Source organism: Saccharibacillus sp. O23, from assembly GCF_002205895.1.
Taxonomy (GTDB): domain Bacteria; phylum Bacillota; class Bacilli; order Paenibacillales; family Paenibacillaceae; genus Saccharibacillus.
The window spans coordinates 173014-288356 of the sequence record NZ_NJDE01000010.1 but is presented as its reverse complement, the minus strand read 5'-3'; the positions used below and the strand labels follow the sequence as shown (position 1 = coordinate 288356).

The 115343-nt window shown below is 57.6% G+C and carries 93 protein-coding genes, 1 other RNA gene and 2 other annotated features (1 of these 96 running past the window's edge); of the genes, 4 read left to right on the top strand and 90 right to left on the bottom strand.

Translation table 11 applies throughout. The features are described from left to right. Window positions 1-424: 424 nt before the first annotated feature. On the top strand, window positions 425-2416 hold the full coding sequence (locus CDO73_RS15205) for a methyl-accepting chemotaxis protein (protein WP_088489370.1): 1992 nt from the start codon (window positions 425-427) through the stop codon (window positions 2414-2416). A gap of 135 nt (window positions 2417-2551) precedes the next feature. On the opposite strand, the gene pgmB is transcribed toward CDO73_RS15205, so the two are convergent. From pgmB to CDO73_RS15055, 30 genes are all read right to left on the bottom strand, one after another. After that, window positions 2552-3178 (bottom strand): beta-phosphoglucomutase, encoded by a 627-nt coding sequence (pgmB, locus tag CDO73_RS15200; protein WP_088489369.1) that lies wholly within the window; start codon window positions 3176-3178, stop codon window positions 2552-2554. 314 nt (window positions 3179-3492) lie between these two features. After that, window positions 3493-4746, bottom strand: coding sequence for an LL-diaminopimelate aminotransferase (locus CDO73_RS15195; RefSeq protein WP_088489368.1), 1254 nt, complete (start codon window positions 4744-4746; stop codon window positions 3493-3495). A 206-nt stretch (window positions 4747-4952) separates the two neighbouring features. Further along, window positions 4953-5930, bottom strand: a complete 978-nt coding sequence (locus CDO73_RS15190; protein ID WP_088489367.1) for an RluA family pseudouridine synthase — start codon at window positions 5928-5930, stop codon at window positions 4953-4955. Between the two features lie 2 nt (window positions 5931-5932). Then, on the bottom strand, window positions 5933-6442 hold the full coding sequence (lspA, locus tag CDO73_RS15185; RefSeq protein ID WP_088489366.1) for a signal peptidase II: 510 nt from the start codon (window positions 6440-6442) through the stop codon (window positions 5933-5935). A gap of 207 nt (window positions 6443-6649) precedes the next feature. Next, a complete protein-coding gene (gene ileS / locus CDO73_RS15180; RefSeq protein WP_088489365.1) occupies window positions 6650-9742 on the bottom strand; it encodes an isoleucine--tRNA ligase in 3093 nt (1030 codons plus the stop codon). Between the two features lie 54 nt (window positions 9743-9796). Then, window positions 9797-10116: a binding site (T-box leader), on the bottom strand. A gap of 177 nt (window positions 10117-10293) precedes the next feature. Further along, window positions 10294-10821, bottom strand: coding sequence for a DivIVA domain-containing protein (locus CDO73_RS15175; RefSeq protein ID WP_088489364.1), 528 nt, complete (start codon window positions 10819-10821; stop codon window positions 10294-10296). Window positions 10822-10978: 157 nt separating this feature from the next. Next, window positions 10979-11761, bottom strand: coding sequence for a YlmH family RNA-binding protein (locus CDO73_RS15170; protein ID WP_088489363.1), 783 nt, complete (start codon window positions 11759-11761; stop codon window positions 10979-10981). 24 nt (window positions 11762-11785) lie between these two features. Beyond that, on the bottom strand, window positions 11786-12082 hold the full coding sequence (locus CDO73_RS15165; protein WP_088489362.1) for a YggT family protein: 297 nt from the start codon (window positions 12080-12082) through the stop codon (window positions 11786-11788). Between the two features lie 7 nt (window positions 12083-12089). Further along, window positions 12090-12536, bottom strand: a complete 447-nt coding sequence (locus CDO73_RS15160; protein ID WP_088489361.1) for a cell division protein SepF — start codon at window positions 12534-12536, stop codon at window positions 12090-12092. A 2-nt stretch (window positions 12537-12538) separates the two neighbouring features. Continuing rightward, complete coding sequence (locus tag CDO73_RS15155) at window positions 12539-13228, bottom strand: YggS family pyridoxal phosphate-dependent enzyme (protein WP_088489360.1); 690 nt, start codon at window positions 13226-13228, stop codon at window positions 12539-12541. Next, window positions 13225-14100: a peptidoglycan editing factor PgeF gene (pgeF, locus tag CDO73_RS15150; RefSeq protein ID WP_088489359.1), complete on the bottom strand. Its 876-nt coding sequence runs from the start codon at window positions 14098-14100 to the stop codon at window positions 13225-13227. Before pgeF ends, CDO73_RS15155 begins: the two co-directional genes overlap by 4 nt. 196 nt (window positions 14101-14296) lie before the next feature. Then, the gene (gene ftsZ / locus CDO73_RS15145) at window positions 14297-15424 is read right to left on the bottom strand and encodes a cell division protein FtsZ (RefSeq protein WP_088489358.1); all 1128 of its coding nucleotides are present in this window, start codon (window positions 15422-15424) and stop codon (window positions 14297-14299) included. A 51-nt stretch (window positions 15425-15475) separates the two neighbouring features. Then, window positions 15476-16726, bottom strand: coding sequence for a cell division protein FtsA (gene ftsA, locus CDO73_RS15140; RefSeq protein WP_088489357.1), 1251 nt, complete (start codon window positions 16724-16726; stop codon window positions 15476-15478). A gap of 205 nt (window positions 16727-16931) precedes the next feature. Next, on the bottom strand, window positions 16932-17696 hold the full coding sequence (locus tag CDO73_RS15135; RefSeq protein WP_179218714.1) for a cell division protein FtsQ/DivIB: 765 nt from the start codon (window positions 17694-17696) through the stop codon (window positions 16932-16934). Window positions 17697-17826: 130 nt separating this feature from the next. Continuing rightward, entirely contained in the window at window positions 17827-18960 is a 1134-nt protein-coding gene (murG, locus tag CDO73_RS15130; RefSeq protein WP_088489355.1) for an undecaprenyldiphospho-muramoylpentapeptide beta-N-acetylglucosaminyltransferase, read from the bottom strand. A 14-nt stretch (window positions 18961-18974) separates the two neighbouring features. After that, window positions 18975-20414 (bottom strand): UDP-N-acetylmuramoyl-L-alanine--D-glutamate ligase, encoded by a 1440-nt coding sequence (murD, locus tag CDO73_RS15125; protein WP_088489354.1) that lies wholly within the window; start codon window positions 20412-20414, stop codon window positions 18975-18977. A gap of 2 nt (window positions 20415-20416) precedes the next feature. After that, a complete protein-coding gene (gene mraY / locus CDO73_RS15120; protein WP_088489353.1) occupies window positions 20417-21382 on the bottom strand; it encodes a phospho-N-acetylmuramoyl-pentapeptide-transferase in 966 nt (321 codons plus the stop codon). A 7-nt stretch (window positions 21383-21389) separates the two neighbouring features. Beyond that, complete coding sequence (locus CDO73_RS15115; protein WP_373446983.1) at window positions 21390-22811, bottom strand: UDP-N-acetylmuramoyl-tripeptide--D-alanyl-D-alanine ligase; 1422 nt, start codon at window positions 22809-22811, stop codon at window positions 21390-21392. Then, complete coding sequence (locus tag CDO73_RS15110) at window positions 22808-24295, bottom strand: UDP-N-acetylmuramoyl-L-alanyl-D-glutamate--2,6-diaminopimelate ligase (protein ID WP_088489352.1); 1488 nt, start codon at window positions 24293-24295, stop codon at window positions 22808-22810. Before CDO73_RS15110 ends, CDO73_RS15115 begins: the two co-directional genes overlap by 4 nt. A 117-nt stretch (window positions 24296-24412) precedes the next feature. Then, window positions 24413-26818: a penicillin-binding protein gene (locus CDO73_RS15105; protein ID WP_088489351.1), complete on the bottom strand. Its 2406-nt coding sequence runs from the start codon at window positions 26816-26818 to the stop codon at window positions 24413-24415. Window positions 26819-26966: 148 nt separating this feature from the next. Further along, window positions 26967-27383: a hypothetical protein gene (locus tag CDO73_RS15100; RefSeq protein ID WP_088489350.1), complete on the bottom strand. Its 417-nt coding sequence runs from the start codon at window positions 27381-27383 to the stop codon at window positions 26967-26969. A 33-nt stretch (window positions 27384-27416) separates the two neighbouring features. Continuing rightward, window positions 27417-28373: a 16S rRNA (cytosine(1402)-N(4))-methyltransferase RsmH gene (gene rsmH, locus CDO73_RS15095; protein WP_088489349.1), complete on the bottom strand. Its 957-nt coding sequence runs from the start codon at window positions 28371-28373 to the stop codon at window positions 27417-27419. 48 nt (window positions 28374-28421) lie between these two features. Continuing rightward, complete coding sequence (gene mraZ, locus CDO73_RS15090; protein ID WP_088489348.1) at window positions 28422-28859, bottom strand: division/cell wall cluster transcriptional repressor MraZ; 438 nt, start codon at window positions 28857-28859, stop codon at window positions 28422-28424. A gap of 295 nt (window positions 28860-29154) precedes the next feature. Beyond that, window positions 29155-30783, bottom strand: coding sequence for a bacillithiol biosynthesis cysteine-adding enzyme BshC (bshC, locus tag CDO73_RS15085; protein ID WP_088489347.1), 1629 nt, complete (start codon window positions 30781-30783; stop codon window positions 29155-29157). 211 nt (window positions 30784-30994) lie between these two features. After that, window positions 30995-31918: an ABC transporter ATP-binding protein gene (locus tag CDO73_RS15080; protein WP_088489346.1), complete on the bottom strand. Its 924-nt coding sequence runs from the start codon at window positions 31916-31918 to the stop codon at window positions 30995-30997. A gap of 33 nt (window positions 31919-31951) precedes the next feature. Then, complete coding sequence (locus CDO73_RS15075; RefSeq protein WP_256972713.1) at window positions 31952-32875, bottom strand: ABC transporter permease; 924 nt, start codon at window positions 32873-32875, stop codon at window positions 31952-31954. Between the two features lie 45 nt (window positions 32876-32920). Then, the gene (locus CDO73_RS15070) at window positions 32921-33853 is read right to left on the bottom strand and encodes an ABC transporter permease (RefSeq protein ID WP_088489344.1); all 933 of its coding nucleotides are present in this window, start codon (window positions 33851-33853) and stop codon (window positions 32921-32923) included. A gap of 213 nt (window positions 33854-34066) precedes the next feature. Next, entirely contained in the window at window positions 34067-35800 is a 1734-nt protein-coding gene (locus CDO73_RS15065) for a peptide ABC transporter substrate-binding protein (protein WP_088489343.1), read from the bottom strand. 207 nt (window positions 35801-36007) lie between these two features. After that, a complete protein-coding gene (locus CDO73_RS15060) occupies window positions 36008-36394 on the bottom strand; it encodes a DUF3397 domain-containing protein (RefSeq protein ID WP_088489342.1) in 387 nt (128 codons plus the stop codon). Window positions 36395-36432: 38 nt separating this feature from the next. Next, window positions 36433-37389 (bottom strand): ketopantoate reductase family protein, encoded by a 957-nt coding sequence (locus CDO73_RS15055; RefSeq protein WP_179218713.1) that lies wholly within the window; start codon window positions 37387-37389, stop codon window positions 36433-36435. A 199-nt stretch (window positions 37390-37588) separates the two neighbouring features. On the opposite strand from CDO73_RS15055, the gene CDO73_RS15050 reads away from it, so the two are divergent. Next, window positions 37589-38689: a coiled-coil domain-containing protein gene (locus CDO73_RS15050; protein ID WP_088489340.1), complete on the top strand. Its 1101-nt coding sequence runs from the start codon at window positions 37589-37591 to the stop codon at window positions 38687-38689. A 9-nt stretch (window positions 38690-38698) separates the two neighbouring features. Here CDO73_RS15050 and CDO73_RS15045 read toward each other — a convergent pair whose 3' ends face one another. The 43 genes from CDO73_RS15045 to prmA all read right to left on the bottom strand — a co-directional run bounded on the left by CDO73_RS15045 (window position 38699) and on the right by prmA (window position 91158). After that, window positions 38699-40039, bottom strand: a complete 1341-nt coding sequence (locus tag CDO73_RS15045) for an ABC transporter substrate-binding protein (protein WP_088489339.1) — start codon at window positions 40037-40039, stop codon at window positions 38699-38701. 127 nt (window positions 40040-40166) lie between these two features. Continuing rightward, window positions 40167-41504: a PhoH family protein gene (locus tag CDO73_RS15040; RefSeq protein WP_088489338.1), complete on the bottom strand. Its 1338-nt coding sequence runs from the start codon at window positions 41502-41504 to the stop codon at window positions 40167-40169. Between the two features lie 165 nt (window positions 41505-41669). Next, window positions 41670-42122, bottom strand: coding sequence for a pyridoxamine 5'-phosphate oxidase family protein (locus tag CDO73_RS15035; RefSeq protein ID WP_088489337.1), 453 nt, complete (start codon window positions 42120-42122; stop codon window positions 41670-41672). A 119-nt stretch (window positions 42123-42241) separates the two neighbouring features. Continuing rightward, the gene (locus CDO73_RS15030; RefSeq protein ID WP_088489336.1) at window positions 42242-43402 is read right to left on the bottom strand and encodes an LCP family protein; all 1161 of its coding nucleotides are present in this window, start codon (window positions 43400-43402) and stop codon (window positions 42242-42244) included. A 185-nt stretch (window positions 43403-43587) separates the two neighbouring features. Continuing rightward, the gene (gene typA, locus CDO73_RS15025) at window positions 43588-45429 is read right to left on the bottom strand and encodes a translational GTPase TypA (protein ID WP_088489335.1); all 1842 of its coding nucleotides are present in this window, start codon (window positions 45427-45429) and stop codon (window positions 43588-43590) included. Between the two features lie 138 nt (window positions 45430-45567). Next, complete coding sequence (locus tag CDO73_RS15020; protein ID WP_088489334.1) at window positions 45568-46080, bottom strand: hypothetical protein; 513 nt, start codon at window positions 46078-46080, stop codon at window positions 45568-45570. Window positions 46081-46218: 138 nt separating this feature from the next. Next, window positions 46219-47460 carry a tRNA uracil 4-sulfurtransferase ThiI gene (gene thiI / locus CDO73_RS15015; protein WP_088489333.1) on the bottom strand — a complete coding sequence of 414 codons (1242 nt, stop codon included), beginning with the start codon at window positions 47458-47460 and terminating at the stop codon, window positions 46219-46221. A gap of 3 nt (window positions 47461-47463) precedes the next feature. Then, a complete protein-coding gene (locus CDO73_RS15010) occupies window positions 47464-48618 on the bottom strand; it encodes a cysteine desulfurase family protein (protein WP_088489332.1) in 1155 nt (384 codons plus the stop codon). 112 nt (window positions 48619-48730) lie between these two features. After that, window positions 48731-49510 carry a lytic transglycosylase domain-containing protein gene (locus CDO73_RS15005; RefSeq protein WP_256972706.1) on the bottom strand — a complete coding sequence of 260 codons (780 nt, stop codon included), beginning with the start codon at window positions 49508-49510 and terminating at the stop codon, window positions 48731-48733. Window positions 49511-49540: 30 nt separating this feature from the next. After that, on the bottom strand, window positions 49541-50041 hold the full coding sequence (locus CDO73_RS15000; RefSeq protein WP_088489331.1) for a DUF3907 family protein: 501 nt from the start codon (window positions 50039-50041) through the stop codon (window positions 49541-49543). Between the two features lie 388 nt (window positions 50042-50429). Beyond that, window positions 50430-50845, bottom strand: an RNA gene (gene rnpB, locus CDO73_RS14995) — RNase P RNA component class A. A gap of 57 nt (window positions 50846-50902) precedes the next feature. After that, on the bottom strand, window positions 50903-52018 hold the full coding sequence (locus CDO73_RS14990; protein WP_088489330.1) for a Nif3-like dinuclear metal center hexameric protein: 1116 nt from the start codon (window positions 52016-52018) through the stop codon (window positions 50903-50905). Beyond that, entirely contained in the window at window positions 51985-52764 is a 780-nt protein-coding gene (locus CDO73_RS14985) for a tRNA (adenine(22)-N(1))-methyltransferase (RefSeq protein ID WP_088489329.1), read from the bottom strand. The genes CDO73_RS14990 and CDO73_RS14985 overlap by 34 nt, the downstream gene beginning before the upstream one ends. Continuing rightward, window positions 52761-53594 (bottom strand): hypothetical protein, encoded by an 834-nt coding sequence (locus CDO73_RS14980; RefSeq protein ID WP_088489328.1) that lies wholly within the window; start codon window positions 53592-53594, stop codon window positions 52761-52763. The genes CDO73_RS14985 and CDO73_RS14980 overlap by 4 nt, the downstream gene beginning before the upstream one ends. 193 nt (window positions 53595-53787) lie before the next feature. Beyond that, window positions 53788-54915, bottom strand: coding sequence for an RNA polymerase sigma factor RpoD (rpoD, locus tag CDO73_RS14975; RefSeq protein ID WP_088489327.1), 1128 nt, complete (start codon window positions 54913-54915; stop codon window positions 53788-53790). A gap of 44 nt (window positions 54916-54959) precedes the next feature. Beyond that, entirely contained in the window at window positions 54960-56912 is a 1953-nt protein-coding gene (gene dnaG, locus CDO73_RS14970; protein WP_088489326.1) for a DNA primase, read from the bottom strand. Between the two features lie 37 nt (window positions 56913-56949). Next, window positions 56950-57420: a YaiI/YqxD family protein gene (locus CDO73_RS14965; RefSeq protein ID WP_088489325.1), complete on the bottom strand. Its 471-nt coding sequence runs from the start codon at window positions 57418-57420 to the stop codon at window positions 56950-56952. A gap of 228 nt (window positions 57421-57648) precedes the next feature. Then, window positions 57649-59745, bottom strand: coding sequence for a glycine--tRNA ligase subunit beta (gene glyS / locus CDO73_RS14960; protein ID WP_088489324.1), 2097 nt, complete (start codon window positions 59743-59745; stop codon window positions 57649-57651). Then, window positions 59745-60626 carry a glycine--tRNA ligase subunit alpha gene (gene glyQ, locus CDO73_RS14955; RefSeq protein WP_088489323.1) on the bottom strand — a complete coding sequence of 294 codons (882 nt, stop codon included), beginning with the start codon at window positions 60624-60626 and terminating at the stop codon, window positions 59745-59747. The genes glyS and glyQ overlap by 1 nt, the downstream gene beginning before the upstream one ends. Before the next feature lie 372 nt (window positions 60627-60998). Beyond that, the gene (recO, locus tag CDO73_RS14950; RefSeq protein WP_088489322.1) at window positions 60999-61757 is read right to left on the bottom strand and encodes a DNA repair protein RecO; all 759 of its coding nucleotides are present in this window, start codon (window positions 61755-61757) and stop codon (window positions 60999-61001) included. Next, the gene (gene era, locus CDO73_RS14945) at window positions 61758-62663 is read right to left on the bottom strand and encodes a GTPase Era (RefSeq protein WP_088489321.1); all 906 of its coding nucleotides are present in this window, start codon (window positions 62661-62663) and stop codon (window positions 61758-61760) included. A gap of 67 nt (window positions 62664-62730) precedes the next feature. Next, complete coding sequence (locus CDO73_RS14940) at window positions 62731-63135, bottom strand: cytidine deaminase (RefSeq protein WP_088489486.1); 405 nt, start codon at window positions 63133-63135, stop codon at window positions 62731-62733. 187 nt (window positions 63136-63322) lie between these two features. Continuing rightward, on the bottom strand, window positions 63323-63709 hold the full coding sequence (locus CDO73_RS14935) for a diacylglycerol kinase family protein (RefSeq protein WP_088489320.1): 387 nt from the start codon (window positions 63707-63709) through the stop codon (window positions 63323-63325). Further along, window positions 63709-64215 carry an rRNA maturation RNase YbeY gene (ybeY, locus tag CDO73_RS14930; protein WP_088489319.1) on the bottom strand — a complete coding sequence of 169 codons (507 nt, stop codon included), beginning with the start codon at window positions 64213-64215 and terminating at the stop codon, window positions 63709-63711. The genes CDO73_RS14935 and ybeY overlap by 1 nt, the downstream gene beginning before the upstream one ends. A 3-nt stretch (window positions 64216-64218) precedes the next feature. After that, entirely contained in the window at window positions 64219-66456 is a 2238-nt protein-coding gene (locus tag CDO73_RS14925) for an HD family phosphohydrolase (RefSeq protein ID WP_088489318.1), read from the bottom strand. Window positions 66457-66526: 70 nt separating this feature from the next. After that, window positions 66527-67498, bottom strand: a complete 972-nt coding sequence (locus CDO73_RS14920) for a PhoH family protein (protein ID WP_088489317.1) — start codon at window positions 67496-67498, stop codon at window positions 66527-66529. 338 nt (window positions 67499-67836) lie between these two features. Beyond that, window positions 67837-68373, bottom strand: coding sequence for a hypothetical protein (locus tag CDO73_RS14915; RefSeq protein ID WP_088489316.1), 537 nt, complete (start codon window positions 68371-68373; stop codon window positions 67837-67839). A 24-nt stretch (window positions 68374-68397) separates the two neighbouring features. Beyond that, window positions 68398-69396 (bottom strand): flotillin-like protein FloA, encoded by a 999-nt coding sequence (gene floA, locus CDO73_RS14910; protein WP_088489315.1) that lies wholly within the window; start codon window positions 69394-69396, stop codon window positions 68398-68400. A gap of 119 nt (window positions 69397-69515) precedes the next feature. Next, the gene (locus CDO73_RS14905) at window positions 69516-70352 is read right to left on the bottom strand and encodes an NfeD family protein (RefSeq protein WP_088489314.1); all 837 of its coding nucleotides are present in this window, start codon (window positions 70350-70352) and stop codon (window positions 69516-69518) included. Between the two features lie 313 nt (window positions 70353-70665). Beyond that, window positions 70666-71109: a GatB/YqeY domain-containing protein gene (locus CDO73_RS14900; RefSeq protein WP_088489485.1), complete on the bottom strand. Its 444-nt coding sequence runs from the start codon at window positions 71107-71109 to the stop codon at window positions 70666-70668. Window positions 71110-71282: 173 nt separating this feature from the next. After that, window positions 71283-71456 carry a 30S ribosomal protein S21 gene (gene rpsU, locus CDO73_RS14895; RefSeq protein WP_005547957.1) on the bottom strand — a complete coding sequence of 58 codons (174 nt, stop codon included), beginning with the start codon at window positions 71454-71456 and terminating at the stop codon, window positions 71283-71285. Between the two features lie 213 nt (window positions 71457-71669). Further along, window positions 71670-72032, bottom strand: coding sequence for a histidine triad nucleotide-binding protein (locus CDO73_RS14890; RefSeq protein WP_088489313.1), 363 nt, complete (start codon window positions 72030-72032; stop codon window positions 71670-71672). A 333-nt stretch (window positions 72033-72365) separates the two neighbouring features. Beyond that, window positions 72366-75785: an AAA family ATPase gene (locus CDO73_RS14885; protein WP_088489312.1), complete on the bottom strand. Its 3420-nt coding sequence runs from the start codon at window positions 75783-75785 to the stop codon at window positions 72366-72368. Then, on the bottom strand, window positions 75782-76969 hold the full coding sequence (locus tag CDO73_RS14880) for an exonuclease SbcCD subunit D (protein WP_088489311.1): 1188 nt from the start codon (window positions 76967-76969) through the stop codon (window positions 75782-75784). Before CDO73_RS14880 ends, CDO73_RS14885 begins: the two co-directional genes overlap by 4 nt. A gap of 102 nt (window positions 76970-77071) precedes the next feature. Further along, window positions 77072-81076 (bottom strand): helicase-exonuclease AddAB subunit AddA, encoded by a 4005-nt coding sequence (addA, locus tag CDO73_RS14875; RefSeq protein ID WP_088489310.1) that lies wholly within the window; start codon window positions 81074-81076, stop codon window positions 77072-77074. Further along, window positions 81077-84691, bottom strand: coding sequence for a PD-(D/E)XK nuclease family protein (locus CDO73_RS14870; protein WP_088489309.1), 3615 nt, complete (start codon window positions 84689-84691; stop codon window positions 81077-81079). Between the two features lie 101 nt (window positions 84692-84792). Beyond that, entirely contained in the window at window positions 84793-85113 is a 321-nt protein-coding gene (locus tag CDO73_RS14865) for a hypothetical protein (protein WP_088489308.1), read from the bottom strand. A 230-nt stretch (window positions 85114-85343) separates the two neighbouring features. After that, window positions 85344-86693: a class I SAM-dependent rRNA methyltransferase gene (locus CDO73_RS14860; protein WP_088489307.1), complete on the bottom strand. Its 1350-nt coding sequence runs from the start codon at window positions 86691-86693 to the stop codon at window positions 85344-85346. A gap of 43 nt (window positions 86694-86736) precedes the next feature. Then, window positions 86737-87159, bottom strand: a complete 423-nt coding sequence (locus tag CDO73_RS14855) for an NUDIX hydrolase (RefSeq protein ID WP_088489306.1) — start codon at window positions 87157-87159, stop codon at window positions 86737-86739. A 108-nt stretch (window positions 87160-87267) separates the two neighbouring features. Then, on the bottom strand, window positions 87268-88611 hold the full coding sequence (mtaB, locus tag CDO73_RS14850; RefSeq protein WP_088489305.1) for a tRNA (N(6)-L-threonylcarbamoyladenosine(37)-C(2))-methylthiotransferase MtaB: 1344 nt from the start codon (window positions 88609-88611) through the stop codon (window positions 87268-87270). Then, window positions 88611-89375 (bottom strand): 16S rRNA (uracil(1498)-N(3))-methyltransferase, encoded by a 765-nt coding sequence (locus tag CDO73_RS14845; RefSeq protein WP_088489304.1) that lies wholly within the window; start codon window positions 89373-89375, stop codon window positions 88611-88613. Before CDO73_RS14845 ends, mtaB begins: the two co-directional genes overlap by 1 nt. 136 nt (window positions 89376-89511) lie before the next feature. Beyond that, a complete protein-coding gene (locus CDO73_RS14840; RefSeq protein WP_088489303.1) occupies window positions 89512-90180 on the bottom strand; it encodes a site-2 protease family protein in 669 nt (222 codons plus the stop codon). Next, a complete protein-coding gene (gene prmA / locus CDO73_RS14835; protein WP_088489302.1) occupies window positions 90181-91158 on the bottom strand; it encodes a 50S ribosomal protein L11 methyltransferase in 978 nt (325 codons plus the stop codon). A gap of 102 nt (window positions 91159-91260) precedes the next feature. Between prmA and CDO73_RS14830 the strand changes: the two genes are divergently transcribed. After that, window positions 91261-91761, top strand: coding sequence for a PH domain-containing protein (locus CDO73_RS14830; RefSeq protein ID WP_088489301.1), 501 nt, complete (start codon window positions 91261-91263; stop codon window positions 91759-91761). Between the two features lie 139 nt (window positions 91762-91900). Here the strand turns inward: CDO73_RS14830 and CDO73_RS14825 are convergent, their stop codons facing one another. The 10 genes from CDO73_RS14825 to lepA form a co-directional block, all read right to left on the bottom strand. Then, window positions 91901-93436 (bottom strand): DHA2 family efflux MFS transporter permease subunit, encoded by a 1536-nt coding sequence (locus CDO73_RS14825; protein ID WP_088489300.1) that lies wholly within the window; start codon window positions 93434-93436, stop codon window positions 91901-91903. Next, window positions 93417-93875, bottom strand: coding sequence for a MarR family winged helix-turn-helix transcriptional regulator (locus CDO73_RS14820; RefSeq protein WP_088489299.1), 459 nt, complete (start codon window positions 93873-93875; stop codon window positions 93417-93419). The genes CDO73_RS14825 and CDO73_RS14820 overlap by 20 nt, the downstream gene beginning before the upstream one ends. A gap of 341 nt (window positions 93876-94216) precedes the next feature. Then, window positions 94217-94402 (bottom strand): hypothetical protein, encoded by a 186-nt coding sequence (locus CDO73_RS14815; RefSeq protein ID WP_088489298.1) that lies wholly within the window; start codon window positions 94400-94402, stop codon window positions 94217-94219. A gap of 142 nt (window positions 94403-94544) precedes the next feature. Continuing rightward, window positions 94545-95672 (bottom strand): molecular chaperone DnaJ, encoded by a 1128-nt coding sequence (gene dnaJ, locus CDO73_RS14810; protein WP_088489297.1) that lies wholly within the window; start codon window positions 95670-95672, stop codon window positions 94545-94547. 287 nt (window positions 95673-95959) lie between these two features. After that, entirely contained in the window at window positions 95960-97801 is a 1842-nt protein-coding gene (gene dnaK / locus CDO73_RS14805) for a molecular chaperone DnaK (RefSeq protein ID WP_088489296.1), read from the bottom strand. A gap of 156 nt (window positions 97802-97957) precedes the next feature. Beyond that, window positions 97958-98554: a nucleotide exchange factor GrpE gene (gene grpE, locus CDO73_RS14800; RefSeq protein ID WP_373446982.1), complete on the bottom strand. Its 597-nt coding sequence runs from the start codon at window positions 98552-98554 to the stop codon at window positions 97958-97960. An 85-nt stretch (window positions 98555-98639) separates the two neighbouring features. Further along, window positions 98640-99668 carry a heat-inducible transcriptional repressor HrcA gene (gene hrcA / locus CDO73_RS14795; protein ID WP_088489294.1) on the bottom strand — a complete coding sequence of 343 codons (1029 nt, stop codon included), beginning with the start codon at window positions 99666-99668 and terminating at the stop codon, window positions 98640-98642. A 227-nt stretch (window positions 99669-99895) separates the two neighbouring features. Beyond that, a complete protein-coding gene (locus CDO73_RS14790) occupies window positions 99896-100366 on the bottom strand; it encodes an N-acetyltransferase (protein WP_088489293.1) in 471 nt (156 codons plus the stop codon). Between the two features lie 339 nt (window positions 100367-100705). Next, on the bottom strand, window positions 100706-101899 hold the full coding sequence (gene hemW, locus CDO73_RS14785) for a radical SAM family heme chaperone HemW (protein WP_088489292.1): 1194 nt from the start codon (window positions 101897-101899) through the stop codon (window positions 100706-100708). 470 nt (window positions 101900-102369) lie between these two features. After that, window positions 102370-104184 (bottom strand): translation elongation factor 4, encoded by a 1815-nt coding sequence (lepA, locus tag CDO73_RS14780; RefSeq protein ID WP_088489291.1) that lies wholly within the window; start codon window positions 104182-104184, stop codon window positions 102370-102372. A 200-nt stretch (window positions 104185-104384) separates the two neighbouring features. Here lepA and rpsT point away from each other — a divergent pair, with 200 nt between their 5' ends. Beyond that, on the top strand, window positions 104385-104660 hold the full coding sequence (gene rpsT, locus CDO73_RS14775) for a 30S ribosomal protein S20 (RefSeq protein ID WP_087796584.1): 276 nt from the start codon (window positions 104385-104387) through the stop codon (window positions 104658-104660). Between the two features lie 146 nt (window positions 104661-104806). Here rpsT and holA read toward each other — a convergent pair whose 3' ends face one another. The 7 genes from holA to leuS all read right to left on the bottom strand — a co-directional run bounded on the left by holA (window position 104807) and on the right by leuS (window position 115116). After that, window positions 104807-105826 (bottom strand): DNA polymerase III subunit delta, encoded by a 1020-nt coding sequence (holA, locus tag CDO73_RS14770; protein ID WP_088489290.1) that lies wholly within the window; start codon window positions 105824-105826, stop codon window positions 104807-104809. A 252-nt stretch (window positions 105827-106078) separates the two neighbouring features. After that, window positions 106079-107443 (bottom strand): hypothetical protein, encoded by a 1365-nt coding sequence (locus CDO73_RS14765; protein WP_088489289.1) that lies wholly within the window; start codon window positions 107441-107443, stop codon window positions 106079-106081. Continuing rightward, window positions 107444-107989, bottom strand: a complete 546-nt coding sequence (locus CDO73_RS14760; protein ID WP_088489288.1) for an RNA polymerase sigma factor — start codon at window positions 107987-107989, stop codon at window positions 107444-107446. A 432-nt stretch (window positions 107990-108421) separates the two neighbouring features. Further along, a complete protein-coding gene (locus tag CDO73_RS14755; protein WP_088489287.1) occupies window positions 108422-111133 on the bottom strand; it encodes a ComEC/Rec2 family competence protein in 2712 nt (903 codons plus the stop codon). A gap of 9 nt (window positions 111134-111142) precedes the next feature. Continuing rightward, a complete protein-coding gene (locus CDO73_RS14750; RefSeq protein WP_088489286.1) occupies window positions 111143-111826 on the bottom strand; it encodes a ComEA family DNA-binding protein in 684 nt (227 codons plus the stop codon). A 212-nt stretch (window positions 111827-112038) separates the two neighbouring features. Beyond that, a complete protein-coding gene (locus CDO73_RS14745; protein ID WP_088489285.1) occupies window positions 112039-112557 on the bottom strand; it encodes a deoxycytidylate deaminase in 519 nt (172 codons plus the stop codon). Between the two features lie 108 nt (window positions 112558-112665). Continuing rightward, the gene (leuS, locus tag CDO73_RS14740) at window positions 112666-115116 is read right to left on the bottom strand and encodes a leucine--tRNA ligase (RefSeq protein WP_088489284.1); all 2451 of its coding nucleotides are present in this window, start codon (window positions 115114-115116) and stop codon (window positions 112666-112668) included. Between the two features lie 76 nt (window positions 115117-115192). Further along, window positions 115193-115343: a binding site (T-box leader), on the bottom strand; it runs 107 nt beyond the window's last position.

The window sequence follows — 115343 nt, the reverse complement described above, 5'->3', positions numbered from 1 at the left end:
CCGGAAAACAACCCGCTCTCGGCGGATGTCTCTCCAGTGAATCGTCGTTCACGTTACCTTGCCAGTCTCACGGGACTGAATTAAAGGTGCTATTCATCGGGCGTAAGTTACGCCTCTGTTGCAATGAATTATGACAGAAGGGATTCCCTCTGTCAACCACCCGCCTTCTTCTCCACCCTTTCCGCGCTCCGATTCGAGCAGCGACAGCCGCACCTTCATGCAAGCCGTATGCGCACATCGCAAGTTAACTTGGGATGTCATTGTTTTCGTGTTTATAATTATACATTTAATTGTTGTATTTATTCAACCCCTTTTATGATTATATTTGCTTTCCCGGAGGGTTTTTTAGCGAAAACGTTTGCTTGATTTTCCGAACGCTTATGCCGACATATAGCGTGTATGCAAATGAGGAGGAGATCAGTAGATGAAATTTTTCAAAAAACGCACGTTTTCATTATCTTTAGGCAACAAGCTGCTGCTTTTTTTCTCCGTTGTTCTGGTCGTCTCGCTGTTGGCTTCGGCATGGCTGTCTTATCGCTCGGCAGAAAAGGCGCTTAGCAGCGAACTGGTGAAAAGCGCGACTTCGAGCGTGAAAACGATGAACGACGTGATCGAGCGGGACCTGAATTCCCGGATCGCGGCGGTCGATTATCTGGCCGACACTTTAACCGCGCAGTCTTTCCGCGCGGGCGGTTCCGCGGCCGGCGTCACCGACGCCGCGCTGAAAATTTACGATCTCGCACAAAACGACGTCGACCTGGCTTATGCGGGTTCGACCGACGGGATATATATCGCTTCGACTTACGATAATCTGCCGAAAGGCTACGATCCCCGCACCCGGGATTGGTACAGCCTCGCGATGAAGACTCCGGGCAAAGCGGTGGTGACGGAGCCTTACATCTCCGCTTCGACGGGGAAAGCCGGGATTACCGTCGCCAAGAGCCTGAGCGACGGCAGCGGCGTGATCGGCATCGATCTGTCGATCGATTCGCTTCTCAAGACCACGGAAAGCATCCATATCGGTTCCGGCGGTTATGCTTTTATCGTATCGGCAAGCGGCACGTACATCTCGCATCCGACCGTAGAAGCCGGTTCGAGCAACAGCGTTTCCATGCGTCTGGCCGAGCAGAAAGAAGCGGAAGGAAGCTTCAAGTATACGTTCGAAGATCAGCCTAAAGTGTTGGTCTACGAGAAGAACGCGGTCAGCGGATGGATCGTCGTCGGCAACTATTATCAAAAAGAAGTGGGCGACGCGTCCCGGCCGATTCTCTACCGCTTGTTGATCGTATTGGCCGCAGCCCTGATCGTCGGCGGAACCGCCGTCTGGCTGTTGACGCGCTCGATCGCGCGCCGCTTGCGCCGCGTGTCGGCGGCTGCCGAAGCGATCAGCTCGGGCGATTTGACGGGATCGATTCAGGATTCGGGCGGCGACGAAATCTCGAAGCTCGCTTCCGCTTTCCGCGAGATGAACGCGTCGCTCGGCGGGCTTGTCCGTTCGATCACGGCATCCGTATCGGATGTCGCCGCTTCGTCGCAGCAGCTTAGCGCAAGCGCCGAGCATACCGGCAAAGCCAGCCGGCAGATTACGGAAGCGATCGAAGGTTTCGCCGTCAGCAGCGAACGCCAGAGCGAGAACGTGGCCGGCAGCTCGCAGCGCTTGGCCGAAGTCTTCGAGCAGCTCTCGGAACTGCGAACCGGCTCCGAGCGTCTTGCGGCTTCTTCCCGCCAGTCTTCGGAAATGGCCGGCGAAGGCGATCAGTTGGTCGAACGCACGTTGGAGCGCATGCGCGAGATCGACGATTCCGTCCGCGCGGGCGGCGAAGTCATCTCCGGATTGGCGGACAAATCGAAGACGATCACGGGCATCTTGCAGACGATCGACGAGATCGCTTCGCAGACCAATCTGCTGGCGTTGAACGCGTCCATCGAAGCCGCCAGAGCCGGCGCGGCGGGTCAAGGGTTCACCGTCGTGGCCAGCGAAGTCAAGAAGCTGGCTCAACAATCGGCGGACTCGGCCAAGATGATCGAAGGACTGATTCAAGATATCGTGTCCGATATTCAAGCTTCGCTTAAGACGTTCGTCGAGATTCGTTCTTCGGTGACCGGCAGTCTGGAAAGCGCCGAATTGACGGCAACCAATCTGCGCCGACTGCGCGAATCCGCCGAGACGGTCGCCGTCGACTTGAGCGGCATGAACGAGCGCTTGGGCGAAGTGGTGGGCAATGCCGAAGAAGTCGCGCAGGCCGTACAAGAAATTTCGCGCGCCGCGGAAGCGAATCAATCCGGCACGCACGAGATTGCCGCGGCCGCGGAAGAACAACTGGCTTCGATGGAGGAAATTCGCGAATCGTCCGCTTCGCTGGCCGGTCTGGCCGAACAGCTTCAAGGCGAAGTCGAGCGGTTCAAGATCGACTAAGCTGATAAGGTCAAGAAGCGCAGCAGCCGTAATAAAAAAAGCTTTCCGCATGAACGGAAAGCTTGATGCCGCCGGGAAGTTTTCCCGGCGGTTTTTCGATTTTGCATGCAAAAGGTTTGCTCGCGCCTATTTCGACTACAAATCGGCTTCGCCGAGCGTAAGCGCCCAACGGTCCGCACCGACTTCTTTGACGAACTCGCCGACGCCGAGACTTTGCATGCCGGCCGCTTTCGCGGCTTGAATCCCTGCCGGCGCGTCTTCGACGACCAGGCAGGCTCCCGGCGAGATACCCAGACGTTCGGCAGCCAGCAGAAAAATATCCGGAGCCGGTTTGCTATGCGTAACGTCCGCGCCGGTCACGACCGCATCGAACTCGTCCGACAGACCGATCCGCTCCAGAATAAAATCGGTGTTTTTGCTCGACGAACCGATCGCGGTACGCAGCCCTTTTGCTTTAGCCCGTTCGATCCAGTCCACGACTCCCGGCAGAATGTCGGCAGGCGTCAATTCTTGCAGCAGTTTGCGGTAAATCCCGTTTTTTTCTTCGGCCAGCTTCTTCTTCTCTTCCGCCGAATACGGACGCGAGGCCTGCTCCAGCAGAATCTCCAAGCTCTCCTCCCGGCTGACTCCGCGCAGCAGAACGTTGCGGTTCTCGTCAAAAGGCACGCCTTCCCGATCCGCGATCTGTTTCCAAGCGAGATAATGATAATGGTCGGTCGATACGATGACTCCGTCAAGGTCGAAAATAATAGCCTGCGTCATAGGAAACCCAACACTCCTTCTGATGAAATAAGATTCTGCTTCCGCCTCGTTCCGCTTCTAGTATCTTGTCGACGCTAAAGGTAGGAATACGCTCTTCTGAATCACACCAGAAGCGCGTGCGTTTCAGAAAATCGTAAACCTGTGATGAAGAGTTGAAAGTGTACTAGTTCAAACGTTTGCATAAATCGGCAAAAAGCTTCTTCTCTTTAATACCCGCTTCCCTGTCCATATTCCTGCTTAAGCCAAAAAAAGCTTTTCGCCCGTTCGGGCGAAAAGCTTTTTCCGTGTTTATGCCTCATTCGCGATGCGACGAATCAAAATTCGAATTCGACGTCGCTCAGGCGGCGTTTGATTTCTTGAATGACGCGTTTTTCTTCTTCTTCGCCTTTGGCTTCGAACGTGACGGAGAAGCGCACGAACGAACCGGCGTCGTCCCACGGCACGGTCGAGATCAGCTTTTCGCGGATCAGGAACTGCGAGAACGCTTCGCCGCTTCCGAACGTCTCCCCGCCTTTGATGCCTTTAGGCGCTTGGACGTACAGGAAGAACGAGCCTTTCGGTTTGGAAGCCGTGAAGCCCAGTTCGTTCAGCGCGGCTACGAGCATATCGTGACGGCGCGAATATTTCTCGGCGATCTTCTCCGTGATGGACGGATTCGCCAGACCGTAAGCCGCCGCTTTCTGAATCGCGATGAATTGACCGGAGTCGTTGTTGTCCTTCACGTCGCTGAACGCTTTGACGATCAGCGGGTTGCCGGCCACGAACCCGATTCTCCAACCGGTCATGTTATACGACTTGGACAAGGAATGCAGCTCGATCCCAACGTCTTTGGCGCCCGGCGTGCTCAGGAAGCTGAGCGGCTTCAAGCCGTCGTAAGTCAAAGCGGCATACGGAGCGTCGTGCACGACGATCACTTCGTTGGCTTTGGCCCACTCGACGACTTTGGCGAAAAATTCCGGAGTCGCGCTTGCGCCGGTCGGGTTGTTCGGATAGTTCAGGTACAGCAGCTTCGCGCGTTTCGCGATATCGGCCGGAATGGAGTCCAGATCCGGCAGGAAGTCGTTTTCTTTGGTCAGCTGCACGTTGTACACTTCGCCGCCCACGTATTTGGTGTGCGTGCCCAGAACCGGGTAGCCCGGCACGGTCAGAATCGCCACGTCGCCCGGGTTGATGAACACGGACGGCAGCATCGCCAGCGCCGGTTTGGAACCGATCGAGTGCACGATTTCCGTCGTCGGGTCGATGCCTTCGACTTTGAACACGTCCGCCAAGTATTTGGCTGCGGCGGCTTTGAATTCCGGGATGCCGTTATCGGCATAACCGCGGTTCTCCGGCTTGGCCGCTTCTTCGGCCAGCTTCGCGACGATGCCGGCATCGGCCATCTCGTCCGGTTCGCCGACGCCCATATCGATCAGCTCGACGTCGGGGAAAGCTTGACGCGCGGCCGCTTTGGCGCGTTTGATCTTCTCGAATTTATAGATGTTGGTGTCCTTACCGTAGTTCGCGCCGCCGATGCGGTCGGCGAAAACTTGTTGGACGTAAGTATTTTGATATTCTTCGATACTCATGGATACGTTCATCTCCTTAAGGGCAGGTTGGTCTATGTTCCATGATGCCGCAGATCGCGGATCAGGGACATGGATTATGTGGCGGAAAATTTGGGTTTTGCGTATGGGAGGGTGACGCTTCGGCCTCCCGTACGCGATGGGGAGGTAAGGCTAAGAGCTGTTTAGCGCTTCGCGCTCTTGGGCCCTATGGAACGCCAGCTCCGTTATCAACGGCTGCGGAGATGCAGCAGCAGTTCTTCCAGATCGTCCGGGAGCGGAGCGGAGAATTCCAAGCGTTCGCCGGTGGTCGGATGGGTGAATCCGAGCAAAGCGGCGTGCAGGGCTTGGCCCTGCATCTTGAGGCCTTTTCCGCCGCTGCGGCCGTACATGGGATCGCCCACCAGAGGGTGGTCGATGAATTTCATATGGGCGCGGATCTGGTGGGTCCGGCCGGTCTCGAGTTTCAACTCGAGCAGGGTATAATCGCCGAAACGTTCGACCACGTTAAAATGCGTGATCGCATGTTTGCCGCCGGAAGAGACGACGGTATACATCTTGCGGTCATGCGGATCGCGGGCGAGATTGGCGTCGACCGTGCCTTGATCGTGCGCGATATTGCCGTGCGCCAGCGCTTTGTAGACGCGGCTCACGGAGTGTTCTTTGAGCTGCGCGGCCAGCGAAGCATGGGCTTTGTCGTTCTTGGCGGCCATCAACAGGCCGCTGGTGTCTTTGTCGATCCGGTGCACGATGCCCGGACGCAGTTCGCCGTTGATGCCCGACAGGTCTTTGCAGTGGAACATCAGAGCGTTGACCAGCGTGCCGGAAGAATGTCCGACGGCAGGATGCACGACCATGCCGCGAGGCTTGTTCACGACGATCACGTCGGAATCTTCGTAGACCACGTCGAGCGGGATGTCTTCGGGCAAGATGTCGACCGTCTCGGGCGCGGGCACGCGAACTTCGACCGTCTCGCCTTCGGCCAGTTTGTGGTTGGCTTTGGCGCTGCGGCCGTTTACGGCCACATGTCCCTGCTCGATCCATAATTGGATCTGCGAACGGGACACTTCTTCTTCCATCGCCTCGGTCACGTATTTGTCGAGGCGCTGCTTTTTGTATTCCGCCGCGACGGTCCACGACAGCGTTTCTTCTTCCGTTCCGTTCCCTTCCGCCGAAGCGCCGAGCCCGTTACGCGGGTTATCTGTCATTATTATTCCTCCGAGCGTTGTTCAAGCTTATCTGTTGCAGGTTGCGCATTGTCCGGACGGCGCGTATCGAGCAGCGTATCCAGAATGATCAAAGCAACGCCGACGACGATGCAGGCATCCGCCACGTTGAAGATCGGGAAGCTGTAACTGCCGAAATTGAACAGGAAAAAGTCCACGACCTCGCCCATGCGAATCCGATCCAAGAAGTTGCCGATCGCTCCGCCGAGCACAAGGCTGAGCGCGATCGGAAGCAGACGCGCCGAACTGTTCGTTTTTTGGATCCGGCGAAGATACCAGATGATGCCCGCGACGACCAACAGCGTCACCGGGATGAAGAACCACTGCATCTCCTGCAAAATGCCGAAAGCCGCCCCCCGGTTGCGGTGGGACGTCAAGATGAAGAAGTCTCCGATGATCGGAATCTGATCCCGAATCTCCATGCGCGTAGCGACCAGATATTTCGTACCTTGGTCGATCAGGATTGCCACAAGCGCGATTACATAATAAATCACGTTAATCCGTCACCTCATACCTCTTTAAGATACCTTCGAATTGGCGCCGGCAAGGCGGTAGAGGCGCTTCTGCCGACTCGTCTATTGTAGCACAGCGCCGAAGAAAGCGTCTATCGCCGTCAGACCTTCCGGCTCTGCACGCCAAACGGCGCCCGTACCTGTTCTGCCGTACGGGCGCCGCCCAGACCTGCCTGTTATTCTTTTAATTTAAGCGATCGCGATGCCGACTTCTTTGCCGTTCAGCGTTACGCGTTCCATGCCTTCGCGGCTGCCGAACGAGACGTCGTTCACCAAGACGTTCTCGCGCAGCACGGAGTCGAAAGCTTGCAAGGCCGCTTGCAGCTCCGCATCCACGTCGAGCGTCAGATCGATGCGCTGTTCCACTTTGAGGTCGAGCTTTTTGCGGGTATCCTGCACGGCGCGAACGATCTCGCGAACCCAACCTTCTTGTTCGAGTTCCGGCGTGACGTCGGTGTTCAGGGCCACGGTCAAGCCGTAACCGGAAGCCGAAGCGAAGCCTTCTTTCGCTTTTTTCTCGATCAGCAGTTCTTCGCTCGTCACTTGAAGTTCTTCGCCTTCCGGCGACGTGATGTTGAACGAGCCGCTGTCCACGACCGCGCGGGTTTGGTCTGCCGCCATGCCTTTGAAGTGGTTTTGCAGGAAGCCGACGTTTTTGCCGTATTTCTTGCCTGCCACTTTGAGGTTCAGCTTCAGCGTGTAGTCGACGAAGTCGCTGTCTCCGGTCTCGACGCGGATCTCTTTGACGTTGATCTCGTCTTTGACGATCTCGGCGTAATCCGCCAGATCGAATTCGCGGTCCATCGACACGATCAGTTCGGACAACGGTTGACGCGTCTTCAAGCTGTTCTCGTTCCGCACGTTGCGGGCCAGTTCGACGATTTGCTGCGACGTTTTCATATCGCGTTCGAGTTCGGCGTCGATCAGCGAAGCGTCGGATTCCGGGTAATCGGCCAGATGCACGCTCGTTTTCCCGCCCAGATTGCTGTACAGATCGTCGGCGAGCACCGGCATATACGGCGCGATCAGACGAGCCAACGTCGACAGCACTTCGGTCAGCGTCCGGTAAGCGTCGAGTTTATCTTCCGTCAGGCCGCTGCCCCAGAACCGGTCGCGCGAACGGCGGATATACCAGTTGCTCAGGCCGTCGACGAATTCTTCGATGCCTTTGGCCGCGGTCAGGAAATCGTTGTCCGACAACGCTTCGTTCGCCGCCGCGATCAAGCTGTGCAGACGGGACAGAATCCAGCGATCCAGACGGCCGGAAGGCGCTTGGAACGGATGCTCCGCGGGATCGAAACCGTCGATCTCGGCATACAAAGTCAAGAACGCGTGCGTGTTGACGATCGTGTCGACGACTTTCGATTTGGCTTCGCCCACGACGCTCTTCGAGAAGCGCTTCGTGTTCCACGGCGCGCTGTCGGCCAGCATCACCCAACGGAACGCGTCCATGCCGTACTCTTCGAGCACTTCCCACGGATCGATGACGTTGCCTTTGGATTTGGACATCTTCTGACCGTTCTCGTCGAGAATATGGCCGGTCGCCATAACGGATTTGTAAGGCGCTTCGCCCGTGATCATCGTGGAGATGGCGAGCAGGCTGTAGAACCAGCCGCGCGTCTGGTCGATGCCTTCGACGATCATGTCGGCCGGATATTGGGCTTGGAACGCTTCTTGATTTTCGAACGGATAATGCTGCTGCGCGAACGGCATCGAACCGCTGTCGAACCAGACGTCGATGACTTCCGGCGTACGGGTCATCACCGCGCCTTCGGCGAACGGCGACTTCAGCTTGATCGCGTCCACGTAAGGCTTATGCAGTTCGATGTCTTCCGGCACGAAGTCGACCGCGCGCTCGCGCAGATCGGCGATGCTTTTCGGCGCGTACTGCTTTCCGGTTTCTTCGCAGACCCAGACGTTCAGCGGCGTTCCCCAGTAGCGGTTGCGGCTGATGTTCCAGTCGATCAGATCGTCGAGGAACTTGCCGAAGCGGCCGTCGCGGACATGGTCCGGATACCATTTGACGCCTTTGTTGTTTTCGACCAATTTGTCTTTGACCGCGGTCGTCTGGATGAACCAGCTGTCCGTCGCGTAATACAGCAGCGGCGTATGGCATCTCCAGCAGAACGGGTAACTGTGCTCGTATTTCTCTTTGCTGTACAGGCGTCCGTTTTCGGCCAGGTATTTCACGATCTCGATATCGGTCTCGCCGTCTTTGACGAAGCGGCCCGCGAAGTCGGTCACCTCGGCGACGAAACGACCTTGCGAATCGACCAGATTGACGAAGCTGATGCCGTTCTCGCGGCAGACGCGGTAGTCGTCTTCGCCGTGCGCCGGCGCCATGTGCACGACGCCCGTACCGCTGGAATCCGTAACGAAGTCCGCGCCGACGATGAAGTGTCCTTTTTCCGGCGTGAAGTAATGGAACGGCGCATCATAGTTCAGGCCGACCAATTCGGAACCTTGCAGCTCGGACAGCGTTTCGTATTCGCCTTTCAGCACGCTCCCCGTCAAGTTTTTCGCCAAGATCAGCACTTCGCCGTCCTGCTTCACTTTCACGTAAGTCATGCTCGGATTGACGGCCAAGGCGATATTCGAAGGCAGCGTCCACGGCGTGGTGGTCCAAGCCAACACGTATTCGCCGTTTTCGAGTCTGAATTTCGCCGTCGCGCTCAAGTCTTTGACGTCTTCGTAACCTTGGGCGACTTCGTGCGAACTCAACGTCGTCTGGCACGAAGGACAGTAAGGGCTGACGCGGTGTCCGCGGTACAGCAGGCCTTTCTCGTGGATCGTCGCCAGCAGGCTCCATACGCTCTCGATGTACTTGTTGTCCAGCGTGATGTACGGGTTATCGAGGTCCGTCCAATAGCCGATCGCTTCGGTCAGGTCGCGCCACTGTTTCTCGTACGTAAAGACGCTTTCTTTGCACTTCTTGATGAATTTCTCGACGCCGTATTCTTCGATATCGTGTTTGCCCGAGATGCCGAGCTGTTTCTCGACGCCCAGTTCGACCGGCAGGCCGTGCGTATCCCAACCGGCTTTGCGTACGACATGGAAACCTTTCATCGTCTGATACCGGCCTACGAAGTCTTTGATGACGCGGCCCAATACGTGCCCGATATGCGGAACCCCGTTCGCCGTCGGCGGACCTTCGTAGAAGACGAAGTTCGGCTTGCCTTCCCGGTTGTCGATCGACTGCTTAAACGTATTTTCTTCGTTCCAGCGTTTCAATACGCGCAGGTCGCGCGCCCGTGCTTTTTCTTTCACATCGACTCTTTGCATCGTTGTCGGCTCCTTTTGGATAAAAATATGAAATAAAAATAAACCCCGCCCCTGAAAAGGGACGAGGTTCGCTCGCGTTACCACCCTTGTTTCGTTTGCTCGAGCCGATTGCCCGTATAGACGGACCGTCTTTATATCGCTCGATCAAACGACACCTTGTCTCCGCGTCAAGAACGCGGGGCCGCTGTAACGGTCGGCTTCCGGTGCGGCCTACTCTCTTCCCGCCGACGGTCTGTCGTCAAGCAAAAAGGATTCGAACGCACTTCTCCGGGATGATCTTCCGTCTATGCTTCGTACGCCGGCTTGCAGCTCGTAAAGGCCCGGCTCTCTGAAGAACGAACGACATGACGTACTGTTCCCATCGTTGAATTTGATTCATGATGATTCATATCAATAGCTGAAACACCGCGCCCGGGGCGTGGTCTTTTATTTATAGCGCTATATTTGCCGGTTGTCAATAGCGAAACCGTGCCGGCATCCGCCCCCCGACGTATGTTCTCCGACCGTTTCGATCCCGCTTCCCCAGGCAGTTTCCGTGCTTGAGCCGTTAGTTAATACAACTCGCTGGCGCGGCGTTCGGATTGAGCTTGCTCCATCTCGCGGTCGAGTTCGCGGCTCTGACGATCCAACGCTTCCCAACCGTCTTGGCTCAGCAGATCAAGCTGCGCTTCGATCAACGTCCGGAAACGAGTGCGGTAAATGGAGGCCTGCTTTTTGAGTTCTTCCATCTCCACGGCGACTTTGCGCGACTTCACCAGCGCCTCGTTGATGATCCGGTCCGCGTTCTTCTCAGCTTCCTTCACCACCAGCTGCGCTTCCTTTTTCGCGTTGCCGCGGACTTCGTCCGCCGCTTCCTGAGCGACGATAATCGTCTTGCTGAGCGTCTCTTCCAGGTTCATGAAATGGTTAAGGCGCTCTTCCATCGACGCCATACGATGCAGCAGGTCTTTATTTTCCCGAATCACGCTCTCGTAATCCTTGATCACTTGATCCAGAAACTCGTTGACCTCATCTTCGTCGTACCCGCGCAGACGCCGGCTGAATTCCTTGTTATGTATATCCAGCGGTGTTAATGCCATGATGTGCACCTCCATTGTATTAAGCACGCTGCCAACCCCTCGGCAGAAGCAGCCGGCCGTATCCGGTTCCGTGCATCGGACCGCCTTACGGCAAACGAAGCGGTCCCATTCGGTTTTATCGGAATTTCGACGCCGAAACGTGAATTCCTGCTTTGCTTCATACAAATTTACCGATCTTCACCCGATAACGGCCTTTCTTGGTCAGATCGCCGATCTCCAACACCCGAAAACGTCCGAACCCTTGCAGCGATACGGTATCTCCTTCCCGAAGCGCTTTCGAAGGATCTTCTTCCACTTTCCAATTCACCCGGCAGCGTCCCGCTTTGATCGGAGCCAGAATCTTCGCGCGGCTCATCCGGTACACGTCGCTCGCGATCGCGTCGAGCCTCGGAGAAGCGACCGTCAGTTCCGTCTCGGCCAATTCCGACTCCGACGACCGAAGCTCGGAGATCGGCAGCACCTCGGTAAACACGCTGACCCGATGGACCTGCCGCAGTTCGAGATTAAGAAAATCCGCGATCTCGGCGGCGACCACGATGTGGCAGCCGTCTTCGCGCGGATGGATATCGCCGATCTTGGAACGTTTGATGCCCAGTCCCAATACCGACCCCATATAGTCGCCGTGTCCGATTTCCGCGAAACGGGTATCCGCAGGCGTAATCGACAGCACGGTCAGTTTCGCGTCTTCGCCGTCCAGATCGCGGTAATCCGGCGCGATCAGCGCTCTTTTGCGCTCCGCGTACGGACTCCCGCCATCCAAACGGATCGCGACATCCGGCTGCGAATTGGCTAACATGCTCAAGAGTTGGAGCTGCCTCGGGTCCAGAAAGTCGGTCAGCTTCAGCTCGTGGTAACGCGCCGCGCCTTCCAACCATTCGTTGGCCCGATCGACGAATTCGCGTTCGTCCGGATGAACGTGTTCGTACATGCTTTTAGACATACGCTTCCACTTCCCGTTTCATTCTTAAACGACCAGTCCGTACAACAATTCGACCAAATACAGCGCGCCCGGAGCAACCAGATAGTTGAGCACGAAAAAAGCGACGATCGGAGAAATGTCCAACATGCCCCCGATCGGAGGAATGAAACGCCGGAACACCGAGAGATAAGGCTCCGCGATTTTGCCCAGAATGATTCCGATCTGACTCTCGCGCACGTTGGGAACCCATGACATCAGAATATAGATAATCAGAATCCAAGAATAAATTTGGAGCAGCCAAGGCAGATATACATTATGCAGTTGAAGGAGAAATTCAGCCAAGCTATCGTCACCTCATTTGATTAAATTCGCGATCCTCGCGGACCAGATCGGCAATCGTGCCTTCCACTTCTACCGTATCGGGCGTGCACAGGAAAATATCGCCGCCGACTTTGGCAATGTTGCCATTGATCGCATAGACCGTGCCGAACAGAAAATCGATGATCCGCTTGGCGAGATCGGGCCGAACCTGCTGAAGATTGACCACGACCGAACGATGCGCGCGCAGATGATCGGCGATCTGTTGAGCGTCGTCGTACGTGCGAGGTTCCGACAGAATGACCTTGACGTTCTTCTGCGCATGGATGCTCACTACGTTATTGGTCTTCGAGTTTTTGCGAAGCTCCTGATTGGGAGCCGTATCGTACTGCGGTTCTTCCTGCTCGACTACCCGCTCGACGATCTCCTCTTCTTCCTGGAGACCGAGAAAATTCATAAAGCGATTCATGACGCCCATCGTCAGTCCTCCTCTTTCCCTACCAGAATAGAACCCAGACGCAGCCAAGTGGCCCCTTCTTCGATCGCGACTTCGAAGTCTCCGGACATGCCCATCGACAGATGTTCGATCGGCCGCGAACATGCGCCCCGAGCATTGAGTTCGTCCCTCAGCTCCCGCAGTCCCCGAAATACCGGACGGGCCGCTTCGGCGTCGCCGTCGAGAGGAGCCATCGTCATCAGTCCGACGACTTCGATATGAGGGAGAAGTTCCGTCTGCCGCAAGAATTCGAACGTTTCTTCGGGCGGCATACCGGATTTGGACGCTTCGCCCGAGATATTGACCTGAACGAAAGCTTTAACCGTAAGATCGGCCGCCGCCGCTTGGCGTTCCAACTCCCGCGCGAGCGACAACCGGTCCAACGAATGAATGTAAGCGAATTTGCCGATGACGTCTTTGACTTTGTTGCTCTGCAATTGACCGATAAAATGCCAGACGCCGCGTTCTCCGAGCGCTTCCCATTTCGGCTTGGCGTTCTGCCAACGATTCTCTCCGATATGAAGAATGCCTTCGTCGAGCACCCGCGCCGTTTGCTCCGTCGAGACGTATTTGGTGACGGCTACGATATTGATTTCTTCGGGCGATCTGCCCACGCGTTCACATGCTTCGGAAACTTTCTGATGCACATGCGCGATCCGCTGCTTTAAAGTCACCGGAACGTGCCTCCTTCTTTCCGTCCGATCCAGCTGGCCATTCTTCCGGTCCGTCCTTTTTCTTCCCTATGCGAAAAAAACAGATCGGTCCGGCTGGCCGTGCACCAAGCGGCGCACTGGATATGCTCCGGACGTATACCTGATCTTATCATAATGTGTCGGTTCAATTCTTTCAAGTTCAGCAAGGCTTTGCCGCCGCCCAGATCTTCGGAAAAATCAGCGAGCGAACGAGATTCATTACCCGTCTCCTTTTCCAGCAAAACTTTCACGCGATCGAGCACGACGTCGTTCACTTCGTAACGCCGTTCTCCGATGCACGGGCCGATCGCGGCACGGATGTCTTCCGGGCGGCTGCCGTAACGGTCCTTCATCTTCTCGACCATGCGGCGGCCGATCTCGGCGACGGTTCCTTTCCATCCCGCGTGGGCGAGCCCGACGACTTGACGCTCGGGATCGAAAAAGTAAAGCGGCACGCAATCGGCATAAAACGAAGTCAACATCACGCCCGGCACGTCGGTAAGCAAACCGTCGGTATCTTGAAAAGCGCTCTCGCGATCCGTTCGCCCTCTTCCCCGGTCTTCTTCGGTTACGATCGCGATCTCGGCTTCGTGCACTTGTTCGCCGCATGTCCAATCTTCGAACCGGAATCCGGCAGCTTCGGCTACGCGCGCGCGGTTCTCCGCGACATGTCGCGGCTCGTCATCGACATGAAGCGCGCAGTTGAGCGAAACGTGAACCCCTTCGCTGACTCCGCCGCCGCGGCCCGTAAATCCGGCGCTTAAGCCCTCGAAGCTGTGCCAGGGAGCGATCTCGAATACTTCTGCTCCGTTCGCCGCGATACGATGCGCGAACGGCTCCTGACGTGTAATCATCTTTCTTATTCCTCCTTGATCTGACGATGTTGAAAAAAAGATCCGCTTCCGTAAAGCGAAAGCGGATCTCTCGTAAGCAAGGCTCTAGCACGCCGACCGCAAACAAAGGTAGGCACCTCTGATCGAATGCGGTCGACTCACTCGTACGCCGACCGCAAATCATGGTAGGTACCTCTGATCGAATGCGGTCGACTCATTAGTCGTTGTTCTGACGCGAACGGTTACGCAGGAACGTCGGAATGTCGAGCTGGTCGGCACCCGGCTGCGGGTCGTAAGCCGGACGCTGCGTCTGCTGCGGCTTTTGCCGATCGCTTTGAGCTTCCGGTTGTTGACTCGACGGACGACGTACCGGCGGTTTCAAGTCCGAAGGCTTGTGTTCGAAACCGGTCGCGATTACCGTGACTTTGATCTCGTCCTTCATGTCTTCTTCGATGATCGCGCCGAAGATCATGTTGACTTCCGGATCGGAAGCTTCGATGACGATCTCGGCCGCTTCGTTGACTTCGTACAGCGACAGGTTCGACCCGCCGGTGATGTTCATGATGACGCCTCTTGCGCCTTCGATGGACGTCTCCAGCAGCGGGCTCATGATCGCTTTGCGCGCCGCTTCCGCGGCTCGGTTCTCGCCGGACGCTTCGCCGATGCCCATGAGCGCCGAACCGCGTTCGGTCATGATCGTTTTCACGTCCGCGAAGTCGAGGTTGATCAGACCCGGTACTTTGATCAGGTCGGAAATGCCTTGTACCGCTTGGCGCAGAACGTTATCCGCTTCGCGGAACGCTTCGAGCATCGGCGTCTTCTTATCGACGATCTCGAGCAACCGGTCGTTCGGAATCACGATCAAGGTATCGACTTTTTCTTTGAGCGCCTCGATGCCGAGAACGGCTTGTCCGGCGCGCTTGCGGCCTTCGAACGTGAACGGACGCGTGACGACCCCAACCGTCAACGCCCCGCATTCGCGCGCAATTTCCGCAATCACCGGAGCCGCACCCGTTCCGGTACCTCCGCCCATGCCCGCGGTTACGAATACCATATCCGCGCCTTTGAGCGTGTTGCTGATCAGTTCGCGGGATTCTTCCGCCGCTTTTTTGCCGACTTCAGGATTGGCCCCCGCGCCAAGTCCACGGGTCAGCTTATCCCCGATTTGCAGCTTATGTTCCGACTTGGCCAAATGCAGCGCTTGCGCATCCGTATTGACCGTGATAAATTCAACGCCTTTGACGCCATTTTCGATCATGCGGTTGACGGCGTTGCTTCCGCCGCCTCCCACGCCGATGACTTTAATGCGCGCCAGGCTCTCCATTTCGAAATCGAATTCCAACATAGTCCTCCATCTCCCCCTCGTTTTCCTTGGATGGGCTCGTTTTTGTGTTTCTCATATAAATTCGCTAAACATATTTTTGAGCTTTTCTAGGAAACCGGTTTTCTGGGTCGTCTCCGGCGCGGGGCTGGACTTAGGACGATTGACGGGTTTCTTGCCCGGCGCTACGCTGCCTCTGCCACGATTCTTCCGAATAACGCTGTACAAAATGCCGATTCCGCTTGTGAAAGCCGGGTCCCGAACTCCGATGTAATCTGGTACGGCCAGACGCACGGCTGCCGCCAATTCGCTCTGGGCGACCTGCAGCACGCCGGGCATGGCGACGGTTCCGCCGCTCAGTACGTACCCGGCGACGTCCCGATAACCCATACGATAGATCTCCTGATGGATCAGTTGGAAGATCTCTTGGACCCGAGGCTCGATGATCGCAGCCAGGTCTTCTTGAGTATATTCCTTCTCGATCGAACTGCCAATGCGGTTGACCTTGAACACCACGTCTTCCGCGGCATCCGCCATCATGGCGCAGCCGTACTTCAGCTTCACCTTCTCGGCTTGATCGGTTACCGTACGCAGGCCGTAAGCGATATCGTTGGTCACGTACTCGCCTCCGATCGGAAGCGTCGAGACGGCGGCAAGATTGCCGCTGTCGAAGATCGAGATCGTAGCCTGGCCGGCGCCGATATCGATCAAGGCCGTACGCATCGTTCTCTCGTCCTTGGTAAGTGCCAGCTGGCCGGCCCCGAGGGAAATCAGCACCAGTTCTTTGACCTTGAGGTCGGCCTTCTCCACGCAGCGCAAGAGGTTATGTATAGCCGTCTTGGCACCGGTGACGATCGTCGCTTCCACCTCCAGGCGGGATCCGATCATGCCCCGCGGATCCTGAATTCCCTCCAAGCCGTCAACCACGAACTGCTTGGCCACGACATCGATGATTTCACGTTCCGGCGGAAGGGCCACGACCTCGGCGGCTTTGGATACCCGTTCGATGTCTTCCTCCCCGATTTCGCGATCCTCGTTCGATACGGTCACGACGCCCCGGCTCGATTGCAGTCCGATATGACTGCCGGATATGCCGACATAAACTTCCGTTATTTCAATGCCGACCATCCGCTCGGCGTGTTCCACGGCGCTGCGGATCGATTGGACGGTTTGATCGACGTCAACGATGGCGCCTTTTCGGATTCCTTCGGAATCGGCCGATCCAACTCCAATAATATTAAGGGTTCCGTTGGTCACTTCCCCGATAATAGCACGAACTTTGGATGTACCGATGTCCAAACTAACAATGATGTCATTGTTGCTCAAGCCTTTGGCACCTCCCGTTTGCAAAATTGATCATCCGGTTCGTTTAAAGCCGCATCTTATTGTTATCCATTAAATAGATTCAACACGGCTTAAACTTTCCCTCTTTCGTTTCGAACTTTTTTATATTTACTGTGTATCTTTTTTCGAGAATACAGCAAACATTATAGCATCTTTTGAAGTCCGCGAGTAGCAGGCCTTCGGGCGCTTATTCGCTTTCCGAATCGGAATCCGGCTGCACGAACGGGATCAAACTGTCGGAGCCGACCATGTGGACGAGTCCCGGACTCTGAGTTTCCGTAATTCCGCCCAGAATCTCCAGTTTCTCCTTAAGCAGCGAGACGGTCGTGATCACTTCGAATCTCGATCTCGTATAAATCCGGATCCTGTCGGGGAACGAGTCGCTGGCCATCGGCATGATCTCCGACAAATCGGACAACTGTCCGTCCGGAACCGATGCGAGCACCCGGCACAGCTTCGCTTTCTCTTCGTCTTTCCCCTCCCATTCGGTCAGCATCGGCTTCTCGGCGGGCAGTCCTTGATCCTTGAGCCGGATCGCGGCGCCGCTGCCGAGCAGAGCTTGGATGCTTCCGTCTTCGAGCAGTTCGTAAGCAACCGGATCATATTCGTCGATGCGCAGCAGAATCTTCCCGGGAAACTGCTTCTCTACCGTCGCGTGTTCGATCGCGTTCAAGCTCGTCACGATTCGGTTCTCGACGCTCGATGCGCTCGACGCGAAGAATTGGCCGCCGATCCGAAGTCCCGCCGCCTCGATCACCGCGGAACGATCCACGTACACATTGCCTTCCACGTCAATTTCTTGGATGCGGCTGAGCGAAGAGCGGAAAAACAACACGCTTGCCGCGGCGACAGCCAATACGGTCAGGATCAACCCCAGCTTCCATCGTCCCCTGCGGCGCGGCTTTCCCGTTTTTTGCTCTTGATGTTCGATCGGTTTGACTACTTTCAGCATGGCCATTCTCCATCCGGCCGCAAGATCTTGCCTTCTTGAAACGAAGCGGCAAAAAACTCGCGGTCCATTACGCTTTTTGTGTTACGTTCATTATACACGTGCCGCGCGCGATGGCAAAGACGGTCTCGACTCACAAAACTCCCCGCCGAATGGCTTGCGCCCGCACGGCCAGTTTGCGCAGTTCGGTCACGATCGTTTTGGCGGAATCCGGCTTCCCGAGCGCGGACGAGCATGCCGACATATTTTCGCGCAAATAGTCGTCGCTGACCACGGCTTCTACGGCCGAAAACAAGCGGCTTCCGTTCAGTTCCCGTTCCAAGATCACGATGGCGGCTCCTTCTTCTTCCAACGCGCGAGCATTGACTTCCTGGTGATTGTTCGTCACGTTCGGCGAAGGGATCAGCACCGCGGGAATGCCCAGAGAAGTAACCTCCGCCAAGAACGAAGCTCCGGCACGGCTGACGACCAGCATCGAAGCAGCCAATACCTCCGGCATCCGATCCACGTAAGGAAGAACGTGAAGATTGGCGGGCGTTCCTCCCGGAGCTTCGTCCAGACTCCGCTTGGCGTCTTCGTAGTAGCGTTTGCCCGTGACGTAGACATAATGGACGCGAGGCATGCGGCCGATCTCCGGCACCATTTCGAGCATCGCTTCGTTGACCGCTTTCGCTCCGATGCTGCCCCCTACGACCAGCACGATCGGCGTCCCTGCCGGGAGTCCCAGCAGACGGAATCCTTCTGCCGAATCCGCCCGGTGCACGGTCGTGGCACGCGGATTGCCGCTGTACATCACGCGTCTGGCTTTCGGGAACTGATCCTGCGTCCCGTCGAAACTGACCGCCACCGTATTGACGTACCGGCTGAGAAAGCGGTTGGTCAACCCGGGGATCGCGTTCTGTTCGTGAATAAGCGTCGGAATCCGCAGTTTGTGAGCGGCGTAGACTACGGGCCCGCAAACGTAACCTCCCGTTCCCACCACGACATCGGGTTTGAATTTTTCGAGCAGTTCCGAAGAAGCTTGGACGCCTCGCAGGAACCGGAGCACGGTCTTCAGATTGTCGGCCGACAGGCTGCGGCGAAATCCGGTGATATCCAGCGTCTCGAACGGAAGCCCCGCGGTCGGCACGATCGAATTCTCCAGACCGCGTTTGCCTCCGATATACAGGAATTCCGTATCCGGTTTATCCGCCTTCAACTGTTCGGCAATCGCGAGGGCGGGATAGATATGCCCACCGGTTCCTCCGCCGGTCAATACGACGCGCATGTCATTTCCTCCCCTTATTCGGATATGGAGCGAACCGCTTCTTTGAACACGCGGCCGCGCTCTTCGAACGACGCGAACATATCCCAGCTCGCGCAGGCCGGCGACAGCAGCACGATATCGCCCGCTTCGGCCAGCCGGCGCGCTTCGCGTACGGCTTCCCGAAGCGTTTCCTCCGAGTCGCCGAGCGGTTCGACGACGCCGACGCGTTCCAAGCCCGCGCGCCGCGCCACGCCGGCGATCGTCTCGCGCGTCTGGCCGAGCGTGACCAACGCTTTGACTTTGCTGCGGAACGCGGGGAACAATTCCTCGTAATCGGAACCGCGGTCGAGCCCGCCCGCGATCAGCACGACCGGACGGTCGAAAGCCGATAACGCGGTCAGCGTAGCCTTGGAATTGGTCGCTTTGGAATTATTATAGTAGAAGAGACCGCCGGTCTCGCCCAGCGACTCCAGACGATGTTCCACGCCGCCGAAGTCCGCGAGCGGAGCGCGGAGCGCCGCAAGGTCGGCTCCGGCCGCGATCGCCGCGGCGCAAGCGGCCATAGCGTTCGCCGCGTTATACGAACCGGGAATGCCGAGTTCGGAGGCGCGAATAATCTCGTGCACCTCTCCCGCGGGATCGCGGTAGACGATCATGCGCTCGGCCGCGGCCGGGTCTTCGGCGTCTTCCTGCGGATAAGAAGGCGATGCATAGACGCCTTCCAACGCCAGCTCCTCGGTCATCGAGAACGGCAGAATGCGTCCTTTGAGATAAGGAACCAGCTCGCGGCAGTACGCATCGTCCCAATTCACGATGCTGACGTCTTCCGGCGTCTGGTTCACGAAGATCTTGGCTTTGGACGACGCGTAGTCTTCCATCGAACCGTGATAGTCCAGATGCGTCTCCGCGACGTTGAGCAGACAGGCGATCCGAGGAGCGAAATCCTTCGTTCCTTTCAATTGGAAGCTGCTGAGCTCGACGACGAGCCAATCGTCATCGCTCGCGGACAATGCGGCGTCGCAGAGCGGCGTGCCGATATTGCCGGCGACGACGGGCTTGAGTCCCGCCGCTTCCAACATGCGCCCGACCCAAGTGGTGGTCGTCGTTTTGCCGTTCGACCCGGTGATTCCGATCATCGGCGCGGCCGACAAATGGTAGGCCACTTCGACTTCGGTCACGACTTCGATGCCCAGCTCGAGCGCGCGCGCGACCGGAGCAACCGAGTAAGGAATCCCCGGATTCTTAATCACCAAAGATACCCCTTCATGAATCAGTTCGTCCGGATGTTCTCCGCAAATCACGGAAATGCCCAACTCTTCGAGAACGGAAGCTTCCGGACTTTCTTCGCGGGGTTTACGGTCGTTAACCGTCACGTTCGCGCCGAATTCGTGCATCGTGCGCGCCGCGGATACGCCGCTTCGCGCAAGCCCCAATACCACAACGCTGCGGTTCGCATACTCTTTTGGATGTTCCATCTCTACAACCCCTTGCCTAGATATAAGCCGAGCGCGGCCAGAACGAGCGAAACGCCGAAGAAGACGGCGACGATTCTCCATTCCGACCAGCCGGACAATTCGTAATGATGATGAATCGGACTCATTTTGAAAATCCGTTTGCCGCGCGTTTTGAACGAAGCGACCTGAAGCACGACGGACAGCATCTCGATGACGAACACGCCGCCGATGATCAGAAACAGCAGTTCTTGTTTGGTCAGAATCGCGATCATGCCGATCGCTCCGCCGATTCCCAGCGAACCCGTATCGCCCATGAACACTTTGGCGGGATGCGCGTTATACACCAGAAAACCCAACACCGCTCCCGCCATCGCCGCGGCGCCGAGCGCCGAAGGAAATTGCGTCGCCTGCATCGCGATCAGCGCATAAGCTCCGAAAGCCGGAGCGCTGACCGAAGCCAACAAGCCGTCGAGCCCGTCGGTAAAGTTCACGGCATTGGATACGGCGAGCAGCATCAACACGATGAACGGATAATAAAACCACCCGCCCCAATCGAACGAAAAATGCGTGCCCGGAACGGACAAAGCGGTGCTGTGGCCGGAATCGATCAGCAGCCAGCAGCAGATCGCGGAAAACAAAAGTTGTCCCGCCAGCTTCTGAAGCGAGGTCAATCCCAGCGAACGTTTCTTCACGATCTTGATCAGGTCGTCCGACAAACCGACGAGTCCGAAACCGAGCGTTGCCGTCAGCAGCGCGTAAAATTCGGCATTGATCACCGAAAATTTGACGAAAGCCAGAGTGAAGGCCAGCAAGATGACGATACCGCCCATCGTGGGGGTTCCCGCCTTCTTGAGATGCGCTTCCGGGCCTTCCCCGCGTACCTGCTGCCCCAGCTTCAGCCGCTGCAGCAGAGGGATGCAGAGAGGCCCGACCAGCACGGCCAGTACGAAAGACACGACGGCGGTCAGAAACAAAAGCTGCAGATCCATATGCCGATCAAGCCTCGTCTCTATCGATCAACGGTTGGTCGCGCAGAGCGTAGACCACCTCTTCCAGCTTCATGCCGCGCGAAGCTTTGACCAGCACGGCGTCTTCGGAGCTCAGATGCGCCCGCAGATGCGAGATCATCTGCTCTTTGTCGGTAAACGCGCGAACCCGATCCGTTCCCAGTCCTTCGCTTGCGCCTTTTGCCGACTCTGCCGACAACGGTCCGTACGCGTAGACGGCGTCGATGTCGGCTTGCCCGGCATAACGGCCCACTTCCCGATGATATCGAAGCTCGTTTTCCCCGAGTTCCAGCATATCGCCCAGCACCAGCGTCTTCGACGCGTAACCCTGCAAGCCGGCCAATACGTCGATCGCCGCGCGCGCGGAGGTCGGGCTGGAGTTATAAGCGTCGTTCAAGATCGTGAGTCCCGACGCGCCGGTAATCCGTTCGATCCGCATGCCGGTCAACTGCATGCCCGCCAGGCCTTCCTTCATCTTCGAGACGGAGACGCCGAACTCGCGGGCCGCCGCGATCGCCGCCAGCGCGTTGGTCACGTTATGGCTGCCGAGAACCGGCAGTTCGAACACCTCTTCGCCTTCGCCGCGCGCCGTAAAGCGCATGCCGGCTCCCTGCTGCTCCAGACTCGTCGGATAATCGTCGTTCTCGCTGCCCAGACCGAACGTGAACGTCCGCAGTCCTTGCGGCAGACGGTCCGCCGCCCGAAGTTCGTTCAACACCGGCGGAATCAACGGTTCGTCTCCGTTATGCACGAGCAGGCCGCCCGGTTTCGTTCCCGAAGCGATCTCGAGCTTGGCGCGCGCGATATTCTCCCGGCTGCCCAGATTCATCAGATGGGATTCGCCGATGTTGGTCACGATCGAGACGTCCGGCGGCGCGATCTCCGCCAGCCGCGCGATCTCGCCGAGATCGCTCATGCCCATTTCCAGCACGGCTACTTCGGTATCCTCCGGCATCGACAGCAAAGTCAGCGGCAGACCCAGATGGTTGTTGAAGTTCCCCTGCGTCTTATGCACGCGCAGCGAAGCGGAGAGCAGCGCGAAGACCATGTCTTTGGTCGTCGTTTTGCCGTTGCTGCCGGTAATGCCGACGACTTTCGCTCCGCTTGCGCGCAGATAAGCGGACGCCAGTTTCTGAAGAGCTTCCAGCACGTCGTCGACTTCGATCAGCGCGCCTTGCGGAGCGCCTTCGCGGCCGCGCTGCCAGAAGGAAGCGGCCGCTCCGGCTTGCAGAGCGCCGGCCACGAATTCGTGGCCGTCCACGTTCGCGCCGCCGAGCGGAACGAACAAGCTGTTTCCGCCGAGTTTGCGGGAATCGATCACGACTCCTTCGATCTTCTTTTCCGCGAAAGCCGGGTCAACCAAACGGCCTCCGCACAGTTCGGCTACTTGGCCGAGCGTACGTACGATCACTTGACGACTCCCCTTACCGCTTCCGCCGCGACGATCCGATCGTCGAAGTCCAGCACTTGTTTGCCGACCAACTGGTAGGTTTCATGCCCTTTGCCCGCAATCAGAACGACGTCGCCCGGCTGCGCTTCGGCAACGGCGAGGCGAATCGCTTCCGCCCGATCCACGACCAGCCGGTAGCGCTTCGCGTCCACTCCGTCTTCGATCAGGCCGGCTTCGATATCGCGCAGAATCGCGTCCGGATCTTCGGTGCGCGGATTGTCCGACGTCACGAACGTCAAATCGCTGTATTTCACCGCGATGCGTCCCATGATCGGACGTTTGGTGCGATCGCGGTCTCCGCCGCAGCCGAACACGCAGATCACGCGTTTTTCCGCGAATTCGACCACGGTACGCAGCACGTTCTCCAATCCGTCCGGCGTATGCGCGTAGTCGACGATGATCGCGAAAGGCTGTCCGGCATCGACCGCTTCGACGCGGCCGTCCACGCCCGCTACCGACTCCAAGCTCCGTTTGATGTCTGCCAACTCTACGCCCTCGATCAGCGCGGCCGAGATTGCGGCCAGCGCGTTATAGACGTTGAACTTGCCGACCATGCGCAGTTGGATATCCGCGGAACCGCGGAAAGTCTCGACATGGAAAAACGTGCCTTGCGCCGTGATCTTGATCTGCGAAGCGCGAACGTCGCAGCTCGCTTCGACGCCGTAGGTCATGACTTCGGCGGCCGTCACTTTGGCGAATTCGGCCGACGCTTCGTCGTCCGCGTTCAGCACCGCGTATTTGCGTTCGGAAAGGTCCGCCGGCAGCGCGTTGCCCAAACGGGCGAAGAACAGTCCTTTGGCCGCGCGGTACTCTTCCATCGTATGATGATAATCCAGATGATCCTGCGTCAAATTGGTAAATACCGCCGTGCGGTAATCGGTGCCTTTGACCCTTCCTTGTTCCAGCGCATGGGAAGAGACCTCCATCACGCAGCATTGCACGCCGCGTCCGGCCATATCCGCGAGCGAACGCTGCAACCCGAGCGATTCGGGCGTCGTGCCCGACATCGGGAACGTCTCGCCGTCGTAGCGCATCTGAATCGTGCCGATCAAGCCGGTCTTTACGCCATGATCCGCCATGATTTTTTCGATCAGGTACGTCGTCGTCGTCTTGCCGTTGGTTCCGGTCACGCCGATCATGCGCATCTTGCGGCTCGGTTCGTCGAATACCGCATTCGCCAGCACCGCCATCGCCATCCGGCTGTCGCGAACGAGAATCTGCGGCAGCGCGGTGTCGAGTTCGCGTTCCACGACAAGCGCGACCGCGCCTTTCTCTTCCGCCTGTTTGGCATAATCATGGCCGTCCACCGTAAATCCAGGCAGGCAAATAAACAAATCGCCCGCGCTCACTTTGCGGGAATCGATCTCGATCCCCGTACATTCCGCTGCTCCGCTGCCGATCAATCTCGCGGTCACCAATCGTTCCGCCAATTGTTGCAATTGCATATTCATTCTCTCCTTCTTCTGTTCGAATCGTGGATCAAGCGCCCCGGACCGCATGCCTCCATGCCCGGGCCGCAAAATGCCCGAGTCCGCCGAAGGCAGGCCCGGGCTGTGCGATTGTCAGTTGAGCGGCGCGGCATCGCTCTCCGGAGCAGGCTCCGTCGGCGCTTCCGCATCCGATCCCTGCTCCTTCGCCCCGCTGCCGTCCGACTCTTCGCCGTTCTCTTCCGGATCGTCCGCTACGGCTTCGCCGCCGGTAGACATGTCGGCCGATTCCGTATCGTCGATGCCGGTCACGGTAGCCGCCGCCGATTTCAAATTCAACACGACTACCCGCTTGCCTTCGCTATCTTTGGTCAACTTTTGCGAAGCCACGTAACCCGATCCCCGAGTACTGATCGAGACGTCCAGCAGCTTCAGAATATCGACCGCGTCGCGAAGCGACAGTCCGGTCAGATCCGGCACGTTCATTTCGTCTTTGTGTTCCGTCAGCAGATAGATCTTCTGCCCGGCGTACATCGCGGCTCCGGCTGCCGGATACTGTTCGATCACCGATGCTCCGGCACCGATCTGCTCATAAGCGACCCCTTCGTTAAGCAGTTTGGTTTTGGCGTCGTTCAAGCTCATCTTGACCAAGCTCGGAGCGGCGACTTTGAGCTGCGCGTCGCCGGATTCGGACTTCTCTTCGTTCTGCGCCGAGATCTCTTTGTCCGAAAATTTCTTCGGAACGCCCATATACTCCAGCGTCTGCGACATGATTTCTTTGACGTAAGGAGCCGCCGCCGAACCGCCGCCCGCTTTGGGATCGTTCGGTTCGTCGATCATGAAGAAGATCGCGACTTTGGGATCGTCCGCCGGCGCGTAACCGATAAAGGAAACGACCGCGCGGTTCTTGTCGTAGACGCTTCCGTCGCTTTTGACGGTACCGGTCTTCTCCGCCGTACCGGTCTTGCCCGCCACTCGGTAACCCGGAATATACGCGTTGCGGCCCGTACCGATCTTTTGGTCGGACACGACCTGTTCCAGATAACCGCTGACCGTTTTCGCGGTTTGCGGCGTGATGACGTCGCGGACTTTCTCCACGTCGTTCATTTTCTTGACTTCCCCGGTCTGCGGATTGCTGATCGACTTCACGATATGCGGCTTGAGCAGATGTCCGCCGTTGGCGACGGCCGAGATCGCGGCAATCTGCTGGATCGGCGTAACAGAGACGTTATGGCCGAACGTGATCGACGCTTGATCGCCGAGCGGACTTTTGTCCGTCACGTTCATCGTGCCCGCCAGTTCGCCCGGCAGTTGGATGCCCGTTTTTTCGCCGAACCCGAAGTTTTTGATATATTCGGTCAATTTGTTGGTCCCGACTTTCTCCAACCCGAGTTTGACGAACGCGACGTTACTGGAATGCTTGACGCCGTCGAGATAAGAGATCACGCCCCAGTTCCGTCCTACGTCGTGGATATTGCGGCCGCCCACGCGGATTACGCCCGATTGGTACGTATCGTTGGGATTGAACTTGCCTTCCTGCACCGCCGCCGACAAGGTGACGATTTTGAACGTCGAACCCGGTTCGTACATCGCCGTCACGGCCAAGTTGTTGAAATCTTCCAAAGCTTTCGTCGCGGAATAGTTGTTCGGATCGAACGTAGGCATATGGACCATCGCCAGAATGTCCATCGTATTCGGATCCGCCGCGATGACCGAGACGCTTTTCGGTTGATATTTTTCGTACGCTTTTTTGGCCGCCTGCTCGGCGTAAAACTGAATCGTGCTGTCGAGCGTCAATTGAATAGAGCTGCCGTCTTTGGGCGCGACGATTTCGCTTTTGGCATCCGGCAGCACGACGCCTTTGGCGTCTTTCTGATAACCGATTTTGCCGTCTAGGCCTTTGAGCTGATCTTCGAAAAACGACTCGATTCCGTATTTGGGATTGCCTTCGTTATCCATATAGCCCAGAACGTTCGCCGCCAGCGTATGCTGCGGATAGAAACGCTTGACCTGATCGTCGAACACGATGCCGATATCGGTCGTCTTGTCCAACCCTTTGGCCGTTTGCACGCCCGCGATCGCCGTCTGGATCTCGGCTTTGAGATCGCCGTCGATTTTCCAACCTTGCGGCCGCACTTCCACCCAAAAGCTGTAGTCGCCTTTTTTGTAAGCGCCTATAGGGCTGTCTTTGTCGTATTTGCGATTCACCAACTCGCGAAGCTTGTCTTCGCTTACGCCGAGCTTGTCGTGCAGAATCTTCACCACGTCGTCCGCGGTTCCGCGTTGATTGATGATATTCGGTTCCACGACGACCGAGTAAGCCGGCGAATCGACAGCCAATTCTTTGCCGTTGCGGTCCGTGATCGCGCCGCGGACGGCCGTCAGCACTTTGGACGTCGACCATTGCTTGACGGCCGTCGTATGCCAGAAATCATGCTGGACGACCTGCAGGAAGAAGATCCTTCCGACCAGAACGAGAAAAAAGAGGGTGATCCCCCCTCCGATTAACAGCGTTCGCATTTTTACTCTTTTATTTAGCATGGCGTTGGAACCTCCTGCCGTATCCCTTTACGCTGCCGCCCGGACCCCGACGCTCGCGCCGGAATCCGTTCGACTCCTTTAGTACGCTGACCGATAACGATGTAAAAATCCGCGTAAATCCGTTTCCTTCGAAGTTTACGTACATGCCCTACTTGTTTCCGTCTTCGGTTTTCGGTTGCGAACTTTCGCCGCTCTTGCGGTCGACGAAGATCGGTTCGTGTTCCGTCGCCTGAACGAGTCCCATCGACAGCGCCGTCGGCACGATGCTCTGACGAAGTTCCTGTCTGTCGCGTTCGGCCTGCGCGATGTCTTTGTTCAACCGAACGGTCTCGCTCTGAACGGATGCGATCTGATGGTTCAGGTCATAGATATGTACATATCGCCAAGCGATAATGCTGCACAAAGCTACTGCGACCGCTACGCTGAACAGATAAAGCATTTTTTCCCTCAAAGGAAGTTCGGCCCGGCGGGTCACAACCGTCGTCTTTTGCCGGTACTGCTGCGAAATCGAATTCTGTTGCTGCTCTCGTTCCCGGATCGCAAGATTTCCGCGTGTCTGTGCCATAGATCAATCTCCTCGTCTTGGAATAAACGCTGTTTACTTGGTCTTCTCCGCCACTCTAAGCTTCGCGGACCGCGCCCGCGGATTGGCTTCGATCTCCGCGTCGGAAGGCGCAATCGGTTTGCGGTTCACCAGTTTGATACTGTTCGGGCCTTCGTACACCTCGACCGGGAATCCGGGAGGAGCGACGTTTTTGCCCGTATACTCGAGCAGAATCTGTTTACAGATCCGGTCTTCGAGCGAATGGAACGTGATGACGCTGACCCGTCCGCCCGGAGACAAGCAGCGCACGACGGCATGCAGCGCGTCTTCGAACGCCGAGAGTTCGTCGTTCACGGCAATGCGCAGGGCTTGGAAACTCCGTTTGGCCGGATGGCCGCCCGTTCTTCTGGCCGCTGCCGGAATGCCTTCCTTGATGATCTCCGCGAGTTCCGTCGTCGTCTCGATCGGTTTCTTCGCCCGATGTTGACCGATCTTGCCCGCGATGCGGCGGGAAAACTTCTCTTCGCCGTAACGGTACAGGATACGCGTGATTTCTTCTTCCGGCCATTCGTTGACGATGATCTTGGCCGTCAATTCGGAAGATTGGTCCATTCGCATATCCAGCGGCGCTTCGTGATTGTAGCTGAATCCGCGCGAAGCTTCGTCGAACTGCGGCGAGGATACGCCCAGATCGAACAGGAATCCGTCGACTTTCGGTATTCCCTCTTCGTCTTCCGGAACGCCCGCCTGCCGAAGCGCGTTTTCCAACTCGCGGAAATTAGTCTTCACGAGCGTTACGCGGTCGCCGTAGGCCGCCAGCTTCTCGCGCGCGTTTTCGAGCGCCCAATCGTCCTGATCGAACGCGACGAGGCGTCCGCTTTCCCCCAACTTGGACGCGATCAACGCGCTATGCCCCGCTCCTCCGAGCGTGCAGTCGACGTAAATGCCGTTCGGCTTGATATTCAGGCCTTCGACCGCTTCTTCTTTAAGCACCGTGATGTGATGAAACAAATTCGTATCCCCCAGACGTTACATGTCCCATGTTGAATTATTGTCGGATTAAAAATCGATATCGAAATCGGATAATTTCTCCGCGATGTCCCCGAAAGATTCCTCGGACTGCCGGTAATACTCTTCCCAGCGCTCGCGGCTCCAGATCTCCACTCGGCTGCCGGCGCCGATGACGACGCACTCTTTGGCCAACTGCGCGTATTCCCGAAGATTGACGGGAAGATTCGCCCTCCCCTGCTTGTCCCATTCGCATTCCGCCGCGCCCGAGAAAAAGAACCGGGTAAAGGCCCGCGCATCGGACTTCATCAAAGGCAGGTTGTTCAGCTTGCTTTCGAGATTTCCCCATTCCTGCTCGGAGTAAACGAAAAGACAATGGTCTAAGCCGCGAGTCACGATACAGACCGTTCCTAACTTTTCCCGGAACTTGGCCGGCATAATAATGCGACCTTTGTCGTCGATGTTATGCCGATATTCACCCATAAACATCGTCGGACCCACTCCTTGTCCTTTCTCCTCCACTTCACACCACTTTCCACCACTTACAGCATAATAGATTCGACGCCCGAAATCAAAGTCCTTCTGCAAATTCCACGTTTTTTCGCCGGATTTTACGTTTTTTCTGGCTGTATCCTCCGGTTTTCACGAAAAAAACCAGGCCGTCGCTCCCGTATGTCCGGGAGAAACGTCCTGGCTCTTGTTTGCGCTGTTCTTCAAGCCGAAAAAACTTGCAGGTTAAACTTCCCGACTCGGCCGATCGTTCGGCTTTTTTCGCCGTACCGGTTCACGCTTCGAGAATGCGGTGCGCGCCCGTCAAATCCGGTTCGACGTCCATCAGCCGATCGATCCAATCCGGACCGTAACGGTTCAGGATATAAAAGACGTTATACACGCGCTCCTGCGGACGGTCGAGCGGGAACAGCGTCTTATAAATCCGGTCCCAACGGCGCAGCTCGGCTTCGTTCTGCCGGGCGATCGTCTGCTTGGTCTTATCCTGCAAAAAGACGATCTGATCGAGAATCTTGGCGCGATTGGTCTCGCCTAGACGGGTAAGCCCCGGCTGAAGCTCTTCAAGGCGATGAATGACGGGCTCGTAAATCCGCGCGAACTCGTTTTTGGCTTGTTCGAACAAATCGTCCATGCCCAGTTTGTCCTGCTCCGCCAGCCAAGCTTCTTTGCGCTCCGCGAAACGCTCCATAACGTCTTCGAAACTTAACGAATACTGCTCCATATGCTTTTTCGTCGACGAATCCAGCAGCGTGAACGACATGCGCGGCAGCAGGATCGGCATCTGCATGCCCGCGGTCTCGAAACCGTCTTTGGTGCCGGCCCAGTAAGCGACCTCGCCGAGTCCGAGCACGGCTTGCAGCACCGGGAACAGATAGTCCTGCATCAGAGGCCGGGTCAATACGTTATTGCTGAAACACTCGGGACATCGCTCCAGACGTTCGAGCAGCTCTTCCCGAGTCAGCACGATACTGCCGCGACGATCCAAGAATTTGCCGTCCTGCTTAAACAGCAGCAGACGCTGTCCTTCGTGAATGTAAAACAAGTTGGCCGCGCCTTCTACCGCCTGCGCCTGCTGTTCGTAACCGCTGCTCTCGATGCGTGCCGCCGCTTCGAGATACGCCGCTTCGAATTCGTCGCTGCGAACGATCAGTTGTTCGAACATCGGCCGTTCCAGCGCGCGAAGCGCGGGATCGGCGGAATCGACCAGAACCAAGCCGTAACGGCCGAACAATCGGCCGATCAGCCGCGCGAACCCTTCGCTCAAATCCGACGATCGGGTCAGCTCGCTTCGCAGCATCGCGATCAGCTCGACTTTGAACGCCGAATCCGCAAGCGTAGATTCCAACTCCGCGATTGCCTCTTCCCATTTCTCCGCCGGCACCTTCACGGCGCTGACCGACGACTTTCCGTCGTGCCAAGACTCCATCCGCAGACGGCGTACTTCGAGCTCCGACGTCAATACGTAGGTATGATCCGCCTCGTCCCAGTCGTGATCCTCGCCCGCGATCCAGAATACCGGCACCACGTCGCGTCCGAGCTTCTCCGATGCCGAACGCGCGGCATGCACGATCGTCGCCGCTTTGTAGACGACCAACAATGAACCGGTAAACAATCCGCTCTGCTGGCCGCCGACCACGACGAGCGCATTCTCTTGCTTCAACTGCCCCAACGAGCGGCGTACGGCCTCATCGTCGTTATAACGGGCATTGTAATCTGCCAATACTCGAACCAATTCGTGCCGATCGGCCTGCGGCCGATGCGGAGCATCCAACCACTCGGCGCGACGGCGCAGCGATTGTTCGTCTTGCAAATCGTATTCGTATAATTCATGCGCGTGCTGACCGCGCACATAATCTTCTCCCAAGGCCGAACCCTTGCGAAGCGCCTGCGGAATGACATTCATGTCTGGCCTTGCCTCCTGTCTCCTGTCTCCTTAAACCCTTCTTGATTGTACCCAATCGCTCCCAAGTCGTCAAAGTAACTTTCTTCCGATTCGGAACTAAGTTCATTTTCGGACCTTATCGCCGAAAAGACAACAAAAAACCGTCTTTCCGAGCGGGATACGCTGCGAAAAGACGGTTGAAGATCTTCAGGATCGGTCTTGCGTTCGAATCTTAGTAAGGCGTTGCGACCCAGTGGCCCGGCGAAACTTCCACCATTGCCGTATCTTCCGTTTGTTCGTCCGCCGAACGGATCGGACCGCCGCCTTCGGCCGTCATCAAGATCCGCTTTCTCTGCGATTCCACTTCCGGATCCGGAACAGGAATAGCGGAGAGCAGCGATTTCGTATACGGATGGACCGGATTGCTGTACAGTTCCTCGCTGGTCGCCAATTCGACCATCTTGCCGAGATACATCACGGCTACGCGATCGCTGATGTGCTTAACCATCGACAGATCGTGCGCGATAAACAAGTACGTCAGGCCGAGACGCTCTTGCAGTTCTTGCAGCAGGTTCACGACCTGCGCTTGAATGGAGACGTCGAGCGCCGAGATCGGTTCGTCGCAGATAATGAATTTCGGGTTGACCGCGAGCGCGCGGGCGATCCCGATCCGCTGCCGTTGGCCGCCGGAGAATTCATGCGGGTAACGCGTCGCGTGATCGGTGTTCAATCCGACCAGATCCAACAGCTCTTCGATCCGCTTTTTGCGTTCTCCTTTGCTGCCCGCCATATTGTGAATGTCCAGAGCTTCGCCGATGATATCGGATACGGTGAAGCGCGGATTCAGCGAAGCGTACGGATCTTGGAAGATCATCTGCATATCGCGGCGCATCGCTTTCATCTTGCCCGGCGACAATTTATAGATATCGGTTCCGTTGAAGCGCACGCTGCCCGCAGTCGGCTCGTACAGCCGCAGAATGGTACGGCCGGCCGTCGATTTGCCGCAGCCGGATTCGCCTACCATGCCGAGCGTCTCGCCTTCGCGGATATAGAAGTTCAAGTTATCTACCGCTTTGAGCACTTTGCCTTTTCCTACATTAAAATATTTCTTCAGTCCTTCGACTTCGATAAGGTTCTTACCGGTTTGCACGCCCATGACTGACGCCTCCTTTACGATAAATTCCGCGGATCATTTGTTTTTGAGCGACGGGTCGAGCGCATCGCGCAGGCCGTCTCCGAGCAGGTTGAACGCCAGCATGATAATGCTGATCAACAATGCAGGGAACAACATCCGCCAAGGGAAGAACATCCAGCCGGTCAAGGCGTTTTCGACCATCGAACCGAGCGACGAGATCGGAGCCTGCACGCCCAGACCGAGGAAGCTCAGGAACGATTCGGCGAAGATCGCGTTCGGAACCGACAGGGTCAGCGTTACGATGATCGGTCCGCTCGCGTTAGGAAGCAGGTGACGGAACAGCAATCTGCCCGTACCGGCGCCCATCGAACGGGAAGCCAAGACGTATTCGCGATTCTTGAGTTTCATGATCTCGCCGCGGACGATCCACGACATATTGATCCAGCCCGTAATCGTTAGGGCCAAGATGATGGTACCCAGGCTCGGTTTGAGCACGACCAACAGCAGGATCGTAACGAGCAGGTAAGGAATCGCGTACAGAATTTCGGAGAATTTGTTCATGATCGTATCGACGCGGCCGCCGAAGTAACCCATGATGCCGCCGTAGATCACGCCGATCAACAGGTCGATCAGCGCCGCGGCCAGACCGATGATCAGCGAGATGCGCGCGCCCATCCAAGTCCGCACGAACATGTCGCGGCCGAGGTCGTCGGTACCGAACCAGTGAAGCGAAGACGGCGGTTGGTTGGTCGCCGACAGATCGTTGCTCTTGTAGTTGTAGCCGTGTACCCACTGCGCGATCAGCGGACCGATGATCGCGCCGATCACGATCAGCACCAGCACCACAAGACCGCCCATCGCGATTTTGTTGCTGCGCAGGCGTTCCCAAGTGTCGCGCCAAGCCGTCAGACTTTCGCGTTTAATGACTTCGGATTCGTGTTGATTGATATCGACAGGCGCAAAATCAGCCGCCGACAAAGTCGGAAGAGGCTGTTTGTTCGCCTTATTTTCGTTAGCCACTGGTTAGCCCTCCTTGCTTGATGTCAGTTTGATACGAGGATCGACAAGCACGTAAACGATATCGGTGACGAATCGAGCGAACATCAGAATGATACCGTAGAAGAGCGTAATCCCCATGATCATCGTATAGTCGCGGTTCGTGATGCTGTCCACGTATACTTTACCGATCCCGCCGATACCGAAGATCCGTTCGATAACGACGGAACCCGTGATGACGTTGGCGGTCATCGGACCGACATAAGTGACGACAGGAAGAATCCCGTTTCGAATCACGTGTTTCCAGAGGATGGCCGGCCATTTCAGACCTTTGGCTTTCGCCGTCTTGATGTAATCCGCATGCAGAACTTCAAGCATGCTCGAACGCGTCAGACGCGCGATGAACGCGATCGGCTGCGCCGACAACGCGGCGACCGGAAGCACATAACCAAGAACGTCTTTGAGACCCGTAATCGGGAACCAATGCAGCTTGAGACCGAACAGATATTGAATCAGCGATGCAAGCACGAAGCTCGGCACCGCTATCCCGAGTACGGCGAGCACCATGACCACGCTGTCGATCATCTTCCTGTGATACAAGGCCGCAAGCAGGCCGAGCGCCACGCCGATGATCGTCGAAACGACGACAGCAATAAGGCCGAGCCGCAGCGATACGCCGAACGTCTGGCCGATAATATGCGATACCTCTTGATTGAGCTTTTTCATCGAAATGCCCAGATCGCCTTGCAAAATGTTGCCGAGATAGTTCACGTACTGCACGATCTCCGGTTTATCGAGACCGTACTGCGCTTCCAGACGCGCGCGAATCGGAGCCGGTACTTCCTTTTCCGACATGAACGGATCGCCCGGAATGGCTTTCATCAAGAAAAACGTCGCCGTGATCAAAATAAACAGCGAAAGCAGCGTATATAGGAACTTGGTAGTTATATAACGTGCCATATACGAACCTCTCCTCCTTCTTCCTCATCCTGTATTGAAGCCTAGCTTCATGTATAGGTGCATATTCATTATTTTCAACCCTATATACTGGTTAAGCAAGATTAAAAATGGAAACTTGACGAACATGCAAAAAAATCGGGATATATATGGGCAATCCACATATATCCCGAACTCTTATTAAGCTTGGGTCATGCACACCTAGATCCGAAGATCTTAGTGATTTTCCAGGTAAGCGTGATTGAAGTTGATCGCGCCCGAGAAGTCGGTCGTTACGCCTTTGAGGTAAGGTTTCGTGAGCGACGCTTGCGTGTAGTAGTACACCGGCATGATTGCCATTTCGTCTTGGATCAAGATTTTTTCTGCCGCAGCCAGATCTTGCATACGTTTTTCCGGATCGTTGCCGCCTTTGTAAGCCGCGTCGATCAGTTTGTCGTATTCAGCGTTGGAGAAGAATGCGGTGTTGTTGCCGCCGCCCGTTTTGAACATGTCGATGAATGTCATCGGATCGTCATAGTCGGCTGTCCAGCCGGCGCGAGCGATTTGATAGTTACCCGTTTTTCTGCTTTCCAGGAATACGGACCATTCTTCGTTTTTCGTTTGGATCGTTACGCCGAGGTTCTTTTCCCACATATCAGCTACGGCCAGAGCCAGCTTCTGGTGGTTTTCGCTCGTGTTGTACAGCAACGTGATCGGAGGCAGAGTCGTGTAACCCGCTTCTTTCATGCCTTCTTCGAGCAGTTTCTTCGCTTCTGCTGCATCTTCCTTGAAGTAGCCGCTATCCGGATACGTTTGACGGAATTTTTCGCCGTTCAGACCCGCGATGGAAGTCGGAACGAATCCGAATGCCGGCGTTTGACCTGCTTTCGTTACGTTTTCGATCAGGGATTTACGATCGATCGACATTGCGAAGGCTTTACGGATCTTCGCGTTGTTGAAAGGTTCTGCTTTGGTGTTGAACTCATAGTAGTAAGTTGAAGCGATATCCGTCAGTTTGAACTCGTCCGGAAGTTGTTGCGACAGCGGTTGGATTTGGTCAGTCGGGATTTCGCCCGTAGGAGCGCCCGCATAGTCGATTTCTCCGCCTTGGTACGAAGCCGTTTCGGTTGCGCCGCTGTTTACGACGGAAGCCGTAACGTTGGTCAGCTTGATGTTGGCCGCGTCCCAATATTTGTCGTTCTTCGTCCATTGCAGTTCGGAACCGGCAGTCCAGCTCGACAGCGTGAACGGTCCGTTCGTTACCATTTTCGCCGGATCGGCTGCCCATGCTTGGTCAGCTTCGACGGATGCTTTGTGAACCGGGTAGTACGTGTAGAACGAAGTCAGACCCAAGAAATAAGGAGTCGGATTCGTCAGTTCGACTTCCAATGTCTTCTCGTCGACGGCTTTGATGCCTACGCTCGCGAAGTCTTTGGTTTTGCCGGTGTTGAAGTCTTCGGCGCCTTTGATGTAGTACAGTTGGTAAGCGTAGACCGGAGCCGGAGTCGTTTCCGGGCTCAGCACGCGCTGCCAAGCGTATACGAAATCGTTGGCCGTTACCGGATCGCCGTTGCTCCAAGTCGCGCCTTCGCGCATATGGAACGTGTATTTCAGGCCGTCTTCGGAGATGTCCCACTTTTCGGCAGCGCCCGGAGCGGGTTGGCCTTCAGCGTTGATCGTCGCGAGACCTTCGTACATGAAACGCAGCGCCGTGTTCGACTGGCTGTCTTGAGCTTGCGCCGGATCAAGCGTCGGCGGCTCTGCACTGAGGTTCAGGTGCAGGGTTTGGTCGGCTGCCAGGTCAGCGTCGGTTGCGGCCGGCTCAGTCGCCGTACCCGTATCCTTCGTGCCTTCTTCGGTCTTGGTACCCGAATCCGTAGTAGCTGTCTCTTTGGCGCTTCCGCAACCAGCGAGCACTGTGCCGATTACAAGAATCAGCGTGAGGAGCATCATCCAGCTTTTCTTTTTCATCCTGCAGCTTTCCCCCTACAAAAAGATTAATTTTTTTATTGATTATACCCTCCACCCAAAAAAAAATCTATAACCTTTTTTCAGAATCTTACGCTTTTTTTTAAATTTCACTTCTTTTCTGTCACATTTTCTGTCTCGAACCTTGATTTTTCAACAAAAATCATCGACATATTTTCATTTTCCAACCCGTTATGTATCATCGCCATGTCAGCTATTTACGATATACGCAATAAAACCGGCGCCGGCAAGCAGAACATAACACGGAGCCAAAAACAAAAACGCAAGGCGCCAAAATCCTTTTGCCAATCGTTCGGGTTCGATCTTTCCCCGTTTGCGATTCTGGGCGCTTCCGAGCAGTCCGCCCAGAATCAACAGGATCAATATCAACAAATAGAACCCGAACGAAGACGAAAACACGTAATTATAAAGCGCGGATACGGAAAAGATCAGGAAAGGCGTCGTAAAGTCCATCGCCCGCCGAAAGGAAGCTTGTTTCGTCTCTTTTCGCAGCATTCCCGCAGCATAGACGAGAATGAACGGCAAAAAAGGCAGCACGCACAGCGTAATCAATACTCCCGAGACCGCTTCGAACATCTTTTCCCCTCCCGCTTTCTTCGAAATGATGGGCGATTCTATTCCTTCATGCCTTCGATCAATTCCAGAAGCATTCGATTAAGCGGAGCTTCCGCCTTGAATCCGCGCGCCAGATCGACGATGCCGCCGCAGATCCATCGAGCTTCCGTGGAGCGTCCGTGCGTAACGTCTTCCAACATGGAAGATCGGTTACGCGAGGTTGCGCGGCAGACCCCGATCAGATCTTCCCACCAGCCGGCTTCGAACGAAATGCCAGCAAGCGCATACACATGCCCGATCTCTTCGAAGATTCCGCGCATCGTTTCGATTCTGTGCCGCGAAGCGAGCAGAGCTCCGTTCTCGATCTTCCAGATCGCCGTCAACGGGTTGATTACGGCATTGATCATCAATTTCCGGTACATGACGGTTTCGATTTCATTCGACGCCGAGAGCGTCAATCCTGCCGCCGCAAAGAGGTCGATCAACTTTTTCTCGGCGGCTTCTTTTTGCGGGGAAAAGACGGATGCCGTTCCCGGAAGGCCGAACAAGGTCGCGCCTTGTCCCGCGCGCAGCACCGAATTCGCATCCGAACGGCGCGCTCCTTCTGTCGTGATCGCCGCGTAAATATCGTGATTCGGCAGCGCGCGGCGAAGCCTCTCGATATGTCCGACTCCGTTTTGCAAGCAAAACAATCGGTCTTTCGCGCCGAGGTCGGCTTTTAGGCGATCGATCAATTCTTCGTTCAGATCTTTTTGTTTGAGGGCCAATACGACCCAAGTGTCTTCGCCCGTCTTGGTTCTCTCGGCATGTCGTTCGATCGACAGAGCCGCGATCGCTCCTGCCGGAATTCGTAAAGGAGGCCGGTCTTCGGCGCTGCGGACTTCGATTCCTTCGCGCGCGATCCGCAGCGCTTGTTCTTCCTTGCGCGTATATAACGCGACGGAGGCGCCGCCCGCGGCGGCTCCGGCCGCAAAAAGCAAGCCTAACGAGCCTCCTCCGATCACTTCGATGTTCAATCCGCGTTCTCCTTTCGCTTCGGCAAGCCGGCGGTCGCGGTTTACGCCCGAAGCTTGCAGCCGTATAATCAGAATAAGAAAAACCCGTCGCGATAAGCGGAACTTTATTGTACCACAGCAGGAAGAAAGCAGGCATGACGAAGAAAGAAGTTTCGCGGAACGCGCCCCGAACGGCGGGAAAGAAAGTGAGGAAAACGCTGTGCCGAAACGTTTGTACGCCGGACTGCTCGCCGCAGCCCTGCTTGTGGCTTCCGGTACGGAAAAGGTTCCGGCGGCCGAAGCCTCGTCTTCCGGCGACCCGGCCGACTGGACCCCCGAGCAGCGGAAGCTGCTTCAAGACACGTTGTCGCTCAGCGAACTTCAGCGGGATACGGAGCGAATCGCCGAAGAACAAAACGAACTGGCCCGGCAGGGAGAGAAGCTGAGCGGAGAAATCGAAACGCTGCAAACCCGTATCGCGAGCAGCCGCGAACGCGCCGATACCGTCGTGCGCTCCCAATACATGCAGGGACAGCGGCCGATGCTGCTGTCCCTGCTCAACGCCCGCTCGTTCGGCGAACTGACGCGGATATACTATTACTACGAATTCGCGATTCGCCATGATCAAGAACTTCTGCTCGGCTTCCGGGAAGACTCGGACCGACTTCAGAACCGCAAAGATCAATTAGCGGCCAATTCGGCGCGATTGGAAGAAGTGAAGCGCGGAATCGAGCAGCAGCGCGCCCGGCTGACCGCGCTTCAAGCAGACATCGACTCCGGACTGCTCACCAGCGACGATCCCGCAAGCCTCAGGCGGCTTGCCGACGAACTGAACGTCTATTGGAGCAATGTCGGACTGTTCGAAGTCGACGAATATTTTTCGCAATTGGCGGCGGCCAGCGAGAAGCTGCCCGATTTTCTGCAAAATAGCGGCAAGCTCAAAGTATCGGGTCTCGGAACCCGCTATACGATCGAATTGACCGACGCCGAACTGAACGATTTCCTGCGTTCGCAAAGCGAAGACTTCGCCGATTTTTCTTTCTCGTTCGAAAACGGCCGCGTCGTGGCCGAAGGCAAACAAGATCGATTGACGCTGCGGATCGAAGGCCGTTATACGTTGGAGAACGAGCCGCAGAACGCCGTACTCTTCCACGTGGACAAATTGATCTTCAACGGGCTCGAACTTCCGGAGAGCACGCGCCTCGAACTCGAACGCAAATACGATCTGGGGTTCTATCCGCAGCAGGTCGCTCCGGTCAAAGTCGACGACGTGGAGATGCAGGACGGCTATCTCAAGATCGAACTGCAATTGGTGCTGTAGCTTCTCCGATCAAGGCAGGAAATAAGCGGCCAATCCGTCGGCGTCCAATCGACCTTCGTAGAAACGATCCAATGAACGGCTCCAGGTATTTTCCCGGGAAGCCGTTTTTTTGGCGTTGCGCCCGGTTCCCGCTTCGTTGTCCTCGGCGGCGCGCAGGGCTTGCAGATCGGGAATCCACGACAGAAGCGGCGCGTTATCGGGCTCGTCGTAAACGCTGCGGAGCACGGGCAGATGTCCGGTCAGGCCGTACCAATCGCTTTGCGTCGAGCGGCCCGTCACGTAAGCGATCCACAGCGAAGCTTCGCGCGAACGTTCCGTATCGGCCGCAATGCCGAAGCAGCGAAGCGAAGCGATCTCGATCGGCCCGGCCAGAGGCGCGACGCGGGAACCGGGCAGATTCTCCGCTCCCAATCGGGATAAACGGTCTACGGCCAACGCCAGTTGGCCCGATTCGACTTTGGTTCGAAGGCTGACGGGCGACTGTCCGCCTGTCAGAGACAAATCATGCAAATACGTACGGGTTCGAAGCTCGTCGGCAAGCTGTAAAGCCCGCTTGAGGCGTTCCGCGTTCGATCCTTCTTCTTTGCCTTTCCATAGATCCACCAACGCGGAAAAAGCACGGACGTCGCCTGCCGGCAATCCGATGATCTCGTCCGCAAGCGCGGCGCTTCGGGATTCCGAACCTTGTCCGGCGGAAGCTTCTTCCTCCGGTCCCGCTTTCGATTCCGCCGATGGACGCGGATCTCTCGGCTGAAGCTGCGACTTCTCCCAAGCCTGCCAAGCCTGCTGACTCTGCGGCAGTCCTCCGGACGCGGCCGCGAACCGGCCGGGATTCCAAGCGATGCCGTAAGGATCGTAATCCAGCGGCACCGCCCAACGGTAGCCGTTCCATTCGACCGACTCGGCAGGCAGAGGAAGCGAATCGGCCGCGGCCGCCATATTCGATTCGTACAAATCGGCAGGCAGCAGCCTTCCGGCCGCGGCGAACTCCGCTACCCAAGCGCCGTCGAGCATGAGGACATCCGGCTCCCGGCCGGCGGCGTACGCTTCGCGGTACGTTTTATACGCTTGTTCGGGCGCGATATTCACCAGCGTGACATCGGCGCCGGAACGCCGCCGGTATTCTTCGTTGATCGTCTGAAGAGCTTTGAATTCTGCGGCTCCCATCATCGTATAGACTTCGATTTCGCGTAACGGACGCTCCGATTCCCCTTCTTGCAGCGCGGTCGATCCGTCGTCCGAATCTCTGGGCGCTCCCGAATTCGAAGCCACGGGCAGAGACGACGGCGACAGATTGATCAGAGCAAGGAGCAGTATGCCGAACAGCACGAAATGATTTTTTCGTTTCAATTCAGTCCCCTCCGTTTCCTGCTTCCCCCATTGTACCAAACGATCTTTTTTCCAACCAAAAAAAGAATCCGGTAGCAAAACCCGGATTCTTTGCTTTTTGATTGCAAATCGACTGAAACTTTCTGCTTTACAGCAGGTCCGCCGCCAGTTGAGCCAACTTCGAACGTTCTCCTTTTTCCAAATGGATATGCCCGGCCAGTTTCTGCGATTTGAACTGCTCCACGACGTAGGTCAACCCGTTGCTCGCGGCGTCGAGGTACGGATGGTCGATCTGCTCGGGGTCGCCGACCAGAATCATCTTGCTGCCTTCGCCGGCGCGGGAAATGATCGTCTTGACTTCATGCTTCGACAGGTTCTGCGCTTCGTCGATGATAATGAACTGCGACGGGATCGAACGTCCGCGGATATAGGTCAGCGCCTCCACCTGAATGCTGCCGAGCCCCATCAGGATCTTGTCGATGTCTCCGGCGCTTTTGGTGTCGAACAGGAATTCGAGATTGTCGTAGATCGGCTGCATCCACGGACGAAGCTTTTCTTCTTTTTCGCCGGGCAGATATCCGATGTCTTTGCCCATCGGCACGACCGGCCGCGCGACCAGCAGCTTTTTGTATTTGCGGTCGTCTTCGACCTTCATCAATCCGGCCGCCAGCGCGAGCAGCGTCTTGCCGGTACCCGCTTTGCCGGTGATGGTGACCAGCGGAATATCGTCCGACAGCAGCAGTTCGAGCGCCATGCGCTGCTGAGCGTTGCGGGCCATGATCCCCCAGACCGGGTCATGCCCTTGGAACAAGGGTTCGAGCCGCTTGGCTTCCGCGTTCAGCTTGACGAGCGCCGATTTGCTGCCGCTTTCGTCTTTCAAGATGGCGAATTCGTTCGGATACAATCGTTCCGCCGCGCCGCCGACATCCGACACGAACAAATATTTATCCCTATAGAAGCGATCCACAAGATCGTACGGAACCTGAAGCGAGATATATCCGGCATAGAGCGCGTCGGGATCGGCCGCCCGGTCGGTCATATAATCCTGAGCGACCAGTCCGAGCACATCGGCTTTGACCCGGACAAGCACGTCTTTGCTGACCATCACGACCTGCTTGGCTTCGTTTTCCGGCAGTTCTTGTTGTTCCTTATGATAGTTGAGCGCAACGGCCAGAATGCGGTTATCGTTCGTCATCTCGCCGAACATATCCTGCATGCTCTGGAAACTGCGGTGATTGAGTTCGACCCGGAGTACGCCGCCGGATTCCAACGCGACTCCGTCATGCAGATGTCCGCGCTCGCGCAGAGCGTCGAGTTCCCGCGATACGCTGCGGGCGTTGCGTCCGATCTCGTCGGCCAGCCTCTTCTTCGAATCGATTTCTTCCAGCACGGCAGCCGGAATGACTACTTCATGCTCCTGGAACGAAAAGATGGAACGGGGATCGTGCAGCAGAACGTTGGTATCGAGCACAAAGAGTTTTTTCACGAAAAATCCCTCCCGAGGCTTAATGGAACCGCAAGCCGCCTTCCCGATCCGGCGTACATCGCGCCGCGATCCGGGCAGCGCCGATCGAAACCGTCCACCACCTCCTCTCGCGATCCTCTCACGAATAAAGGCCCAAACGAAGACAAAAAAGCCCGCGGCGAACCGCTAGGCTTTTTTCATGGCATTCATGACTTGGCTGTCGAGAAACTCGGCAGCATGAATATCGAGCGTGCGACTATATTGGGGCGGCGAAGACAAGTGCGCGCCGTAGAACAACGCGTTGCGGACCGCTTCGACTTCCACGTCGAAACAGCACATCCGAAACGGCACGTCCTGCAAAGGATCCTGCACGACGTTCGCCTTTCCGTTGATGGCATACACTTTCTCGCCTCCGAAAATCGTCAGCGTCACTTTGGGATTATGCAGCATGTTGCGGACCAGACGGGAGCGGTGATCGACCGCAAAACGAAGCGTGCCCGGGTTTACGGCATAAAGCCAAGAAATGGTCGTTGAAGTCGGACCGTTCGTTTCGGCGTCAACGGTAGCCAGCAGAGCAAACGTCTCGCCCTGAAGCTGAACGTACAAAGATTCGGTCATTTGCGTAACGGCTTCGGACATCCTGTGGCCTCCTAATACGGCGTCTGATCGAGAGTTATAGATCGAGGTGAATCTGCTTCGATTATATCACACCCGGAAACGGTCGTTCAATCGAACGACGTCTCGGCAATCCGACGTCTTTACGGAGCCGCAGGCGAAGCGGCCTGATGCCTGCCCGCCAACTCGTCCTGCAAAGCTTGTTTGGCGGCATCGAGTTCGTCCTGCTTCATATCGACGAAACCGGTCTTCCGGCTCCACGGACCCGTGACCTGCTTGTACGTGATGTTTTCTTTCGGAATGTCCCAATACGTGCGAACGAGATTCATCACTTGTTTGTTCTCCAGATCGGTATCCATGTTATGGGCGACCGCGTCGATCAACGAACCGGCTTTGGTCACCGCGTTAAACGACTTTAGTTTGTCGAGAATCGCCGCGATCAGTTCCTGCTGCCGTTTGTTGCGGTCGATGTCGCTGGACTCCGGCGTTTTGTTGCCGGCGCACAGGTCTTTGCCGCTCATCGTCAGCGTATTGGTCGTATGGCGGTATCTCGCGAAACCGAGCGCTTGTTTGCCGTCGAGCGTTTGCAGCCCTTTTTTGAGATCGATGTCCGTATTGTCCGCTTCGGTCTTGTAGCACATGTCTTGATCGACGTTCACTTCTACGCCGCCGACCGCGTCCACGACGTCTTTGAGCGTATTGAAGTTGACCACGGTCGCATAATCGACGGACACGCCGAAATATTTGCCGAGCATTTTTTTCATCTCGTCTTTGGCGCTGTCGCCGCCTTTTTTCTCGTCGACCAAAAACTTCGGATAATAGGCATTGACCTTGCGCACCTTATAACCGTCCAGTTCGAAACGACCGTCGCGCGGAAGCGACACGACCGTCGCGGTATCCGTTTTCGGATTCATCGCGACCACCATGACGACGTCGGTCAGATTCGTATTGGTCTCCTGACGGAAATCGGTACCCAGCAGCGCCATCGCGATCGGCTGCGTATCGGCCGGCTTGACCGGTTCCCCCGCCGTGCCGATCGCTTTGGACTTCTGATAGATCATGCCTAGATAGATGCCGATTCCGATGACCGCCAGAATCAGCACGATCGCGAAGATCGTCCAGAAGCGTTTCGCGCCGCTCTTTTTGCGTTTGCCGGCGGCTGGCGGCCTGCGCCCTCCGCTGCCGCCCGCGCTTCCGCTTCCTCCGTTCGCGCCTGCGCCCCCTGCTCCTCCGGAAGCTCCGTTCGCTCGGCCGCGCGCCGCGCCCGAACGCGGCGGCAGACCGCCGCCTCTCGTACTGCTCATGTTCGATCCAGCTCCTTCTCTGTATGCGATCCGTGCGAGGCGGCCAAGTTCGCCGAACTCCCGCACAAATAAAAACGGGGTCCGCGCCCCCCGGCGGCGGACCCCGTTCGCCGCAGCCGCCCGGCGTCTTCTATTTAAGACGCCCGGGGCACGGGAAAAGTTACCGATTGCTTAAGAAATCGAATTTACGCGTTGGCTTGAGCTTGCTTGCGTTGTTTCTCGGCACGCTCGCGCTCGCCTTTTTGCAGGATCTTTTTGCGCAGACGAACGTTTTTCGGCGTAATTTCGCAATACTCGTCGTCGTTCAGGTATTCCAGGGCTTGTTCCAGCGAGAACAGGCGCGGCGTCTTCATTTTAACGGTATCGTCTTTCGTTGCCGAACGTACGTTAGTCAGTTGCTTTTCTTTGCAAATGTTAACGACGATGTCGTTGTCGCGCGTATGCTCGCCGACGATCATGCCTTCGTAAACTTCCGCTCCCGGTTCGACGAACAGCGTACCGCGATCTTCGACGCCGAGGATGCCGTACAGCGTCGCGTTTCCGTTTTCCGTCGATACGAGAACGCCTTGGTGACGTCCGCCTACTTGGCCGCCGATCAGCGGTCCGTAGCTGTCGAACGCGTGGTTCATGACGCCGTATCCGCGAGTCAGCGTCAGGAAGTTCGTGCGGTAGCCGATCAGGCCGCGCGCCGGAATCAGGAATTCCAGACGGACTTGACCCGTGCCGTTATTGATCATGTTGACCATTTCGGCTTTGCGCATACCGAGACTTTCCATAACCGCGCCCATGCTTTCTTCCGGCACGTCGATCAGCAGGCGTTCGATCGGCTCCATTTTCTTGCCGTCGACTTCGCGCACGATAACTTCCGGTTTCGATACTTGCAGCTCGTAACCTTCGCGGCGCATGTTTTCGATCAGGATGCCGAGGTGAAGCTCGCCGCGTCCCGATACGATGAACGCGTCCGGGCTGTCGGTTTCTTCGACGCGCAGGCTGACGTCGGTCTCCAGCTCGTTGAACAGACGGTCGCGCAGCTTGCGGGAAGTCACCCATTTGCCTTCGCGGCCCGCGAACGGACTGTTGTTGACGAGGAACGTCATTTGCAGCGTCGGCTCGTCGATCTTAAGAACCGGCAGTGCTTCCGGATTCTGCGGATCGGCAATCGTCTCGCCGATGTTGATGTCTTTGATGCCCGCGATCGCGATGATGTCGCCCGCGCCGGCTTGTTCCGTCTCGACGCGCTTCAGGCCTTGGAAGCCGAACAGCTTCTCGATCCGCGCTTGCTTCATGCCGCCTTCGCGAGTCATGACCGCGACGGATTGACCTTGACGGATGATGCCGCGGTTCACGCGGCCGATCGCGATACGGCCCAGGTATTCGTTATAGTCCATCAGCGTCACGAGGAATTGCAGCGGATCTTCCGTGCTTTCCGTCGGAGCCGGGATATGCTCGATGATCGTGTCGTACATCGCCTGCATGTTGTCGTCCTGCTTCTCGGCGTCGAGGCTCGACGTGCCGTTCAGCGCGGAAGCGTACACGACAGGGAAGTCGAGCTGGTGATCGTTCGCTCCGAGTTCGATGAACAGGTCCAGTACTTCGTCGATGACTTCGGCCGGACGGGCTGCCGGACGGTCGATCTTGTTTACGACCACGATCGGAGTCAGGTTGTGCGCCAGCGCTTTGCCGAGTACGAAACGGGTCTGCGGCATGCAGCCTTCGTAAGCGTCGACGACCAGCAGCACGCCGTCTACCATTTTCATGATCCGTTCCACTTCGCCGCCGAAATCGGCGTGTCCCGGCGTATCCACGATGTTGATCAAGAAATCTTTATAGGTAATCGCCGTATTTTTCGCCAGAATCGTGATGCCGCGTTCTCTTTCGAGATCGTTGGAGTCCATGGCGCGCTCTTGCACGTGTTCGTGCTCGCGGAAGATGCCGGACTGTTGCAGCAGCTTATCGACCAACGTCGTTTTGCCGTGGTCGACGTGAGCGATAATCGCGATATTGCGGATTTGTTCTCTCGAATGCATGAATGGAATGTTCCCTTCTCTATTAAAAATGTTAAAAAACGGATGCTTGCGTTTCTCACAAAAGAAGCGTCCGGCAAACCCGCCGACGCTCCACAATCCCTTTGATTATACACGATTTTCATGAAATTTCAAGCCTTTTTACATTTTACGCCATCCGTTACGCTTGCCGACCTTCGAATCCGGCCAGAAGACCAACCAAGCTCCCGCCAGAATCAACAGTACCGACAGCGCATAGAGGAAAAAAGAACCGAGCAGACTGAAAATGAACAACACCGCCGATAACCCGATCAATCCGAGCGAAGCGTAATACAAGCTTTTGGAACGTTCGCCGGAAAACATCTCGTATTCGTACAGGCCGACGCCCGGTCCCAAGAAAAACGCAGGCCACAGCACGTCGAGCAAACCGAATCCCCATGTGTTAAGCAAAGAGAACGTAATCCCGTAGACGACCAGCGTACCTCCGGGCACGAGCGCCCAAGCCGGCAGCGTGCGCGCGGCGAACGCCAAATGAAGCGCCACGCCGGGCAGCAGAATCAGCAGCGGCCAGAAGACCCGTCCCAGAAAAGCGAAGACTCCCCATTGTCCAAGGAGAATAATAAGCCCGGCGGTCAAAATGAAAATTCCGATCGCTTTTTTATCGTTATTTCGCATCCGATTCTCCCCTTGCGGAATTTTCGCGCAATTCTGCGTATGCCGCAGAATCTCCCGTCGTTCTTTTTATCGGAACATGACGACTTTTCATTCAGCGATTCGGCAAAAGTTTATCGGGCAAGGCATCGGACATCGGAGTTAAAACCAGTCGGGATCGATCGAAGCCTGCGCATGCGCTTCGGCCTGCCGCAAACGCGAACCGCCCGCGAGCAGTTCGACGGTTTCCGTGCCTTCTACGGCTTCGGCGATCAATCGGTCGAGATTCGGCGTTACCGCCTCGATCTTGTTCACGATGCGCAGATTCGGATTGGTGGTCGGCGATTTCGGAACGAACAGCGTGCAGCAATCCTCGTACGGCAAAATGGACGTCTCGTAAGTCCCGATCTGCCGCGACAAGCGGATGATCTCGTCTTTGTCCGTCATGACCAGCGGCCGCAGAATCGGCAGCTCGGTCGCCCGGCCGATCACGTTCATGCTCGGAAGCGTCTGGCTCGCGACTTGCCCGAGACTTTCGCCGGTCACGAGCGCCAGCGCTTTTTCCCGTTCGGCAAGCCGGGTCGCGATACGCAGCATGGCGCGGCGCATCAGCGTGATCATCAAGTTGTCCTGACCTATCTGGGTAAACGAAGTCTGCACGTCGGTAAAAGGCACGATATGCAGCCGCACTTTGCCCGCGTATTCCGCGAGCGTCTGCGCCAGATCGATCACTTTCTCTTTGGCCTGCTCGCTGGTAAACGGGTAGCTGTGGAAATGCACGCATTCGATCTCCAATCCTCGGCGCAGCGCGGACCAGCCGGCGACCGGACTGTCGATGCCGCCCGACAGCAGCAGCATCGCTTTGCCGTTCGTGCCGAGCGGGAAGCCGCCTACGCCCGGAATCACGTTGCCGAAAACGTAGGCCGCTTTGTCCCGGATCTCGACGCGAAGTTCGAGCTCCGGACTCCGCATATCCACTTTGAGCAGCGAAAACCGTTTGAGCAGCGGCGAAGCGATCAGCGGATTGCTTTCCTGCGACGAGTGCGGGAAGCCTTTCCATACCCGGCGCACATTCGTTTTGAACGTCGTTTCCTTGGTCAGCTGCATCGCTTCGACCAGTTCTCCCGCCGCTTGAACGATGGCTTCGAGTTCCGGAGCCACGGCGCGTACCGGGCTGAGCGAGGTCATCCCGAACACGTTTTGCAGAATCGGAATCAGCGTTTCGACCTGCTCGCTGCCGGGATCGACATAGATTCGGCCGAATTCCCGGCGTATCTTGGCATCGGGATACGGACGCAGCAGCGCCCGCACATGCTCGACCGCGGCTTTTTCGAAACGGGCGCGGTTGCGCCCCTTAAGCGTAACTTCGCCGAAACGAAGCAGCAAATAATCGTATTTCTTCATTCGTTATCTTTTTCTCCCCTCAAGCGGCGCCAATCGGCGAACCGCTTTATCCAGCGCGTCCGCCAACAGGCGCACGTCCCGGCTTGTATGTTCGTCGCCCAGGCTTATGCGGATTCCGGACGTCGCATGTTCGCGGCTTCGTCCCATCGCGCTTAAGACCCGGCTGGGCTTCTCGGTCTTGGCCGCGCAGGCGGACTGCGCCGACACCAGCATGCCCAGCTCTTCAAGCGTATGCAGAATAACCTGGGATTTCAAGCCCGGAAACGTAAAATGCACGATATGCGGAGCCGAAATCTTCGGTTCCGTAAGCGTCAACACGTCATGCCTACGCACTTCGGCGATCAATTCTTCGCGAAGCTCCGTCATGCGCTCGGCGCGCGGCACCCGATCTTCCGCAGCCATGCGGAACGCTTTGGCGGCGCCCACGATCGAAGCGAGATTTTCCGTTCCCGCGCGCAGCCCTCTCTCTTGGCCTCCGCCCGTCAGCAGCGGAAACAATCTTACGCCTTCGCGCACGAACAGCAGACCGACGCCTCGCGGCCCGCGGACTTTGTGCGCCGAGACGCTGTACAGATCGATCGCCGACGCTTGCAGTTCCAATCCTGCCCGCCCGAAGCCTTGCACGCCGTCCACATGGACCCTAACGCGCGCATCGCGCAGTTTCACCGCGCGGGCGATCTCTTCGACCGGCTGCACCGCTCCCGTTTCGTTATTGACGTGCATCACGCTGACCAGCGCCGTGTCTTCCCGCAGCGCGGCCAGCACTTTCTCTGCCGAGACCGTACCGTCGGCTTCCGGCTGCACGAAAGTCGTTTCGAATCCCAACTCTTCGAGCTGAAGGCAGCTTTCGGTGACCGAAGCATGTTCGATCTGCGTCGTAACGATATGGACGCGCCCGTCTTTTCGTCCGAGCAGCGAGCCTTTGATCGCCAGATTATTGCTTTCCGTCGCTCCGGACGTAAATACGACTTCGCCCGGCTTGACGCCTCCGAGCGCGGCCGCGCATACTTCCCGCGAACGTTCCAGCAGCTTCGACGCCGCTTGACCGCCGCGATGAATCGAAGACGGATTGCCGCTGTGCGCCTCCATGACTTCCGCGACCGTACGAATGACGTCGGGATGAGTCGGAGCCGAAGCCGCATGATCGAAATTTAGCATAAACCGAGAACCCTTCTTTCCGTTTCGTTAACCGACCCGTTTAAACGGCAAAAAGATCAAAAAGGGAAAGCTTCGCTTCGCCTCTTTGATCTTCGCCTCATCTCGGAGCGGCCTAAATGTATTTCGCCTGCGCCGTCTGGACACGACCGATATATTTCTGCGTTTCTCTCGGAAGCGTATCGAACTTGGCGTCCAAATCCGCTTCCGTGCGGATGCCCAGACGCTGCAGCGTTCCGGGTCCCGCGTTATAGGCGGCCAGCGCCAGACGCTGCGAACCGTCGTAACGGATCAGCATCGAAGCGATGTAGCTGGCGCCTCCGTTGATATTTTGCTCCGGATCGAACGAGTTTTTGACGCCCAATCCCGCGGCCGTTCCGTCCATCAACTGCATCAGGCCTTTGGCTCCCGCCCCGGATTGCGCGTTGGGATTAAAAGACGATTCCGCGTCGATGATCCCGTTGATCAACGACTCGGGAATCCCGTATTTGGAACTGGCGGCGCTAACGATATTCGCGTACTGCGCCGCGTTCGCGTTCGGCGTCCCCGATCGCACGGTCGGTTCCGAGACGTTCGGCATCTCGATCTTGGCCGGCGAGCTGTCCAGCGAAGACGCGCCGCCCGATGCGGAAGTTCCGCCCAGAGAAGTAAGACCTTGTTTGAGCGAATCGACTTGATCCGCCGGAAGCGAGATCGCCGCGAGCGTCTTCATGAGCTCTTCCGCCGAGATCGAGCTGGTACCGGACTCTTCCATCTTCTGCTGCAGCAGCGTAGCAAAGACGGAAGAGTCGATCTTGCCTTGAGACATGCTGTTCAGCGAAGACTTGTCGAGATTCAGGCTGTCCATCCATTGGTACTCAATGAGCTGTTTGGCCGTCCTCGGATCGATAATCATCGGCAGCAATCTCCTTTCTTTCTTGCGAATTTAGGAGCGCGGAGCGCTCATGCGGCGCTGGCTCAGATAATCGCTTTCGTAATAATCCAGGTCGTCGCGCAGTTCTTCGTAAGTCTTGGTGACGTCCAGCACGACTTCGCGCGCCGCCGCATGGATCGATCTGCGGAAACGAATGGCTTCTTGACCGGTATACGCGTAACGGCCGTCTTCGGCGTAACTTTCGTTTTTCGGATAGAAGAAGCTGTTCACTACATTATGGTAGACCTTGTACAGCGTGTCTTCCGCGGAATTCACGTCGAAGTTCGCGCGACGCAGCAGAACGCCGATTTTTTCCGAAGAACTTTCCGAGAATACGAGCAGATAGCGAAGATCGGACAAAAATCCTTTGTAATAAGCCACTTCTTCCTCTTCTTGAGACTCCGCAAGCTGAGGCAGCGAATATTCATTCAAAAAGGCTTCGATTCTCACGATAGCGGTTTTCAACTTTTCTCTCGTCGATTCACACAATTTCTGTACGTTAGGCGCTGACATAACGGCGTTTCCCCCTTGGTATGTGATCGCGCGGATGCGCGAAGCGGGCTTCCCTGCAAACCCTGTCCCTGCTCCGTCCATCGTAGCATAAAATTTGTACAAAAGCATCCGTCAGCCCTCCCTAAAGAAGGGCTATAAAAAATAGCTATAAGTCTCTTTCTCCTAGTTTTCATAACGCGTCTTCGAAAAAAGCGGGCTTCGTACAGGATCTAATTACTACTTAACCGATGCCCGACCGGCCAAACGCAGCCTTGACGCTCCGAAGCCGACGATCCCGTCGATCCGCTGGATGCAAAAAGGCGCCTTCTCCCTCATCGAAAAGGGAAAAGGCGCCGCCAATGGGATTGTTCGTGCAAAAGAATCCTCAAGGTTTGCAAGTTGCATCAGTGCGGAAAGTTTACCGTAAGCCGGGTTCTGTGCTGCTTTGCGGTGATAACGGGAACTACCCTCCCGCTGCGAGCGACAATCATCTGTCTAGGCCGTTTATTGCTAAACGGCTCGAGCGACCAACCTAAACGCACCCCGGGCAAGGGCCGTTCCCGGCAAGCCGGAAACCGCGTTTCTTTAGGTCTTGCTTCGGATGGGGTTTACCAGGGACGAAGTCACCAGCGCCCCTCGGAGTCTCTTACACTCCGGTTCCACCCTTACCTGTGCACGCCCGGAGGCGGCCATCGGCGGTCCATTTCTGTGGCACTAATCCTTCAGCTCGCGCTGACTGGACGTTATCCAGCATCCTGCCCTGCGAAGCCCGGACTTTCCTCCCGTGCCGCCTTACGCGACACCGGCGATTGTCTGTTAAACTTTCCTTAAGCAACGGCTAATAGTATATCGCAAATCGACAACGGTGACAAGACTTTTGTTTCACGCGAAACGGAAAGGTTCCGTGTTCGGCCGCGAAGCGTGGACGGTCGTGTCGCTGCCGCTATCCGCCAGCATCCCGCCGAGCAGTTTCGCCACTTCGCGTTTCATGATTTTCTCCGAATTATGCCCCGGATCGATAATCGCGAGACCGGCCATCAACGCGTCGTGCGCGGTATGGTAATCGATATCGCCCGTGATCAGCACGTCCGCGCCCTGCCGAATCGCGTGATGGATGTATCGGCTTCCCGATCCGCCCAGCACGGCCGCTTTTTTGACGAGACGATCCGGATCGCCGACCACCCGGGCCGCCGGAACGTCGAAGCCTTTTTTGACGATCTCGGTCAATTCCGCCAACGTCTTCGGCTCGGCCAACTTGCCGATCCGGCCGAGGCCGTAAGCTTTGCCTTTCTGCTCGAGCGCGTAGAGGTCGTAAGCGACTTCTTCGTAAGGGTGGGCTTTGATCATCGCCTGTACCGCTTTGGATCGAACGCTTTCCGTCAGCACGGTTTCGATGCGGATCTCTTCCGTACGCTCCAATCGGCCGGGAGTTCCGATATGCGGATTCGTGCCGCTTCCCGGCAGGAAGGTTCCGGTTCCTTCGGTGCTGAAGCTGCAATGCGAATAATCGCCGATCACGCCCGCTCCCGCCGCCAAGATCGCGTCGAGCACGCTGCGGTGATGGGTCGCGGGCACGTAGACGACCAACTTGAACAGCGATTCGCTCTGCAATTCTTCCAACGGCTTCGGCTGCACGATGCCGGCCAATTCGGCCATCCAGTCGTTCATGCCGCCTTCCGCCACGTCCAGATTGGTATGGCTGATATAAACGGCGATGTCGTTCTTGATCAATTTTTCGTATAAGCCGCCCATCGGCGTATCGGTACGCAGGTTCGCGAGAGGCCGGAAAATGATCGCGTGATGCGCGACGATCAGATTCGCGCCCAGCGCGATCGCTTCGTCGACCACTTCGTGCGTCACGTCGAGCGCGACCAAGACTTTGGAAATCTCTTTATCGAGCGTGCCGAGCTGGAGCCCGATCTTGTCGTTTTCGACGGCCAGCGATTTGGGCGCGAATTTCTCCATCAATTGGATGACGGTTTGTCCTTTGGCAAGCATGCCAGCACCTCCTTCAAAAATTGAATATGGCGCTCCAACGCTTCTTTTTTGCCGCGCGCGTCTTCGCTTTCCGAGCGTCCCATCGAACCGGCCACCCGCTCGAGCTTGGCGATTTCTCCGGTCCATTTTTCGCGGAATACGTCCGAAGCTTCGCGCGCCAGAAAAGGACCGAAATCAAGTAGCCGTTCGCGGCCCAGAGTGATCGGCGGTTCTCCGATTTCGATCTCCGCGTACAGACGATCGCGATGTTCGCGAACTTGTTCGGCGGACTCTCCGCGATCGGCCGTCAGCACTTCGTAAATTTTGCCTTCTTCTTCGAGAATCTGCTCGCCGGTCAACATCCAACCTTCGCTCAGCAGCCAGCGGCGAACCAGATCTTCTCCGACGTTAGGCTGCAAGATGAGGCGCTTGACGCCTTCAAGCTTGTCTTTGCCTTCGGTCAGAATGCGCACGATCAAGGCGCCGCCCATTCCGGCAATCGTGATGACGTCGACTTCGCCCGCGCGAATCGCGGCCAAACCGTCGCCGAGCCGAACCGCGATCTTTTCTTTGAGACCGGCTTCCGCCACTTGGCGGGAAGCCGCATCGTAAGGTCCCCGGTTCACTTCGCCGGCTATCGCGAACGCGGCTCTTCCTTGCGACACCGCGTACGTCGGCAGCAGCGCGTGATCGGAACCGATGTCCGCCAAGCGGCTGCCCGGCGGAATCATTTCGCAAATCGTGTTCAAACGTTGAGATAATTTCATACAGACACCCACGCAATCCATTTTTTTCGCCAGATAAACAAGAAGATGAACGCCAGCGCCAACTTGCCGAGAATGTACAGAATGATCCCTTCCGGCGCGTTATGGCGCAGCAGCAGGTCGTCGAGCTCCGGCATGAACCAGAGCGTCATGCCGACCGCGAAATAGATCGAAGCGAAACGCTTCGCTTTGTGATGGGCAAGCCAGCTCAGCCACAGCATCAGCGCGCCGAGCGGAATCCACAGCAGCTGCAGCATCGGCCAAGAAGCATCCGGATTCATCTGCCCGAAGAATTTGGCATACAGCAGAATCAGCGCGCCCCAACCGCTGTAATGCAGCAGGCCGCTCGGCACGATCATCCCGACCGTCAACCAGACGACCGCGCAGGACGCGATCAGTCCCAACAACGCGATTTCTTCGGGCCATCCGTTCAATCGGATCATCCAGATCCCGAGGCCGAGCATGACCAAACTGCCGACCCCGTAGAGAAGCTGCGCGCCCATGCCGCCCATCCAGGCTCTTCCTCCGGCGTATGTACCAAGCCCGTAACAGAACGACACCAGCGCGGCGATTGCCGCAAGTTGAAAAGGCCAGTCCAAGATCGGAAAATAGAATCCGATCAGGCTGAGCAGCGCCACGGTGACGAACGACAACGCCCACAGCTTAAAGTTGCCTTGCTGCAAAGCATTGATCGACAGCGTGCTCTTTTTCTTCTGCGTCGCTTCGTCATCATATAAGTTTAACAAAAAATCGCAGTAATGTTCGGGCAAAAGTTTGCTTTTGCGCCAATTTTCGATCTCCGTAATAATAATTTTCTTTTTTTCCCGTTCCAAAAGCGCTCCTCCTTCGGGTTGAAGCCGTTCTCATTCTTATATCGGCAGATCGCTTCGCTCCGATTAAGCAGGCAGGCATATTACGGAATCGAACCGGCGGAACGCTCGCGCAAAAACCGCCGGAATCAAGCTCCGGCGGTCGGTTGCACGGCCTGTTCGGGTTCGTTTCCGCTTCCGATTCGGTCGATACGCACTATTCGAGGAAATCTTTGAGGCGTTTGCTTCGGCTCGGGTGACGGAGTTTGCGCAGAGCCTTCGCTTCGATCTGACGAATCCGTTCGCGCGTAACCCCGAATACTTTGCCGACTTCTTCCAACGTGCGGGTTCGGCCGTCGTCCAGCCCGAAACGGAGCCGGAGCACGTTCTCTTCGCGGTCCGTGAGCGTATCCAGCACGTCTTCGAGCTGCTCTTTGAGCAGTTCGTAAGCCGCGGCGTCCGCCGGAGCCAGCGCTTCTTGGTCTTCGATGAAGTCGCCCAGATGCGAGTCGTCTTCTTCGCCGATCGGAGTCTCCAGCGAGACCGGCTCTTGAGCGATCTTCATGATCTCCCGAACCTTCTCCACGCTGAGTTCCATCTCGGCCGCGATCTCTTCCGGCGAAGGTTCTCGTCCGTATTCTTGCAGCAGTTGACGCGATACGCGGATCAGCTTGTTGATCGTCTCGACCATATGCACGGGAATCCGAATCGTACGGGCCTGATCGGCGATCGCCCGGGTAATCGCCTGACGAATCCACCAAGTGGCGTACGTACTGAATTTGAAGCCCTTCTTATAGTCGAACTTCTCTACCGCTTTGATCAGGCCCATGTTGCCTTCTTGAATCAGATCCAAGAATAACATGCCCCGTCCGACGTAACGCTTGGCGATGCTGACGACCAACCGAAGGTTGGCTTCCGCCAAACGGCGTTTGGCTTCTTCGTCGCCTTCCTTGATCCGTTTCGCCAGTTCGACTTCGTCGTCTGCGGAGAGCAGGGGAACCCGCCCGATCTCTTTGAGATACATGCGCACAGGATCGTTGATCTTGATGCCCGGCGGAAGCGCAAGGTCGTCTTCGAATTCGGATTCCTCGCCGTCCTCCTGTTCGTTTCGCGGACGGGCGCGTTCTTCTTCCTCGTCGCTCTCGTCTCCTACCTCGATCCCCAGATCTCCGAGCTGTTCGTAGAATTCGTCGATTTGCTCAGGGTCTTGATCGAACGGCGACAACTTATCGGCAATCTCTTTGTAGCTGAGCTGGGATCTCTTCTTGCCGAGTTCGATCAGCTGCTCCTTCACCTGGTCAAGGGTCAGTTCGCCTTCCAATTCCGTATGTTGCTCGTTCGCCATTCTAGACTCCCTCCTCCCCGGAATTCGAACCCGATGCTTGTTCGTTACTGTCTTTCCAGGGCTATGATTTCACTTGCGATTTGAGCGGCCAACAGGAAATCCCCGTCTTTCTCGGCGCGCATCATTTCCTCGCGCTTGCGTTCGATGCCTTGCAGGCGCGGGACTTTGCGTACTTCGCGAATGCAGTCGTCGAGCACCTGCTCGTTCCACTCGCGGGGGCCTTCCGTCATCGCGATGGAACTGACGATCTTCTCCAGTTTCTCGTCCTGCAAAGAAGCGATGAAACGGCTGCTGTCCGGCTCTCGGTCCTGGGCGTAAAAAGCGTACAGATAAGCCGCGATCGCCGCATGCTCGGCAACGTTGAATTCGTCTCCGAGACGTTCCGCCACATAATCCGAAGCCTGCCGGTCCTGAAGCATCAGGAACAGAAGCCGCCGCTCGGCGGTCTGATGGGCGGGCAGCAGATCGCGGTTAGGCCGCGAACGCCGGTCCTGCCGAAAGAAGTCGTCTTCGGGCGCGGCGTTCTGTTGACCTCCGCCGAAGCCGCCTTTCCTGTAGCCGCCTTTGTTCGCGTAATCGCTGCGCTTGCCTTGCGATCTTCCGCCGTATTGACCGCGTTCTCCCGGCTGAGGTCCGGAATAAGCGGGACCCGGATCGTCTTGGCCGGGAGCCGGGCGGTGCTGTTCCTGACGGATCAGGTTGCAGTCCTGCTTAAGGCTCTCGAACGAGACGTCGACTTCGGAAGACAGTTCTCGCAGATAGACTTCCCGCTCCGTCGGCGAAGAAAGCGCCGCGATGACGGGAAGCGCAGCTTTCGCGTAATCCACGCGTCCGCTTTCTTCGTTGAGCTTGTAGCCGCGGCGCAGATTCGAAAGGCGGAATTTGGTCGTCGAAGCGGCTTCTTCCACCACCTGACGGACGAATCGCTCGCCCCCGTTCGATCGGATATAATCGTCCGGATCGACGCCCGGCGGCAGCATCGCGATCTTGACCTGCAGTCCGGCTTGTTCCAGAATCGGAATGCTTTTGAGCGCGGCGTTCTGGCCCGCGTTGTCGCCGTCGTAGCAGACAAGCACTTCGTCCGCCGTGGTCTTGATCATCGCGGCGTGCTGCTCCGTCAACGATGTGCCCATCGTCGCGATGCCGTTATGCACGCCCGCTTCCCAAGCGGCGATCACGTCGCCGTAACCTTCGAACAATACGGCTTGACGCTGTTTGCGGATCGCGCCGCGCGCCTGATCGAAGTTGTACAATACCCGGCTTTTGTTGAACAGCCGACTTTCCGGCGAGTTCACGTATTTGGGATGCCCTTCACCCAGAATCCGTCCGGCGAAAGCGATGGTCTTGCCGCTTCGGTTGGCGATCGGAAACATGATGCGGCCGCGGAACCGATCGACGTATCCGTCGCCGCTTTGCCTTGCGGAAATCAAACCGCCTTTCTCCATCTCCGCCAGATCGAAAGAACGTTTGTCCAGAAATTGAACCAGCGTATCCCAACGGTCCGGCGCGAAGCCGATGCGGAAATGGTCGATGAGCTTGTCTCCGATCCCCCGGCCGCGCAGATATTCCAATGCGGGACGGCCGTGTTCGGTGTTTTTCAACAGAAAGTGATAGAATTTTTCGCTCCATTCGTAAGCCTGAAGGAGACGTCCGGTTTCTCGGTCCTGAGGAGATTCCGCTTTGCCTCCCGAATTCGGAACGGCAATATGCGATTCCTCCGCCATGATCTTCACGGCCTCGGGGAAGGATAGTCCTTCGATTTCCATCCTGAATTTGATGGCGTTGCCCCCCATGCCGCAGCCGTAGCAGTAGAAGATCTGACGATCCGGCGTCACCGTAAAAGAAGGGGTCTTTTCGGAATGGAACGGACACAGGCCTTTCATGTACTTTCCCTGTTTGGTCAGATGAACATATCTGCCCACCGTCTCGACGATATCGTGCTGGGTCAGCACGGCATCGATCGTTTCCTCCGGAATATTTCCATATTCCGTACTCATGTTAACCACCTTCTAATGAGAATAATATTCGCTGTATTCAAAGCTTCTCCTGCAATTCATATAAAAGTTTTAAACATTTTTCGACGAATGTCGCCCGATCTTCCGCCGTAAACTTTTTCGGACCTTTCGTTTTTCCGCCTCCGCGGCGCACTTTCGCGCTGATATGCCGGCGGTCGAGCAGAAATTCGATATTCTCCGAATCGTACACGATTCCGCGTTCCGACAGCGCGTAAGCCCGCTTGGCCAATACCAATGCGGCAAGCCCGTAATCTTGGGTAATAACCAGATCGCCCGCTCGAAGATGATTCGCGATGTACAGATCCGCGCTTTCTTTTCCGCGATCGACCCGCACGACCCGAACGCCTTCTTCTTCGCGAAGCACATGGTCGTAAGAAGAAACCATGATCACCGGCACGCCGGTTTTCCCGGCAACTTTTTTGATCTCTTCCTTGACCGGGCAAGCATCGGCGTCGACCAGAATTCTCATTCCCGTATCGGCCGCTTCCATGCATCCTCCTCCTGATCGCGCGAAGCCTTGTTCCGCGCCGCATCGATCCTATGCGAAAAACGGAACTTTGCCCGCCGACAAGGAGAGGGACGCTTTGCGCGCCCGCCCTCTTCGAAGTAGAAAGAGAAACACATGCTCCGACGTCTCTGTTTCGGCCGGTCCTGCTCTCTGTGCGGGAAAGATTCCGTATCGTTGTTTATTATAAGCGGCGTACGCGAACCTTCTCGCTTACTGCCAAACCAGTTTGCCGAAGTCGGCAAATCGCTTCAGATCGCCGTCGATCGCGGCAAGCAGCGCCAGACGGTTGGCGCGTACTTTCTCGTCCTCCGCCATTACCATTACCCGATCGAAGAACGTCGTAATCGGCTGCTTGAGACCTGCCAGCGCCGTCAGTTCCGCTTCGGCCGCGCTCATGTGACCTTCTTCTTCGGCATAAGCCCAAGTCTCCTGCTGACCGTGCAGCAGCTGCCAAGATTCGAACAGCTCGCGTTCCGGCTCGCCTTCGAACAGCTCCGGATTCACTTCGCGCGAATCGGCTTTCGCGGCCAAGTTGCTCGTCCGCGTGAACGAATCCGCCGTTTCTTTGAAGGTCGCGTCTTCGCGCACGGCTTTCATCAAGGCCTCGCCGCGCGACACGACTGCCGGAATATCGCCGAATCCGGCCGCGATGACCGCGTCCACCACGTCGTAACGCAGATCGTCGGACAGCAGCTTTTTGACGCGCAGTTCGAAGAAGTCGTTCAGGTCTTTGCGGACTTCTTCCGCCGAACGCTTGAGGTTGCCCGCCTGTTCGTGAACCGCGATCGACAGATCGAACAATCGGTCCAGCGTCAGATCCAGCTTGTGATCGAGCAGAATCTGCACGATGCCGGCCGCTTGGCGGCGCAGCGCGTAAGGGTCCTGCGAGCCGGTCGGAATGATGCCGATGCCGAAGAATCCGACGATCGCGTCCATCTTGTCCGCGAGGCTGACGACCGAGCCCACGATGGAAGCCGGTACGGATTCGCCCGCGAAGCGCGGTTGATAATGTTCGAACACGGCGCGCGCGACGGATTCTTTCTCTCCGGCTTTACGCGCGTAGTCTTCGCCCATGACGCCTTGCAGTTCGGGGAACTCGTACACCATCTGCGTTACGAGGTCGAACTTGCAGATGTCGGCCGCGCGGCTGACGTCCTGCGCGTCTTCGCTGTCCAGATTCAACAGCTCGGCGATCTTGTCCGCCGTTTGACGAATACGGCGCACTTTATCGCCGGTGCTGCCCAGTTCTTCGTGGAATACGACGGTCTCGAGCTTGGACAGGAAGTCCTTGATTTGCACCTTCTGGTCTTCTTCGTAGAAGAACTTGGCGTCCGACAGACGGGCGCGCAGCACTTTCTCGTTGCCTTTGGCGATGACGTCCAGCGATCTGGCGTCGCCGTTGCGGACCGTCACGAAGAACGGCAGCAGCTTGCCTTGCGCGTCCAGTACCGGGAAGTAGCGTTGATGTTCTCTCATCGAAGTGATCAGCACGTCCTGCGGAATGTTCAAGAAAGATTCTTCGAACGTGCCGAACAGCGCCGTCGGCGTCTCGACGAGGAACAATACCTCTTCGAGCAGATCGTCTTTGATCTGGATATTCCAGCTTTTCTCTTCGGCCAGCTCGCGAATTTGCTTCAGGATCAGCGCTTCGCGCTCTTCCACGTCCACCAGCACGTGCTGGGCGCGCAGCGCTTCGGCGTAATCGGCCGCCGAGGCGATCGACGTTTCGCCGCCCAAGAAACGATGTCCGCGCGATACGCGGCCCGTCTCGACGTCCGTAATCTCGAACGGCACGATCTCTTCGCCGAACAAAGCGACCATCCAACGGATCGGACGAATGAATTTGAAATCGTAAGCGCCCCAACGCATATTTTTCGGGAACGTCATCGACGTGATGATGCTTTTGAGACCTTCCGGCAGCAGCGAAGACGTCTCTTGTCCGTTCAGGCTTTTGGTCGCGTAGATGTACTCGACGCCCGCCAATTCTTTGAACGTGAAGTCGCCGGCGTCCACGCCTTGGCTGCGGGCGAATCCGAGCGCCGCTTTGGTCCATTCGCCGTTCGCGTCCACCGCGATTTTGCGCGAAGGGCCTTTGACTTCTTCGTTCACGTCGTCTTGTTTTTCCGCGACGCCGCGAGCCAATACGACCAGACGGCGAGGCGTTGCGTAAGCTTCGACTTTATCGTAACTCAGACGCGAAGCGTCCAACCATTTTTCCGTTTTCTCGCGCAGTTGGTTCATCGCCGCGCGCAGGAAGCGAGCCGGCACCTCTTCCAGTCCGATCTCCAGCAGCAGATCTTTTGCCATTAGGCTTCCTCTCCTTTCTTGATCAGCGGGAAGCCGAGCTTCTCGCGCTCTTCGACGTAAGTCGCCGCGACTTTGCGGGCCAGATTGCGCACCCGTGTAATATAGCCCGTACGTTCCGTCACGCTGATCGCGCCGCGCGCGTCGAGCAGGTTGAACGTGTGGGAACATTTGAGCACGTAGTCGTACGCCGGGAAAACAAGGCCTTCGTTCATTGCGCGCGCCGCTTCCTGCTCGTACATGTTGAACAGGGTGAACAGCATCTTCACGTCGGACAATTCGAACGTGTATTTGGAATGCTCGTATTCCGCTTGATGATAAACGTCGCCGTAGGTCATGCCTTTGACGTATTCCAGCTCGAACACGTTCTCTTTATCTTGAATATAGGAAGCCAGACGTTCCATGCCGTACGTGATCTCGACCGCGACCGGATTCGTTTCGAGACCGCCGACCTGTTGGAAATACGTAAACTGCGTGATTTCCATGCCGTCCAACCACACTTCCCAACCGAGTCCCGCGCAGCCGAGCGTCGGATTCTCCCAGTTGTCTTCGACGAACCGAATGTCGTGAATCAGCGGATCGACGCCGAGCGCTTTCAAGCTCTCCAGATACAATTCTTGAATATTGTCGGGGGAAGGCTTGATGATGACTTGGAATTGGTGATGCTGGTACAACCGGTTCGGGTTCTCGCCGTAACGACCGTCGGAAGGACGGCGGGAAGGTTCGACGTAAGCCACTTTCCACGGCTCGGGGCCGAGCGAGCGCAGGTACGTCATCGGGTTCATCGTGCCCGCGCCTTTTTCCGTATCGTACGGCTGCGCGTTGATGCATCCTTGTTCCGCCCAGAACTGCTGAAGCGTCAGGATCATGGTTTGAAAATTCATTTGGAGCACCCCTTTGCGATAATGATCGGCTGATCGGACGGAGTTTTTGCACGCAAAAAACCCCCATCCTTACGCCTGATTGGACAGACGTAGGGACGAGAGTCAATTCAGGCATCTGCGATACCTTTAACACCCCGCGGTTCCACCCTACTTGAATGCGAAGCCGTCTCCGGCAAGGCCGCATTCCTCTTTTCCGAACGCTTCATGCCGCGCCAGCTCCGGGAAATGCCTATGCATACGGAATCCGACCTGCCGGGCTTGCACTCTCCCCGAATCGCTGCTCACTGGTCCGAAAAAAAACGTCCGCATGCTTTCCGTTCAACGCTTTAACGCAACTTTCAGCAATGTTCCTTTATTGTAAGACGGACCGCCTTATTTGTCAAAGCCGTAGTTCTCCATCTGGTCGAGGAAACGTTTGGATTTGAAGTTGGTGCCGACATGCTCGCGCATCAAAGCTTCCATCACGTTTTTGAGTTCCGCTTTGGTCTCGGGTTTGACGTCCACGTTGCCCAGACGCCGCAGATCCAACTTGGCGAAGACCCGAAGCAGCGACAGCGCCCGGGCGCTGACATGCACGGCATAAGGGTCGGCGGCGCGAAACGGCACGCTGAGCACGCCGCCGAGCCTCGGGCTGATAAACGCATCGCCTTCGACCGGACGCTGGCTGGCCGAACAGATCTCCAGTTCCGGACCGTAACCGGCCGCTTGGAGCATCTTCATCTCGAACAACCGCATCATGACTTCCGGATCTTTGCCTTCGCGCATCCCGTTCAGAAAAGCCAGCAGCTGTTCGAACCAGAAGTTGCCCGTGTCTTCGTCGTGCAGCCCCCGATCGATCAACTCGCAAGCATACGCTCCGTAAGCGGCCAGCATCAGATCTTCGCGCAATTTATGATTGGATTCGTAGATCTCGCCGTCGTTCAGCGTGCCGAGGCCGCTTCCGCCCCGAAAAAAGCTGAACACGCCGTACGTAAAAGGTTCGGTCAGCGAAGCATGGCGGCTTTTGACCTTCTTGGCTCCACGAACGAGCACGCCGATCTTGCCGTGCGTCTGCGTGCAGAGCGTAATGATCTTGTTCGTCTCCCCGTAGTCCATCGCCCGGATGACGATTCCTTCGAGACGGTACAGCATCTAGGCGTCCCGGTGGAAGCCCAGATCGCGCAGTACGCGGTCTTGGTTGCGCCAGTCCTTTTTGACCTTGACCCACAGCTCCAAGAAAATCTTCGAACCGAGCAGGTTCTCGATGTCCTGACGCGCGCGCTTGCCGACTTCCTTCAGCATGACGCCCTGTTTGCCGATCACGATCCCTTTCTGCGAATCGCGTTCCACGAAGATCACGGCGCCCACGTATACGATGCCGTTCTCCTGTACCTTCATGTCTTCGATGGTCACGGCGATGGAATGCGGCACTTCTTCGCGGGTCATCTGAAGAATCTTTTCGCGAATCAGTTCGGCGATGACGAACTGCTCCGGGTGATCCGTGATCTGGTCTTCCGGATAATACTGCGGACCTTCCGGCAAGTATTTGCCCAGTTGTTCCATCAGCGTATTGACGTTGCTGCCCAGCTTGGCCGAGATCGGCACGATCTCCGCGAACTCGTACAGTTTGCGGTACGTCTCGATCAGCGGAAGCAGCGCTTCCGGTTCGATCAGATCGATCTTGTTCAGAATCAGGAACACCGGCGTCTTGATCTTGCCGAGCTGTTCGATGATATAGCGGTCTCCGCCGCCGATACCTTCGGAAGCGTCGACCAGAAACAGCGCCGCTTCGACTTCGCCCAGCGTGTTCAGAGCCGTCGTATTCATGAAATCGCCGAGCTTGGACTGGCGTTTGTGAATCCCCGGCGTATCCAAGAATACGATTTGTTTGTTTTCGTCCGTATAGACCCCGTGGATTTTGTTGCGAGTCGTCTGCGGTTTATCGGACATGATCGCGATCTTCTGCCCGATGATCTGATTCATCAGCGTCGATTTGCCGACGTTCGGCCGTCCGACGATCGCGACGAATCCGGATTTGAAGCCTTTTTTGCTGACCATCTTATTCCTCCTCTTGATGTCTTATGCCCTGTCGATCCTCGATGGATTCGAGTCGTTGCTTACGAATCTATTTGTCCAGATCCCACGGCCCGAACGCGTCCGGAAGCAGTTCCCGAATCGTCGTTTCGCGGAGTTCTCCGTTCAGGTTGCCCAGAATGACCGGCATGTCCGGCTTGCAGAGTTCGACCAGCACCTGCCGGCAGACGCCGCAAGGCGCGATCGGTCCGTCCGTATCGCCGACGACGGCCAGCATCTTGAAGCTGCCCGGTCGACGCCCGTTCGCCACCGCGCTGAACAAAGCGGTCCGTTCCGCGCAGTTGGAAGGTCCGTACGCCGCGTTCTCGATATTGCAGCCGTGATGCACGTGCCCGTCTTCGTCGAGCAGCGCCGCGCCTACTTTAAATCCCGAATAAGGCACGTAAGCCTTCTCGCGGGCTTGAATCGCCTCTTGAATCAATTCGGCCGGATTCATCGTCATTCTTGTTCTTGCCCCTCTCCGTCTATCCCTGTAAGTCCTTCTGCCGCTTCCGCCCGGCGAAAGCGATAGAGGTGAATTCCATTGTACACATGCGCACGCTCCGCGACCAGTCCCGCTTGCCTCGAAGTTTCGCGTTCGTTTCGGCGTCCGGCGCGAAACGCGGCTCTTTTCGCGCCCGAACCTACAGCCAACCGAGCGCGCGAGCCCATTCCAGCAGCGGCGGCAGGAATACGATCGCTCCGATCACGGCGGCAAAAAACGCGGAAGCCAGAACGGCTCCCGCGGCGGCGTCCTTGGCTTTTTTCGCCAGCGGATGAATCCGTTCTCCCACAGTCAAGTTGACGGCCGCTTCCACGGCGGTATTCATCAGTTCGGCAGACAGCACCAATCCGATCGCGAGACACAGCAGCCCCCATTCCAGCCGCGGCACCCGCAGCAGCCCCCCGAGAAGCAGCACGGCCGCGCTGAGCGCCAGATGAACTTTGAAATTCCGCTCCGTCGAAGCCGTCGCGCGCACGCCGTCCCAAGCATTCCGGAATACGTCTCCCCAGGTACGCCGCTTCTCCATCAGCGCGTCAGCCCGATTTGCTGAAGCGCGGCTTCCTGTTTGCCCATCATCACCGCTTCGTCTTCCGGCGTCTGATGGTCGTAGCCGAGCAGATGCAGAAATCCGTGGACGAAAAGGAACCCGATCTCCCGCTCGACCGAATGGCCGTAGTCTTCGCTCTGCGCGATCGCGCGCGGCACGGAGATAATGATATCGCCCAACATTTCGTCCAATTCGGGGCCGAATTCCGCGTCTTCGCCTTCTTCGATCTCGTACGTGATCTCCGGCTCGTCGCCCGCCGACTCGCGCATCGCGAACGACAGGACGTCGGTCGGACGGTCGATATTGCGGAATTCTTTGTTCAAGCGGTGGATTTCTTCGTCGTCGACGAAGGTAAGCGCCACTTCGCCTTCCGTTACCCCTTCCGCTTGGCCGGCCGTCTCGAGCAGCTTATGCAGCTGCCCGACGAGCGCTTCCCCGATTTCGTAACCTTCTTGTTCGTTGCTCCATTCCAGTCGCAAACTCATGCTTCAATTCTCCTTTGTCTTGGGCTTGACCTCTTCGGGATACTCGATCCGCGAGTGGAAAATTCCCATTACCGCTTCCTTGAGCGTCTTGGCGACCACGTCCAGTTCTTTGAGCGTGATATCGCATTCGTTGAACTGCTGATCGTCCAGACGGCTCTTGATGATCTTGCCGATCATCGATTCGACTTGTTCGATCGTCGGTTTATGCAGCGAGCGTACCGCTGCTTCGACGCTGTCGGCGATCCCGACGACGGCCGCTTCCTTCGATTGGGCTTTCGGTCCCGGATAACGGAAGTCCGCTTCGGTAAAGTCGGGTTCGACGCCGCGCTCTTCCGCCTGCTTCAACGCTTTCTGGTAAAAGAAATACAAGAACGTCGTGCCGTGATGCTGTTCCGCGATATCGCGAATGCGCTTGGGCAGCTTATACTCCTTCTGCATCTCGACGCCGTCGCGAGCGTGGGCGATGATGATCGACTTGCTCAGCTTCGGATCGATGGAGTCGTGCGGATTTTCGATATTGGTCTGATTTTCGATAAAATAACTCGGCCGTTTGGTCTTGCCGATATCGTGATAATACGAACCTACCCGGCATAACAACCCGTTCGCTCCGATCGCTTCGGCCGCCGCTTCCGACAAATTGCCGACCATGACGCTGTGGTGATACGTGCCCGGCGTCTCGATCAACAGTTTGCGAAGCAGCGGATGGTTCGGATTGGACAGTTCGACCAGCTTAAGCGCCGACAAGATGCCGAACGTCACTTCGAAGAACGGCATCAGTCCGATCGCCAGAATGGCGGTCAGCAGCCCGGAAGCCAAAGCGAACGCGGCCGGATATAAGATCGTATTGCGATCCGGTTCGGCCGTTCCGATCAGCGCAAGCGCGAGCACGCTTAACGCGCCGAACAAACTGACCATGATCCCGGCTTTCAGAATCGTCGAACGCTGGCTGGCGCGATGCACCGTAAAGATGGCGGCGTAAGAGACGACCAGCGTATAGAATCCGAAATGGAAATCGAAGATTCCGCTTCCCGATTGCCCCGCGTTCAGCACGATGCTGGCCAGAATCGAGAAGATGATGGCGCTGAAATAAGCGAAAGAATTATTCAGCAGCAGCGTGATCAGCGTGCAGCCGATCGCGACGGGAGCCAGATACCCGACGTATCTCGACGTATCGCTCTGCACGAGCGCCGTCAGATGCATGGCGATCAACATGATAAAGTAGATCAGCACGATCATCAGAAGCTGCGGATTGCTGTACTGGAATTGTCCGACGCTCTGCCGGGTAAACAGGAACGTTCCCCAAGCCAGCAAGCCGGACAGCAGAAGCAGGCCGAACTGCGGCCAATAATTGATTTCCGTTTTCAACATATCGTTTTCTTTGAGCAGATTGTACATATCCTGCGTGATCGTCTCGCCTCGCTGCACGAGTACGTCGCCCTGCTCGATATAGACCGTCTCCGTATTCTCGCGCGCTTCGACCGCCGCTTCTTTGGTCGCTTCCTCGTCGTAGAACCGGTTCGGCGTAATCGACAGCTTGATCAGTTCCTGCACGACTTCGCGCGACGTCCGGTCGGTCAACGTGCTGCGGCTGACGAACTCCGCCACCTGCGCGCGAGCCGTCTGGGCGTCCGTGACCGGATCGCTCATCAGGCGGGACACGATTCCCGTCGCTTCCGCTTTCATCTGCTGAATCTGCACGGAAGTAAGCGACGGAATCTTATAGAAGGTCTCTTCCGGAATATCGTATTCCTGCTCGTTTACGCGCGTTCGAACTTCTTGAAGCAGCGCCGCCGCATAAGCGCCGTTATTCCCGATATTGCGAATGGTGTTCGCCATGAACTGGTTGACTTTCTGCGGCAGTTCTTCTTTGTAAATCTCGATCTTGTTCGCTTCCGTCAATTGATCGTCCTGATTGAGCGTATCGATCCGATCGAGCAGTTGACTGAGCAGCGCGTCGTTGCGAAGCGGCACGATCCGGTAGATCTGCTGGACTTTCTCGGCCGCTTCTTCTTGAGCTTGCAGCGTCGCTTTGCTGTTGGGAATCTGCGCCGGAGCGAGAATTTCTTTGTCGCTCGGCATATTGACCTGAATATCGTATTTCTCGGGCAGCAGCTTGGGCGCCAAGCCGACGTAGAACATCAGCGTCAGCAGCGCGAATAACGACAGCTTGACGGCGCGGCTGTTTTTCCACCCGGACAGCTTGGGATCGGTTTTGCTTTTCCACTTCTCTTTTGAAGCCATATGGAAAGACCTCCGGTATTATTGCGAAAGCCCGACGGCTGCCGGGATTTCGCTTTCGTCAGGTCGGCTTCTATTCGATGCTTTCGGCCGCCTTTTCATAAGCCACGATAATCTTCTGTACGAGCGAATGCCGCACGACGTCTTCTTGAGCGAAAGTCACGAACCCGATGTCGCCGATCTCGCTCAGCACGAGACGGGCTTCGACCAGACCCGACTTTTTGCCGCGCGGCAGGTCGATCTGCGTCACGTCGCCGGTGATGACCATTTTCGAACCGAAACCGAGCCGCGTCAGGAACATCTTCATCTGCTCCGGCGTGGTGTTCTGGGCTTCGTCCAAAATGATAAACGAATCGTCGAGCGTACGTCCGCGCATATACGCAAGCGGAGCGATCTCGATCAAGCCGCGTTCCAGCGCTTTGGCGACCTGTTCCGTCCCCATGACGTCATACAGCGCGTCGTACAGCGGGCGCAGGTAAGGATCGACTTTCTCCTGCAGATCGCCCGGCAAGAAACCGAGACTTTCCCCGGCTTCGACGGCAGGCCGGGTCAAGACGATGCGTTTGACCAATCCTTCTTTCAGCGCGGTCACGGCCAGCACGACGGCCAGATATGTTTTGCCGGTACCGGCGGGGCCGATGCCGAACACGATGTCTTTTTTCTTGATGGTCGTAATGTAATGTTTTTGCCCGATCGTCTTCGGACGAATCGGCTTGCCGCGAAACGTAACGGCGATTTCTCCTTTGAACAAGTCCAGCAGCTGATCGGCGCGAAAATCTTTTGCCAGATCGAGCGCGTATTGAACGTCGCGTTCCGTCAGATTGTATCCGTTGCGGACCAATTGCAGCAGCACGTCGAACAACTGCTCCAACTGATCGGTTTCCTGCTGCGGTCCGTGGATGGCGATTTCTTCTTCGCGGCTGTCGATGCGCGCGTCGAACTGCCGTTCGATCAATTTGAGGTAGGTATCCTGCGGACCAAACAGGGCCAATCCTTCTCCCGCGTTATGCAGCGGAATCTTGATGCTTCTCGTCTGTTCTGTCAAAAGCTCTCAGTCTCCCTTAATCGCTTATTCGTCCGCTTTCGGCTTGCGCCGAGGCACCGGAATCCGTAAAGGCGTCCGGAACGTCGTCTTTTCCCGATCCGCATGCCGTGCGCCCGTTTCGTTCGAATTTCGCGGAAACGATCCGAAGCGGCTGCGGCCTCAAGTGAAGACAAACTACGGGTACAGGTTGTTATTCCTCAACTTTACCATTCTAAGAGGCCCCATGCAAAAGATTTCGGGTCGGGCTTTTTGCCTCGAAAAAGCCCAAAGCCGGTCTCCTCCGTTGGCGACGGAAAAGACCGGCCGTTCCGCCGTCCGGAAACGGCGGCTTCGCAGAATTATCTGCGTCCGGAAGAATGAGGTTTGCGGGCGCGAGGAGCGCCGAGGATCTCGGCCCACATCACGCCTTTGCGCAGCTCGTCGGCCGAAGCGGCAGACAACGATCGCGAAGAAACGGGAGCGGACTTCGCGGGAGTCTTTTTTCCGGAAGCCGGGTCGTTCGGGGACGCCGTCCCCGCAACCGCGCGTTCGATTTCTTTGGCCGCGTTTTCGACGCTTCGCGAACGCCCGTGCATCGTCCGCTGCTCGGCCGAACGTTGGGCGGAAAGGCTTTTTCGATTGCCCGAATTCGCTTCGTTCGGCGACGGCGCGCCCGCGAACGGAGAACGCCGCTGTTCCTCCCGACCCGAAGACTGAATCTGGCGGGGAGCCGGATTTTGCCGAGGAGCCGGGTTTTGCCGGGAAGCCGCGCGTCCGCCGAACGGCTCGCTGCCGTTAGGTTTGGCGTTTCTTTTGCCGAACACGGAGAGCAGCGCGCCCGCGATAATCACGACGATAAAAAAGTGGCTCATGATCCATTCGAAAAATTGGGGCATACTGTTCCCCTCCTGTTTTGCCTCTTACTTGCGCGTCGAATCGTTATCGACATGAGTGACGTTGGTTCCGCCGAGCGATCCGCGCATCTCGGTGTCCGCTTCGATGTTTTTCATGTTCAAATAATCCATGACGCCCATTTTGCCGCCGCGAAGCGCTTCGGCCATGGCGACCGGCACCTGCGATTCCGCTTCGACGACCCGCGCTCTCATCTCGACGACGCGCGCGTTCATCTCTTGTTCTTCCGCTACGGCCATCGCGCGGCGTTCTTCCGCTTTCGCCTGAGCGATGCGTTTGTCGGCTTCCGCTTGTTCCGTTTGCAGGAAAGCGCCGATGTTTTTGCCCACGTCGACGTCCGCGATATCGATCGACAAGATTTCGAATGCCGTGCCAGCATCGAGACCTTTTTCCAATACGGTGCGCGAGATCTTGTCCGGGTTCTCCAAGACTTCTTTGTGCGTGTCGCTCGAACCTACGGTCGTTACGATGCCTTCGCCTACGCGGGCGATAATCGTTTCTTCGCCGGCGCCGCCGACGAGACGGTCGATGTTCGCGCGAACGGTTACCCGCGCGATAACGACGACTTCGATCCCGTTGCGCGCCACGGCCGATACGCTCGGCGTCTCGATAACGCGAGGGTTAACGCTCATTTGCACGGCTTGCAGAACGTCCCGGCCCGCCAGGTCGATCGCGGCCGCGCGTTCGAATTCGAGCGGAATGTTCGCGCGGTGAGCGGCGATCAGCGCGTTGACGACGCGATCGACGTTACCGCCGGCCAAGTAGTGACTTTCCAATTGGTTGATGGTCAAGCTGATTCCCGCTTTGTGCGCTTTGATCATCGGGTTGACGATCCGGGCCGGCGTTACGCGCCGCAGGCGCATCGCGACCAGCGTGATGATCCCGATCCGAAGCCCCGACGCGAGCGCCGAAATCCACAGCGCTACCGGGAAAAAGCTAAAGAATACGCTCAACAAGATAATGCCCACCACGATAATCAACAGCGGCGTGATCCAAACAGCGTCCATAAGTATCCCTCCAAAAGTGAACGTTCCGCCGCGCCCGAAAACACGGTTCAGCACGCAGGCGGGACGTTATGTTGTCGTGCCGATGTTGCTTCACTCTCCGTCTTCGGAACGTCGAGGCATCAGATCGGTTCGATAGGTCCCAATCCGCTGTGCCATTTCTCCTGCACGACGACTCTTCCGCCTTCGGCTTTGACGATGGTGATCGCTTTGTCGCGCTCGATGAACGCGCCTTCGCTCACGACGTCGATCCGTTCGCCGTCGATCATGACGGTACCCGAAGGCCGCAGCGGAGTCAACGATACCCCGTCGCGTCCGACCAAGTCGTACCGGGTCGTCGCGGAGTTGTAACCGGCTTCCGAAGTCAGGCTGTCTTTCAGAATAAAACGATTCCAAATCCCGCGTTCCTTAAAGACGAATACGACGATTCCTACCGCCGCAGCGGCCAGCACGAAAGCGATTCCGAGCGTTTGCAAAGCGTGACCCGTTGCCCATGCCGCCATGATCACTCCTCCTATCAACGAAGCTCCTCCGAGCAGTCCCAGAATGCCGAAGCTCGGAATAAACACTTCCAACGCCATCAGAATGATTCCTGCCGCGAACAGCAGCCAGACGTAAGGGCCCGCCAATCCTTCGAGCGTACTCGCGAAAAAGTACAGGATAAACGCGCAAACGCCGAGCAGCCCCGGGAAGATGAGTCCCGGCACCAACAGTTCGATTACAACTCCCGCCAATCCGATGAACAGCAGCAGAGTCAGCATGACCGGCTGAGTCAAGAATCCCGCGACGCTCGCCAGCATTCCTTGCGCCGGCGCGCCCGCGGTGTCCGCCACGCCTGCGGCCGATGCGGTCGAAACGAAAGATGTACAGACGATCAGCGGAATACCGACGAGCCAGACGATGCCCCACAGCGCCGCCGCCATGCCTACCCACCACTTGGACCGCGTTTGTGTATCCATCAGTTCTCCCTCCTTCTTCCGGATGTCTTTCCCCGATTCTCGAGAAGTACCTGTCAATCCCCTTTATTGCAGAAGCGACCGGCTTGTCCGTTTGCGATCATCGGTTCACGTTCGCCGGAAAGTCGCAAGTTTACATGCCTGTCCGGCGGGCGAAACCGTTCTCAGATCAGAGACAAGCGCTGACCGGAGTCTCTACTCTGTATTATACGCTCATCTCGGCTTCGCGTTTCAAAAAAATCCGTGTCTTACGAAATTTTCCGCTCAACAAAAACACCCTTCCGATCGAAATCGGAAGGGTGTTCGTTACGTTTGTTTATTGCAGGTACTGCTGAACCGTCTGGTTAACCAGCTTCCCGTCGGCGCGGCCTTTGACTTTTGGCATCAAAGCGGCCATGACTTTACCCATATCCGCTTTGGAAGAAGCACCGGTTTCCTGGATGGTCTCCTGTACGATGGCTTTCACTTCTTCTTCGTTCAGCTGGGTAGGAAGATATTCGGCAACGATCTCGATTTCGGCTTTGACAGTCTCCGCCAAATCGTCACGACCTGCTTTTTCAAACTCTTGGAGGGCATCTTTGCGCTGTTTGATCTCACGACTCAGAATGTCAAGCACTTCTGCGTCATCCAAAGTTCGCTTCAAATCGATCTCTTGATTCTTGATCGTCGCGCGAATCATTCGTATGGTCGAGAGTTTGAATTTATCCTTACTCCGCATGGCTTGTTTCATATCTTCGTTCAATCGTTCGCTAAGATTCATTGACTTACTAATCCTCCTACTAATGATGTGCTGCATGCCGAAAAAATCGGCACGACTTCCTTAAAACACATCTAATGATGTGTGATATGCCGCTGTACTCGGCAGAAAGCCACCCAAAACACATCTGACGATGCGATTAGGCAACCATTGCCGGAGCGGTAAAGGAACACATCTTAGAACTTTCTTTTACGAGCAGCCTCGGACTTTTTCTTACGCTTAACGCTAGGCTTTTCGTAATGCTTGCGCTTTTTCACTTCAGCCAGAACGCCGTCTTTTGCGATCGAGCGTTTGAAGCGGCGAAGAGCAGCATCAATAGTCTCGTTTTTGCGAACTTTAGTTTCAGACACCAGTTTCCCCTCCCTCCGACCAGACCGTCCAAGAGCATAAACACGGTTAATCAACTTTAATTATAAGCGAAAATTAAATTGCGTGTCAATGCCTAGACGAAATCTATAGATATCTCGCCGCAACCGCTTTAAACGGCGGTTTGTCCGTTTCCGATCCGCTTCGTCGTTCGGCGAATCGAAAGGCGGCACGCCCGCGTTCTTCCGCGTCCCGGCTTAAGCGTGCGAACCGGATAAACCCGTCAACGCTCCGAGTTTCGCTCCGCCGAGCAGGTGGAAATGCAGATGGGCGACGGTCTGACCGCCGTCCGCTCCGCAGTTGTTGATCAAACGGTATCCGCTCTCGGCGATGCCCAGCTCGTTCGCCAACTGCACGGCGACCCGATGGATCTCGCCGATCACGGCCAAATCTTCGTCCGCGATCTCGTTCAACGACGGAATCGGCTTTTTCGGCACGATCAGGACGTGCACGGGCGCCGCGGGCTGGATATCGTGAAAAGCATAGATCCGCTCGTTTTCGAACACTTTTTTGCTCGGAATGCTGCCTTCGATAATTTTGGTGAAAATCGTCTCGCTCATCTGTATTCCTCCTCGGTCATCCGGCGGCGCGTCGCGCGGCGGCTTGCCCGCTCAAGCGTTCGTCCGGAATGTATGTATGAGAAACGGAGGCTATCCGGTAGGGCACGTCCGTCCGCTCGCTCCGTCCATTGTACCGGCTATTTCGAAAAAACACAAAAAAAAGAAGCACCCTGCAAATCCCAAAAGGATTCGCTCGCTTGAACGGCGATCGCGGCCTCGTTTGAACCAAACGCGGACGAAATCGCGGATCGGGGTACTCCTCATATGATGTCGGCTGACTGTATTATAACAACGACTTGAATCTGTCTCTGTGATTCAAATCACGTATGGCGTTCACATTTTCTCGAGCACGACTTTCGAACCCGCTCCGGCGTTATCCGCCGGCTGGACCACGAGGCGGCGCGGCAGACGGGCGCGAAGCTCCTGAACGTGGCTGATGACCCCGACCGACAAGCGATCGTTATGCAGATGTTCGAGCGACGTGATGACCGTATCGAGCAGTTCGGGGTCCAGTGTGCCGAATCCTTCGTCCAAGAAAAAGAACTGGAGCGGATATTCGCCTCTCAGCTGAATCTGGGCGGAAAGGGCCAACGCAAGCGAAAGCGAGGTCAAAAACGTCTCGCCGCCGGACAAAGTCGAGACCGGCCGCCGCACACCGCCGTTGGCGTCGTCGCAGACGACGAATCCGCCGCCGGAGTCGACTTCGAGCGAATACCGCTGCTTGGTAAGAAAACGCAGGCGGTTCGAAGCGGAACGGCTGATCTGGATCAACTGCTCCTCGGCGACGTACTCCACGAACGTATTGCCCCGGAAACAGCTCTGAAGCGTCGACAACCGGGCCGATTCGGCCGCCGTCGCGATTCTGGATTCTTCCAGCTCGGTCCAGCGTCCGTGACGCGCCGTCACGTCTTCGACGTCGCGCTGCGCCCGTGCTCTGCCGGCGAGCGCTTCTTCGTCGAGCGAGCGCGCTTCCTCCAACCTCGCGAGGCAGCGCGTCCATTCTTCTTCGGAAACGTCCGCGCCGTCTAGCAGCTTCTCCAATTCTCTGAGACGCGCGGACAATTCGTTCTCCCGTTCGCGATGTTCGGTCGCCGCGTTTTCCGCTTCGGCGATCGCCCGTTCGTCCATCGCGGCCGCTTCGGCTTCGCCCGCCGAGGCGAATTCCGAGCCGGCAAGCGCTTCGTTCCAGCTTGATTCGGCCGAAGCGGCGTGCTCGGCCGCGGAAGAGGCCGCTTGATCGGCCGCCGCCGAAGCGTTGGCGGCCGATTGCCACGTTTCCCGGGAAACTTCCAGCTCGCGCCGCGAAGTCTCCGCATCCGCGCGCAGCCGCTCCAACCGGTTCGAAACCTCGCGCAGCAGTTCGGCCGGAGAAGCTTCGCCGGCCGCGGCCCGAAGCCGGAGCTCTTTGTCGCGCAGCAGCTCCGCCCGACCTTCTGCCTGAGCGGCGAACTGTACCGCGCCGCGTTCGGCTTCCGCGGCGGTCTCCTCATGAGCCTTCAACTGTTCTTCCATGCCGCGAATAACCGGCACGCTCTTGTCCAGACGCCGTTTCAGCTCTTCCGATTGAGCGTCGCGCGCGCGAATTTCTTCGCGGCGGCGTTCCAATTCGTCGCGGCGCAGATCCGCGAACGAAGCGTTCCAGCGCTCTTCGGCTTCCCTCAGGCGGCTCTCCAGTTCCGCCAGCCGTTCTTCGGCGCGCGCGCGTTGGCGCGCGGCTCCTTCCAGCCGCGCACGCGGCGCTTCCGCTTCGCGGACGGCGGCGCCGTAAGCGCGCTCCGCCTCGCGGGCGGCGTCTTCGAGCTGCGCGGACTCGCGCTCGAAGACGGCTGCCGCGGCCTGCAAGCGGGCCCATTCAGCCGCGCAGGCCTGCGGGGAATCCAAGCTCGCCGAAATTTGCGGCGAGCCGTTCTGGATCGGTCCGGCGGCTTCGCGGGCCGGACCCGGGGTGTCGGGCGCCGATTCTTCGCGTAGGCGGCGGGCCAGGGTCTCGCCGCCCTGCCGCAGGCGGGCGGCGGCGGAGCGCAGCTCGCGCGCCCCTGCCTGAAGGGCGCGCAGCGGTTCGAGATCCGCCGCGGCCGAAGCGGCGGAAGGATCTTCGTCCGCGAGCGCGGGATGATGCGTCGCGCCGCAGACGGGGCAAGGCTCCCCGTCCGTCAGGGCATGCGCCAATTCGGCGGCCATGCGCCGGCGGGCCGAATCCCGGTCCGCCTGTTCGAGGCGGGCCTCTTCGGCGGCCGCGCCCGCCAGCAGCGCGGCCCATTCGGCGTCGAAGACGCCGAGCGCTTCGGCATGCGCTTCGGCAGCCGCAGCGGCCTGCCGCAGTTCGCCTCGGCAGCGCTCCTGCCGCTCGCGGCCGGCCGCAAGCTCCGCTTCGGCTTCGCGCTCTTGGCGCAGCGCTTCTTCCAGATCCCGGCGCAGCGCCGGGATCTGCTCTTCGAGAGCGGCGACGGCGTCCGCCGCGCGGCCGGCGGCGTCGAGCCGCTCGCGGTCCGCGCTGCGCACTTCGCACGCGCTCAGCTGCTCTTGAAGCTGCGAACGCAGGCCGTTCGCCTGCTCCAGCTTACGGCGCAGTTCGCCCGCGCTTTCGCGCGCCTGCTCGAAGCGCGACGCCGCTTCCGCGCGGCTGCGCTCCAAGCGGAGATTCTCTTCGCGCAGCGCCGCGGCTTCCTGTTCCAGCCGCAGCGCTTGTTCCAGCTCCGCGGAGCGGCGCAGCAGCTGCGGCTCTTCGCCCGCCAGCGCTTCGCGCGCGGCGTTCTCCGCCGAAGACGCGCCTTCCGCGCGGATGCGCGCGTCTTCCAGCATGCCGCGCAGCCGCTTCGCTTCGGCGGCCGATTCTTCCGAGCGGGCCGAAGCCGCCCGGAACCGAGCCAGCGCCGGCAGCAGCGCCGCCGATGCCCGCGCGCGTTCGGCGCGCCGACGCAGTTCGCCGACGGCTTCGCTTCGTCCGCGCAGTTCTTCCCATGCGGCAAGCGTTTCGCGCCGCTCGCCGGCGCGCTCGCGCACGCGCGACAGCCGGCCGTGTTCCTCGACCGCCGCGTTCAGCGCTTCGCGCCGCGTTTCGGCCTCCCGAACGGCCGCCGCAAGACGCGCCTTCGCTTCTTCGACCGCTGCGGCCGAAGCCAGGCCGAGCCCCTGCTGCTCGGCCTCCAACGTGTTCAGCGCCGCCTGCGTGTCGCGGACGCGCTTGTTGAGCTTCTGGATCAGACGGTCGCCGTACTGCTCCAGATGGAACAGGCGTTGAAGCATCTGCCGCCGATCGCTGCCTTTGAGCGACAGGAATTCGGCGAATTTGCCCTGCGGCAGCACGACCGCGCGGGTAAAATCGTCCATTTTGAGCCCGATGCGTTCTTCGACGGCTTTCGTGACTTCCGCCAACTTGTCGGCGATCACGTCGTCGCCTTCCGGCTTGATCTCGACGAACCGGCTTAACGTATTGCTGACCGATACTTCGCCGGTCCGTTTGAACCGACGTTCGACCCGGAAACGGCGCGCGCCCGCCGCCGATTCCAATTCGAACGTGAACGCGACGTACAAGACGTCTTCCGAATGGTTCATGATTCCCTGCGTGCCGTTATAAGCGCGTTCCACTTTGCCGTACATCGCCAGCGTGATGGCGTCCAACACGGTCGACTTGCCGCTGCCGGTCGGACCGAAGATGCCGAACAGCCCCGTTTCGCACAGTTCCGTGAAGTCGATCTCCTGCGCTTCGCGGTAACTCTGCAATCCCGACAATTTCAGCGTAATCGGTTTCATTCGGCATCTCCTCCTTCGGCCGTTTCGCCGTCTTCGGCAGAAGCCAATTCCATAAAGAGCGACACCAACGCGTCATCCGGCTCGGCTCCGCCCGTTTGGCGGCGGTAAAACGTTTTGAACAGCTCGTGCATCGGAAGCCGGGTGCGTTCTTCCGGCTCGTCCGCCTGTTCGAGCTGCGGATAGACCGGACGGATATGCACCAGCCCGTCGCAAGAACGGCGCAGCGCTTGAATATCGCTCATCGACAGCGCTTCGCTCAACGTGACGCGAAGATCGATGAACGCTCCCGCGTCCCGTCCTTCTTCCAACCAACCGTGCACCTGTCCCAAGCCTTCTTTGGCGTTCCATTCGACCAGACGCCGCCCGCTGGACAAATAAATCTCTTCCAGCTTCGGCTCGCCGCCCGGCTCGATATCCATCAGCATCACGGATTTGGCTTGTCCGGCTTCGGAGAAGCTGTAGCAGATCGGCGATCCGCTGTAGCGGATGATCCCGTCGCCTTTGACGCTCTGCGGACGATGCAGATGGCCCAGCGCCGTATACTGCGCGCCGCAGGAGAGCGCCGAAGGATCGACGGTATACGCGCCTCCGACTTGAATCGGCCGTTCCGAATCGGATTCCAGACCGCCGAGCACATAGATATGGCTCATCGCCAGATTGACGGTATGCGGCGAGAAATCCGCGGCCAGCTTGCGCATCAGCAGTCCGACCCGCTCGCTGTAAGCGCGTCGCAGCAGTCCTTCGTCCGTTCCGTCGAGCGTCAACAGCTCGTTCAGTCTGGATTCGGAAGGATACGGCAGCGCCGCGATCACAGCGCGCTCTCCCGTGCGCGCGATATCGAGCGTCAGCGCTTTTTCGGTCGGCAGCCCGACGAGCGAGATGCCCGTATCCTTCACGAGCGGCCTTACCGACGCGACCCGCTCCGGATGGTCATGATTGCCCGCGATCGCCGCGAGCAGGCAGCCTTCCGCCCGCAGGCGGGCCGCCCCTTCGTAAAAAAGCTGTTCGGCAGCCGCAGGCGGATTCACCGTGTCGTACACGTCGCCCGCCATCAAGATCAGATCGACCTTTTCCCGGCGGACGATGTCTACCAATTCGTCCATAAACTTCACTTGTTCTTCGAAACGGCTCCGGCCTTCCAGCGTTTTGCCCAGATGCCAGTCCGCCGTATGCAGCACGCGCATGATTCGCGCCCCTTTCTGTCTATGCCGATCGATGCCGCCCGCTTCCGGCTCGCGTGCGCGGAGGAAGGAGCGGGCGGCGGATATGCGAATTTTTCTGTTTTTCTACAAGCGAACGTTCTCGGCGGTATCGAAGAAATACAACCATTTCTCGCTCACCGGCTCGCCGGTCATCTCTTCGACGGCCCAAGCGTAAAAATCGAGTTGGAACCGGTAATGGTCCGCCAATTCGGCCGTCCCGCGTCCCGGTTTGATCCGATCGGTCTTGTAATCGAGCAGGATCAACCTGCCGTTCTCGCGGAACAGACAGTCGACCACGCCTTGAACGAGCACCCGCTCGTCCGGCAGGCTCTCCACACGGATCCGGCGATTCTCGCCCGCCGCCGCGGCTTCGGCGTCCGGCGGCCAGAGTCCCGCCTGACCGCCCATGACGGGCAGCACCAAGCCCGATTCGCTCCGCGCTCCGACTCCGATGCTGAACGGAAGTTCCCGCCGAACCCAATCCGACAAAGCCAGACGTTCGCCGATCGCGCTTCGCGTAAAGAGCATCACGTCGGAGACGTCTACCGTATCGGCTTCCGCTTGCAGCAGGATATGCTTGCGCACGAGTTCCGCCAACGTTTCGGTCACGGCCGCTTCGTCCAGATCGGCTTGCAGCGGAATATGCTGCATGACCGTATGATACGCCGTGCCCCGTTCCGCTCCGGTCAGGCGGCGGCTCTCCATGAAGCGCGGACGTTTCAGCTGCAGCGTCGATTCCGTCGGCGCAAGGCCGGCGTCGGCGGTTTCCCCGTCCGCGTCTTCCAGCCCCGCCGACCGGCGGGCCGCTTCCATCGCGTCGGCGGACGGATATTCGTCGCCCGCGAAACGGGATTTGATCTCGGTCACCGACGTTTTGGCCGCGGTTCCTCCGGCCGCCGCATGACGGTATCGCCAAGCCAGACGCTCCGCGAATTTGCCGCGCGAGCCCAGATCTTCGGCCGCCTCGCCGGCGGCCAGCGCTTTGAGGCGTTGGACGCGTTCGGCGTACAATTCTTCTCCGGCCCGCTCGGCCGCCGTCTGCGCGTCTCCGCTGCGAACGGAGAAGATCCATCCCGCGCCCGGGCCGCGCGCGCTTTCGACCGATGCGAGACCGGCCAGTTCGTGGAGGAAGCGGGCGCCCGGTTCCTGCATCAGAGCCGGACCGACCCAATCCATATACGTTTTGGCTTTGGCGAGCGTATAATCCGCGATGCCTTCCCGACCGCCGGAAGCGTCGGTCCAAGCGGCGATTCGGCGCGGAAGGTCTTTGACCGCGGCGGTCAGGATCATCTTGTCCCGCGGACGGGTCAAGGCCACGTACAGCACTCGCATCTCTTCGGCCAACAGCTCCATCAGAGCCTGCCGCCGAATCGCGAGCGAAGGCAGCGTCGGATAACCGACCCGCGTTTCTTCGTCGACGAAGCGAGGCCCGAATCCGAGCTCTTTGTGCATCATGAACGGCGCTTTGAGATCCTGCATGTTGAAGCCTTTGGACAATCCGGCAATAAAGACGACCGGGAATTCCAAGCCTTTGCTCTTATGGATCGTCATGAGACGAACCGAATCGTGATGCGCTTCGGAAGGCGCTTCGGCGAGATCGCCTCCGTTATCTCTCAGGCGTTCGACGAAACGCAGGAAACGGAACAATCCTTGCGCGGAAGCCGATTTCTCGAACTGAACCGCCCGGTTGTACAGCGCCAGCAGATTCGCTCGGCGCTGCGCGCCTCCCGGCAGGCCGGCTACCCAATCGGCGTAACCCGTCTCCCGGTACAAGGTACGGATCAATTCGCCGAGTTCGCCGCTGCGCGCCAACGTGCGCCAACGTTCGAGCGAAGCCAAGAACTTCCGCAGCGTCTCCGCAAGCGAAGCATCGCGGGAACTCGCCGGTTCGTCCACAGGTCCGGACGCAGAAGCCGCGGCCGATTCTCCGGTCCATGCGCGCGAAGCGTAATCCCCCGCTCCGTCTTCCGGCTCGGCCGCCCGGCAGACGGCGTCATAGAACGACATTCTCGGTCCGCGCAGCCGAATCTGCGCCAATTGATCTTCGTTCAGGCCGACGATCGGCGATCTCAGCACCGAAGCCAGCGGAATATCCTGCTGCGGATTGTCGATAATGCCGAGCAGCGACATCGCGATCTCGACTTCCGTCGCTTCGAAATATCCGCGGGACGCGTCGCCCATGGCCGGTATGCCGGCCAAGCGCAGCTCTTCGATCATCATCGGCGCCCATGCGCCGACCGAGCGGAGCAGAACGACCATGTCGCCGTAAGCGGCCGGCCGAAGCGCTTTGGAATCTTTATCGTAGATCATGAGCGGTTCGCGACCTTCCGCCCGTCCGGTCAATTCGTGAATCCGCGCGGCGATCGCCCGGGCTTCCAGACGCGCCGCTTCGATCTCTTCGGCTTCGGCGGCGAATCCGCTGTCCGCTTCGTCGTCTTCCGCCGGCTCGCCCGCGGCCGCTTCGCGCGCGATCAGCATCAGCTCCGGCGCGTATTCTCCGCCCGAGGCTTCCGGATAGTAGGCTGCCCCGTAAGAGAGTTCGGCCCGTTCGTCGTATTGAATCTCGGCCACCCGCTCGTTCATGATGCTCCGGAAGATCCCGTTGACGGCTTCCACGACCTCGGACCGGCTGCGGAAATTGCGCGCCAAGTCGATCCTTAACCCGCTTTCGGCGAAATCGTTCCCGTAAGCCCGGTATTTATGCAGGAACAAGCCCGGTTCCGCCAGACGGAAACGATAGATGCTCTGCTTGACGTCGCCGACCATGAAGCGGTTGCCCGCGCCTTCGCGCGCGATCAGCGAAACGATCTCTTCTTGGACGGAGTTCGTATCCTGATACTCGTCGAGCAGCACTTCGTCGAAACGTTCGCGGTATTCCAGCGCCGCCTCCGAAGGCAGCGAACGGCCCGGCGTCGAAGCCGGATCGCGCAGGATTTGCAGGCAGTAATGCTCCAGGTCGGAGAAATCGACCATGCTTTTCGCCCGCTTGGCCTGCGCGTAACGCTCCCCGAACTCGATCGTCAACCCGGCCAATTCTTCCATCAGCGGAGCCGTCTCGCTTAATTCGGACAAGAACGTTTCGGGCGATCGGCCGAAATAGAATTCTTTGATTTTGCTCAGGTCTTTTTTGGCGATATCCCGCAGGTCTTTGATCTGCTGCTGAATTTCCGGATCGAATTCGTCGTTTTTGCCTGTTCGTTTGAGCGTGGCGAACGAGACGGTCTCGAACTGCCCGTACAAAGACTGCCACGGTTCGTGCTCCGCGGCTCCGCGCAGCCGATGCAGCATATCGAGATCGCTTTGCAGCGTCTCCGCGTACGGAGCGGGACCGCCCGGCGATAAGGCCAGACCGTGCGCCCGGCGCAGCACGTTTTCCACGCCTGCCAACTCCAACCGGGCGCCGGCCAGCAGGCTCGTCGCCCACTCCGTCCGGCCCAGCGTTTCCGGATCGGCGACCCGGAAAGCGGCCGCCGAATCGTGCAGCCACTGCTGCGGCCACGGATGGCTGCGCGCGAAATCGTACAAGCGCTGCACCAGCGCGAATACCGGATCGTCGGATCGTTCGCCGCCGAACCAGTCGATCAAACGGCGGAACCGTTCGCCTTCTTCTTCGAGCGCGTACTTCTCCTCGAACAGGTCTTCCAGCAGTTCTTGGCGCATGATCGCGCTCTCGTGTTCGTTCGCGATCCGGAACCCCGGATCAAGCCGAATCGACGTATAATGCCGCCGAATCACTTCCAGGCAGAACGAGTGCAGCGTGGTGATCGAAGCTTGTCCCAGCAGCGACAATTGGCGGCGCAGACCGTCGTCTTGAGGACGTTCGGTCAACGCTTTGTTCAGCGCGTCGCGAATCCGCTGGCGCATCTCCGAAGCCGCCGCTTTGGTAAAGGTGGCGATCAGCATCCGGTCGATCCCCGTTCCGCTTGCCGGATCCGTAATCTTGCGAATGATGCGTTCGACGAGCACGGCGGTCTTGCCCGATCCCGCTGCGGCCGCGACCAGCATATCGCCTCCGGAGACGGCGATCGCTTTCCATTGATCGTCGCTCCATTGGCTGCCTTCCGGCTTTTCGGCGTAACTGATTCCCATTTATCGGCTCTCCTCTCCGTAAGATTCTTCGTCGCTTTCGCGGAACAAGTCCCATACCCGGTCTTTGCCCAATTTGCCGAGATGATGGTATCCGGCGTTGTCCAGACTCTCGTCGAATTGGCATACGGCATGATACGGACAGAAATCGCACGCCGTCTCCTGCTGAATGCGGTAAGGTCTCGCTTCGGATTCTCCGTCCGTGATCCGCGTCCCGATGCCCGCGATGCTGCGCCGCACCCCTTTGAGCAGCGAGTTCCACTGACGTTGATCGGCGACGGAAGCGGTGCTGTAGAAACTTCCGTCTTTCTTGAGCGCCACGGGAACGATCTGCGAGTAGCCGGTAGTCAGCGAGCGGTCCATCTGTCCCACGACTTCCGGATCGGCCAGCACCAGCCCTTTCATCTTGAAACGTTCCAGCATTTTCTGCGCGGCCGTATCCCGGTTCATGGCATTGTTGGAGGTCAGCAGCGGATTGTGCACGTGGAAATACAGCGTTCCCGCCGGAAGCGCCGGCGCACCGATCCACTGCTCCGCATGCGTGAGCAGCACGTCCATATACGTCAGCATTTGCAGCGACAGCCCGTAATAGACTTCATGCAATTTGAGTTCTTTGCTGCTCGATTTGTAGTCGATGACCCGCAGCAGCAGCCCTTCTTCGCCTTCGGCCACGTCTACCCGGTCGATCCGGCCCACGATCTCCATCGTGCAGCCGTTCTCCAATTCGAATTCGAGCGGCGGAATATCCTGTCCGGGACCGAAATCCAGCTCGATGCCGAGCGGTTCGAAATCTCCGCGCCGCGAATGTTCGCCCAGAATGACCGAAGCGCGGCCGACGATATCCATCAGCTTGCGGGTGATATAGCCGTACCGGTTCGAACTGAACAGAATCTCGCCTTGAAGCTTCGGCGCGATCTTGTCCACGGCCGTCCGCGCTTCGGCCAGACATTCCTCGACGGACAGCGATCCCCAACTGCGGTTCTCCAGCTTCAAGCGCATGGCGATATCGCTCAGCGCCGCATGGAACAGCTGGCCGATATCGGGAGCGTTCAGTTTGTAGAGCTGACGTTCTTTGAGACGAAGGCCGTGCGAAGCGAAATGGGCGAACGCGCATTCCGTGAACTTCTCCATGCGAGATACGCTCGAACGCAGTTTGCGGCCGTAAAGCGAAATGCTGGTCTCGCGGGTCAGCCGGTCCGATTCGTTCGTGTAGACGAGCGAAGACAGACGGCCGCGCAGCAGCGCGTCCCATTCTGGCCGCTCTTGATAAGCGCCCAGCACGTCCCACCACAACGGTTCGATCTCCCCGCCCGTTTTCCATGTCCGCAGCTGCGCGAGCAGATGGGGCAGCGTCGCTTCGGGCAGGGTGACGAAGCGGCGCTGCTGCGTCGGCGTCATGCCCGGCAGCGGCAGGCCGCTTTCCCGCCGTTCCGCGATGAACGGGAAGGCGGCGCGCAGGTCGAGCACGATCTCCGAAGGCAGCAGCGGCTTGTCTTCGTCGTCGCTGAGCGCGTAGCTCAGCCATAATTTATGCGAAGCGCTCGTCAGCGTATGGTAGACGAGCAGCCGCTCGTCGAGCAATCGCCGCTCCGCGCTCGGAGACAGCTCCAAGCCGGCTTCACGCGATCTGAAAAAGGCTCCGGGCGCGTGATCGCGGGGATGATTCAGTTCCAGCAGGCTCTCGGCCAGCCGCAGCCGATCGGATTCGCTGAGCAGACCGCTCTGATCCGGCACGAGCGGCACGATTCCGTCGTTCAGCCCGAGCACGAACGCGTATTTGATTCCCCAAGGACGCGTGCGCTCCATATCGCCCAACAGGACTTGATCGAGGGCGGGAGGAACGAGACCCAGCGTCAAGCCGGCCAATCCCGTTTCCAACATGCCCGCGAATTCTTCGGCCGTCGTCGGCTCTTGATCGATCAATTCCGCGATCTGGTCCAACAGGTCGAGCAGGGCGCCCCAGATCTGCCGATGCACGTCCGCCGCCTGCGGATCTCCCGCCGACGTCGCTTCGTTCGCCAACCGGTCCAGACGCTGCGGGATTTCGGCGTCTTCCAGCAGCCGGTAGACCGCTTCGCACATTCCGCGGGCCGAACCGGCTTTGCGAAGACGCTGCTCGAACGCGCTCAGCGGCGCGACGATCCGCTCGCGGCAGGCTTCGAGCCGCTCCATGCGCGCGGCGGCATCCGCCGTTTCTTCTTCCGGCACCGGGCGTCCTTCGTCGTCGAGCGACAGCTTCGGCGCTTCGCGCCACGGCCTTCCGTCCGTCCAGCGCGTGCCCCGAATGCCGGAAGCCAAAACGAAGTTCTCCAGCCGGTCCATATCGGCCCGTTCGAGGCTTCCGTCTTGCGGGAGCAGCAGATCCGTTTTCACGCAGCGGAATACGTCTTCGTACCGCCAACGGTACTGCACGACGTCGAGCGCGGCCCGCACGAATTCGGACAAAGGATGATGCAGCACGCCTTTGCGCCGGTCGGTAAAGGCCGGAATGCCGTATTCGGCGAATACCGGCGCAAGCACTTTCTCGTAATCGCCCAGATTCCGCACGAATACGGCCATCTCCCGATAGCGCGCTCCTTGCTCCCGGGCCAGCCGAACCATCTCGCGCGCCGCCGCGTCCGCTTCGGCTCGCCGGTCGTCCGCCGCGTGCAGCGTGATGCCGTTCTCCCCGTCGGCGTTCAGACGTCCGCTCTCGCCCCGGTCCGGAGGCAGTTTTTCGCCGCGAAGCTGCGCTTCGAGCCGTCCGAGAATTGGACTGTTCCGGAATCTCGGCAGCGCCGCCTCTTCTTCTTGAACGACTTCGCAGCCGTGATCGAACATCCCCGCCAAGCGGCACAGCCTGCGGTAGGTCATGCCGGTCTGGTAAAACAGGTCCAGCTCGCCGGGTTGTTCGCCCGCGTCGTACGGACGGTCCAACGTCAGCGTGCAGACGACCGATTCCGCGACGTTCAGTAGCGCTCCGACAGCCTCGTACTCGCGAGGCGTGAAGCTGTAGAACCCGTCGATCCAGACTTTGGCTCCCCGCGCAACCGACGATTCTCCCAACTGCTCCGCCAGACGGGTCAGCGTATCTTCCGAATCGACATACAGCTCGGCGAGCCGTTCTTCGAAGCTGCGATAGATCGGCAGCGCGTCTTGGAGCTTCTCGCGCAGAAGCGGCGAATCGCCGGCCGTCACCAAATTCCGCGTATATTCTTCGAGCGTCGCGGCATCGACCTTATATCTTTTCAACTCGGCGTAAAGATCGTTTAACTTGGCGATGAATCCCGGTTGTTCGCTGGACGCGCCGAACAAACGAAGTTGATCCCGCTGCTCCCTCAATAAACGGTACAGCAGCATTCTTTTCCCTTCGTCTCCGATCGAAGTCAACGCCGAACCGCCGGTCTCCTGCATCACCCGGTAAGCCAAGCGCTGAAAACTGAATACCTGCGCCCGCATGCCGCCGATGCCCTGCTCGCCGGCGAACAGCGCGTATTCCGTTTGGAAAGTCGACTGCTGCGGCACGATCAGAATCAACGGCGGCCCCATCGGGTCCTGCTTCATTTGATCGCGTATTTCATCGAGAATCCGGGCGGTCTTCCCGCTGCCGGAACGCCCGAGTCTTAGTTGTAACGCCATCGGCCGATAGCCTCCTTAATTTTGCAATCTTTGTTCATTCCTTCACTCTTCTATTATAACCGATCGGGCAAAAGAAGAACAGACGTTCCGTTTTTCCGCTTTTATCGCCGCCCGGTCATCTTGCGCCAAACTTTGCGCGGAAGATCGAACGCCATCGCGAATCCCATCAGCACGGGCGAAACGCCTCCGACGATCGCCGCGCCGAGCCACAGCCCGTCGTCATCGCCGCCGATTCCGTATCCGACAGCGGCACCGACACCCGTAAACGCCGCCCAAACGAGCACCATGACCGTCCAAAATCCCAACGTGGAGAAAAAGTCTCGCCAGATCTCGCCGGGCAGCGCCCGCATGTCCTGTTTCAACTGTTCCTGCCGATCTTCATGCGCCCGCTGCCGCTCTTCCCGATTCCGATTGTCCGTCATCTGCTCCTCCTTTATCCGCTTCCGGATCATCTCCTGTCAGGCTTCTCTTTCAGCCTACGATTCCCGCGCGATAATTTCAAATGTTCCTTCCGGAAGGCAGGCGGTCCGAACGCCGGTTCCGCTTGCGCGCCGCCTATACGAAAAACCCGTACTGCGACCTGCGCAATACGGGTTTTCGTTTTCCGGAAAAGCTTCGAAGAAGCGCGGATCGAATCCGTTCGACGGACCGATTAACGGCTGCGGACTTCGAATACCGCGAACTTGAGATAATGGCCTTCGTCCACGCCCAGAATCTGCGGATGGTCTTTGCCTGCCGCTCTCCATTCGATCAGGCGCAGCGTTTTGCCCGCGTCGCGGGCCGCTTCCTGAATCGTTTCCAAGAACAAGTCTGGGCGCATATGGTACGAGCAGCTTGCGGTGACGAGGTAGCCGCCTTCGTTGACCAGTTTCATGCCGTGCAGATTGATGTCTTTATAGCCGCGCACCGCGCCTTTGACCGCGGAACGGGTCTTGGCGAACGCCGGAGGATCGAGAATGACCACGTCCCAACTGCGGCCGCCGCCGGCCGGCATCGGCACCGACGTATCGACTTTGGACAAGCCTTCCGCGCGGCGTCGGCGTTCTTCCAGCCCTTTGACGTTCTCGCGCAGATAGTCGAACGCGTCGGCCACGACGAATTCCACGCGGTCTTCGAATCCGTTCAAGCCCACGTTTTCTTTCGCGCTTTCGATCGCGTGCGCCGAGATGTCGAGGCAGGTGACTTTCTTCGCGCCGTACGCGCAGGCATGCAGCGTGAAACTGCCGGTGTGCGAGAAGCATTCCAGCACGGTCGCTCCGTCCCAATAAGGGAAATCGACGACTTTGCCGTTCTTGTTCACGGGGCGCCGCTCGCCGTCCACGTCCTGCAAAGCGATTCCGCCGCGCTCGCCCCAGCCCGTCATCAGCGGTTTGATCGAAGCCCGGTTCTCGCGCTGGTCGAAGAAATAGCCGGTCTTCTGGCCCTGCTCGATATCGACTTTGACCAGCAGGCCGTTCTCGGTCACGGTAACATGGCGCGGGCATTCGCCATGCAGCACGCCCGTGGTCTCTTCCAGACCTTCGAGCGCCCGCACGGAGACGTCGCTGCGTTCGTAGATGCCCGCCGGCTGCATGACTTCGACGAGCGCGCGTACGATCTCGCCGCGGCGGCGATCCATGCCCAGCGTCAGGATCTGCACGACCAGCACGTCGCCGAAGCGGTCCACGATCAGTCCCGGCAGAAAATCGGCTTCGCCGTACACGAGGCGATACGCCGTGCCGCCGACGAAGCGGTCCCGATGGCGCAAGCAGTCGCGGAAGCGCGATACGAAAAAGGCTTCGTCCATATCCGCTACGGTTCCGTGCGACAGCAAGCGGACCGTGATCTGGGAGTTGGCATTATAATACCCCGTGCCGAGCGGCTTGCCGCGATGATCGGTCACTTCGACCAGATCGCCGGGAGCCGGTTCCCCTTCGGTGCTCGCGATCTCGCTTTTATAGATCCACGGATGGCCTTCTTCCAACCGTTTTTTGCGATTTTTGTCCAGAATGACTTTTGCCAAGCTGTTTCCTCCTTAATGGATGCCCGCCGATCTTGGGTTCGGATCAGAATTTCAGGCCGAGCATCGTCAGCGCCGATCTCAAGATCGGATGATTGTTTTCGTATCCGGACTTTTTGTGCAGGATCAGCGCTTCTTCCGGGGAAAACCATTCGACGCCCCGAATTTCTTCCTGCTGGGCGCGCAGCTCGCCGCCGAGCGCTTCGACCAGATAGTAGCGCACTTCTTTGTCCACCAGTCCGTATTTTTCGTTCTCGTATTGATAGCGGATAATATCCACGAGTTCAATGATCCGGCCTTCGATGCCGGTCTCCTCGCGGATCTCGCGCAGCGCCGCTTCGCGCGGCGTTTCGCCCGGCTCGCGTTTGCCTTTGGCCAGCGAGACTTTGCCGTAGCGATCCTGGATCAGTTGGATCTGCAATCTTCCGCCGACGAAGCGGTAGACGACGCCCCCCGCCGATATTTCCATTCTGCTCACCGTATTCTCTCCTTATCGCAGCACTTACACTTCGCAAGCAAAGGGACTCCGCCGATCGGGCGAAGTCCCTTCTTGCCCGCTTCCGCCGTTTCCTGTCGGTCAGGAGACGGAGGTCGCGCGCACTTCGTCCAGCACGCGCAGCAGTTGGCCGCGGCAGCCGTTTTCGTCCGCTTCGTCGATCTTGACGCGGCAGAGCTTGCCTTGAAGCTCCTGCGAGCCTTCGAAGACGACGGTCAGATAGTTGTCGCTGTGACCGCCCACGAAGCCTTGCGGATACGTGCCTTTTTCGTTTTTCTCGGGAATGACGTCGACCACTTGGCCCACGAACTTCTGCGCGTAAGCCAACTGCATCCGTTCGGACAATTCGATCAATTCCGCCACGCGGGCGTTCTTGATCTCTTCGTCCACTTGATCTTCCATCCGCGCCGCCGGCGTGCCGGTACGCTGCGAATAAGGGAAGACGTGCATTTCCGAGAACCCGATCTGCTGCATGAACGCGTACCCGTTCCGGTACATCTCTTCCGTTTCGCCCGGGAAGCCCACGATCACGTCGGTCGTGATCGCCACGTCCGGCATCGCTTCGCGGATGCGCGCGATCTTCTCGGCGAATTCGGCCGTCGTGTATTTGCGGCGCATTCTTTTCAGCACGGAATCGTCGCCGGCTTGCAGCGGAATATGGAAATGACGGCACATTTTGCTCGAACGTTTCAATACGTCCAGCATCTTGTCGTCGATCTGGCTCGCTTCGATCGAACTGATGCGGATGCGTTCCAGCCCTTCGACCTTGTCGAGTTCTTCCATCAAGTCGGACAAGCGGTAATCTTCCATATCGTCGCCGTATCCGCCCGTATGGATGCCGGTCAGCACGATTTCTTTGTAGCCGGCCGCCACCAGTTGGCGGGCCTGCGCCAGCACGCTTTGCGGTTCGCGGCTGCGCGACAATCCGCGCGACCACGGGATGATGCAGAACGTGCAGAAGTTGTTGCAGCCTTCTTGAATCTTCAAGAACGCGCGGGTATGGCCGTTGAAGCTCGGCACGTCGAGTTCTTCGAACGTGCGCGTCTTCATGATGTTGCGCACCGCGTTGATCGGCTCGCGCTTGGTTTGGATCTCTTTCACGAGCGGCAGGATCTTCTCGCGGTCCTGCGTACCGATCACCAGATCGACGCCCGGAATCTCCAGAATTTCGGCGGCCGACGTCTGCGCGTAGCAGCCCGTCACGGCCACGATCGCGTTCGGATTGCGGCGAACGGCGCGGCGGATGATCTGACGGCTTTTCTTATCGCCCGTATTCGTGACCGTGCAGGTATTGATCAGATACACGTCCGCCGTCTGATCGAACTCGACCTGCTCGTAGCCTTCTTTTTTGAACAGCTGCCAGATGGCTTCCGTATCGTAGAAATTGACTTTGCACCCCAGCGTATAAAAAGCAACCGATGGCATTATAGATTCCCTCCCATTTCTCCGGACTCGTACAAGATGCAGGCGAGGGCGGCCATGCCGGCCGTCTCCGCTCTCAAGATGCGTTTGCCGAGACCCGCGATCTTCGCGCCGGAAGCGGCGGCTTCGTCCGCTTCGCGCTCGGCGAACCCGCCTTCGGGACCGACGACGACCAACACGTTCGCCGAACCTTCCGTCTTGCTCTCCGCGAACGGACGAACGGCGTCCCTAAGCTGTAGTCCGTTTTCTTTTTCGTAACAAAACAGTACAAGATCGTAGTTCGCGAACGTCTTGAGCAGCTGCTTGTACGTCAGCGGCTGCCGCACGTCGGGAATACGGCTGCGATGGCTCTGCTCGGCCGCTTCTTTCGCGATCTTGCTCCAACGCTGAAGACGTTTCTCTTCCTTCTTCGCGTCGTACTGCACGACCGTGCGCTCCGACAAGAACGGCACGAACGCCGAAGCGCCGATCTCCGTGCATTTCTGGATGACCGTTTCGAGCTTATCGCCTTTGGGCAGACTCTGCGCGATATCGACGCGAAAACGCGCTTCGCTGGTCTCCTTCATCTCTTCGACGATCTTCGCCCCGACTTCGCCCGCTTCGACCGATTCCAGCTCCGCCAGAACGACCCGGCCGGCTCCGTCGCATACGATGATTTCGTCGCCGGCCCGGCCGCGCATCACTTTGCCGATATGCCGCGCGTCTTCGCCGAGAATTCGCACTGTATCGTTTTCAAACTGCTCTTTTTCCACAAAATATCTCTGCATCGTTCATCCACATCTCTTCCGTGTTTTGACCAAATTCCATCATACACAATTTGCCTTCGGCTGACCAGTGGACGGCGCGAAAAACCGGCTTCCCCGAAGGAAAAGCCGGTCGTCGCGAGAAGTTTCGAAGATCGGGTTATCCGAAGATCGATGCGCCCCAGTGAAGGAAAAGCTGAGCGATATCTCCGATCCATACGTACATGCGGCCGATCGTGTTTTCGCGCAAAGGCGGAATAAATACGATCAGCAGGAAAATAAAGATGGAGTACGGCTCGAACTGCTGAAGCTTGCGGCGAATGCGCAGCGGAGCGATATCCTCGATGATCCGGTAACCGTCAAGCGGCGGCAGCGGAATCAAGTTGAACAAGAACAGCAGGATATTCATCTGGATCAGATAAGTGAAGAACAGCACCAGAGCTTCCGCCCCGCGCGAACTGTCCACGTTGACGAACATGCCGTTCATGTTCAGCGCCTGGAAAATCATCGCTCCGATAAACGCGATCAGCAGGTTGCTTAACGGCCCGACGGCCGAGACGATGATCCCCATCAATCTCGGCTTGCTGAAGTTCTCGCGGGTAACGGGAACCGGACGCGCCCAACCGAATCCGGCGATCAAAATCAGGATCATGCCCAGAAAGTCGACATGGCGCGCCGGATTCAGCGTCACGCGTCCGAGCAGCTTGGCCGTCGGATCGCCGAATTTGTAAGCCGCGTACGCATGCGCGAACTCGTGCACGGTAAACGCGATAATCAAAACGATCAGAACGAACGGCAGCACGTCCCAAGAAAAAGCCAGAAAGTTCATTTACACCACCTTCTCCGCGATGAACGCCAGCCATTCCTCCTCGCGATGCACGTCGCGGATCGTCAGGCCGGCCGCGGTCAGACCGTCGCGAACGGCTTGTTCTTTGTCTTTGTAGATGCCCGATGCCAGATACAGGCCGCCAGGACGCAGCGCTTTGACCACGTCGTCCGTGAACAGCAGGATGATCTCGGCCAAGATGTTGGCGACGACGATCTGAACCGGAAGCTCTACGCCGATCTCCGCGGAAGCGCCGCGGCCGCCCGGCGTCAGCACCGATAGCAGATCGCTTTCTTTGACCGTGATCTCGCCCGACAATCCGTTCAGCGCGACGTTATCCTGCGCGCTTTTGACGGCGACCGGATCGAGATCCAGCGCCAATACCCGTTTCGCTCCCAGTTTGATCGCGCCGATCGACAGGATGCCCGAACCGGTGCCGACGTCGATCACGTCTTCGCCGCCTTTGACGATGCTTTCGAGCGCGCGCAGGCACAGAGCCGTGGTCGGGTGCGTGCCCGTTCCGAACGCCATGCCCGGGTCAAGCTCGATGATGCGTTCGCCTTCGGCCGCTTCGTATTCTTCCCATACCGGCTTGATCGTCAGCGTATCGGAGACTTTCAGCGGTTTGTAGTAGGCTTTCCACGCGGTCGCCCATTCTTCTTCGTCCACCAGTCTTTTTTCGTACGTCGGACTGCCGGTGTCGATATCGAAGGTCGCCAGTTCTTCCGTGCGCTCCTGCACTTCTTTCAAGACGGCTTCGATATCGGTGTCTTCGGAAAAGTATCCTTTGATCTCCGCGCGGCCTTCCGGAATATCGTTGAGCGGCTGATCGAACCATTCGCCGTAAGGACGTTCGCGCTTTTTATTCAGATTGCCCGATTCTTCGATCGAAACGCCGCCCGCTCCCGCTTCGTGCAGGAAATTCGAGATCGCTTCCACCGCTTCCTCGGTCGTATGTATGGTCAATTCGTGCCACAGCATGTCAATCGCTCCTCAATGTTCAACTTTTTCGTTCGTTTTATTGTACTATAGACGAAGAGGCAGCACAAAACCCTTACATTTTCGAGAAAAGAGGATGAGTGTATGATCTATTGCACGAACTGCGGAGCGGCGTCTCCCGACGATGCGAATTTCTGCGGCAAATGCGGCAAGCCTTTGAACGGGGCGGCAGGCGGCGCGAAAGCTTCGTCTGGACAGTCGCGAGCGGAATCGCCCGATCCGAGAACGGAAAAAACGTTATGGGAAGGCAAACCGTCCGATCTGGGCGACAAGATTCGCAGCGGTCTGCTGATGAACAACGTCCATTATAAGATCACCAGTCAACGCTTGATCGTGACGACGGGACTGATCGGCAAAAAAAGCGACGAGCTGGAGCTGGTGCGCGTCAAAGACGTGGCTCTCGAAAAAACGGCGATGGACCGCATGATGGGCGTCGGCACGATCACCGTCTTTTCCAGCGATCCGACCACGCCCGAGATTCGGCTCGAAGACGTACCGGACGCGGAAAAAGTCAAAGATCTGCTCAGAGGCGCCGTTCGCGCGGAAAAAGAACATTACGGCACGCGGTATCGCGAAGATCTGTAAAACGGCGTCGCATTCGCGCTTCCTTCTCGTCGAACCGAACAAAAAAACAGCCCGCTCTCCACGCCGGAGAACGGGCTGTTTTTTTTGCGATCCGCCGTAACGGGCTTGCGCCCGGAGTCGGCGGATCATTCTTCGTGCTTTATGCTTTCGCGTTCAGGTTTTCGCCGGCAGTCGTCTGCACTTTATGCGCAGGCGCTTCGCGTTTGACGATGACGCGTTTGATGAAGAAGGCCAAGACGAACGCCGCGGCGGTCATCCAAGTCGCGATCACGAACGAGTGGTTGATGCCCTGCACCATCGCTTCTAGCGTAGCCGCTTTGAGCTGACCGGCTTGCGCCGCGTCCTGCGGATTGATGCCGCGGCTGACGATCAGTTCTTTGCCGACTTCTTTGGCTTTGCTGGACATGATCGATACGAGCAGCGCCGTACCCAGAGCGCCCGCGATCGTCCGCAGCGTATTGGACATCGCCGTTCCGTGCGCGTTCAGACGGGCCGGCAGTTGGTTCAGACCGGCGGTCTGGATCGGCATCATCATCAGCGACATGCCGAACATGCGGATCGTGTAGACGGCGATCAGATGACCGTACGTGGTATCGACCGTCAATTGGCTGAATTCGTAAGTGGTCACGGTCATGATCGCGAGACCCGCCACCGCGAGCCAACGCGCGCCGATCTTATCGAAGATATAACCGGTGATCGGCGACATGATGCCCATCAGGATCGCGCCCGGCAGCAGCATCAGACCGGATTCGACCGGCGTGAAGCCGCGAACGTTCTGCAAATACAGCGGAAGCAGGATCATGCCGGAGAACAGCGCCATCGTCGCGATCACGTTGATGATCGTCGTCAGCGAGAATACGTCATACTTGAACACGCGCATTTCGAGAATCGGATTTTCCGAACGCAGTTCGCGAATCACGAACAGCAGCAGGGCGACCGCGCCGATCGACAACGTCCAGACCACTTCGGTTGCTCCCCAGCCTTCGCTGCCCGCTTGGCTGAAGCCGTACAGTACGCCGCCGAAACCGATCGTCGACATGATTACGGCCAGCACGTCGAGCTTAGGACGCGAAGTCTCGGTGACGTTGCGCATGAACAGAACGCCGAGAATGATCGACAGAACGCCGAACGGCAGAATCAGATAGAACAGGTAATGCCAGTTGTAATGTTCGACCATCCAGCCGGACAATGTAGGACCGATCGCCGGAGCGAAGATCATGGCTACGCCGATCAAGCCCATCGCGGAACCGCGTTTCTCGATCGGGAAAATCGTCAGAATCGTAAAGGTCATCAGCGGCATCAGGATACCGGCGCCGGCGGCTTGCACCATGCGGCCGACCAGCAGAATGCCGAACGTATCGCTGAATGCGCACAGCAGCGTGCCGAGCGTAAACAAACTCATCGCGGTGATAAACAGTTTGCGCGTCGTGAAACGGGCCATCAGGTAAGCCGTTACCGGCACCATGACGCCGTTGACGAGCATGAAGCCGGTACTGAGCCATTGAATGACGGTCGTTTCGACGTTAAGGTCTTTGGCCATGGTCGGCAGCGCCACGTTGAGCAGCGTCTGGTTGAGCAGCGCCACGAAAGCGCCGATCAGCAGAGCGACCAGAATCGGTCCTCGTTTGAGGTTTTGGATGTCTTGCACGGCAGTTTTACTCATGGTGGTTTTCATCTCTCACTTCTTCTAGTTTTTTGATAATCTTGCGGTGCGCTCCGAGCATCACGCGCAGTTCTTCCGGGTCCAGATCGTTCAGTCCCGACAGGTAGCTGCGGTAAGCGGAATCCGCATTTTCCAGCACCTGCTCGCCTTTGTCCGACAGTTTGAGTACCAATGTGCGCCGATTGTTGACAGGACGTTCGCGAATGACCAGTTCCGCTTTGACCAGACGGTCGATGACCCCGCTGACCGTGCTGCTGCCCAGCCGCATATGATCGGCCAGATCGCCGAGTCCGATCTCCGGACGGTCCCGCAAAGCTTTCAAGGTCATTAATTGAATGCCTGTCACGCCGAAGCGGCAGGACATATCCGACATCAGTTGAAAAAAGAGCTGCTTCACTTCCCGGAACGAGTCGACAATCTCATGCAGTTCAATCTCCGTATTCGTGTTCACGTGTATCGCGATCCTTTCTCACCGCCTGAAACGTTCTCTTGCGAAATGTTCGCCTGTAAACATTTCGTATACGAATAATTATACTGCACAATTTCTCTGTGTCAACATTTACATACTACTTTTCAGAAAAAAATGTCGTCCTTTCAGTCAGAAAGAAAGCAGAGCATTCTCTATCTTCATCCGAAGATCAAACGCGCGCGTAAAAAAATCTGTACTAATACTTAAGCCGGACGAAAATTTTCAATCGCGCCGCGCAAAAAAACGCGGTTTCCTTTTCGGAGACCGCGCTGCGCAAAACGTCCGTATGTCTTTTTCGCCGCGTTTATCGGGCAGCGAAGCTTCTAAGCGATATTGGCCGTAGTCGCGAGATAGAGAAAACCGAAAAACACGAACACTAAAATCGCGAAAAAAAGGCTGGCGGCAGCGAGATGATGCCAGTCCGTATCGGGTTTCAACGCTTTGATCAAAAAATACATGAAGCCGTAACCGATCGCGGCGATCGCGATAAGAAGGATCAGGATCAACATATTGTTCATTCCTTTCGTTTGCCGAAATCGTTTTCCAATCGTCTCGGAACTTTAACGCGCGAACAATGGCAAAGGTTATGCGAAAACGCGAAAAGAGCCGCCCCCGAAAGGACAGCCCTTTTCCTAAACGTTCTTTGTTCGCTCAGTCTCCGCGGAACGCGCGTTTCATGCGATCGAAGAAAGATTGCTCCTGTTCGTGCGTCTGTTCTCCGCTGAGGCCGGAGAACTGGCGCAGCAGGTCTTTCTGCTCGTCGGTCAGCTTGCTCGGCGTTACCACGACCACTTTGACGTGTTGGTCGCCTTGACCGGTGCCGCGCAGACGCGGAACGCCTTTGCCTCTCAGACGGAAATACGTGCCGGTCTGCGTGCCCGCCGGAATCTTCAGTTTGACCTTCTCGGTCAACGTCGGAATCTCGATCTCGTCGCCGAGCGCCGCCTGCGTGAACGTCAGCGGCACTTCGCAGTAGATATCGTCGCCTTCGCGGTCGAAGAACTCGTCCGCTTTGACGCGAATCACGATATACAGATCGCCCGCCGGTCCGCCGCGCAGTCCGCCGTCGCCTTCGCCCGTCATGCGAAGCTGAGCGCCGTCGTCCACGCCCGCAGGAATGCGGATATGCACTTTGCGCTGTTTCTTCACGCTGCCGCTGCCGCTGCACGTCGAACATTTTTCTTTGATGATCTTGCCGCTGCCCGCGCAGTTCGAGCAGGTTCTGCGGTTGACCATGCGGCCGAACGGCGTATTCTGCACGACTTCTTCCTGACCGCTGCCGTGGCAGACGGAGCAGACTTCCGGCTGCGTGCCGGGTTTGGCTCCGCTGCCGCCGCAGGTATCGCAGCTTTCGGTCCGCGGAATGGTGATATCGACTTCTTTGCCGAAGACGGCTTCTTTGAATTCGAGCGTCATCGTGTATTGCAGATCGTTCCCCCGCTGAGGCGCGTTCGGATTGCGGGTTCTGCCGCCTCCGCCGCCGAAGAACATATCGAAGATGTCGCCGAAGCCTCCGCCGTCGAAGCCCCCTCCGCCGAAACCGCCGAACCCTTGATTCGGGTCTTCATGGCCGTACTGGTCGTAACGGGCGCGCTTCTGCCCGTCGCTGAGGACGTCATAGGCTTCTTTGACTTCTTTGAACTTCGCTTCCGCATCGTCCGCTTTGTTCACGTCCGGATGATACTTGCGCGCCAGCTTGCGGTAAGCCGACTTGATGTCTTGATCGCTCGCGCCTTTCTCGATGCCGAGCACCTCGTAGTAATCGCGCTTGTCCGCCATCGCTGCACTCCAACTCCTTTACGCTAATAATCGCTTTTATCGACAGCAGGCCCGAATCGAAGCCTCTGTCCGCTTTCCCGCGGCTGCGCCCGGGAACCCGACAAAAGGGAAGCCAAGTCCGGGATGACCCGGCCTGACCTCCCCCAGCCGGCCCGTCCGCCAGACGGCGGATCGGGCACTCTCTATGAATCGGAATTCCCGGACGCGCAGCCTCGCGAGAGAACAAGCGCGACCCGATCGGCCGATTGATACCTTGCCAACGCTGCTGATCCAGAGTTGAAAGGGTATTAGTTCTTCTTGTCTTCGTCGACGACTTCGTAATCGGCGTCGACCACGTTGTCGCGATTCGCGGAAGAAGCTCCCGCTTCCGGTCCGCCGGCTTCGGCGCCTGCGGCATTCGCTTGCTCGTAGAGCTTCACGGAAAGCTGCTGCACGATCTCCGTCAGTTCTTCCGTAGCGGCTTTGATTTCGTCTACATTGTCGCTTTCCAGCGATTTTTGGACTTTTTCTTTGGCCGCGTTCGCTTTTTCGATCTCGGAAGCGTCGACTTTGTCGCCCAGATCTTTGATCGTTTTGTCGACTTGGTAAACCAATTGGTCGGCGTTGTTTTTCGTTTCGACCAGTTCTTTGCGTTTCTTGTCTTCTTCGGCGTGCAGTTCGGCGTCTTTCATCATTTGCTCGACTTCGGCATCGCTCAAGCCGCTCGAAGACGTGATCGTGATCTTTTGGCTTTTGCCCGTGCCTTTGTCCGTTGCCGATACGTTGACGATGCCGTTGGCGTCGATATCGAAAGTGACTTCGATTTGCGGTACGCCGCGCGGAGCCAGCGGGATGTCTCCCAGCGTAAAGCGGCCCAGCGTTTTGTTGCCGGCTGCCATTTCGCGTTCGCCTTGCAGAACGTGAATTTCGACGCTCGGTTGGTTATCCGCGTAAGTCGAGTAGACCTGCGATTTGCTTGTCGGGATCGTCGTGTTGCGTTCGATCATCTTCGTGAAGACGCCGCCCGCCGTTTCGATGCCCAGAGACAGAGGCGTAACGTCCAGCAGGACCACGTCTTTGACTTCGCCGGTCAGAACGCCCGCTTGAACAGCCGCGCCCAGAGCGACGACTTCGTCCGGGTTTACGCCTTTATGCGGGTCTTTGCCGGTCAATTTCTTGATGGCTTCTTGCACGGCCGGGATACGCGTCGAACCGCCGACCAGAACGATCTTGTCGATTTCGCCAGCGGACAGACCGGAGTCTTTGAGCGCTTGACGGGTCGGAGCCAGCGTGCGCTCGACGAGCGAAGCGGACAGCTCTTCGAATTTGGCGCGAGTCAGGTTGACTTCCAAGTGCTGAGGCACTCCGTCGACCATCGTGATGAACGGCAGCGAGATCGTGGTGGTCATCACGCCGGACAATTCTTTTTTCGCTTTTTCCGCCGCGTCTTTCAGACGCTGCACGGCCGCTTTGTCTTTGCTCAAGTCTACGCCTTGTTCTTTTTTGAACTCGGCTACCAAGTAGTCGATGATGACTTGGTCGAAGTCGTCGCCGCCCAGATGGTTGTCGCCGCTGGTCGCTTTGACTTCGAAGAACCCGTCGCCCAGTTCGAGGATCGAGACGTCGAACGTACCGCCGCCGAGGTCATAGACGAGGATCGTTTGGTCTTCGGATTTCTCCAGACCGTAAGCCAATGCCGCAGCCGTAGGCTCGTTGACGATCCGCAGCACTTCGAGGCCCGCGATCTTGCCCGCGTCCTTCGTCGCTTGACGCTGAGCGTCGTTGAAGTAAGCCGGTACGGTGATAACCGCTTGGGTTACCGCTTGGCCCAGGTAAGCTTCGGCGTCGGATTTCAGCTTTTGCAGAATCATCGCCGAGATTTCTTGCGGCGAGTAGTCTTTGCCTTCGATCGTTTCTTTGTGCGTCGTACCCATATGGCGTTTGATCGAAGCGATCGTGCGGTCCGGGTTCGTGATGGCTTGGCGTTTCGCCGTTTCGCCGACGATGCGCTCTCCGTCTTTCTTGAAGCCTACGACCGAAGGGGTCGTGCGCGCGCCTTCCGGGTTAGGGATAACGACAGCTTCGCCGCCTTCCATAACGGCTACGCAAGAGTTGGTGGTTCCAAGGTCAATACCGATTACTCTACTCACAGTAAATATCCTCCTCGATTAAGTACAGGTAATTTAAATACGGGTAACTCGAATGCCGAAGCGAATCAAGCGTGTAACCGCGCTTCGTCCCGCGGGACTCTACGCTCTATCATAACGGTTTGCCGCGCGTTTTCAAACTTGCCCCGAATCCGCGTGCTAGCCGCTGACTTTCACCATCGCCGGACGCAGCACTTTGTCTTTGAGCATGTAGCCTTTCTGAAGCTCTTCGACTACGATGCCTTCTTCGTGCTCGTCGCTTTCCACCTGCATGACCGCCTGATGGAATTCCGGGTTGAACGGTTGTCCGACCGTCTCCATCGTCGTCAAGCCTTCGGCCTGCAGCACGTTGTCGAATTGGCGGTAGATCATCTCTACGCCTTTGACGAACGATTCCGAAGCCTCGCCTTCCGGACGGGTATCGAGCGCGCGTCCGAAATTGTCGATTACGGGAATGAGCTCGGCGATCAGCTTCGAAGAAGCGTATTTGCCCAGTTCTTCTTTTTCGCGAATCGTGCGTTTGCGGAAGTTGTCGAAGTCGGCTTGCGAACGCGCAAGGCGCTGCATGTATTCTTCGTTTTGCGCGCTCAGCGCTTCGATCCGCGCTTTGAGTTCCTCGACGCTCTCCGTCGCCGCTGCTTCTTCGCCGTTCGCGGTCTCTACCCGTTCCGCGGTTTCTTCGGCGGTTTGTGCATCTTGTCGTTCTTCCATGATTTCCGTTTCGCTTTCGGACTGCATCGATTGCTCCTTACTCAAGATGCGTTCACCTCCTCGTAATAGATCGCGCCGGCTCCCCGGACCTTCCGAATCATTACCCGCGCGCAAAATATCGGACGCGTCTTCACGCCCCGTATCGCCCCGTCAATGCGCGGCTCATCGCTCGCGACAACAGATCGAGCGTTCCGATGACTTTGGCATATTCCATTCGGGTCGGACCGAGAATCCCGATCGTGCCGAACGCTTCGCCTTCCAGCGAATACGTCGCCGTGATCAGACTGCAATTGACGAAAGCCTGATGCACGTTCTCGCTGCCGATCCGCACCTGAATCCCTTTGTGTTCGGAACTCAGCAGGCGCGTCAGCGTCGGCGTCTGCTCCAGCAGGTCAAGGACCGTCTTCAGCTTGCCGATATCCCGGAATTCGGGCTGCGTCAGCATGTTGGTCGTGCCGCTCAGGAAGACCTTCTGATCTTTCCCTGCCGCAAAAGCATCGTCCAGCAGCTTCATAAGCCCTTCGTAGTGATCGGCATGACGCTGAATTTCCTGTCCGATCTCCGAATAAATCCGCGCCTTCAGCTTATGCATGGGCACGCCTGCTAATCGGTCGTTCAACAGGTTCGCCATCCGCTCCATCTCGGAAACGGATACTCCCGCAGGAATCGTGACCGTCTTGTTCTCCACTTCGCCGCTGCTGGTGACGATGATCGCGACCGCCGTCGTTTCGCTGAGCGGAAGCAGTTGAAAATGACGAAGCGAAGTATTGAACATCTCCGGTCCGAGCAGAATCGACGTATAGTTGGTCATCGAAGCCAGAACGGTTCCGGCATGCTGAATGACTTCTTCCACGGCGTTCAATTTCTCGGCCGCCAACTGCTTGAACAGCTTCAAATCTTCCGTCTTGAGCGGCTTGAGCGGCGACAGATGATCGACGTAATACCGATATCCCTTATTGGAAGGAATCCGCCCTGCCGACGTATGCGGCTGCTCCAAGAAACCCAGTTCCTCCAGATCGGCCATCTCATTGCGGATGGTCGCCGGACTGAATGCCACGTCGCCCCGCTTGGAGATGCTGCGGGATCCTACCGGCTCGGCCGAACGGATGTAATCGTCCACGATGGCGTTCAAGATCATGCTCTGACGTTCGCTTAACACGGGCTCCCCTCCTATTCGGATCGCTAAGAGTCAATTCGGAACCTTCTTCCGTTAGCACTCTATCGAAATGAGTGCTAAACTCTACTACAAAAATACCAAACCGGGCTTGGCGTTGTCAAGTTCGGTTTGGCACTTCGTTTCGTCGGGAATCCGGCGCTGCCGAGACCCTTCGGAGAATATTCGGTTGACTTGCCGACGAGCGGTTGCGGCGCTCGCCGCGGCCGGTCTCAGCCGATGATCTTGAGCACCGCGATCTCGTCGCAGCGGTCGCGCTTGGCGCAGTGGATACAGTCGGTCCAGACCTTCTCGGGGAAAACGTCCATCGGCACGACCGTAAAGCCGTTCTTGACGAAGAAAGACACTTCGTACGTCAGCGCCATGATCTTCGGAATGCGCTGCTCGATCGCCAGCTCGATCAAGCGGTTGACCAGTTTCGAGCCGATGCCTTTGCCTTGGTTGCCTTCCATGATGCCCAGCGAGCGGATCTCCACGAGATCGGGTCCGAGCAGGCACAAGGAGCCGCAGCCGATGACTTTGCCGTCTTCTTCGGCGACCACGAAGTTGTCGATCTGGCGCCGCAGCACTTCTCTGGAGCGCGGGAGCATGATCGCCCTGCGCGCATATTCTTCTATCATGAGATACAGCGGTTCAACATCTTCCAAAGTCGCTTGTCTGCATACAACGGTAACGGCGGGCATCGGCCGTTCACCTCCCGGTCTATGATATGACGCTTGGCGTCAAATACGTATAAGAATTGATTGGATAAATATACATCAATGCGCATAGTTTTTCAACACTTTTGACGAATGAAAAATAAAGTTTTTTAGTAAGAAGAGTCTTTCGGCTTCCATATTTGTTCCTTTTACCCGATTCGTCTTTTCTGTAACAGCAGGAAAGCGACGACTTCGTACCGGGAACGTTCGGATTTGTTTCTATAAGTATCGGCATGAAGCCGCTGCATATTCGCATAAAAAGCAAAAAAACCGCCGGAAACTCTCCGACGGCTTTGCCGATTTCGCTTTTTTCTTTTTTTCGGATTATTGAGCCTCGACGGTCAGGTAACCGATAAACTCGCCGAACACGTCGTTGCCGAACAAAATGCCTTTTTCGCTCAGTCTGTAGCCTTCGATCCCGTCGTCGCGGCGTTCGATCAATCCGAAATCCGTCATCTTTTTGAGCGGGGCGGCAAAAATCTCTTCTACCGGCACGCCGAACTGCTTGCGGAACCGATCGCTTTCCATTCCGTCCAGCATGCGAAGTCCGACCATCATGAAGTCTTCCATCGCTTCTTCGCGCGGCACTTCGAATTCGTCGAGTCTCGGCAGCCCTTTGCCCGCGGCTTCGTTGTAAGGATTCACGCCTTTGACGTTGATATGCCGTTTGTGACCGACATACCCGTGCGCGCCCGCGCCGAAGCCGTAATAATCTTCGTTTTTCCAATACGTGATATTATGACGGCTTTCTTTGCCCGGCTTGGCGAAGTTGCTGATCTCGTACTGCTTGTAGCCCGAAGCTTTCATGCGGTCCATCAGCAGCTTGTACATCGCCAGTTCGTCGTCTTCGTTTGGCAGCGGAAGCTTGTTTTTCTGGAAAAGGGTATGGAATAACGTATTTTCTTCGACTTTGAGACTGTAGATCGAATAATGCGGCAGTCCCAATTCCAACGCGCGCGAGACGCTTTCGTCCAACATCTCCACCGTTTGATTCGGCAGACCGAACATCAAGTCGATCGACAGATTGTGCAGCCCCGTCTTATGCGCGTTCTCCAGCGAACGGTAAACGTCGTCCGTATTGTGAATCCGCCCGATCTCGCCGAGCAGCTTGTTCTGGAAAGCTTGCACCCCGAAACTGACCCGGTTGACCCCGCCGTCTTTCATCACTTTCATCTTATCGAGATCCGTCGTGCCCGGATTGGCTTCCATCGAGAACTCGATATCTTCCGCCCAATTCGGAAAATGCTTGCGCACCGAAGCCAAGAAAAACGCCATCTCGTCCGGTTTGAGCACCGTAGGCGTTCCCCCGCCGACAAAAATGCTTTTGATCGTCCCCGGCGGCGTGATCGCGACCGTCTGTTCCATCTCCCGATCCAACGCCCGCAAATAATCCATCACCGGCTGATCTTTGAGTACGTAAGAATTGAAATCGCAATAAAAACACTTATTCGTACAAAACGGAATATGGATATAAACCGCCTCCGGCGCCGCCGAAGAGCGAAATTGTTCTGTCGTCATGATGAACCTCCTATATATAAACGGCTCTCGCCAACCGCCCTTACCCGCTAATCTTCAAAAAGGAAAGCCGGATCCCGGCTTCCCTTTGCAACTTCGATGTTCGATTATATCCTTGATGCCTTACGATCGTAAGAAAGGAACAGGCCCATCAAGGCCGCATTCCTTTCATTCTTTTGACCTTAATCTTTTGATCTTAATGTTTTGAACCTGATCTTTTGCATTCGATCTTCCCCTCCCCCAATCCGACGAGTCGGTTTGGAGGCAGGGAAGGCCGTTCGTATGCGCGCGTGCCCGATGCTCAGGGGAAACGCGTTCGAAGCGGAAAGCGGAGCGGCCGCATTTGGAAATCGGGGAATCCACCACTATAAACTTCCAATCAAATTCCCCGATTCCAACGGCGGTGACGTCCGAACGCGTTTCCCCCGCTCGAGGCACGCCCCGCCGCACACGAGCCGCACCGGACGAGAAGACTACTCGTCCAACCTCAGCACCGCCATAAACGCCTCCTGCGGCACCTCGACGTTGCCGACCTGCTTCATGCGCTTCTTGCCTTCTTTCTGCTTCTCGAGCAGTTTCCGTTTACGCGAGATATCGCCGCCGTAACACTTGGCGAGGACGTTCTTGCGCATCGCTTTGACCGTCTCGCGCGCGACGACCTTCGTGCCGACGGAAGCTTGAATCGGCACTTCGAACATCTGGCGAGGAATCAGCTCGCGCAGTTTCTCGCAGATCACGCGGCCGCGCTGGTAGGCGCGCTCTTTGTGCACGATGAACGACAGCGCGTCGACTTGTTCGCCGTTGAGCAGGATGTCCATCTTGACCAGATTGGACTTGCGGTAACCCGAGATCTCGTAGTCGAACGACGCGTAGCCTTTGGTGCCGGATTTCAACTGGTCGAAGAAGTCGTAAACGATCTCCGACAGCGGAATCTGATACGTCAGCGTGACGCGGGTCGTGTCCAGATATTCCATGTTCACGAACTCGCCGCGCTTGTTCTGGCACAGTTCCATGACCGTTCCGACGAAATCGTTCGGCACGATGACGGAAGCCTTCACGTAAGGTTCTTCCACGTAGTCGATCCGTCCGACTTCCGGATAGTTCGACGGGTTGTCGATCTGGATCACGGAACCGTCGGTCAGGCCGACCTTATAGATAACGCTCGGCGCGGTCGTGATCAAGGCGATATCGAACTCGCGCTCGATCCGCTCTTGAATAACGTCCATATGCAGCAGGCCGAGGAACCCGCATCGGAATCCGAAGCCCAGCGCGCTGGAAGTTTCCGGTTCGAACGTCAGCGAAGCGTCGTTCAATTGAAGTTTCTCGAGCGCTTCGCGCAGATCGTTGTAATCCGAAGATTCGATCGGATACAGACCGCAGAATACCATCGGGTTGATCTTGCGGTAACCCGGCATCGGTTCGAGCGTCGGGTTCTTCGCGTCGGTGATCGTATCGCCGACGCGCGTGTCGCCGACCGTCTTGATGCCGGCTACCACGAAACCTACGTCGCCGACGTTCAGTTCGTCGACCATCGTCATGCGCGGCATGAACGCGCCGACTTCGATGACTTCGAACGTTTTGTCCGTCGCCATCATCTTGATCTTGGAACCCGCTTTGATCTTGCCGTCAAGCACGCGGATATAGACGATAACGCCTTTGTACGGATCGTAATGCGAATCGAAGATCAGCGCTTTGAGCGGTTCGTCCGGATTGCCCGTCGGCGCCGGAACTTTGGCTACGACCTGCTCCAGAATTTCTTTGATGCCGATGCCCGCTTTGGCCGAAGCCAGTACCGCGTCGCTCGCGTCGAGACCGATGACGTCTTCCACTTCCTGCTTGACCCGTTCCGGTTCCGCGCTCGGCAGATCGATCTTGTTGATCACCGGCAGAATCTCCAGATTGTTGTCGAGCGCCAAGTACACGTTCGCGAGCGTCTGCGCTTCGATGCCCTGCGCCGCGTCCACGACGAGCAGCGCGCCTTCGCAGGCCGCCAAAGAACGCGAGACTTCGTAAGTGAAGTCGACGTGTCCCGGCGTGTCGATCAAGTTGAGCAGGTATTCTTCGCCGTCGTCGGCTTTGTACGTCAGACGGACCGCTTGCAGTTTGATCGTGATGCCGCGTTCGCGTTCCAGTTCCATTTGGTCAAGCACTTGCTCTTGCATTTCGCGCGAAGTCAGAGCTCCCGTATATTCCAGAATCCGGTCGGCAAGCGTCGATTTGCCGTGGTCGATATGCGCTATGATGGAAAAGTTCCTTATTTTCTTCTGTCTTGCCGCAATGTCTGTCATTCCTTACCTCCGCCCCAATTCTAAGCGTAATCAATCCATTCATTATAGCAGTTGGGCCAAGTCCCAGCAATCCCGTCGTTTCCCGAAAAACAAAATCTAAGATTCTTTTTGAAGGTTGCTTTTTCCCCGCTGTCATGCTAAGATACTTTAAGTTGTGAAACTTTCGATGTTTCGTATATGCTTTACAGGAGGTGAATGCAATGCCTAATATCAAATCCGCCATCAAACGCGTGAAAACGAACGAGAAGCGCCGTGCGCTTAACGCTTCGCAAAAATCCGCACTTCGTAGCGCAGTGAAAACTGCAACGACAGCGCTGGAAAGCAACGACGTGGAAACTGCACAAACTGCAGTAAAGAACGCTTCGCAGAAGCTGGATAAAGCCGTAACTAAAGGTCTGATCCACAAAAACGCGGCAGCGCGCAAAAAATCCCGTCTCGCTAAAAAAGCGAACGCTCTGAAAGCTGAACAAGCTTAAGAACTCGCCATTTTGCGATATGACCCGATATAACAAGCTTATGAAACCCCGGCATCCTTAACGGATACGGGGTTTTTAAGTTTGTTCGGACCGAAAAAGCAGAGCGTCGATCGGCCGCCCTGCTTTTTTGTCCGGATTCCGCGATGCTATGCGCCCAACTTCAGCAAAAACATCTCCAAACCGAATACTTTATCCACCGCGCCCGTCTTTATCTCGTGATCAAGCTTGGCTACCAAAGCCAGAATGCGCCGCAGTTTCGCGATCTCGAACCGTTTGGCCTGCTCCGCGGCGATCTTGACCGCATAAGGATGCAGCCCGAGCTGCCCGGCCATCTGCTGCTGCGAATAATTTTGCGTCGACATTTCTTTGACCTGAAGCATGATGCGGAATTGGCGCGCGATCAAAGACAGAAGCTTGATCGGTTCTTCGCGCTGCTTGAGCAGATCGTAGAATACGCCGAGCGCCTGCTGAAGCTTGAGATTGGCGATATGTTCGACGAGCACGAATACGCTCTGCTCCGTGCTGATCGCGACCAACTTCTCCACATCGCTCGGTCCGACCGCCCCGCCCTGCCCCGCAAACAGCGATAATTTCTCGATTTCCGCGGACAAAGTCCCGAGCGTCGTGCCCGCGCGCTTCAGCAGCATGTCCACGCCGTCCGAACCGATCGACACCGAACTTTTCTGAAATTGCTTCGTGATCCAATTCGCCAGTTCGTTTTCTCCCATCGGCGCGAATTGAATCACCGGCGCGGCCGTTTTGAACGATTTCACGACCTTTTTGCGTTCGTCGAGTTTCTCCGCGTAGGCCACGAACACCAATACGCTGTAGTCCGCGGGATTGCCGATATACTCGAGCAGCTTCTCGACGCGGTGCTCGACTTTCGTCGATTCTTTGCCCGCCGTGAACAAGCTGCTGTCCCGTACGATCACCAATTTGCGTTCGACCAGAAACGGAGCCGTCTCCGCTTCCTCGACCACCACTTCGACGGGCGTCTCGGCCAGATCGTAATGCGCTACCGCGAACGCCCGTTGATCTTCTTCGATCAGTTCGTTTTCGAGCATGGAAACGAATTCCTTGATTCTGTATTTTTCGGTCCCGTAACACAGATAGAGCGGAGAGACTTCTCCCGCGCGTATTTGCTTGACCGCCGCTTTCAAATCCATCGTTATAACCTCTTTCCGCCGCCTCGTCCAGCACGGGGCAGCTCTTGTATCGAGTATGGAGTCCGACCCCGCAGGACGGATCTCCGCTGCATCCATTGTACCGGATCGCGCGCGAAAACGCATCATCGGCCGCAGACCGAGCTTTTTCCGATACGCGTTTTCGCCGAAACCCGGCAAAAAAAGCCGACGATCCGCTTCGAATCCCGCGCTGTCCGCGAAAGATCCGAAGCGGCCGTCGGCCGTTCGTTTGCTTTATTTGCCTTGTTTGAGCGTCGTTTCTTCGATCTTCCAAATCTGCGAAGCGGTCGTGCCGTCCGGCTTCACCAGATCGTACGTGAAGGTCTTGCCGTCTGCCGACCATACGCCGTTCGTCGCTTCGCCGTCGATCTTCTGCGTTCCCAGTTCTTCGGAACGATCGCCTTTGAGCAGGGTCAGCGTCCCCGGCGAATACGCGATCAGATACGCGCTGTCGGGCGACGTCCATTCCGTAGGAGCGGCCGCCAAGCTGTAAACTCGGCTGTCCGCTTCCGAATCTTCGACCGTGCCCGATTCGGGCGTTCCCGAATCTTGAAGACTCGGGGCTTGATCGGCGGATTCGTCCTCTTCGTTCCCGAACGCGCTGATGCCTTCGTTAGGCTGAGCCTTTTGCGTCGCGGTCGGCGCATCGGCCGGCGGCGTCGGAGATTGCGTTTGGGGCGCGGTGTTTTTGTTGCTCCCGTTTTTGTCGTTCGCGTTCGGCTGCGTATTCGGTTTCGAATCCGCAGGAGGCGACTTTTTCGCATTATCCGACTGTTGTCGATCGGAAGCGGCCGGCGAGTCCTTGGACGGCGAATCGTTGTTCGAGGATTTATTCGATTTGCCGGTTCCCGGCTCTGCGCCGCCGCCCTGTTCGGCGCCCGACGACGCGTCGGAGCCGGATTCCGTCTTCCGACTGCCGGAAGAATCCGGAGCGGTCGACGGCATCGTCTTTTGCATTTGATCCTGCGCTGCCGCCGGCGGGTCTTGCGCGTCTTCTTGAGCCGGCGGATCAGCCTTGCGCTCCGTCGCTCCTTCTTCCGGGACTATCTGCGCCTCCGGCTGCATTTCTTGAACTTCGGTACTCGGATCGGTCAGATCCGGCGCCGTCTTCTGGGCCGCTCCGCCCGATACCAGCGTATCGTCCGTCGCGTTCGAAACGGCCGTCGTCGAAGTCACTTCCGCATTCGGCATCTCCTGCGGTTTGTACGTGGCGACGAAGATACCCAATACCGCGGCCGCGATCGCCGTTCCGCCTACGGCTCTTCCCATAGTGGAGCGCCAGAAGGCGGCCGCTTTGCGGCGCGGAGGCATCTGCTGTTTGCCCGGCAGCATGACGACCGGCTGCTCGGGTTCTTCCCGTTCCAAAGGCGCGAGACGATCCAGCTCGTCCAGACGAGGCAGGATCGCGTCGACCAAGCTTACCGGGGGTTTGACGTCCGGCAGCGATTCAAGTTTATCGGATAACCCTTGAAGGAACTCGAAATCCGCTCTTGCGTCCGGAGACTCGCCGAGATGGCGAAACAGCGTCTCCGTCTCTTCTTCGTTCAGGTCATGATCCAGGTAACGGTTCATATACTCTAACGCTTCTTCGCGTTTCATCTACAGCGCACCTCCTTTCTGATATTCTCGCAGCAGCTGTTGAAGCTGCCCTCTTGCCCGGAACAAATACGATTTGACGGTATTGAGCGGCAGCTCCAAAGAATCGGCAATCTCGTTGTACGACATATCCTGCACGTATCGGAGGATCACGACCGTCCGATGATGCTCCGGCAGCAGATTGATCGCCCGGTCGATGTCTTCGCGGGTATAGGCCCGCATGACTTCGCCTTCGACGCTGGCATGGTCTTCGAACACCATCTCGTGTTCTTCGATCGACACCGTCGGTTTGGCGCGTCTGAATTTGTCGATGCAAATGTTGGTTACGATTCGCTGCACCCAAGTCTTGAACTGCGCTTTCTCTTCGTAAGAACCGATCTTGGTATAAATGCGGATCAGGGCTTCCTGCGCCGCGTCCATCGCGTCCTGTTCGTTGTTCAGCGTATAATAAGCCGTCTTGTAGACGGCCGGTTCAATCTCGCGCAATAGGGTGATGAGAGCGTCGCGATCGCCCGTTTGAGCGGCTCTGATGAGTTCCTGCTCGACCACTAAGGGTCCCCCTCTCTTGCACCCCTTCAGACGAGCGTTCGCTCCGAAAGGTTGCGTTCTTTTTCTGTTTTTTCAAAAAAAGTTGTTTCAAATTAGGTTGAAAACATTCTCTTGACGGTAAAGCCCCGGCGGAGCGCGGCGTCCTTCCGCGGAGGCATATCTCCAACCAGTCTACCAGAAACGGTTTTGTCCGTCATCTGCGGCCTGCTTGCAGACTTCGGCGCCGGCTCTCCGCGTTCCTTCCTTACTGATTATAAAACGAAAAAAGCTCTTTTCTCCCGCCTTCGGGAACGAAAAGAGCTGCTTCTTTCGGCTATTCCGTAGCGTTTTGCATAGGGCGGCCGCCGGACTATCGGCAGCCGGTTCCGGTCCTGCCGCGAATTTCCGCGCGCACGAAACGGCGAATTCCGTGTTCGAAAACGCCGAAGCCGGTCAAGATTCCGGCGCAGCCGCCTGCGAGGTCCCTTCAGTCGGCGCTTGCTCCAAACGGGTCCGCACGCGCAGCGGTTCGCCGGGCGGCGCTTCGAGCTGAATCTCTCCGGCGAGATCCGTGCGCAGCACGATCGAACCCGCTTGCTCCAATCTGTCGATCACGCCTTCGTTCGGATGGCCGTACGTATTATGTTCGCCGACGGAAATCAGGGACAACTTCGGTTTCAAGCGGCGTACCCATTCTTCGGAAGTCGAATGTTTGCTGCCGTGATGTCCGACTTTGAGCACTTCGACGGGGGCGGTACCGGCCCGCTGCTCCAGACGATCGAGAATTTCCCGTTCCGCGCTTTCTCCGGCATCTCCCGTAAACAGAAACGAATGTCCGTTCATGTTCATCCGGAACACGACCGAATATTCGTTTTGTTCTTCGAGTTCCGGCAGGCTGCCCGCGAACACGCCGGACGGGTTCCAGAACTCCAGAGTCGTCCGGCCGTCGGGACTCCATTCGTCCCCGTCCTGCGGCGCGTACACGTTCGTGCCGCCGCGCAGCGCCGATTCGAGCAGACGATCCAGATCTTCGCCGCCGCTGCGCGTGCCGTTCATGATCAGCCGTTCGACGGGAATCTCGTCGAACACCGCTTCGAGCCCGCCGTAATGGTCGCGGTCTCCGTGGGTCAAGATGACCGCGTCCAACCGATGCACGCCGCGCTTCTTGAGCAGCGGCACCACGACGTCTTGTCCGACTTCGTACGGATCGAGCCGTTTTCGCCATTCCTGTCCGGGTCGTTCGAACGTCACGGTGCCTCCGCCGTCGACGAGCAGATGCCGGCCTTCCGGCGTCGTGATCAAGACGGCGTCCCCTTGGCCGACGTCCAGCATCTGCACCAGCCCCGCCGAACGAGGGCGGGGCAGATAAGCGGCGGTCAGCAGGCCGACCAGAACCAGCACGGCCGCGGCGATCCGCAGCGGCCGCTTGAAGCTGCGGCGGCTTTCGAAGCGGCCGCCGCTTTCGGGCAGGAAGGCCGCCGTGCCCGCGGCCTTCCCGCCGAGGCGGGCCGCACTTCCCGGCCCGCCCGCGCGCGCATTCCCGCGCGCATCGAGCGGCACCGTGTCGCCGCTCGCGGGGCCGGCTTCGCCCGGCCCGGTCGGCCGCGCCAGCCGCGCGGCCGCGAAGATGCCGCCGCATAGGGCGGCCAGATACAATCCGATCCAGACGGGCGACGGCGACGCCCAGATCGTGCGCGACCAGCGGACGGAGCTTCCGCCGTCCGCGCACCAGAACACCGCGGCGTTGATCAGCCGCACGGGATAAGCGGCCCAATGCGCGCCTTGCATCCAGAAACCGCTCAAGATCAGCGAGACCGTGCCGAGCGGAATCGACACGAAGCTGATCAGCGGCACGAGCAGCAGATTCGCCGCCAAGCCCAGCAGCGAATATTGGTTGAAATAATAAATGCTGAGCGGGAAAGAAACCAGATCCGCGACCAGCGAGATCGCCGCGGCTCCGCCGACCGCTTTCGGCAGAAAACGCAGAATCTTCTGCATGGGCCGGGTCAGCAGAATGATGCCCGCCGTCACCGCGAACGATAATTGAAAGCTGATCGCGTTCAAATAATACGGGTCCCACAGCAGCATCAGCAGCGCGGCCAGACATAAGATATGCAGACCGTCTTTGAGCCAGCCGCGCCTCGCCGCATATAGACCGATCATGCTCATGATGCCCGCGCGAACCGCCGAAGGCGACGCGCCGGTCAGCAGCACGTAAGGAGGCACGAAGCAGAGCGCCGCGACCAGCGACGATTCTTTGGTTACGCCGAACCGGCGCAGCAGAAGCAGTACCGCGCCCACGTACAATCCGACGTGCATGCCGGAGATCGCCAGCACGTGCGTCATGCCGAGACGGGCGAAATTCGTATAGGTATCCGGGTCCAGCCCGTCCTGCAAACCGAGCAGCAGTCCTTGCATATAACCCGCGCCGATGCCGGGATACAGTTCCGCCAGCTTGTCCGCGAGATTCGCGCGCAGATCGTCGCTGCGCCGCAGCAGGCGCAGGCCGCCGCTCGCAGGCTCCGACACTTCCGCGCTTGCCGCTCCGGCGGCCCGCAGCACCCAATGAATCCGTTTCTGCCGCAGATAATCGCGGTAATCGAATGCGCCGAAGTTCCGCGCTTCCGACGGAAGCTCCAGATCGCCGACCACGCTCAGCCGATCGCCTCTTCCCCAAGCCGCAGCGAGCGGCTGTTCTTCTTCGGCCGCCAATTTTATCCGAACGACTACTCGCTCTTTTTTCGGCAGCGCGGTCAACGAATCATCAGCGTTCCGGCCTTTCTGATCATCAGCCGACATCCCCGCCCGCTCGATCGCAAGTTCGAACATTGCCAGATCCCCGTCGATCTTGACCGGGCCGGCTATTTCGCCTTCTACCTGAACCCCTTTGTATTCGGATTCGGCGGTCGAAGCCTCTCCCAAGACATGCGGCAGGACGGTCGCATTGGCCGCATCCCGCCAAGCGCCGTACCCGGCCGCCAACCATAATGCCGCCCCGAAGATCAACAGCGACCGCAGCGACAAACGGGCGAAGCAGGCAGCCGCCGCCAGAAGCAGCGTCAATCCGAACAAGACGAGCAGCATCTGCCCGGAGTCATACAGATCGGCGGCGATCGCTCCGGCCAACCAACAGATCGTAAACGCAACCAGCGGTCTTCGTCTCATCGCGCCCGCCTACAGAGCCAGATCCGGCAGCATCTTCTCGAGCATCTTCGGCCCGATGCCTTTGACCTTGACGATGTCCGTCACCTCGCGGAACGGACCGTTTTTGTCCCGATACTCCAGAATGGCCTGCGCTTTCTTCTCGCCGATTCCCGGCAGTTCCATAAGCTGCGCCGCGTTCGCCGAATTGAGATGGATCTTGCCGTCTTCGACCGGTGCCGGCGAAGACTCCGCCGCCTTTGGAGCGGCGGCGGCCGATTCGGGCAAATCGGAGGATCTCGAGTCGGCCTGCCGCGTTTGTTCTGCTGTTGCGTCCGCCTCGCCGCTAGTATCCGAATCGGCGCCTTCCGTTTGCGGTTCGCTCGATGCGGAAGCGCCGCTGCGTCCGGTCTCGGCAGCCGCCGTTTCCCCTTTTTCGGTTTGCGAAGCTGCGGCTTTCGCTTCGCCTGTCTGCGACTTCGCCGGCTTCGAACCTTCTTCTCCTCCAGATTTGTCATGCTTCGCTCCCCCATTACCCTTCTCCGCCGGCTCCGCAGCCGCCTCGACCGTCCCTTCCTGAACGGCCAATGCCGTCTCCAGCTTTTCGTTGAGCGGCTGCCACGGCAGACCTTCCGGCTCGCTTCCTCCCGCCGACATCAGCACGCCCGTTCCCAGTACGACCGAGATACAGGCCGCCCACAGCAGTTCTTTTTTCATTTCGTTTCCTCCTCCGTTATAGTGGTCGATCACGACAAAAAACCTTCCGTCCCTAGCGCATAATCGCTAGGGACGGAAGGTTTCGCTTCCGGGTCTCCCCTAGTCAGCGGCCGGGCGTGCTTCGCCTGCCGCTTCCTGTCATCCGATAACGGAGATGAACCGCTCTTGCGAGATTCGACGATCGAATGGTTGTATCAAACAGCTTTCCGCGATCACGGAGCCGGCACGGAAGCCGGGGTCGGCGGCCGATACTGCTCGACGCCGCGGAATACGATTCCTTTTTGCGCCATCATGGTCCGCACTTTGCCGCTGTCTTTCGGATAAGCGCGGCAGTAGACCACTTCGGTGATCCCGCTGTTGGCCAGCATGTTCGCGCAGGTCCAGCAAGGTTCGTCCGTGACATAGACGGTCGAACCTTCGCGGTCGGCACGGTCGGTGAACAGCAGCAGATTCTGCTCGGCGTGAATGGTCCGCACGCAGCGCTGCTTTTTGACCACCTGCTCGCCGCCGTCTTCGGTTCGGACCAATTCGTATTCTTCGGCGATCATGCAGCCCGCTTCCGAACAGTCCGGAACGCCCATCGGCGCGCCGTTGTAAGCCGTGCCGAGCAGCTTCTTGCCCTGTACCAGCACCGCTCCCACTTGACGGCGCGGACACTGCGACCGGGTCGACACCATGAAGGCGATATCCATAAAATAAGTATCCCAATCTTTGCGCGGATGCTGTTCCACCTTGAATCCCCCCGTACTTCGTTGATCGCCGGCTTCTGTTCGGGCGCACCGAGAGCCGAACCGAAGCCCGATGTCTACAGGCTTCGGCTTGCTCCCGCTTTCCCCCGATCAGTTCGCGACGATATTGACCAATTTGCCTGGAACGGCGATCACTTTGCGGACCGTTTTGCCGGCCAGCGCGTTCTGCACGTTCTCCAAGCTCATCGCGTGATCTTCCAACGCTTTGGCATCCCAATCTTTCTGCACGTTGGCACGCTGCACGATCTTGCCGTTGACCTGCACGACGATCTCCACTTCGGATTCCGTCGTCCACGCTTCGTCGAACTTCGGCCATGCCGCGTAAGTCAGGCTGTCGCTGCGGCCCATTTTCTCCCACAGCTCTTCGGCGATATGCGGAGCGAGCGGCGACAACAGCTGAATGAAGTCTTCCATCGCTTGACGCGGCAGTTCTTCCTGCTTGTACGCGTCGTTCGTGAAGATCATCAATTGGCTGATCGCCGTGTTGAAGCGCAGAGCTTCCATGTCTTCGGTCACTTTTTTGATCGTTTTGTGCCAAGTGCGTTTGAACTCGTCCGTACCTGCGCCGTCCGAGATTTTCGCGCTCAAGCTGCCGTTATCGTCCACGAACATCCGGTAAACGCGGGACAAGAAACGGTGCGAGCCTTCCACGCCGTTCGTGTTCCACGGTTTGGTCGCTTCCAGCGGTCCCATGAACATCTCGTAGATGCGCAGCGTATCCGCGCCGAACTCGTTCACGATCTCGTCCGGGTTGATGACGTTGCCGCGCGATTTGCTCATCTTCTCGTTATTAGGGCCAAGGATCATGCCTTGGTTGACCAGCTTTTGGAACGGTTCTTTGGTGCTGACCACGCCGATATCGTAGAGCACTTTGTGCCAGAAACGGGCGTACAGCAGGTGAAGCACCGCGTGTTCCGCGCCGCCGATATACAGATCGACCGGCAGCCAGTAATCCAGCTTGTCTTTGCTGCACAGCTCTTGATCGTTTTTCGGATCGAGGTAGCGCAGGTAATACCAGCAGCTTCCCGCCCACTGCGGCATCGTGTTGGTCTCGCGGCGCGCTTTCATGCCCGTTTCCGGATCGACGGTGTTCACCCAATCCGTCGCGTTCGCCAGCGGCGATTCGCCGGTGCCCGAAGGCTTGATCTCGTCCATTTCCGGCAGCAGCAGCGGCAGGCTTTCTTCCGGCACGGCTTTCATCGTTCCGTCTTCCAGATGGATGATCGGAATCGGTTCGCCCCAGTAGCGCTGACGGCTGAACAGCCAGTCGCGCAGACGGTAAGTCGTTTTGCCTTCGCCTTTGCCGCTTTCTTCGAGCCACTCGATCATGCGCGCGATCGCGTCTTCTTTGTTCAGGCCGTCGAGGAAACCGGAGTTGACGTGTTCGCCTTCGCCCGTGTACGCTTCCTGCTCGATATCGCCGCCTTTGACGACTTCGATGATCTGGATGCCGAATTTCTTGGCGAATTCCCAGTCGCGGGTGTCGTGGCCCGGAACGGCCATGATCGCGCCCGTGCCGTAAGCGGCCAACACGTAATCGGCGATCCAGATCGGCAGCTTGGCTCCGTTGACCGGGTTGACCGCGTAAGCGCCCGTGAACACGCCGCTTTTGTCTTTGTTGAGGTCGGTACGTTCCAGATCGCTTTTATGCGACGCTTTTTCCTGATACGCTTTGACCGCGGATTTCTCGTGTTCGGTCGTGATCGCGTCCACGAGCGGATGCTCCGGAGCCAGCACGCAGTAAGTCGCGCCGTACAGCGTGTCCGGACGGGTCGTGAACACGGTGATGCTCTCGTCCGTGCCTTCGACTTGGAACGTCACTTCCGCGCCTTTCGACTTGCCGATCCAGTTGCGCTGCATGTCTTTCAAGCTTTCCGGCCAGTCCAGCCCGTCCAGATCTTCGAGCAGGCGATCGGCGTAAGCGGTAATTCTCAGCATCCACTGACGCATCGGTTTACGGATGACCGGATGGCCGCCGCGTTCGCTTTTGCCGTCGATGACTTCTTCGTTCGCCAGCACGGTTCCGAGCGCCGGGCACCAGTTGACCGGAATTTCGGCCACGTAAGCCAGATCGCGTTTGTACAGCTGCAGGAAGATCCACTGCGTCCATTTGTAATATTCCGGGTCCGTCGTGCTGATCTCGCGGTCCCAATCGTACGAGAAGCCCAGCGATTTGATCTGGCGGCGGAAGTTGTCGATATTTTTCAACGTAAACTCGCGCGGATGGCCGCCGTTATCGATCGCGTACTGCTCGGCCGGCAGGCCGAACGCGTCCCAGCCCATCGGGTGCATGACGTTGAAGCCCTGCATCCGTTTGTAGCGGGATACGATATCCGTCGCCGTGTAGCCTTCGGGGTGACCGACGTGCAGTCCCGCGCCGGACGGATACGGGAACATGTCCATCGCATAAAATTTAGGTTTGCCGTGATCCGCGTCGTCCGTGCGGAACGTTTTCTCTTCGTCCCATTTCTTCTGCCATTTCGGCTCGATCGTCTGGGCGCGGTAGCCGGTAACGGCCCCTTGCTCGTTTCTTTCGCTCATCGTCATCTGTCCCTTCCGCTTCTGAACTCTCTCTTTTTCTTCAAACAAAAAGCCCCCCATCCCCAGCGTTGTTCACGCTAGGGACGAGAGGCGCTGCTTCCCGTGGTACCACCCTAGTTGACGGCTCGTTCTTGCTCGGGCCGCCCACTTCGACATCCTCTATCGGGGATGAACCGACGCGGCCGGACCGTCTTGTGCCATCCATGAGGGCGTTCGACGTCTATCCG

Excerpts from the sequence above, each read along its gene's own strand:
- CDO73_RS15205 (WP_088489370.1), top strand. The coding sequence starts at position 425 with ATGAAATTTTTCAAAAAACGCACGTTTTCATTATCTTTAGGCAACAAG.
- pgmB (WP_088489369.1), bottom strand. The coding sequence starts at position 3,178 with ATGACGCAGGCTATTATTTTCGACCTTGACGGAGTCATCGTATCGACC.
- CDO73_RS15195 (WP_088489368.1), bottom strand. The coding sequence starts at position 4,746 with ATGAGTATCGAAGAATATCAAAATACTTACGTCCAACAAGTTTTCGCC.
- CDO73_RS15190 (WP_088489367.1), bottom strand. The coding sequence starts at position 5,930 with ATGACAGATAACCCGCGTAACGGGCTCGGCGCTTCGGCGGAAGGGAAC.
- ileS (WP_088489365.1), bottom strand. The coding sequence starts at position 9,742 with ATGCAAAGAGTCGATGTGAAAGAAAAAGCACGGGCGCGCGACCTGCGC.
- CDO73_RS15175 (WP_088489364.1), bottom strand. The coding sequence starts at position 10,821 with ATGGCATTAACACCGCTGGATATACATAACAAGGAATTCAGCCGGCGT.
- CDO73_RS15170 (WP_088489363.1), bottom strand. The coding sequence starts at position 11,761 with ATGTCTAAAAGCATGTACGAACACGTTCATCCGGACGAACGCGAATTC.
- CDO73_RS15160 (WP_088489361.1), bottom strand. The coding sequence starts at position 12,536 with ATGGGCGTCATGAATCGCTTTATGAATTTTCTCGGTCTCCAGGAAGAA.
- pgeF (WP_088489359.1), bottom strand. The coding sequence starts at position 14,100 with ATGATTACACGTCAGGAGCCGTTCGCGCATCGTATCGCGGCGAACGGA.
- ftsZ (WP_088489358.1), bottom strand. The coding sequence starts at position 15,424 with ATGTTGGAATTCGATTTCGAAATGGAGAGCCTGGCGCGCATTAAAGTC.
- CDO73_RS15135 (WP_179218714.1), bottom strand. The coding sequence starts at position 17,696 with ATGCTGAAAGTAGTCAAACCGATCGAACATCAAGAGCAAAAAACGGGA.
- murG (WP_088489355.1), bottom strand. The coding sequence starts at position 18,960 with ATGCGCGTCGTATTGACCGGCGGAGGAACCGGTGGGCATATCTATCCC.
- murD (WP_088489354.1), bottom strand. The coding sequence starts at position 20,414 with ATGGAACATCCAAAAGAGTATGCGAACCGCAGCGTTGTGGTATTGGGG.
- mraY (WP_088489353.1), bottom strand. The coding sequence starts at position 21,382 with ATGGATCTGCAGCTTTTGTTTCTGACCGCCGTCGTGTCTTTCGTACTG.
- CDO73_RS15110 (WP_088489352.1), bottom strand. The coding sequence starts at position 24,295 with ATGCAATTGCAACAATTGGCGGAACGATTGGTGACCGCGAGATTGATC.
- CDO73_RS15105 (WP_088489351.1), bottom strand. The coding sequence starts at position 26,818 with ATGCTAAATAAAAGAGTAAAAATGCGAACGCTGTTAATCGGAGGGGGG.
- CDO73_RS15100 (WP_088489350.1), bottom strand. The coding sequence starts at position 27,383 with ATGGCACAGACACGCGGAAATCTTGCGATCCGGGAACGAGAGCAGCAA.
- mraZ (WP_088489348.1), bottom strand. The coding sequence starts at position 28,859 with ATGTTTATGGGTGAATATCGGCATAACATCGACGACAAAGGTCGCATT.
- bshC (WP_088489347.1), bottom strand. The coding sequence starts at position 30,783 with ATGAATGTCATTCCGCAGGCGCTTCGCAAGGGTTCGGCCTTGGGAGAA.
- CDO73_RS15080 (WP_088489346.1), bottom strand. The coding sequence starts at position 31,918 with ATGGGCGTGCAAACCGGTAAGAACCTTATCGAAGTCGAAGGACTGAAG.
- CDO73_RS15070 (WP_088489344.1), bottom strand. The coding sequence starts at position 33,853 with ATGGCACGTTATATAACTACCAAGTTCCTATATACGCTGCTTTCGCTG.
- CDO73_RS15065 (WP_088489343.1), bottom strand. The coding sequence starts at position 35,800 with ATGAAAAAGAAAAGCTGGATGATGCTCCTCACGCTGATTCTTGTAATC.
- CDO73_RS15060 (WP_088489342.1), bottom strand. The coding sequence starts at position 36,394 with ATGTTCGAAGCGGTCTCGGGAGTATTGATTACGCTGTGCGTGCTGCCT.
- CDO73_RS15035 (WP_088489337.1), bottom strand. The coding sequence starts at position 42,122 with ATGTCCGAAGCCGTTACGCAAATGACCGAATCTTTGTACGTTCAGCTT.
- CDO73_RS15030 (WP_088489336.1), bottom strand. The coding sequence starts at position 43,402 with ATGAGCAGTACGAGAGGCGGCGGTCTGCCGCCGCGTTCGGGCGCGGCG.
- typA (WP_088489335.1), bottom strand. The coding sequence starts at position 45,429 with ATGCATTCGAGAGAACAAATCCGCAATATCGCGATTATCGCTCACGTC.
- CDO73_RS15020 (WP_088489334.1), bottom strand. The coding sequence starts at position 46,080 with ATGCGAAATAACGATAAAAAAGCGATCGGAATTTTCATTTTGACCGCC.
- thiI (WP_088489333.1), bottom strand. The coding sequence starts at position 47,460 with ATGAAGAAATACGATTATTTGCTGCTTCGTTTCGGCGAAGTTACGCTT.
- CDO73_RS15010 (WP_088489332.1), bottom strand. The coding sequence starts at position 48,618 with ATGCTAAATTTCGATCATGCGGCTTCGGCTCCGACTCATCCCGACGTC.
- CDO73_RS15005 (WP_256972706.1), bottom strand. The coding sequence starts at position 49,510 with ATGATTATCGATCCGAGGACGGCCAAACAGCTCATTGAGTACCAATGG.
- CDO73_RS15000 (WP_088489331.1), bottom strand. The coding sequence starts at position 50,041 with ATGTCAGCGCCTAACGTACAGAAATTGTGTGAATCGACGAGAGAAAAG.
- CDO73_RS14990 (WP_088489330.1), bottom strand. The coding sequence starts at position 52,018 with ATGCTTGCCAAAGGACAAACCGTCATCCAATTGATGGAGAAATTCGCG.
- CDO73_RS14985 (WP_088489329.1), bottom strand. The coding sequence starts at position 52,764 with ATGAAATTATCTCAACGTTTGAACACGATTTGCGAAATGATTCCGCCG.
- rpoD (WP_088489327.1), bottom strand. The coding sequence starts at position 54,915 with ATGGCGAACGAGCAACATACGGAATTGGAAGGCGAACTGACCCTTGAC.
- dnaG (WP_088489326.1), bottom strand. The coding sequence starts at position 56,912 with ATGAGTACGGAATATGGAAATATTCCGGAGGAAACGATCGATGCCGTG.
- CDO73_RS14965 (WP_088489325.1), bottom strand. The coding sequence starts at position 57,420 with ATGGAAGCGGCCGATACGGGAATGAGAATTCTGGTCGACGCCGATGCT.
- glyS (WP_088489324.1), bottom strand. The coding sequence starts at position 59,745 with ATGGCAAAAGATCTGCTGCTGGAGATCGGACTGGAAGAGGTGCCGGCT.
- glyQ (WP_088489323.1), bottom strand. The coding sequence starts at position 60,626 with ATGAATTTTCAAACCATGATCCTGACGCTTCAGCAGTTCTGGGCGGAA.
- recO (WP_088489322.1), bottom strand. The coding sequence starts at position 61,757 with ATGCTGTACCGTCTCGAAGGAATCGTCATCCGGGCGATGGACTACGGG.
- era (WP_088489321.1), bottom strand. The coding sequence starts at position 62,663 with ATGGTCAGCAAAAAAGGCTTCAAATCCGGATTCGTCGCGATCGTCGGA.
- CDO73_RS14940 (WP_088489486.1), bottom strand. The coding sequence starts at position 63,135 with ATGAATCCGGCCGAATTGATTCAAGAGGCGATTCAAGCCCGCGAGAAG.
- CDO73_RS14935 (WP_088489320.1), bottom strand. The coding sequence starts at position 63,709 with ATGGAGAAGCGGCGTACCTGGGGAGACGTATTCCGGAATGCTTGGGAC.
- ybeY (WP_088489319.1), bottom strand. The coding sequence starts at position 64,215 with ATGAGTTTGCGACTGGAATGGAGCAACGAACAAGAAGGTTACGAAATC.
- CDO73_RS14925 (WP_088489318.1), bottom strand. The coding sequence starts at position 66,456 with ATGGCTTCAAAAGAGAAGTGGAAAAGCAAAACCGATCCCAAGCTGTCC.
- CDO73_RS14915 (WP_088489316.1), bottom strand. The coding sequence starts at position 68,373 with ATGCCCCAATTTTTCGAATGGATCATGAGCCACTTTTTTATCGTCGTG.
- floA (WP_088489315.1), bottom strand. The coding sequence starts at position 69,396 with ATGGACGCTGTTTGGATCACGCCGCTGTTGATTATCGTGGTGGGCATT.
- CDO73_RS14905 (WP_088489314.1), bottom strand. The coding sequence starts at position 70,352 with ATGGATACACAAACGCGGTCCAAGTGGTGGGTAGGCATGGCGGCGGCG.
- CDO73_RS14900 (WP_088489485.1), bottom strand. The coding sequence starts at position 71,109 with ATGAATCTTAGCGAACGATTGAACGAAGATATGAAACAAGCCATGCGG.
- CDO73_RS14890 (WP_088489313.1), bottom strand. The coding sequence starts at position 72,032 with ATGAGCGAGACGATTTTCACCAAAATTATCGAAGGCAGCATTCCGAGC.
- CDO73_RS14885 (WP_088489312.1), bottom strand. The coding sequence starts at position 75,785 with ATGAAACCGATTACGCTGAAATTGTCGGGATTGCAGAGTTACCGCGAA.
- CDO73_RS14880 (WP_088489311.1), bottom strand. The coding sequence starts at position 76,969 with ATGCGCGTGCTGCATACGGCGGACTGGCATCTGGGCAAAACGCTGGAA.
- addA (WP_088489310.1), bottom strand. The coding sequence starts at position 81,076 with ATGGGAATCAGTTACGCCGAAAAGCCGGAAGGCAGCCAATGGAGCGAC.
- CDO73_RS14870 (WP_088489309.1), bottom strand. The coding sequence starts at position 84,691 with ATGGCGTTACAACTAAGACTCGGGCGTTCCGGCAGCGGGAAGACCGCC.
- CDO73_RS14865 (WP_088489308.1), bottom strand. The coding sequence starts at position 85,113 with ATGACGGACAATCGGAATCGGGAAGAGCGGCAGCGGGCGCATGAAGAT.
- CDO73_RS14855 (WP_088489306.1), bottom strand. The coding sequence starts at position 87,159 with ATGGAAATATCGGCGGGGGGCGTCGTCTACCGCTTCGTCGGCGGAAGA.
- mtaB (WP_088489305.1), bottom strand. The coding sequence starts at position 88,611 with ATGCCATCGGTTGCTTTTTATACGCTGGGGTGCAAAGTCAATTTCTAC.
- CDO73_RS14845 (WP_088489304.1), bottom strand. The coding sequence starts at position 89,375 with ATGCAGAGATATTTTGTGGAAAAAGAGCAGTTTGAAAACGATACAGTG.
- CDO73_RS14840 (WP_088489303.1), bottom strand. The coding sequence starts at position 90,180 with ATGAACTTTCTGGCTTTTTCTTGGGACGTGCTGCCGTTCGTTCTGATC.
- prmA (WP_088489302.1), bottom strand. The coding sequence starts at position 91,158 with ATGCTGTGGCACGAATTGACCATACATACGACCGAGGAAGCGGTGGAA.
- CDO73_RS14830 (WP_088489301.1), top strand. The coding sequence starts at position 91,261 with ATGATCTATTGCACGAACTGCGGAGCGGCGTCTCCCGACGATGCGAAT.
- CDO73_RS14825 (WP_088489300.1), bottom strand. The coding sequence starts at position 93,436 with ATGAAAACCACCATGAGTAAAACTGCCGTGCAAGACATCCAAAACCTC.
- CDO73_RS14815 (WP_088489298.1), bottom strand. The coding sequence starts at position 94,402 with ATGTTGATCCTGATCCTTCTTATCGCGATCGCCGCGATCGGTTACGGC.
- dnaJ (WP_088489297.1), bottom strand. The coding sequence starts at position 95,672 with ATGGCGGACAAGCGCGATTACTACGAGGTGCTCGGCATCGAGAAAGGC.
- CDO73_RS14790 (WP_088489293.1), bottom strand. The coding sequence starts at position 100,366 with ATGCCCGCCGTTACCGTTGTATGCAGACAAGCGACTTTGGAAGATGTT.
- hemW (WP_088489292.1), bottom strand. The coding sequence starts at position 101,899 with ATGACGACAGAACAATTTCGCTCTTCGGCGGCGCCGGAGGCGGTTTAT.
- lepA (WP_088489291.1), bottom strand. The coding sequence starts at position 104,184 with ATGACAGACATTGCGGCAAGACAGAAGAAAATAAGGAACTTTTCCATC.
- rpsT (WP_087796584.1), top strand. The coding sequence starts at position 104,385 with ATGCCTAATATCAAATCCGCCATCAAACGCGTGAAAACGAACGAGAAG.
- holA (WP_088489290.1), bottom strand. The coding sequence starts at position 105,826 with ATGGATTTGAAAGCGGCGGTCAAGCAAATACGCGCGGGAGAAGTCTCT.
- CDO73_RS14765 (WP_088489289.1), bottom strand. The coding sequence starts at position 107,443 with ATGAAACGCGAAGAAGCGTTAGAGTATATGAACCGTTACCTGGATCAT.
- CDO73_RS14755 (WP_088489287.1), bottom strand. The coding sequence starts at position 111,133 with ATGAGACGAAGACCGCTGGTTGCGTTTACGATCTGTTGGTTGGCCGGA.
- CDO73_RS14750 (WP_088489286.1), bottom strand. The coding sequence starts at position 111,826 with ATGAAAAAAGAACTGCTGTGGGCGGCCTGTATCTCGGTCGTACTGGGA.
- leuS (WP_088489284.1), bottom strand. The coding sequence starts at position 115,116 with ATGAGCGAAAGAAACGAGCAAGGGGCCGTTACCGGCTACCGCGCCCAG.